The sequence below is a fragment of the Streptococcus parapneumoniae genome (assembly GCF_037076355.1).
GTDB lineage: Bacteria > Bacillota > Bacilli > Lactobacillales > Streptococcaceae > Streptococcus > Streptococcus parapneumoniae.
In genome coordinates, this window is sequence record NZ_AP026968.1 from 1,989,473 (window position 1) to 2,104,815 (window position 115,343).

Below are 115,343 nucleotides of genomic sequence, written 5' to 3' on the forward strand. Positions count from 1 at the left end.
CTGAAATTTCACAAATTTTCCCGTGTGCTATACTATTTCTAATATCGACTAATTCATGAATTATTCTACTATTAATTTCAAAAAATTTTGTTTTAATCTTCGGATTCAGAAATTCATAATTTTCAGCTATTTTTATTTTTAGTTGATTCCATGCTAGTAATATCCTTGTATAATTTCGACCTTTAAGAAACCTATCTAAAGAGTTTATAAGATCTCCAGATAAATTATCTATAGAATCTATATCTAATTCTGTTGATAGTGAATCAGTTAATAAATTATTTAAAAATGATTGTGTTTGAACTTTACGTTGTTGGTGTTTAGTTTTATAGAATAATCTTTCTCTTTCTATCACTAGTTTAGCAATTATCTCAATTGGTTTGAAACACATCAAAAATTCATCTTCAATATATTCTCTGTATTCATGTTGCAAACCAATACTATACATTCTCATTAAATCTAATATAAGTTGACGTTTTTTTCTATTTTTCTTTCTATTTAAACTATTTTCAATTATTTGCAATTTTGTTAGCCATTGAGACATCTTATCTTGTTGTTTTACCTCTGGTAAAACTTCATTGTATTTTGATATACTTCTTATAACAAGAGGTATATTAGTAAAAAATGACAAAATAGTTAAGCACTCTTCAATGTTTTGCTTTTGATCTGAAATGACTTGCAAATACTTATTTTCCTTAGTATATATGAACTTTAAAGTACATCTCCAAAATTTGAAGCATGCTCCGTTAGGTAAATCAAAGGCCGTTCCCCATGTATCCCATATATCATCGAACTCATTAAAATCTATTATTGCCGTATACATTAATATAGCTCCTTTATAAAATAAATATGTTATTTCAGTTTAAATATTCTATTAGACGATTACATTTACAGTTTTTTATTTTCTTCCAAAATCTTTTTTCGTTCTTCCATAAACTCAATCAACTTTTTCTTAAATACTTCCTTTTCTTTTCAGTCAATCCTTTTAAGTTCATACGGAAAAGTAATCCAATGTTGTCTAATTCATTTGATTTTTCTTCTGAGTTTCCAACTAAATAGTCAACTGTAACATCCAATACTTGTGCAATCTTAACAAAATTTTCCTGTGTTGTTTTTTTAATCCACGTTCCCATGAAACATATGCCTGTTGGGAAATTTCAGCTATTTGAGCTTGTGTTAGTTTTACTTGTTTCCTTAGTGTTTTCAAGCGTTCTGAGAATTCCATATGTTACCTCAAAAAATTATTTTAAATTCTTGTAGAAAAATGTTGACATCCACAACCATAGGTTATTAAATACAATTAACAACTTTTAGTTGTATAGCGATTAAAAATAATAACCTTATATTCAAGGCTAAATCACAATCTTTAAAAAATTAAATAAACAGTGTGTCTAACAACCAGAGGATTGATTGTCAAAACTACACTAAACTTCATACCTTTATTGTAAATGTTTTTGAAAAAAAGTCAAGTCCTTATATGGTTGAAGTGAAGATATAAAACATTTGGTAACTTTGTTTAAAATCTGTACTATATACCATATATTTATTATAATATGCTTTTTTAAAACTAAGCAACTATATTATGGATAATGCAGGATTCCATAGAATGGGTAAGCTAGAGCGCTTATGTGAATAATTTGGGCATAAACTTTTACCACTTCCTCCCTACTCACCTGAGTACAATCCTATTGAGAGAACATGGGCTCATATCAAAAAGCACCTCAAAAAGGTATTACCACGTTGCAATACTTTTTTTAAGGATCTTTTGTCTTGTTATTATTTCAATTGACTATAATTTCCCTAAAACAATAAGGTAAACTTTGAGGTAAACTTTTTAAAAAAACACCCCATGGTGTGAACCATGAAGTGTTCCGAAACGTTGATAGTATAGTATTGATTAACGTTTTGAGCCAACTGGCCTTGGTCCGGTCGCAGCCACATTTGCAAGCGACTAAAGTCGCAACAACTGTGTCAATTGCACCAATTTAGTAAGAAAGTACAAAAAAGAACACCCCGAAAGGTGCTCTTTGTAAGTATAATAATTCTTTCGAATTAACGTTTACTAAATTGTGATGCTTTACGAGCTTTCTTAAGACCTGGTTTCTTACGTTCAACTTTACGTGAGTCACGTGTAAGAAGTCCTGCGCGTTTCAATGAATCGCGGAAGTCTGGGTCTACTTGAAGAAGGGCACGAGCGATACCGTGACGGATAGCTCCTGATTGACCAGCGTATCCACCACCTACAACGTTAACGAAAACGTCGTATGAACCTACAGTTGAAGTAACTGCAAATGGTTGGTTGATGACAAGACGAAGGTCAGCGTGTGGGATGTACTCTTCAACATCTTTTTTGTTAACAGTGATTTTACCAGTTCCTGGAACAAGGCGAACGCGTGCAACAGCGTTTTTACGACGTCCAGTACCTGCATATTGTGCTTGTGACATACTTTATTGTTCCTTTCCTTAGATAAGTCCTGAAATGTCAAGAACTTCTGGTTGTTGTGCAGCGTGAGTGTGCTCAGCTCCAACAAATACTTTCAACTTCATACCTTGAGCGCGTCCAAGTGTATTGTGCGGAAGCATACCTTTAACTGATTTCTCGATCAAACGTACTGCATTTTTAGAACGAAGTTCACCTGCAGAGATTTGTTTCAATCCACCTGGGTGGTTTGAGTGAGTGTAGTAGATTTTATCAGTTGCTTTTTTACCAGTCAATTTAACTTTTTCAGCATTGATAACAATCACAAAGTCACCTGTATCAGTGTGTGGTGTAAATGTTGGTTTGTTTTTTCCGCGAAGTACGCTAGCAACTACTGCAGAAAGACGTCCAAGTGGTACATCAGTTGCGTCAACTACGTACCATTTACGTTCAACTTGGCCTGGTTTAGCCATAAATGTTGTTTTGTTCATGATTTCTCCTATATATAGTTCGATTTTTGTTTACGGTGATGGGTGTTCCTTCCCATCGAAAAGTATTTGGAAGGTTCCGGGGCCTTTCAAATGGGGTAAACAATACCGCCTACTATAATACCAAATTTCACCCCTAAAAGTCAATAGATATGAAAAATATTTTTCTAAATGTAACTTCTCAAAGTAACTTCCACTTGCCTGACCAAAGTGGAAATTAGTCTAAAACGGATTTTTATGGTGGAATTAAGTGTGAGACGTTTGAGTTAGAAACGAGGTCTACTATGACAAAACATAAACACCTTACCCTTTCAGACCGTAATGATATCCAATTAGGTTTAGAGCGCAGTGAAACCTTCAAAGCTATTGGACAATCCATTCTAAAAGACCCGACTACTGTTTCTAAAGAAGTCAAACGAAACAGACAAGTCCGAGAGTCTACATGCCATAACCTTCCTTGCCCTCTACTCGACAAAGCTCCCTTTGTCTGTAACGGCTGCCCTAAAAGAAGACAGAATTGTGGCTATAAGAAGATCTTCTACCTCGCTAAGCAAGCTCAAAAACAATACGAACAAACTCTTGGCGAAGCTCGTGAAGGAACTCCCCTCAATTCCAAGACCTTCTGGGACATGGACAAAGTCATTTCTGATGGGGTTAAAAAAGGACAACACATCTATCATATTCTCAAAACTCATAACCTTGATGTCAGCTCCTCAACTGTCTATCGACACATCCGAAAAGGGTACCTATCTATCGCTCCGATTGATCTTGCCAGAGCCGTTAAATTCAAAGAAAGACGAAAAAGTAAGCTACCTTCCATCCCTAAAGAAGCTAAAAAAGGCCGTTCCTATGAGGATTTCCAAAACTATTTAGCACTGAATCAACTAGACTCTTGGCTGGAAATGGACACAGTTATGGGGAGAATGGGAGGTAAAGTCCTACTCACCTTCAATCTATCTTTCTGTAACTTTATCTTCGCTAGACTTCTGGATAATAAAACTGCCCTTGAGGTTACCAAACATCTCTATGACATCAAGAACACTCTTCACCAAGCGGACAAAGATTTCTTCCAACTCTTCCCTGTCATTCTTACCGATAATGGTGGAGAGTTTGCCAGGGTTGATGACATCGAAATGGATGTGCGAGGAGAGAGTAAACTCTTCTTTTGTGACCCTAATCGCTCTGACCAGAAAGGGAGAATTGAGAAAAATCACACGCTGATTCGCGACATTCTACCTAAAGGAACTTCTTTTGACAATTTAACTCAAGAGGACATCAATCTCGTCTGCTCTCATGTCAACAGCGTCAAACGTGCTGCTTTGAATGGAAAGTCAGCTTATGAACTCTTTGCCTTTACTTATGGAGAAGAAATTCCTAAGCTTCTCGGCATTTCTAAAATACCTGCAGAAGACGTCTGTCAGTCTTCTAAATTACTCCAACATAAGTTCTAAAAACTAACCTAAAACCCTATTCAAACGTCTCACACTAACTTCCACCATAGCGGAACTTAATCTGAAACGCTTTCAGATAAGAGGATTTTGTGCGCTCTTTTTTTCGATTCATTTTGGCTACAAAAGCAATAAAATCAAGCATTAGTAAAACCAGTGGAACTTACCCTGACATGGATTTCCACTGGTTTTTACAATTTTTATCAGATTAACTTCCACTTCTACTAGCGGTGGAACTTAGTTTGGGAATTTACCCTCAAAGTAACTGAAAGTTATATAAGCAAGTTAATTTGGGAATTTACCTATTAACTTCGGGAGATTTTTGGGATTTTTTCCTTATTTCTCCCTGTAGCTAAAATCCTTTTCAAAAAATCACCTTTTCTTGATTTTTAATCCTATTTGCTGTATGATAAGGGAAAAGAAAGGGGGCAGAAATATGGCTTTTACCAATACCCAGATGCGGTCGGCTAGTTTTGGCATTGTTACCAGCTTGCCTGATGATGTCATTGACTCTTTTTGGTATATTATTGACCACTTCTTAAAAAATGTCTTTGAATTGGAAGAAGAACTTGAGTTTCAATTGCTCAATAACCAAGGAAAAATTACCTTCCACTTCTCAAGTCAACACCTCCCTACAGCCATTGATTTTGATTTTAACCACCCTTTCGACCCTCTTTATCCCCCGGAGAGTTCTGGTTTTAGATATGGATGGTAGAGAGACTATCCTCCTCCCAGAAGAAAATGACCTATTTTAAAAACTCTAGCCTTCAGTTGTAAGTGACTGAAAACTAGAGTTTTTTCTATTGTTTCAAAGCATTATACAAGTTGCGAATAGGTTGCTTTAATATCGGATGGATAAAATGAGGCGCAATTTCTTGTAGAGACTCAAGAACAAAAAAGCGTTCCGCTATGTAAGGATGAGGCAAGATGAGGTCGTCTGTATAAAGAATCTGGTCCTCCACAAAGAGCAAGTCCAAATCAATCAAACGAGGTCCCCAATGCACTTCTCTCACCCGTCCCATCTCTGCTTCAATGGTTAACAAGGTTTCTAATAGCACTAGGGCAGGCAACCAGGTTTCTACTTCAACCACTTGATTAGCAAAGATATCCTGCTCAACACCACCCCAAGGCTCCGTCGTCAATACACTGGACTCTTTGAGAATATGGATACCTCGATTTCGCATGTTCTCAATGGCTTGCTCCAAATTCGCTTGTTTGTCTCCCATATTGCTTCCTAGGGCGATAAAGGCCCGTTGCTTGCGGCGATGAATAGTCACTGAGCAAGTGTCTAATGGCAAATGAACCGGTGCCCAAGGTTTTTTGAGTTCTAGCTTTATTTCTTGGACAAGAGGATAGACCTCAAAAGTACGTTCTACCAGTTTGTAGGCTACCGTTTCAATCAAGTCCTCAGTTGTTTCCTGAAACCAAGCCGTCCACTGCTGACACAGTTCTCCATAATGGACAGAGGCTGTCAAATCCAAGTCTGTAGCCGCCTTGGTCATATCATAGGATAGGATGGCTGAAACGACAAACTTCTGCCCCAATTCCTTCTCACTAGGAAAAAGACCATGATAGGCAAAAATTTCCAAATCCTTAATCTGCAGTTGATCCATAATGATTCCTTTCTAGAAAAATCCGCCCAAAGCGGATTCTTTTTATACTCAATGAAAATCAAAGTGCAAACTAAGAAGCTAGCCGCAGGCTGCTCAAAACACTGTTTTGAGGTTGCAGATAGAAGCTGACGTGGTTTGAATTTGATTTTCGAAGAGTATTATAGTCCCATTAAACGATAAGCCTGATCTCTAAGGTCCTTATCTGTTTCAAATAGACCACGAGCTACTGTCGTCAAGGTTGCAGTGCCTGGTTTTCTGACACCACGCATGCTCATACACATATGTTCCGCCTCAATGACAACAAAGGCTCCTTTAGCACCTAGATAGTCCATCAAGGCATCGGCTACTTCGATATTCAATCGTTCTTGGATTTGTGGCTTTTTCGAATAAACTTCAACCGTACGGGCTAGCTTAGACAAACCTGCCACACGACCATCTGGAATGTAGGCAATATGTGCTCTCCCATAAAATGGTAGAAAGTGGTGTTCACACATAGTATGGAAAAAGATATCCTTTTCTACCACCATATTATCATCAATAATCTCAAAGGATTTTGACAAATGTTCCTCCGCTGTTTGACCAAGACCTGAAAAAATCTCTTGGTACATACGAGCCACACGAGCAGGTGTTTCCTGCAAGCCCTCGCGGTTAGCGTCCTCTCCGACAGCCTCGATAATCATTTTTACAGCTGCTTCAATCTTTTGTGTATCCATTCTCGTTTTTCCTCTCCATCAGATAGGCTCTCACTTGGCTCAAGAAATATAAGGAACCTGTGACAATCCTAACTGTTTTTTTCTCTTCTTTTTTATCTGTCAATTTCTGCTCTAGAAAATCCTGCCAACCTTGGTAGCTGAGATTTCTAGACTTAGCTGCCTCTTCCAGCACGCTTTCATCAGTCGCCCGACTATCGTCAAAATGTGTCAGAGTAAGCTCGGTATCTGGCATGGTCCCCAGCAAGTCCAACATATCCTCCAAGGCCTTGGTTTTGATACAGGTAAAGAGGATTTCCTTACGATAATCCGCAAAGCGTTCTTGCAAGGTTGCTAATAAAGCCTTGATAGCATGGGGATTGTGGGCCCCATCCAAAATCAGCAAGGGGTCTCTAGACACAACTTCCAAGCGCCCCGGCCAACTTGTTTCTTCCAAGGCCTGAGCAAGCAAGTCATTACTTGCTAGTTCTCGACCATCCTCTTGACAAAATGTATCAAGTAAAGCTATAGTCATCCCAGCATTCTCTATCTGGTGCAAGCCAAGCAGGCCAGTCTGGAAGCGACCTTGTCTGAGAGAACTAGTATAATTAAAGACTTCCCCTGTCACCACACTTTCTTGATGACGAACCTGATAATCTACCCCGTAGGCAAGTCTCGGCGCATCTTTCCCTTCCGCAATGCGGTCAATCACAGCCAAAGCTTCTGGAGAAATGCGACCTGTCACCAAGGGAACTCCTTGTTTGATAATACCAGCTTTCTGCTCTGCTATGGCCTCCAAGGTGTCACCAAGTAGGGCTACATGGTCCAGTCCAATAGTCGTGATGCCTGTTAGAATAGGCTGGCAGACATTGGTACTATCCAAAAGTCCACCCATGCCCACTTCCATGATAGCCACATCTACTTGCTCTGAGGCAAAGTAGTCATAGGCTATGGCTGTGATAATCTCAAACTCGGTTGTGCCCTGTAAATTAGCGGCCGCTTCTCCCTCCAGCAAAGACTGATAGTCTGCCATGAGGTCTTCTAGCCTAGCCTTGGGAATGGATTCCCCATTGATGCTAATCTGGTCTGTATAATGAATGAGATAGGGCGAGCTGAAAACACCAACTCTCAGGCCTAGCTTTTCTAGCATATTTTTCAAAAAAGCAATGGTCGAACCCTTGCCATTGGTCCCTCCGATATGGATGACCTTGAGTTTGAGATGGGGATTACCACGCAACGCTAACAGTTCCACCATTCGTTCCAAGCCAAAATGCGGTTGATCCGTCCGATAATTAGCAATCCACTGATTGTTTTGAATTTCTTTCATCTTATTTATATTGTTTTAAATCTAAATCTTCCGCTTCATCAGCCAGACGAATGGCGGAGGCAATTTCAACTGCCATCCTGTGACTAACTACATCATGCACGCGCACCACTTCCACACCCTGTCTCGCAGCGATACTGGTTACATGAGCCGAAGCCGTATCTCGATTGCGGAAACCAAGTTCTGTCTCAGGATTGACTTCAAAACCATTTTCTTCAAGAATATTGATGACAAACCGCTTGCGCGACACTCCGAGAAAGATTGGATAGCCTTTCTGATGTAGTTTATCCAGATCCCGTAAAAGAAGCAGATTTTCTTTCTTGGTCAGACCAAAGCCAATTCCTGAATCCAGCAGGATGTTTTCTTGAGCAATCCCAGCTTCCTCTGCTCTCGCTAGTGCTCGTTCAAAAAAAGTCTCCATCAACTCTTCGATTGGCAATTTTTCAAAGTCAGCTAACTCTTTTTCTGTAAAAGCTTGACCAAAGCCAAAATGAGGGAAGATGAGCGAGCTAGGGTGCTGAGGTCGTGCCATGACTGGATTAAACATAATGACTACTTTCGCACCAGCCTTAGCAACCTCATGGGCCATTTTCTCATCACCCATAAGACCAGTGATATCATTGACTAGATTGGCACCAGCAGCCAAAGCAGCTTCTGCTACTTGACTCTTCCAAGTATCAATAGAGATGAGGACATCACTTTCCTTGCGAATAGCTTTGATCACTGGAACAACACGCTGGATTTCCTCTTCTATCTCAACATAACTACTTCCCGGCCGCGGCCGAGTCGATTCTCCGCCGATATCTAGCATACTAGCCCCTTCTGCTATCAATTTACGAGCCTGCTGGAGTGCCTGCTCAAGAGCAAAAAATTGACCACCGTCCGAAAAGGAGTCTGGGGTTACATTGATAATTCCGCAAATAGCTGTCTTTGCATGATTGGCTTTACTTGACATATCGGTCACTCCCTCAAGGCTTTTCATCATATTATTTCTCTATTTTACCATAAAAAGAAAAAAATGGACACGATTGCATTCATCTTTTTCCCAGTAGAAACAAGTAAGCAATTGTCAAAAATCTTAAACAGAAATCCCTAATGTCCGACTCAAAATCACCACGAGAGCCAACAAACAGAAAGCAACCCCATTCACAATCATATGAAGTAAGATCGACATTTCCAAACGTTGGGTTTTATAAACTGTCCAAGACAGAACGATCGACATACCTCCATAAATCAATAAAGAAGGTAAATTACTTGGTTGATGCAATAAAGCAAACACAATCGTACCGACTACAAATCCCAAGTTCTCCTTGCCTCGGAAAATCTTTTTAGGAACAATTCCCCGACACAAGATTTCCTCACAAATCGGAGCAAGCAAGGCCAATAAGAAGAAACTGGAAATCAGAGAACTATTCTGAACCATATCGTTAATCTGAGACTGGTTACTTGTTGTCGTCTCATTTGACAGTTGTAACAAGATAGAACCAAGTATATTTGAACAGATAATGACTAAATAACTCAAGCCCAATCGTGCCAAATCCTTAGCTCTAAAAAATGAAAAATTGAAACTTGCTAATTGCGTTTTACGAGCTCCAATAATAAATAGCACCAGAACCACAATCGAAACACCAGCAACTATCAGTCCTGACTGTAATAGCGGTACTTCTCTTAAGGTTAAAATAGCAGTAACCCCTATAGGAATCTGATATAAAATTGTCGCCAGCAAAAAGATTAACAGCCAGCCTGCACGATTCAATAATTCTTTCCACATATTTTTCTCTTTCATCACCCATCTCCTTTGTATTAAAAAAGGGGGAAAATCCCCCTGGGTTATCCTATTATAAGGCCATACTAATATAGTTAAGGATAAACAAGGCATCCAAAATCCAAATCATGACATGAACATCTTTAGCTTGACCTTTGACAAGCTTAGTCAAGGTGTAAGTCAAGAAACCAACTGCAATCCCTTGAGTGATAGAGTAGCTGAATCCCATAAAGATAGATGTGAAGAAAGCAGGAACCGCTTCAGACATATCGTCCCAATGGATATTTTTCAAGCTAGCCAACATCATAATCCCAACGATAATCAAGATTGGAGCTGTAGCGGCTGTTGGTACAATCGCTAGAAGTGGGCTAAAGAAGCTTGAGATCGCAAAACAGATTGCCACGACCAAGGCTGTCAAACCAGTACGTCCACCTGCACCAATACCAGCAGCAGACTCAACATAAGTCGTTACGTTCGAAGTACCAGCGATGGCACCAATTGAAGTACCAATCAAGTCAGAGTAAAGAGCCTTGTCCAACTTAGCTGATTGGTGATTTTCACCATTTGTCGCTACGATACCAACTTTTTCACCTGTACCAATCAAGGTACCAATCGTGTCAAAAATATCTGTCAACGAAAAGGCAAGAATAGCCATAAGAGTTTCAGGCAAGCGAGCTGTATCTGAAATCAAAGCTCCCAAACCTTCTGAACCAAGAGCCGCACCAAAGACTCTCTTCAAGTCTTCAAAGGCTGCACCAACATGGTTGTTAGCAAAATCGATACTAGACAAATCTACCAAACCAACTGCGATAGCAAGAACAGTTGTTGTCAAGATAGAGAGAATAATTCCCCCTTTAATCCCTTTGATAACAAAGAAGATAGTAATGGCAAGTCCTGCAAGAGCCACCAAAACAGCTGGATTATTAAAGCTGACCAAGCCTGGAACTGCTGAAGAGTTTGCCGCAATCGTTGCTTGAGCCTTGTCAGCCCCTTCTCCTACAACAGTATAGTTGCCTGGATCAATCGTAAATTTCAAAAGTCCAGCATTCTTAATTCCCACGTAGGCAAGGAAGACACCGATACCAGCTGAAATAGCTGAGCGAAGGGCATTTGGAATCGATTCAATGATCATTTTACGAACATTTGTCAAAGTGATAATCAATGAGATAATTCCACAGATGAAGACCATAGCTAGGGCTTCTTGCCAAGAATAACCGAGTCCAAATACAACTGTAAAGGTAAAGAAGGCATTAAGTCCCATACCTGGCGCTTGGGCATAAGGTAAGTTAGCATAGAAGGCCATCATCAAGGTACCCGCTACTGCACCAATGATCGTCGCTAGGAATACACCCTGAGCAGGCATTCCTGTTTGCGAAAGAATTTGTGGGTTTACAAAGAGAATATAACTCATTGCAAAGAAAGTTGTTAAACCAGCGAGAACCTCTGTACGAACGTCTGTACCGTTCTCTTTTAGTTTAAATAATTTGTCCATTATCAATCTCCTTTTAATTTTTACGAACAATAATAGAATTATATCATTTATCATTCACTTTTTCAATATATTTGTTTGATTTATTTAAGAATTTGATGAAATTTCTTTTTTGGTTTCGAATCTGCTTTTCTGCCTGCTTTCTGTTATAATAGTAGACATCTTATCTGAAAAGACACTAGAAAGGTCCCTATGACTAAAAAAATTATTGCAGTTGACCTGGATGGAACCCTGCTCAACTCGGACAGTCAAATTTCTGACTTTACCAAAAAAACCATTAAAAAAGTTGTTGAAAAAGGCCATCAGGTTATTATTACGACAGGTCGCCCTTACCGTATGTCAAAAGATTTTTACCGTGAACTGGGCTTAGACACTCCTATGATTAACTTCAACGGCTCCCTCACTCATTTACCAGACCAAGTTTGGGATTTTGAAAAGTGTTTGACTGTAGACAAAAAATATCTTTTAGATATGGTTCAACGTTCAGAGGACATTCAAGCCGATTTTATCGCTGGAGAATATCGTAAAAAATTCTACATTACAAATCCTAATGAAGAAATTGCCAATCCCAAACTATTTGGTGTAGAAGCTTTCCAGCCTGAAGATCAATTCAAGCCTGAATTGGTGACCAAGGACCCTAACTGTATCCTCTTGCAGACCAGAGCCAGTGACAAATATGCCTTGGCAAAAGAAATGAACGCCTTCTACCAGCATCAACTGTCTATCAATACCTGGGGAGGTCCGCTCAATATCCTTGAGTGTACCCCAAAAGGTGTCAACAAAGCCTTTGCTTTGGACTACTTGCTCAAGGTAATGAACCGTGACAAAAAAGATTTGATTGCTTTTGGAGATGAGCACAATGATACCGAAATGCTTGCTTTTGCCGGGAAAGGTTATGCAATGAAAAATGCCAACTCAGAGCTACTCCCCTATGCAGATGAGCAAATTTCCTTGACCAATGACCAAGACGGAGTTGCCAAAACCCTGCAAGACTTATTCTTATAACCTATACTGATACTCAATGAAAATCAAAGAGCAAACTAGGAAGCTAGCCGTAGGTTGCTCAAAACACTGTTTTGAGGTTGTAGATGAAACTGACGAAGTCAGCTCAAAACACTGTTTTGAGGTTGCAGATAGAACTGACGAAGTCAGTAACATATACCTACGGCAAGGCGAAGCTGACGTGGTTTGAAGAGATTTTCGAAGAGTATGACCAGCTTGCGAGCTGGTCTTTGTGCTCTTTTCACAGTCTCATCAACCAGTTAATCGATTGTTCTATTTTTTACCCCCAAAACCTTGGAAAAGGCTTTCTTTTGTGATATACTTCACATATAAAAACAAGAGAGCTCGTCACACTCGACTCTGTTGACAAAAAATCAATCCAGTCCTGTTTCTCCTGCTCTCAGTTAATATCAAGGAGGATAACTATGAAACCTGTTGTTGTAAATCCAGAAAGCACTGGTGTTGCTGTTGAAGAAAAAGTACTCCGTCCACTTGAAACTGGGGAAGCACTTGTAGAAATTGAATACTGTGGTGTTTGCCACACTGACCTCCACGTTGCCCATGGCGACTTCGGTCAGGTACCAGGACGTGTCCTAGGTCACGAAGGTGTTGGTATCGTTAAAGAAATTGCCCCAGATGTGAAAAGCCTTAAAGTCGGTGACCGCGTCAGCGTTGCTTGGTTCTTTGAAGGATGTGGTACTTGCGAATACTGTACAACTGGCCGTGAAACTCTTTGCCGTACAGTAAAAAATGCTGGCTACTCAGTAGACGGTGGTATGGCTGAACAGTGTATCGTAACTGCTGACTATGCTGTCAAAGTTCCTGACGGACTTGATCCAGCCCAAGCTTCTTCTATCACATGTGCTGGTGTAACAACCTATAAAGCTATTAAAGAGGCCAAAGTTGAACCAGGCCAATGGGTTGTCCTTTACGGTGCTGGTGGCCTTGGTAACCTAGCTGTTCAATACGCTAAAAAAGTATTCAATGCTCATGTTATCGCAGTTGATATCAATAACGACAAACTTGCCCTTGCAAAAGAAGTAGGCGCTGACATTGTTATTAACGGCCTCGAAGTTGAAGATGTACCTGGACTCATCAAGGAAAAAACTGATGGAGGTGCTCACTCAGCTGTCGTAACTGCTGTATCTAAAGTTGCCTTCAACCAGGCTGTTGACTCCGTTCGTGCTGGTGGTCGCGTCGTCGCTGTCGGTCTTCCTTCTGAAATGATGGAACTCAGCATCGTTAAAACAGTCCTCGATGGAATCCAAGTCATCGGTTCTCTTGTAGGAACTCGTAAAGACTTGGAAGAAGCCTTCCAATTCGGTGCAGAAGGTTTAGTAGTTCCAGTTGTTCAAAAACGTCCAATAGAAGATGCCGTAGCCATTTTCGACGAAATGGAAAAAGGTCAAATCCAAGGACGTATGGTACTCGACTTCACCCACTAATCTAATAGAAACCTATTTTAAAAGTTGGAATGCGCTTCCAACTTTTTTATATTAAATTTTTAAATAAGAATTCAAGATTACTCCTCAAAAACTCAATATATCAACATCTGCAAAAAAAGCTTTTTAATTTTTTATTATAAATAGTTGATTTTTAGATGAAAACGGTTTATACTTAAAAAGTCTTAATGTTTTCTTAAACGAAAACTAAAACAAAAAAGGAGGAATGACAATAATGAGTATCGGAATCATTATTGCGAGCCACGGCGAATTTGCTGCGGGTATTCATCAGTCAGGATCTATGATCTTTGGTGAACAAGAAAAGGTTCAAGTTGTGACCTTTATGCCAAATGAAGGTCCTGATGATCTATACGCTAAGTTTAATAACGCTGTTGCTGCATTTGACGCAGAAGATGAGGTTCTAGTTTTGGCTGACCTTTGGAGTGGTTCTCCATTTAACCAAGCTAGTCGCGTGATGGGAGAAAATCCTGAGCGTAAGTTTGCCATCATCACAGGACTTAACTTACCGATGTTGATTCAAGCCTACACAGAGCGCCTCATGGACGCTGCTGCAGGTGTAGAAAAAGTCGCTGCTAATATCATTAAAGAAGCCAAAGATGGCATCAAAGCTCTTCCAGAAGAGCTAAATCCAGTTGAAGAAGTTGCAAGCGCTGCAGCTGCTCCAGTTGCCCAAACTGCTATCCCAGAAGGAACTGTTATCGGAGACGGTAAATTGAAAATCAATCTTGCCCGTCTTGACACACGTCTACTTCACGGTCAGGTTGCAACTGCTTGGACTCCAGATTCAAAAGCAAATCGTATCATCGTTGCTTCAGATAACGTGGCTAAAGACGACCTTCGTAAAGAATTGATTAAACAAGCAGCTCCAGGTAATGTCAAGGCTAACGTGGTTCCAATTCAAAAACTGATTGAGATTTCAAAAGACCCACGTTTTGGAGAAACACATGCCCTTATCTTGTTTGAAACACCTCAAGATGCCCTTCGTGCCATCGAAGGCGGCGTGCCAATCAAGACTCTTAACGTTGGTTCTATGGCTCACTCAACAGGTAAAACATTGGTCAATACCGTTTTGTCTATGGACAAAGAAGATGTTGCTACATTTGAAAAAATGCGTGACTTGGGTGTTGAATTTGATGTCCGTAAAGTACCAAATGATTCTAAAAAAGATTTGTTTGACTTGATTAACAAAGCCAATGTCAAATAAGCCATTATTTATGAAAGGATTTTAAATATGTCTATTATTTCTATGGTTTTAGTAGTCGGTGTAGCCTTCCTTGCAGGTCTTGAAGGCATCCTCGACCAGTTCCAATTTCACCAACCACTTGTAGCCTGTACCCTTATTGGGCTTGTAACAGGTCACTTGGAAGCAGGGATTATCCTCGGTGGATCGCTTCAAATGATTGCCCTTGGTTGGTCAAATATCGGTGCTGCTATCGCTCCTGATGCTGCACTTGCTTCTGTCGCTGCTGCCATTATCATGGTTCTTGGTGGTGACTTTACCAAGACAGGTATCGGTGTTGCCCAAGCGGTTGCTATCCCTCTTGCCGTTGCTGGTCTATTCTTAACTATGATTGTACGTACAATTTCAGTTGGATTGGTTCACACTGCTGATGCTGCCGCTAAAAAAGGTGACTTCGGCGCTGTGGAGCGTGCGCATTTTATTGCGCTACTTTTCCAAGGACTTCGTATCGCGCTTCCTGCAACTCTTCTCCTTATGGTACCAACTGAAACTGTACAAAGTATCCTTAGTGCCATGCCAGACTGGCTCAAAGATGGTATGGCTATCGGTGGTGGTATGGTCGTTGCCGTTGGTTACGCCATGGTTATCAACATGATGGCAACTCGTGAAGTATGGCCATTCTTCGCTCTTGGTTTCGTTCTCGCTGCTGTGTCAGATATTACTCTAATCGGATTCGGTGCTATCGGTGTTGCTATCGCTCTTATCTACCTTCACCTTTCTAAAACTGGTGGAAATGGTGGCGGAGGAGCCGCAACTTCTAACGACCCAATCGGCGATATCCTAGAAGACTACTAAGATAAGAAAGGACTGAAAACATCATGACTGAAAAACTTCAATTAACTAAATCAGATCGTAAAAAAGTTTGGTGGCGTTCAACCTTCTTACAAGGGTCTTGGAACTTTGAACGGATGCAAAACTTGGGCTGGGCTTATACACTCATTCCAGCTATCAAAAAACTCTATACTAAAAAAGAAGATCAAATCGCTGCTCTTGAGCGTCACCTTGAGTTCTTCAACACTCATCCATACGTAGCTGCTCCAGTCATGGGGGTTACTCTTGCGCTTGAAGAAGAACGTGCTAACGGTGTGGAAATCGATGACGCTGCTATCCAAGGGGTTAAAATCGGTATGATGGGACCTCTTGCTGGTATCGGTGACCCAGTATTCTGGTTTACAGTACGCCCAATCCTTGGATCTCTCGGTGCTTCACTTGCCCTTACTGGCAATATCTTGGGGCCACTCCTCTTCTTTGTTGCATGGAACTTGATTCGTATGTCATTCTTGTGGTATGTTCAAGAGATTGGATACAAGGCTGGATCAGAAATCACTAAAGATATGTCTGGTGGTATCCTTCAAGATATCACTAAAGGAGCTTCTATCCTTGGGATGTTCATTCTTGCTGTCCTTGTTCAACGCTGGGTAAATATTAAATTTGCTTTCGATGTTTCTAAAGTTCAACTAGATGAAAAGGCTTATATCCATTGGGATAAATTGCCAGAAGGGTCTAAAGGTATCCAAGAAGCATTCGCACAAGTAGGACAAGGATTGTCTCAAACTCCTGAAAAAGTTACTACTTTCCAACAAAACTTGGATATGTTGATTCCTGGATTATCAGGACTACTCCTTACTTTACTTTGCATGTACTTACTTAAGAAAAAAGTATCTCCAATCACTATTATCCTTGCCCTCTTCGCAGTGGGTATTGTGGCACATGTTCTTCACATCATGTAATCAAGCAACTAAAAAGGAACCAGGTTCTAAAATCTGATTCCTTTTTTCTATGCTTTTATTCAGCCAAGGCTCCCATTGGATCCCATGGTGCAAGTACGATTAGTTCTGCTCCATAGGCAGCTTGTTCTTCTGCTGTCAGCAATTCCTTACGAACAACGATTTGGTATGTGTATTCGTCCATCCAAGCGTCTGAGGCAACAAAGTAACCATCTGTACCGACCTTGTCTCCCCATGAGTTTTCAACCTTCCACTTGGTTGATTTACCATTTTCGTCCAAGTCAACACCTGTCAAGACCATGGCGTGGGTCATCAAGCTTTCACTATAGTCCAAACGTCCAGCCTTGTCTTGAGTAAGTTTAATGTCCATGCTTGATTCAAAGTCATAAACATCTGTCGCAAGGATGCCAGCCTTACGGTTGCTGAGCTGGCCGACATCAGAACCAAACCAAACAGTCTCACCTGCTTGCATTTGGGCAATCGCCAATTCTTTCAAGCGCTCCATTGGAACGTTGATGTAGCGAACTGCACGGCTACCAACCACATTCCCCAACATCTCAACTGTGTAAGATTTTCCGTAAGGTTTATCAGCAGTTGGAGCATTGATAACAGAAACGTAGTCTTCTAAAGGAAGATTGACATATTTCTTGTAAAACTCTTGTGGTGTGATTCCTTTTTCACTTTTGTAGTTGTTATCTTTATCGCGATAAGCAAAGTCAAACTTGCGTGGTGGAAGTCCTAATGACATAGCAAGAAAGTTAAAGATTTCTTGCAAGAGGTCTTCTTTCTTAGCTTGAACAGTCGCTTGATCTGCACCAGAAACAAGCAAATCACGCAAGATTTGAGCATCTTGACGAAGCAATTTATTAAGGATCGCATTTAGCTCACGACTGCTGCTAGATGAAACAGACTCAGGATAAACTGACTTAGGCACGACACCGTATTTTTCAAAGAGGGAAACGACCATATCCCATTGACCGCCATCTTGTTGAGGTGTTTGGAGTAGGAATTTAACCTTACGGCTCGTCAAGCCTTGGTCTGCAGTCGCAATGACTTGCTCCAAGAACCAGTTTGATTTCTCATACTTATCCCAGAAGAAAGTGTGGGCTTGTGACAACTCAAAGTTCTCCAATTTGTATTGCGAGATGAGTTTGTGGCGGAAGGTGTTGAGAGCCGCAAACATCCAGCAACGACCAGACGCTTTCTGGTTAGTGACCTTGTCCTTGGTTAAATCCAATGAGAAAACAGGTGTGTTGTCTACACGGCTTTGGCGACGTTCCAGAGCTGCAAAAATTCCGTTGTGGCTGGCAGCATTTTCAATCGCTTGGTATTTTACATTTGCTTCATAGTTGGCAAATAGTTTATCAGTAAATGATTCTTGAATCGCGTTCATAGATTCCTCCTTTTATTCTACAGTCTATTATAACTCTTTTCACAAAGGAAGCAACTAAAAAACATAAAAGGCGAGGACATTGTCCCTCACCTTTTTCGAATTTATACTCAATGAAAATCAAATTCAAACCACGTCAACGTCGCCTTGCCGTACTCAAGTACAGCTTGCGGCTAGTTTCCTAGTTTGCTCTTTGATTTTCATTGAGTATTAAACTAAATTAAATAATATTAGCGCGGAGAATTTCTAATTCTTCCTTGGTCAAGCGACGCCATTCCCCTCGTTCTAGGTTCTCATCTAATACTAAAGTTCCCATAGTCAATCGTTGCAAGTCCACCACTTCCTTGCCACAGTAGCCCACCATACGCTTGATCTGATGAAACTTCCCTTCTGCAATGGTCACACGGATTTGGCTTTGATTCTTTTCTGTATCTATGGATACAAGCTCCAGTATAGCGGGTTGACAGGTAAAGTCTTTGAGAGGAATACCCTCAGCAAATGTCTCCATATCTTCTTGGGTCATGATTCCCTTGACTTGTGCCAGATAAGTCTTGTCCACATGACGCTTGGGCGAAAGAAGAACATGAGCCAGCTGACCATCATTGGTCAAGAGCAAAAGACCATGCGTGTCAATATCCAAGCGTCCTACTGGGAAAACTTCCTTACTCCGCGCCAAGTCATCCAACAAGTCCAGAACGGTTCTGTGCTTGGGATCCTCAGTCGCTGAGATAACTCCTTTGGGCTTGTTCATCATGTAGTAGACAAACTCTTCATACTCCAACACTTGCCCATCAAAGCGAATCTCATCTATTTTTTCATCAATCTGCAATTTAGCTGATTTTTCTTTTTTACCATTTACAGTCACGCGCCCAGCCTTGAGCAAGTTTTTGACCTCAGTCCGACTTCCCACAGCGCAGGCAACTAAAAATTTATCTAATCTCATAGAACTATTATATCATATCAAAAGGAGGCTGGTACAATGACCAACCTCCTTTTCGTTTCATACTCTTCAAAAATCTCTTCAAACCGCGTCAACTTCATCTGCAACCTCAAAACAGTGTTTTGAGCTGACTTCGTCAGTTTCATCTACAACCTCAAAGCAGTGCTTTGAGCAGCCTGCGGCTAGTTTCCTAGTTTGCTCTTTGATTTTCATTGAGTATCAGATTTAGGAAATTAACTTCCTCGTCTCCAGAAAATCGCTAAGACAATCATGGAACCTAGTACTGCCGAAATGATGGCAGTTCCTGCTATTATCGGTCCCCAAGTCCCAAAAAGCAAATGCCCTATAAAGGCACCAATCCAACCGAGAAACATTTTCCCAAAGCAACCCATTCGCTCTCCACGATTGGTTAGAGTACCTGCTAAAAATCCCACTAGGAGACCAACGAACATACTTCCTAACATATTATCTCCTTAATTTGCCCAATCTCCGTTACGGAAGAGTGGTACACGTGTCCCGTCCTCACGGATACCATCGATATCCATTTGGTTAGAACCAATCATAAAGTCTACGTGAACATCTGAACGGTTAAGCCCCGCAGCTTCAAGCTCCTCTTCGCTCATCTCCGCTCCACCAACAACGCTAGTTGCATAGGCTGCACCGATAGCCAAGTGGTTTGAAGCATTCTCATCAAAAAGCGTGTTGAAAAAGGTAATGCCTGACTGAGAAATTGGGCTTGGATCTGGTACCAAGGCACACTCACCCAAGGCACGCGCACCCGCATTTTCAAAGACAAGGTCTTTCATGACTTGATCGCCCTTATCAGCAGTGATGTCAACGATTTGTCCATCCTTAAAGGTTACCTTAATACCTTCGATGGTATTTCCGTTATAGCTAAGCGGTTTTGTAGAAGTGACATAACCATCTGCGCGACGGAAGTCAGGCGCTGTGAAGACTTCCTCTGTCGGCATATTTGGCAAGAATCCTTCTCCTTGCGCATTGATAGCACCAGCTGATTCCCAAACATGGTTTTTCGGCAAGCCAAGTGTCAAATCTGTTCCTGGCGCTGTGTAGTGAAGGGATGAAAATTGTTCTTTATTGAGCATATCAGCTTTACTCTTAAGGATAGCTGCATGCTCTTCCCAAGCCTTAACAGGATCTTCTTCGTAAACACGGCAAGTTTTGAAGATTTGGTCCCAAAGGAGATCGACTGCTTCTTCGTCGCTCGCAGCATTTGGAAAGACTTTCTTAGCCCACTCAAGTCCAGCAGCGGCTGCTACAGTCCAGCTAACCTTGTTGGATTGCGTTGCGATGCGCATTGGCTTCATAGCAAATCCCATAGCTTTAGCAGAAGCCGAAAGCTTGTCAGCGTCCACTCCGTTCAAGGCACCTGGGTCAGAAGAACGAACCCCAAGACGGCTAGCCTTATTTTCCAAGAGATAGTTCATCTCAGCAATCTTGTATTCTGGCACATTATCCAGACGCTCCATCGGTGCGTGGAGGAATTTCTCACGGTTGATGACATCATCTATCCACTGAACGATCACCTCATGTGCACCCAAAGCATAAGCTTCTTTGACGATTAAGTGAGCCAACTCGCGTTGCTCCACATCGATAGAGAGAGCCAAAGTGTGACCAGGTTGCACATTGATTCCGTTCGCAACCAATAAGTTCGCATATTTTTCTAGATTTTCTTTAAAATTTGGTAAAACCATGTAATTTTCTCTTTTCTATTTTTATTTTTCTTTCAAAGCAGAGAATAATCCTGCTAAAGCAATAGCACCTGACAAGAGTGCTGTTGATAGGATAATTGTTTCATCTGCAAGTTCTAATTGATATTCAAATACTTTCTCAGCTGGCTTATCTTCCGCGAATATTCTTAGTTTCATGAAATATCCTTTCTTATTCTTCATGCTCTCCTAGGTAGAGGCGTCGTGCCTCTGGACTATTTGTGAGGATATCTATATAGGTTTCATAGTCATCAGGTAGAGGCTTTCCTAAAGAGATATCTTGTTCTGGATTTATATTTTTCCCATAAAGAAAGCAAAGATAGAGACGTTCGTTGAGTGTTGGAAATACTTCAATAGACATATGTTCAGCCTGACCTACCCGATCCCAATCCTGTTCTTTGATATCTGATATGATATAGGATTGGAAGAGTCCCATAAGTGGATTATCTTCTGGTAGTCCACTGTCTTTATCCGCCAGAACCAAAGAACAACGTCTACCAAAACCAGCAAGTTGGCGCTCTCTTCCCTTTACCGAAACAGTAATAGGATGCCCTCCAATATGGCTATAAATCCATTCTTTAGGCAGTTCATAATCTAACAGGGGGGTAACTTCTTTGACAATCGCTACAGGACTATAGCGTAGAAACTGGCGAGTAACAGCCTTACAAAAGAGGATATCTTCCTCTTTCAAGGTCACTCCCTTCCAGTTATTTTCCTCATTAAAATGGTTGAAAAATACCAGATAGGGATCACGCACCATTTGTGCTAAGATATAAACGCCATTTCGTAAACATATAGAAATAACTTTCCCTGATTTCCAGGGTGTTGCTCTTTTTTTCTTTTCCATCATGATACAACCTCAAACCTACACAAGACATTTCAAACTTTTAAAACAACTCATCAAACAAACTCAACTGGTTATCCTCTGGCATATTGCCGAGAATCCCCATCTCATCCATCTTTTCAACCAAGGTTGATGAGAGCCCTCCACGCTTGCGTAGTTCTGTTTTAGAGAGGAATTCTCCCTCTTCACGCGCTCGCACCAACTGCTTAGCAACGTTATCTCCCAGACCATCCATTGCTACAAAAGGCGGAATGAGGGTATCCCCATCGATAAGGAACTCTGTTGCCTGACTACGATAGAGATCGAGTTTTCCAAACTTGAAACCACGCTCCCACATCTCATTGACAATCTCAAGAGTTGTATAAAGATCAATTTCTACATTAGAGGCTTCATTGTTCTTCCGTTTTTCAGAGATTTCTTCCATTCTGCGTTTGATGGCATCCAAGCCCGCACCCATGGTCTTGATATCAAAAGCCTTAGCACGGATTGAGAAGTAAGCACAGTAGTAATAAATGGGATGATGAACCTTGAAGTAAGCTACACGCAAGGCCATCATAACGTAGGCTGCCGCATGGGCTTTAGGGAACATGTACTTAATTTTCCCACAGGATTCGATATACCACTCTGGCACCTTATTGGCCTTCATGGCTTCGATATAGTCATTTCTCTCCTCTTCTGAAATCTTTAGCCACAAACCCTTACGTACCCGTTCCATAATGGTAAAGGCCATCTTAGGTTCCAGACCCGCATGCATGAGGTAAACCATGATGTCGTCCCGACAACCGATAACAGTCGATAGGTCCGCTATTCCTTGCTTAATCAGATCCTGAGCATTCCCCAACCAGACATCCGTACCGTGGGACAGACCAGACAGCTGAAGCAACTCCGCAAAAGTCGTCGGATGCGTCTCATCTACCATCCCACGTACAAAGTTGGTTCCAAATTCTGGAATCCCCAGCATACCTGTCGGCGTTCCGATTTGTTCAGGGGTTACCCCTAGCACATCAGTTCCAGAAAAGAGGGCCATCACGCCTTCGTCATCCATAGGAATTTCATTAGGATCAATCCCAGACAAGTCCTGGAGTTTTCGAATCATGGTAGGATCATCATGTCCCAGTACATCAAGTTTAAGGACGTTCTCATCAATATCATGGAAGTTAAAGTGAGTGGTCTGCCATTCAGCCGTCACGTCATCTGCTGGATACTGGACAGGCGTAAAATCATAGACATCCATGTAGTTAGGAATAACAACGATTCCCCCCGGGTGTTGTCCTGTTGTCCGCTTGACACCAGCAGCACCTTGAGCAAGACGTTCCACCTCTGCATCACGATAAAACTTGCCATAATCTCGCTCGTAGCCCTTTACAAATCCATAGGCAGTCTTGGCAGCCACCGTACCAACCGTTCCTGCACGGAAGGCATATTCCTCACCAAAAATATCGCGTACATCCAAGTGGGCGCTAGGTTGATCTTCTCCCGAGAAGTTCAAGTCAATATCAGGAACCTTGTCTCCATCAAAACCAAGGAAGGTCTCAAATGGAATATCCTGCCCATTTTTACTGAGTTTGTGACCACAGTTTGGACAGTCCTTATTGGGCATATCAAAACCTGAACCGTAAGATCCATCGGTGATAAACTCACTGTACTGACACTGACCACAGACATAGTGAGGAGAGAGAGGATTGACCTCTGTAATCCCAATCATAGTCGCAACGAAACTAGATCCGACAGACCCACGAGAACCAACCAAGTAACCCCGTTCATTGGAGCGTTGCACCAACATCTGGGAAGCTAGATAGATTACAGCAAATCCATTCCCCAGTATGGATGTTAATTCTTTTTCAATCCGCAAATCGACAATATCTGGCAGTGGATTTCCATAAATCTCGAAAGCTTTCTTATAGGTCAACTCAGCAACCGTTTCTTCCGCCTTGTCGATGAAAGGCGTATACAAGTCCCCCTTAACAACCTCAACAGGTTCAAAGATATCTGCCAAGGCATTGGTGTTTTCAATAACCAGTTTACGAGCTAGTTCTTCTCCCAAAAAGGCAAATTCATCTAACATTTCATTGGTCGTTCTAAAATGAGCCTTGGGAAGAGGTGCTGGTTGAGCATGTTCCCCATGACCGATAGTTCGGTTAATCATCGCACCCTGTCCCAAACTACGGACGATAATTTCACGGTAAATCTCTTCTTCTGGTTCGATATAGTGGACATTCCCCGTAGCCAGAACGGGCTTGCCAAGGCGGTCTCCCACCTCTATTAAACTTTTGATAATGGTCTGGAGTTCTTCCATATCCTTGACCTGCTCCTTGGCAATCAAGGGAGCATAGATAGCTGGTGGCATGACCTCGATAAAGTCATAATACTTGGCCACCTCAATCGCCGCATCCACACCCTGGGAAACGACTGCATCAAAAACTTCACCTTCAGAGCAAGCTGAACCTAAAATCAAACCTTCCCGATGGGCATCTAGAACCGTTCTTGGAATCCGTGGTACCCCTTCAAAGTACTTGGTATTGGATAAAGAAACCAGCTTAAAGATATTTTTTAGACCTATCTGATTCTTGACATAAATGGTCGCATGCTTGATCCGAGCTTTTTTATAAGAGTCTGGACTAATCAAATCAATGTTTAGTCTATCCAAGTCGGACACACCATGTTTTTCTGCCACCTCTTTGATAAAGATGAAAAGCAGACGACCAGTAGCTTCCGCATCGTAGTTGGCCATGTGGTGGTGTTCAAGTGCTACACCAAAACGCTTAGTCAAAGGTCCCAAACCATGACGTTTGTACTCAGGATAGAGGTTTCGAGCAAACTCAAGCGTATCAATCACTGGCTGACTAATCTTTGGCAGACCATGACGCTCATAATTGGCATTCATAAAGCCAACGTCAAAGGTCGCATTGTGGGCAACTAGGACCGTATCCTTGCAAAATTCTTGGAATTCTTGCAAAACTTGTTCTAGTGGTTTGGCATTTTTGACATGGTCATCTGTAATTCCAGTCAACTCAGTAGTAAAAGCTGACAAGGGATGACCAGGATTGATAAATTCATCAAATTCAGCAATGACATTCCCCTTGTACATCTTAGAAGCCGCAACCTGAATCAAATCATTATAGATAGCTGAAAGTCCTGTCGTTTCCACGTCAAAGACCACATAGGTTGCTTCCGACAAGTCCATCTCCACTTCGTTGTAGACGATAGGGACACGGTCCTCCACGATATTGGCTTCCATACCATAGATCAGCTGGATTCCCGCTTTCTTAGCCGCCTTATAGCCATGTGGGAAGGACTGGACATTCCCGTGGTCCGTGATGGCAACCGCCTTATGTCCCCACTTAGCAGCTGTCGCAACGATTTCTTCAACCTCTGGTAGAGCATCCATGGTCGACATGTTAGTATGGGCATGAAACTCAACCCGGCGCTCACCTTCTGGCATCAAATCCTTCCGCTCATAGTGAACAACTTCCTGCACATCCTGCACATTCATAGTCAAATCGCGTGTGAAGTTATTCATCTCCACATTCCCACGAACTCGGAGCCAAGAATTTTTCTTGATGAGATCAAATTTCTGAGCCTCTTCCTCATTTTTAACCCACTTTTGCATAGAAAAACTTGAAGTGTAGTCCGTCATTTTAAAGTTGATCAAAACACGCCCTGTTCTGGTCACTTTTTGCTCCACATCAAAAACAACCCCTTCAAAGACCAGACGATTTTCCTCCGTCGTCACTTCTATCATAGGAGTAATCTCTGCCTTATCTAGCTTGGGTTTAGCTGCAGCTTTTTTCGCTTGAAAATCAAAGGCTGGTTTCTCTTCCGCTGGAGGAGGTGCCATCTGTTCTAGTTGTTCCATAGCACGGAGCGCTTCCTCATTGGCCACTTGAACAATCTGCTCATTTTTAGCATGAAAGGCCTCTTCCTGCTCTTGGGTCAGCACATCATTCTTCTCGACTTGACAATTAAAAGTTGGAAAACCAAACTTTTCAAGTTGTTTAGCTAAATTAGGAAGATGATTCTTCTTAAAATATTCCTTATCAATAGCCTCAGAGCCCTCAATAAATAGTTGATTGCCTTCAGCACGAACTTGCAGATTTTGATAAAGAGATTTAAATCCTTGACTAGCACATGGCTCCTCAGAAAAAGCCTCTCTATAGTAGGACTGCAAGAGCTGATTTGAAAATTCTTGAGACCGAGCCTTGATTTCGAAAACAGCTTTATTGCCTGTCTTAGAAAATTCTTCCCTCAAGCCTTTCTTTAATTCTAAAAAGATTTCAATCGGTAAAATATTAGAAAATACGAAATGAAACTCCCATACCTTACTAATTTTATGAACCACAACTCGCTCAATATCAGCCTGTGATAAAACAGGAGCCTGTCTCATTTCAGCAGGCATCCCCAGTTGATTCATCAAAATTTCAAAACTATTTGACATTCATTTTCCTCACATTATTCTCCTACTATTTTACCATATTTAGAGGTATTTTCTAAAGACAAAAGGAAGCCACTAAGTGACTTCCTTCTAAAGTGAGGACAGATTAGTCTTCACCTTTGTTTTTCTTAATGATTTCTTCTTGTACTGACTTAGGTACATCTTCGTAGTGGTCAAATACCATCATGAATGTACCACGTCCTTGAGATGCAGAACGAAGAACTGTTGCGTAACCGAACATTTCAGCAAGTGGAACGTAAGCACGAACGATTTGGCTGTTACCATGTGCTTCCATACCATCTACACGTCCACGACGAGCAGTTACGTGACCCATAACATCACCAAGGTTTTCTTCTGGAACAGTGATAGTTACAAGCATCATTGGTTCAAGGATAGCTGGTTGTGCTGATTTAGCAGCTTCTTTAAGGGCAAGTGAAGCCGCGATCTTGAAGGCAGTTTCAGATGAGTCGACATCGTGGTATGAACCATCGTAAAGCTTAGCTTTAACGTCAACCATTGGGTAACCTGCAAGAACACCGTTAGCCATAGATTCTACCAAACCTTTTTCAACCGCTGGGATAAATTCACGAGGAACCACACCACCGACGATTGCGTTTTCGAATTCGAATCCTTTACCTTCTTCGTTTGGAGTAAATTCAATCCATACATCACCAAATTGACCTTTACCACCAGACTGACGTTTGAAGAATCCACGTGCTTGAGTAGAAGCGCGGAATGTTTCACGGTAAGATACTTGAGGAGCACCTACGTTCGCTTCAACTTTGAACTCACGACGCATACGGTCAACAAGGACGTCAAGGTGAAGCTCACCCATACCAGAGATAACTGTTTCACCAGTTTCAACGTTTGTTTCAACGCGGAATGTTGGATCTTCTTCAGCCAATTTTTGAAGGGCGATACCCATCTTGTCTTGGTCAGCTTTAGATTTTGGCTCAACCATCAATTGGATAACTGGTTCTGGAACGTTGATTGACTCAAGGATGATTTTAGCTTTTTCATCTGTCAATGAGTCACCAGTTGTAGTATCTTTCAAACCAACGGCAGCAGCAATATCACCTGAGTAAACAGTGTCGATTTCTTGACGGCTGTTAGCGTGCATTTGAAGGATACGTCCGATACGTTCACGTTTACCTTTAGAAGTGTTCAATACGTAAGAACCTGATTGAAGCACACCTGAGTAAACACGGAAGAATGTCAAACGACCTACGAATGGGTCAGTCATGATCTTGAAGGCAAGAGCTGCAAATGGCTCTTCGTCAGAGGCTGGACGAGTTTCTTCAGCGTCTGTATCTGGGTTAATACCTTTGATCGCTGGGATGTCAAGTGGGCTTGGAAGGTAGTCAATAACCGCATCAAGCATCAATTGAACACCTTTGTTTTTGAAGGCAGAACCACACAATACTGGGAAGAATTCAACGTTGATAGTTGCTTTACGGATACCAGCTTTCAATTCTTCGTTAGTGATTTCTTCACCTTCGAGGTATTTCATCATCAATTCTTCGTCAGTTTCAGCAACTGCTTCAATCAATTTTTCACGGTATTCTTGAGCTTGGTCAAGGTATTCAGCTGGGATGTCTTCTTCAAGGATATCTGTACCAAGGTCGTTCGTATAGATTTCAGCTTTCATCTTAATCAAGTCGATGATACCACGGAAGTCATCTTCAGAACCGATTGGCAATTGGATTGGGTGTGCATTTGCTTGAAGACGATCGTGAAGTGTGCTTACAGAGTAAAGGAAGTCAGCACCGATTTTGTCCATTTTGTTGGCAAATACGATACGTGGAACTCCATACTCAGTTGCTTGACGCCAAACTGTTTCAGTTTGAGGCTCAACACCTGATTGTGAGTCAAGAACGGTAACCGCACCATCCAATACACGAAGAGAACGTTGTACTTCGATTGTGAAGTCCACGTGTCCTGGTGTGTCGATGATGTTTACGCGGTGGTTGTTCCATTGAGCTGTTGTCGCAGCAGATGTGATAGTGATACCACGCTCTTGCTCTTGCTCCATCCAGTCCATTTGTGACGCACCTTCGTGAGTTTCACCGATTTTGTGGATTTTACCAGTGTAGTAAAGGATACGCTCAGTTGTAGTTGTTTTACCAGCATCGACGTGAGCCATGATACCGATATTACGAGTTTTTTCAAGTGAAAATTCGCGTGCCATGAGGTTTGTTTCTCCTATTTATTTTTGATTTCTATTCTATTATAACACGATTTTAATAAAAACGGATAGGCAGGACCTACCCGTTCTCAATGTTTTCATGCTATTGTTGGTTTCAACTTACGAGCTGGTAAGTTGAGTTATAGCTAATACTAATCGATTTAGCTAATTTGAACCCGGGCTAAAAGCTCGGAAAATAGATAAGCTCTCCTAGAATCTTCGATTCTTCGTCAAGCTTCCTAATTTTCAGTCGCTTTTTTTAACGCCCTTAGTATCTTAATCTTACCAACGGAAGTGTGCGAATGCACGGTTAGCTTCAGCCATACGGTGAGTGTCTTCACGTTTCTTAACAGCTGCACCAGTGTTGTTAGCAGCATCCAAGATTTCTTTTGCAAGACGGTCTTGCATTGTGTGTTCACCACGAAGACGAGCGATTGTTACCAACCAACGAAGTCCAAGTGTTGTACGACGTTCTGGACGAACTTCAACTGGGACTTGGTAGTTAGAACCACCAACACGGCGTGCACGTACTTCAAGTACAGGCATGATGTTTTCCATAGCTGTTTCAAATACTTCAAGTGCATCGTTGCCAGTAGCTTCTTTGATTTGCTCAAAAGCACCGTAAACGATTGAAGCAGCTGTACCACGTTTACCGTCAAGCATAACGCGGTTGATAAGACGAGTAACTAGTTGTGAATTGTAAAGCGGATCTGGCAATACGTCACGTTTTGGAGCTCTATTTTTACGACTCATTTCTCTTTATCCCCTTTCCTTATGCTTTTGGACGTTTAGTACCGTATTTAGAACGGCCTTGTTTACGATCGTTAACACCTGCAGTATCAAGTGCACCACGGACGATATGGTAACGTACCCCTGGAAGGTCTTTTACACGTCCACCACGAAGAAGCACCACGCTGTGCTCTTGCAAGTTGTGTCCGATACCTGGGATGTAGGCAGTAACTTCGATAAGGTTGCTCAAACGTACACGAGCGAATTTACGAAGGGCTGAGTTAGGTTTTTTAGGTGTCATTGTTCCAACACGAGTTGCAACACCACGTTTTTGTGGTGAAGAAACGTTTGTTTGAACTTTTTTATGACTGTTGTAACCAACGTTCAAAGCTGGTGATTTAGATTTTTCTACTTTTGATTTACGCGGTTTGCGAACCAATTGGTTAATTGTAGGCATCTACATTCTCCTGTGTTTTTTTATTTTTGGTGATGATACACTTGGTGACAGCTATCATCTGTGTGTACTTTTGCAACATTTGTCAGCACGTCCCTGTACACTCTTGAGAGACCAAAAGTAAAAAGTACCGTCTATTATTGTAACAAAATTTTCCCTTGGTTGTCAAGATATTTTTCTTTTTTATTGTTATTTTTAGCTGGGCGGGTAAGTTCTCAAAGTAATTTCCACTTGCCTTACCAAAGTGGAAATTAGTCTAAAACGGATTTTTATGGTGGAATTAAGTGTGAGACTTTCCGTTCCATCGTTGAGAATATGGGAAAAGGCCCGTCAACGATTTCAAAGGAAATTAAGCGCAATCGCATCATGCATCCAACATCCGTCAAATCTGATTGCACGGATTGCCCACTTCTCAAAAAGCTCCTTATGTCTGTAACAACGCATTTTTTCTCATACTAAAAGCTAGGTTGTGGAAAACTGGAAGTTAGTTTTATATTGAATTGAAATAAGACATGAACAAATCTATTGGGAAAGTCAACTTAATTTCTAGAAATGTTTTAATAGCAACAACGTACTATTCTAGTTTCAATCTGCTATAGAAGTTACCCTTTTCATTCTCTCAAAAGTCAATCATAAAAGAGGAGAAATCGAAGTTTCTCCTCTTCACTGTTTACTATCGAATCAAGTAAATCAAATCGTTACTCATTCACAATTTTTTCATCAACTTTAGGGTTTAGAGTTGTTCCCCAATGTGTAATTGTACGCTGTTGTACTAGTGGTAAGTCTGTGCGGTTGTAAACTGTACGCCATGGTTCCCATACAAGACCCGTCTTTTCTTGAACCTTGATGCGAAGATTACGGACATTTCCTTTAAATTGAATCTCTGTTTGGAAGCCTGAAGTTCTGTTTTTTCCGTTATCTTCCCATTGACGTGAACGGATTTCTGGATTTCCTTGTTCATCATATGTAATTTCATCCCAATAGATGTAGTAACGCGCAACATAAGCACCCTTATGATGAAGTTTCAAGAAGCCATTTTTGTAAGAAGTAACCTTCGTTTCGATATAGTCTGTACTATTTTGTAAAGTTGCTTGGGCATTATCTTTTAGGAAGGCAGTCTTATATGAGATTGGCACAGCTGGACTTTGAGCGCTAAAGTTAGCTCCTTCTCTGATGAGTTCCTTCAAGTTTTCGACTGTTCCTGTGACAACTTTGGCGGCACCGCTAGCATTACCTCCTACAATTACCGCTGTTACAGAAGTATTCTTCAATAGACGGCTCCATTCAGAATTTGGAGCAATTGTTGCGCCTTTGATAACCGCATTGATAGCTGCTTTTAATTCAGTAGACTTACTTGTTGACTCAAACTTAACATAGATTTGACGTCCGTAAGAAACGTTTGATACATATACAGGTGGAGTTTGTGAATCAACGCCTCTCTGTTTTAAATCTTCAGGTGTCACACTCTTGTCAAATACAGCCGCTGGATTGGTCGGTGCATCAAATGTCGCTGTATAGTAGATTTGTTTAAAGTTTACAACTTCAATTTGCTTTTCACCCTTTTGCACAGCCTCAAAGTCAATCTTGAGCGGTGCACCTGCTTTTTCAAAGTCTGCACCAAATTTTGCTTTCAATTGATTCATGCTATAGGCTGTAGTTGATTCATACTGAACACGGGCAGGAACGGAATGGCTAGATGAGTAATTCTTTGTCCATCTTTCAACCAAGGTATTCATCGCAGACTGCATACCACTAGTTGTAGGATCTGCTTCAATTCGGCTGTCAGACTGAATCATACCAGGTAAATCGACGCTGACTGTCCCCTTTGCACGGGCAAGACTAATCAATTCTGGCTGATTTTCTAGCAGATTTTGGTTTGCCTTATACAAGCCACCTAGGAAGACATTTTGATTTCCATTGATGGAAACATCTGCTGTGCCTGTAGAGAGGGTTTTCTTGATTTTTTCTACAACGACAAACTCTCCATTTTGTTCCTTAGCACTTGTGTTGTAGCGATTTTCTAATGTTTCTCCCTTGCGAGTTAAAATATCCAAAGGATTATAAGTTAAGCCAAAAAGGTAGTCTTTCAATGCTGATGTTTGATCTACTACTGGTGCGGTTCTATCCTGTCCAACTTGAGTTGTTGCTGAACGGAATACTTCCACTTCTGCCAAGCTCAATGGAGTATTTTTAGTTTTCAACTCCACTTTTACATAACGAGCGTCTTTGGCGGTGAAGAAAACTTCAAGTTCTGCCTTCCCATTCAAACTATCAAAGTGTTGACGAGCAACTTCTTGTTTTGCTTCATTTAACAAAACAACATCAAAATTGGAAAGACGATTAGCTACATTCCCATCTCCACGATTGTAAAGTTTAACTTTTCCAACATTCTCTGTTTTTCCAAGATCAACTTGCCACCAAGCATTGTCTTCAAAGTTTGTATGCGTTACAGAATGGTGCCCATAGTCACTATCAACATTACCATCCACTGCTCGTGTAGCAGCTCCTCCATAAGCAGTAGAACTTTGACTAGCTTGTTTTCCACGAGCGATGTTTTCTGTCTCAACTGGACGATTCCCTTGCTCTGTAGCCAAAGCTACTCCCTGAGCGTTCAATAAAAAGGCCGCAACAACAGCACTACACACACCGAGTCCACACTTTTTGACAAAGCGATGCAAACGTTTTTCTTGATTCATTCCTTATTCCTCCGTTTTTAAATGAATACGTTTTCCTATTTGTCTATAGTTTATCAAATTTCAAGTAAAAGTCAAGCACAAATCAGCAAAAAAGTCAAGAAAATAAGAAGAAAACGTTTGCTGAATTTTTCTGATATTTTCTTTAGATTTCCAGTAAATACTATAGTTTGGAAACTAGATAAAACTTGAGAAGCGCTAGCTTTTTCTCTTCCTATTTATAGTTTCGCTAGATGAACTTTTTAAAGAAATATTAGAGAGCAATTTCTGAATAAAAATAGCTGGGAACACATCATCTTCCTAATAATACGGCTTGTCTTATGTGACATTTTTATCTCCATCATTTATACTGATATATAAAATAATACGGAAAACTTCTCAAAAGTAAGAATTTCTTTTACAAACCAAAGAAAACGCTTGCATATTGTTTTACTACATGCTATACTGATATAGAAATTTATTGATTGGAGAATCATTATGAGAAAAACACCAGCTCAAACTGAGAAAAAAATGGTCTACAGCATCCGTTCCCTCAAGAATGGAACTGGTTCTGTCCTTATCGGCGCAAGCCTTGTCCTACTTGCTATGGCTACGCCAACTATCTCAGCCGACGAAAGTACAACAACCACTAACGAACCCAGCAACGGAAATACAACCATCCTTGCCCAACCTCTTACTGATACAGCAGCTGGCTCTGGTAAGAAGGAAAGTGATATTTCTTCACTCGAAAATGCAAACGCTTCCCTAGAGAAAGCAGAAGAAAAACCTGCAACAGATCCAACAACTCCTGTTGCAAGCCCAGCCGATTCAGCACCACAAACTGGACAAGATCGTTCAAATGAGCCAACTACTTCTACTAGTCCAGTAACGACTGAAACTAAGGTAGAAGAGCCAATCGAAGACAACTACTTCCGTATCCATGTCAAAAAACTTCCTGAAGAAAACAAGGATGCTCAAGGACTCTGGACTTGGGATGATGTTGAAAAACCTTCTGAAAACTGGCCTAACGGAGCCTTGTCCTTCAAGGATGCTAAAAAAGACGACTACGGCTACTACCTAGATGTCAAATTAAAGGGAGAACAAGCTAAGAAAATTAGCTTCCTCATCAACAATACAGCTGGGAAAAATCTAACCGGCGATAAATCTGTAGAAAAACTGGCACCAAAGATGAATGAGGCTTGGTTGGACCAAGATTACAAGGTTTTCTCTTACGAACCACAACCTGCAGGAACTGTTCGCGTCAACTACTACCGCACAGATGGCAACTATGACAAGAAATCTCTCTGGTACTGGGGAGATGTGAAAAATCCAAGTAGCGCTCAATGGCCTGACGGAACAGACTTTACGGCTACAGGTAAATACGGTCGCTATATCGACATTCCTCTTAATGAAGCTGCGAGAGAATTTGGATTTTTGCTATTAGATGAGAGCAAACAAGGAGACGACGTGAAAATCCGTAAAGAAGATTATAAGTTTACAGATTTGAAAAATCATAGCCAAATTTTCCTAAAAGACGATGACGAATCGATTTACACAAATCCATACTATGTCCATGATATCCGTATGACAGGAGCCCAACACGTAGGCACTTCTAGCATTGAAAGTAGTTTTTCAACACTTGTTGGTGCTAAAAAAGAGGATATCCTCAAACACTCCAACATCACTAATCACCTGGGAGACAAAGTAGCTATTACTGATGTTACAATCGATGAAGCTGGTAAGAAAGTGACCTACAGCGGAGATTTCTCTGACACAAAACATCCTTATACCGTTAGCTACAACTCTGACCAATTCACTACCAAAACAAGCTGGCGTCTGAAAGATGAGACTTACAGCTATGATGGTAAACTTGGAGCTGATCTTAAAGAAGAAGGAAAACAAGTTGATTTGACCCTTTGGTCACCAAGTGCTGATAAGGTTTCTGTCGTTGTCTACGACAAGAATGACCCTGACAAAGTAGTTGGAACTGTCGCTCTTGAAAAAGGGGAAAGAGGAACTTGGAAACAAACTCTAGACAGCACAAACAAACTCGGAATCACAGATTTCACTGGATACTACTATCAATACCAAATCGAGCGTCAGGGGAAAACTGTTCTTGCACTCGATCCTTACGCTAAATCTCTTGCTGCTTGGAACAGCGATCTTGCAAAAACAGACGCTTCCCATAAAGTGGCTAAAGCCTCCTTTGTAGATCCAGCTAAACTAGGACCTCAAGACTTGACTTATGGTAAGATTCACAACTTCAAGACTCGTGAAGATGCCGTTATCTACGAAGCTCATGTGCGTGACTTCACTTCAGATCCTGCCATTGCAAAAGACTTGACCAAACCATTTGGTACCTTTGAAGCCTTCATCGAAAAACTAGACTATCTCAAGGACTTGGGTGTAACCCATATCCAGCTCCTTCCAGTCTTGTCTTACTACTTTGTCAATGAATTGAAAAACCATGAACGCTTGTCTGACTACGCTTCAAGCAACAGCAACTACAACTGGGGATATGACCCTCAAAACTACTTCTCCTTGACTGGTATGTATTCAAGCGATCCTAAAAATCCAGAAAAACGAATCGCAGAGTTTAAAAACCTCATCAATGAGATCCACAAACGTGGCATGGGAGCTATCCTGGACGTAGTTTACAACCATACAGCCAAAGTCGATATCTTTGAAGACCTAGAGCCAAACTACTATCACTTTATGGATGCTGATGGGACACCTCGAACTAGCTTTGGTGGTGGACGTTTGGGAACAACCCATCATATGACCAAACGACTCCTAGTTGACTCTATCAAATATCTAGTTGATACCTACAAAGTTGATGGATTCCGCTTTGATATGATGGGAGACCATGATGCAGCTTCTATCGAAGAAGCATACAAGGCTGCACGCGCCCTCAATCCAAACCTCATCATGCTAGGTGAAGGTTGGAGAACCTATGCTGGTGATGAAAACATGCCTACTAAAGCTGCTGACCAAGATTGGATGAAACATACCGATACTGTCGCTGTCTTTTCAGATGACATCCGTAACAACCTCAAATCTGGTTATCCAAACGAAGGTCAACCTGCCTTTATCACAGGTGGCAAGCGTGATATCAACACTGTCTTTAAAAATCTGATTGCTCAACCAACCAACTTTGAAGCAGACAGTCCTGGAGATGTCATCCAATACATCGCAGCCCACGATAACTTGACCCTCTTTGACATCATCGCTCAGTCTATTAAAAAAGACCCAAGCAAGGCCGAGAACTATGCTGAAATCCACCGTCGTTTGCGACTTGGAAATCTCATGGTCTTGACTGCTCAAGGAACTCCGTTTATCCACTCTGGTCAGGAATACGGACGTACCAAACAATTCCGTGATCCAGCCTACAAGACTCCAGTAGCAGAGGACAAACAACCAAACAAATCTCACTTGTTGCGTGATAAGGATGGCAATCCGTTTGACTACCCTTACTTCATCCATGACTCTTACGATTCGAGTGATGCTATTAACAAGTTTGACTGGACTAAGGCTACAGATGGAAAAGCATATCCTGAAAATGTCAAGAGCCGTGACTATATGAAAGGGTTGATTGCCCTTCGTCAATCTACAGATGCCTTCCGACTTAAGAGTCTCCAAGATATCAAAGACCGTGTCCACCTCATCACTGTCCCAGGTCAAAATGGTGTAGAAAAAGAGGATGTAGTGATTGGCTACCAAATCACTGCTCCAAATGGAGACATCTATGCAGTCTTTGTCAACGCTGACGAAAAAGCTCGCGAATTTAATTTGGGAACTGCCTTTGCACATCTAAGAAATGCTGAAGTTTTAGCAGATGAAAACCAAGCAGGGCCAGTCGGAATTGCCAACCCTCAAGGACTTAAATGGACTGAAAAAGGCTTGAAATTGAATGCCCTTACAGCTACTGTTCTTCGAGTCTCTCAAAATGGAACTAGCCATGGGTCAACCGCAGAAGAGAAACCAGACTCAACCCCTTCCAAGCCTGAACATCAAAATGAAGCTTCTCACCCTGCACATCAAGATCCAGCTCCACAAGCTAAACCTGATTCTACTAAACCATCTGCAACAGTAGCTGATGCAGAAAATAAACCTAGCCAAGCTACAACTGGTTCACAAGCTGAGAAGCCACATAAGGACAGTAATACTCAATCACTTCCAGCTACTTCTACACAAGCTATTGTAACTTCCTACACCCCAGCTTATACAAATAAGAAATCGGAAACTCCAAATCAGACAACTAAAGCTAGTTGGAAACAAGAAAATGGCATCTGGTATTTCCATAAAGCAGACGGTTCTCTAGCTACTGGTTGGATAAAAGATGGAGATACTTGGTATTATCTAAAAGATGATGGCTCTATGGTTACTGGCTGGGTGAAAGATGGTAATGTTTGGTACTTCCTAAATAGTAACGGTTCTATGTCAACCGGTTGGGTTAAGGATGGAGATACTTGGTACTATCTTGAGCCATCAGGAGCTATGAAAGAAAATCAATGGTTTGAAGTTTCTGGCAAATGGTACTATGTTGATTCATCAGGTAAACTTGCAGTTAATACAAGAGTTGAAGGCTATTTGGTCAATGAAAACGGTGAATGGATTAGCTAAAACTGCTACTGTATAACCTTTGCATAGCTAGATATAACTAAGCTCAACGATCACAAACTCCTGTTGGCAGGAATCAGCCTCCTTGCCCTTCTAGGTCTCGGGTTCTTGCTAAAAAATAAAAAAGAGAACTAAACTAGCCCTCCTATAGAAAAATCCCCCAAGCATTAAGTCTAGGGGGATTGATTTTTGTACAATATTTGTGGTTATAATACATTTGATTAGTATTTTTTATTAAGCCTCTTTCATGGCAAAATAAGCCCTGACTTTGGATACTACTTGTGTTCCGAAGAGTTCAATAGCTCTTAGAACTTGTTCATGAGGCATAGAACCAAGCGGTAGATGGAGCATGAAGCGGTCCAATCCTAAATCCTCAATCATACGAATCAATTTTTCTGCCACCTGATCTGGATTTCCCACAAACATGGCGCCATTTGGTCCAACTTGCTCTAAATATTGTTCATAACGCAATTCCTGCCAGTGCGGGCGATCTTTGGAAATAGCATCCACTACTTGCTTGGTCGGATGGAAATAATCTTTCACAGCCTGCTCGCCATCTTCAGCAATCCACCCCCAAGAATGAGCCCCAACCTTTAACTCATTACTGGCATGACCCGCTTCGCTACCAATCTCACGATAAGCCTGAATCAACTTTTTAAAATAACGCGGATTCCCACCAATAATGGCATAGACAATCGGTAGACCTGCCTGAGCAATCTTCACTGTTGATTCGACATGGCCACCTGTCGCTATCCACAAGGGTAATTTGTCCTGAACTGGACGAGGATAAACTTCCTTGCCAGAGATTGTTTGGGTCAATCGCCCTTGCCAGTCTATCCTGGTCTTCTCATTGACTAACTGGAGCAAGTCTAATTTCTCATCAAAAAGGGCTTCGTAGTCTTTCAAATCATATCCAAACAAGGGAAAAGATTCCGTGAAAGAACCCCTTCCAGCCATAATCTCTGCACGTCCATTTGACAAAGCATCGATAGTGGCATACTGTTGGAACAAACGAATCGGATCCATGCTCGAGAGAATGCTGACTGCACTGGTCAAACGGATTTTCTTGGTATTGACTGCCCCAGCTGCCAGGACAATCTCTGGCGCAGATACCGCAAAATCCGCTCGATGGTGCTCACCAATCCCATATACATCCAAACCAACCTTGTCAGCCAGTTCAATTTCTGCCACCAACTGGCGAATACGTTCGGCATGACTGTAAGTTTGTCTAGTCCCTTCAAGCTCCGTTGTTTCCCCAAATGTTGAAATTCCCAATTCTACCATTGTAATTCCCCTTGTCTATCTCTGTCCTTCAATTTGAAAAATTATTCTAACACGAATCTTGAGTACAAGCAACCCATTTGCTCACAAGAAAAAGCCTAGATAACTAGACTTTTTTAGCTTATTCTACCGTTACTGACTTGGCAAGGTTACGTGGTTTGTCCACATCGAGGCCACGGTGGAGTGTTGCAAAGTAAGCGACTAATTGCGTTGGCACAACCATTGAGATTGGTGAGAGGTATGGGTGTACAGTCGTAAGAACGATATCGTCTGTATCTTTGGCAACATTTTCTTCTGCGATAGTGAGAACCTTGGCACCACGAGCTGCCACCTCTTGGATATTTCCACGAGTATGGTTGGCAAGGACTGGATCTGACAAGAGTGCCAAGACAGGTGTTCCTTCTTCAATCAAGGCAATGGTTCCGTGCTTGAGTTCTCCTGCCGCAAAGCCTTCACACTGGATGTAAGAAATCTCTTTGAGTTTAAGGCTTGCTTCCATAGCTACGTAGTAATCTTGACCACGCCCAATATAAAAGGCATTGCGAGTTGTTTCAAGAAGATCACGAACCTTGGCTTCAATGTTTTCTTTCTCTGAAAGAGTTGATTCGATAGACTGAGCTACGATTGACAACTCATGAACCAAGTCAAAGTCTTGCGCTTTAGCATTGCCGTTCGCTTCTCCAACTGCTTTTGCAAGGAAGGCAAGGGCTGCAATTTGTGCTGTATAAGCCTTGGTTGATGCCACGGCAATTTCAGGACCTGCATGAAGGAGCATGGTATGGTTGGCTTCACGAGAAAGAGTTGAACCTGGTACGTTTGTCACTGTCAAGCTTGGGATTCCCATTTCATTAGCCTTAACCAAAACCTGACGGCTATCCGCTGTTTCACCAGACTGGCTGATAAAGATGAAAAGTGGTTTCTTGCTGAGAAGTGGCATACCGTAGCCCCACTCAGATGAGATTCCAAGTTCAACTGGTGTATCTGTCAATTCTTCCAACATTTTCTTAGAAGCAAATCCTGCATGGTAAGATGTTCCAGCTGCAAGGATGTAGATGCGATCTGCGTCTTGAACAGCCTTGATGATAGCTGGGTCTACGACAACTTGACCAGCCTCATCTGTGTAGGCTTGGATGAGTTTACGCATAACCGTTGGTTGCTCATCAATTTCCTTGAGCATGTAGTAAGGATAAGTTCCCTTACCGATATCAGACAAGTCAAGTTCAGCAGTGTAACTAGCACGCTCACGACTGTTGCCATCATAGTCTTGAACTTCCACGCTATCAGCCTTGACGATTACCAGCTCTTGGTCATGAATTTCCATATATTGGTTGGTTTCACGAATCATAGCCATGGCGTCTGAACAAACCATGTTGTAGCCTTCCCCAAGACCAATCAAAAGTGGTGATTTATTTTTAGCCACGTAGATGACTTCAGGATCTTGTGAGTCAACCAAGGCAAAAGCATAAGAACCACGGATAATGTGAAGAGCTTTTTTGAAGGCTTCAAGAACTGACAAGCCATCTTCTTCCGCAAATTTTCCAATCAAGTGAACGGCTATTTCCGTATCTGTTTGCCCTTTGAAGTGGTGACCTGCAAGGTATTCTTCCTTGATTTCAAGGTAGTTCTCAATCACTCCATTGTGAACCAAGACAAAACGTTCTGTCTCAGAGCGATGTGGGTGAGCATTGTCTTCAGTTGGTTTTCCATGAGTAGCCCAACGAGTATGTCCAATACCAGTTGTTCCCTCAACACCAGCTGTCTTGGCAGACAATTCTGCTATACGACCAACAGCCTTGACTAGATGGTTCTCAGCACCACCTAGGACAAAAATCCCCGCAGAATCATAGCCACGGTATTCGAGCTTTTCAAGCCCTTGAATCAAAATATCAGTTGCATTTGTGTTTCCAACAACACCAACAATTCCACACATAGTATATACGACACAGACCAGCTGTGCTTTCTCCTTAAAATTGGTATAGTCTAATTCCTCTTTTATAGAATCAGCAAAAACAGTATATACTTGTTTCTTTCACTTGTCAAGAGTAAAAATTGGTATAGTCGAAATCAACTTCCTGAAATCAAAAAAACTCTGACCAATTAGAACAATCAGTCAGAGTCTTTTTTAAAATCCATTATTGTCGCTTAGTTCCTTGAACCAGTGCCCTGATTTCTTCAGACGACGTTCTTGCGTTTCCAAGTCTAATTCGACCAAGCCATAGCGATTTTTATAGCTATTGAGCCATGACCAGCAATCGATAAAGGTCCAAATTAAGTAGCCCTTACAATTGGCTCCGTCTTCAATGGCACGGTGCAGTTCACGAAGATGACCTTTTACAAAGTCAATACGATAATCATCTTGAATCATCCCATCTTGACGGAATTTTTCCTCTCCTTCAACACCCATACCATTCTCTGTCAACATCCACTCGATATTACCATAATTTTCCTTGATATTTTGGGCAATGTCATAAATCCCTTGCTCATAAATCTCCCAGCCACGATGAGGATTGATTTTACGTCCAGGCATCACATAAGGCTCATAAAAATGTTCTGGCAAGAGTGGACTCTCTGGATGCTTAGCAAATCGAGGCGCCATAACACGCAAAGGTTGATAGTAGTTGACACCAAGGAAGTCCACCGTATTTTCACGAATGAGCTCCAACTCCTCCTCTGTAGCATCAGGCAAGAGACCGTATTCATGTAAGATTTCTACCAACTCCTGTGGATAAGTCCCCAAAACAGACGGATCTAAGAAAGATTGGGCCTGAAAAAGGTCCGCAATACGAGCAGCTTTGACATCAGCAGGATGCTGGCTACGTGGATAAGCCGGTGTCAAGTTGAGGACAATTCCAATCTTAGCATCAGGCAAGAGTTCATGACAGACCTTGACCGCCCGACTGCTGGCCAATTGTGTATGATAGGCTACTTTAACTGCCGCCTCTGCATCCACCTTATGTGGATAATGGGCATCGTAAAAATAGCCAAATTCTACAGGAACGATGGGCTCGTTAAAGGTAATCCATTGATCCACTAAATCTCCATAAGTCTCAAAACAAAAACGAGCATAGTCTTCATAGGCTGAGACAGTCGCCTTATTTTCCCAACCATCACCATCTTCTTGAAGGGCAAAAGGCAGATCAAAATGGTAAAGATTGACTAAAAGACGAATCCCTTTAGCCTTAATACCTTCAAAAACCTTACGATAAAAATCCACACCTTGAGGGTTGACTTTTCCGCGCCCTTGTGGAAAAATCCGTGACCACTGAATAGAAGTCCGAAAGGCCGTGTGACCAGTTTCTAACAGTAGCTCAATATCCTTTTCCCAGTTTTCATAAAAGGTCGATGTCTTATCTGGACCAATTCCATTATAGTAACGATTTGGCTCCACTTGGTACCAATAATCCCAGAGATTATCTCCCTTACCGTCACCAGCTACACGTCCTTCTGTTTGTGGTCCAGAAGTAGAGGAACCCCAGACAAAATCCTTTGGAAATCTTAGCATACATTTACCTCTTTATCTACTCATTTTTCCCATTATACAGAAAAAACAAGGTAAAAACTAGTTACATTTTTTCCTTGTTTTTCTTCTGATTATAGTTTTTATTTCTTGCTGAGAATTTCAAGCGTTTCAAGCACGTTATCTGCATGAACCTCGATGGTGTCACCAGTCGCTTTAATCTTCACTTCTACGATGCCATCGGCTGCTTTCTTCCCAACAGTGATACGGATTGGCAATCCAATCAAGTCGCTATCGCTGAATTTAACACCAACACGTTCGTTACGGTCATCTGTCAAGACTTCATAACCAGCTCCCATCAAGCTTGCTTCAAGCTTTTCTGTCAGGGCTTGTGCTTCTTCATCCTTGACATTAACAGTGATCAAGTGCACATCAAATGGCGCCAATTCTTTAGGGAAGTTGATTCCCCAAGCGTAACGGTATTCACCTTTTGGCGTTTTGTTAACAAAGAGGCGAGCGTGTTGCTCCATCACTGCTGAAAGGAGACGGCTGACACCGATACCGTAACATCCCATGATAATTGGCACAGCACGGCCATTTTCATCCAAAACATCTGCTCCCATACTTGCTGAATAGCGAGTGCCGAGTTTGAAGATGTGACCAATTTCGATACCACGCGCAAAGTTAAGGACACCTTGTCCATCTGGAGAAATTTCACCCTCACGAACTTCACGGATATCCACATATTCTGCAGTAAAATCACGGCCTGGGTTCACACCAGTCAAGTGGTAGCCATCTTCGTTAGCACCGACAACTGCATTGCGAACATCTTGCACCTTACGATCTGCAATGATTTTAACATTCTCTGGCAAACCAACTGGTCCAAGTGAACCAAATCCTGCTTGAACAACATTTGCCACTTCTTCTTCACTAGCAACGTCAAAGAAATCTGCTCCCAAGTGGTTTTTCAACTTGACTTCGTTGAGTTGGTCATTTCCAACTAGAAGGGCTGCAACAAGCTCACCATCTGCCATGTAGAAGAGGGTTTTAATTGTTTGTTCTTCTGGAACATTGAGGAAGGCTGCAACTTCATCAATTGATTTAACATCTGGCGTTGCAACACGAGTCACTTCTTCTTCAGTGACAACACGGTTGCTTGGTTTGTACTCGTTTGTTGCCATTTCCAAGTTAGCCGCATAGCTAGACTCACTTGAGTAAGCAATGGTATCTTCACCAGAAACCATCCATTTGAGCAATTCTGCCTTGATTTCTTCTTGCACTTCTGCAGGAATTTCGTCAAATGAGGCAACCGACTTGTCCAAGACAACCCAGCGGTCAAGGTCTGTACGAGCAGGTGTAATGGCCATAAATTCTTGGCTGTCCTTACCACCCATGGCTCCACCGTCACCAATGATAGCCTTGAAGTCTAAGCCACTACGAGTGAAAATACGCTCATAGGCAGCCTTATACTCATCATAAACACTGTCCAAGCTATCATAGTTAGCGTGGAAACTGTAAGCATCCTTCATGATAAACTCACGTGTACGGAGAAGTCCATTACGTGGGCGTTTTTCATCACGATACTTAGGCTGGATTTGATAAAGGTTAAGTGGCAATTGCTTGTAAGACTTAACAGAATCACGGACAATAGCTGTAAAGGTTTCTTCGTGAGTTGGACCTAGAATGAAGTCTGATTTTTCACGGTTTTTTAGTTTGTAAAGGTCTTCACCATAAGTTTCGTAACGACCTGATTCGCGCCACAATTCTGCACTAAGAAGGGCAGGAGCCAACATCTCAACGGCACCAATCTTGTCGAATTCTTGGCGCATGATATTTTTAGCTTTTTCAATCACACGATTAGCAAGTGGTAGGTAAGAATAAACACCTGCTGAGACTTGACGAACATAACCAGCTCGTAACATAAGAGCATGGCTGATAACTTGAGCATCGCTTGGCATTTCGCGAAGCGTTGGGATAGGCATTTTACTTTGTTTCATAATATTCCTCGATTATCTAAAAAAGAGTCGCATGATGTCATTCCAAGTCACAGCAATCATCAAGACAACCATGATGACCACTCCGGCCAAGGTGACATAGGTTTCAATTTCTTGTTTTAATGGTTTACGGCGAATGGCTTCCAGGATATTGAGCACAATCTTACCACCATCCAGGGCTGGAATCGGAATAAGATTAAAAATCCCAATATTGATGGAAATCATTGCCAAGAAGTACAAGACATTCTCAATTCCATTTTTAGCAGCATCACTACTTGCCTTAAAGATGGCAACAGGTCCACCTAGCTTGTTCAAATCCGGTTGGAAAATCAGGTTTTTCAGAGCTGAGAGAATTCGTAGAGCCGAGTCAGCAGCAGTTGTAAAACCACCTACAAACATGGATAGAAAATCTGACTTAATCCCCGGTTGAACACCTAGAAGGTAACAGCCTTGACTTTCTTCCGGTGCAACAGTGACTTGTTTGTCACTACCATTTTCAGAAATAGTCACATCCAAGGTCGGGGCCGTCTTATCTTTAGTTTCTGTTTCCACAGCCTGGATCAAGCTTTCCCAGTTGCTAATCTCATGTGAACCAATCTTGGTAATCTGAGCCGTTTCTGGCACTCCTACCTTAGCCAAGGCCCCTTGGGGCATGACATGGAACTGATTGGTATCAACATCTCTGACACCACCCTGCATGAAGATTAAAATCCAAAAAACAACGACACCTAAGATAAAGTTATTCATAGGTCCTGCAAAGTTGGTAATCAGTTTCCCCCAGATAGTTGCATTTTGATATTGCACATCTAAAGGTGCAATCCGAACCTCAGTACCATCTGCTTCCACAACCGTTGCATCGTGATCTACTGCAAATATTTTTTCTTCTTCCAGAACCAATCCTTTGATAAAGAGCTTGTCTTCAAAATCAAACTGGGTCACCTGCATAGGGAGGGCCGTTTGATCCAATTTTTTACCTGAAAGATTGATGCGTTTAACCTTACCATCATCAGTAAGCGTCAAACTGACAGGAGTTCCTGTCTTAATTTCAGTTGTATCATCACCCCAACCGGCCATGCGAACATAGCCACCCAGAGGTAAGATTCGAATGGTGTAGGCCGTTCCATCCTTGCCAATGTGAGCAAAGATTTTAGGTCCCATGCCAATGGCAAATTCACGCACTAGAATCCCTGATTTCTTGGCAAAGTAGAAGTGTCCGAACTCGTGCACTACCACAATAATCCCGAAAACCAGAATAAAGGTTAAAATTCCGAGCATAGTATTTCCTCCGTCTTTTGATTAAAAGAGTCCAAACAAGTGCATGATTGGAAATACAAGCAACATACTATCGAAACGATCCAAAACACCACCATGTCCAGGGATAAATTTCCCAGAATCCTTAACACCAAAGTGACGCTTAATCGAGCTTTCTAGTAAATCACCAAATTGTCCAGCAATGCTAAAGAAAATGGCAAAGACTGACATCTTGTAAATTCCATACGGAAGAGCAACTGTACTGTCAAACATCATAAAGATGATGGTTACTAAAATAGCGCCTAAAATACCACCCAAGGCACCCTCAAGGGTTTTATTAGGAGAAACTGTCGGAGCTAATTTTCGTTTACCATAGTTCATCCCAACAAGATAGGCACCACTGTCGGTCGCCCAGACAATACACAAGGCCAAAAGCGCCTTGTCTAAACCTGCAACACGAGCATCTAGTAAAGCATTAAATCCAAAGCCCACGTAGAAACTCATAGCAAGCGGGAAAACAGCATCCTCAATCGTATAGGACTTGCTAAAAACAGTCGTTCCTAACATGATTGAAATCAAAACACTATAAGCAGCAACATTCCCATCAACTGGTAAAAAAGTCAGGTAATTCTCCAAGGGAATGGTCAAGGCAAAGGTTGCAAAGAGGGTCAAGAGGCCCTCTATCGTCATGGTCTCTAGACCTCTCATCTTCAAAAGTTCATGCATGGCTAGCATGGCTATGATTCCAATTGCTATCTGCAGCAAGAGTCCCCCAATCATCAAAATTGGTAGGAAAATAGCCAGGGCAATCCCTGCAAACAAGGTTCTTTTTTGTAAATCCTGAGTCATATTTCCTCCTAAACTCCTCCAAATCGGCGATGACGACGATTATAGGCAAGAATGGCTTCCTGCAAGGCCGCCTCGTCAAAATCAGGCCATAAGGTGTCCGTAAAATAGAGCTCACTATAGGCTCCCTGCCATGGAAGGAAATTGCTCAAACGCAATTCTCCACTAGTACGGATAATCAAGTCTGGGTCTCGTAACTCCTTAGGCAAATGCTGGGTGAAGAGATAGTTGCCAATCAATTCCTCTGTGATGTCACCTGGGTTGATTTTGGCATCTAACACATCCTGAGAAATCAACTTAAGAGCCTGTGTAATCTCAGCACGTCCACCATAGTTGAGGGCAAAATTAAGAATCAAACCGGTGTTGTTCTTAGTCAATTCCTCAGCCTTGGTCAGAGCTTCAAAAGTTTGCTTAGGCAGGCGGTCTGTCTCCCCAATCATTTGAATCTTAACATTATTTGCATGCAATTCCGGGACATAATTATCATAAAACTCTACTGGCAAGTTCATGATAAACTTGACTTCCTGATCTGGACGGGTCCAATTTTCCGTAGAAAAAGCATAGACTGTAATAACCTTAACGCCTAGTTTGTTGGCTGCCTTGGTCACAGTTTGCAATGCTTCCATGCCCGCCTTGTGTCCAAAAACTCGCGGTTGCATACGTTTTTTAGCCCAACGGCCATTGCCATCCATGATGATGCCGATATGAGCAGGAACCTGTGTCGGAACCTCTACTTCCACAGCCTTATCTTTCTTAAAAAATCCAAACATGATCTTATTCCTATTCAAAAATCTATCGTTTCATTATACCATATTTCCCTATTTTCTTCTATCACTAAGCTATTTATACTCTTCGAAAATCAAATTCAAACCACGTCAGCTCTATCTGCAACCTCAAAACAGTGTTTTGAGCAACCTGCGGCTAGCTTCCTAGTTTGCACTTTGATTTTCATTGAGTATTATTCTCAGGCACCAAGCCCATTTTTCAAAAAAATAAGTCGCCTGATTGGGCGACTCTATTTTTTATTAGGGAGATTATTATGAAAAAGTTTTAGGAGTTTAAGTTAAGGTCTTCTTAACTTATGGACTTAGTATACACTTCCTAGCTTAAAGTTTCCTTAATTATTTTTAAAAATCAAATTTTTCCATTTCTCCTGCCAATTTTTCTTGGATAGACGTGTTCGATAAAGTTCCATTCGGTCTTCATTTTCTAAGAAATGAGGAGTTGGACGAACTTGAAAATTCAAAATATCCTCCAAACCATAAGGTGCATAGAGTTCAAAATCTAATTCTTCATTCAAGCGTAGTCCAACAGCCGTACATCGTTCTGGATACTTACTCATAGCATCACAAGAGCTGCTATAGGGAGCAGTATGAGGGCTGTGCTGGTGCATATAGACTTGATTTTTCAATTCCCACTGGTACTGAGGGAAGTCCTCTCTCAGCTTTTTCTCTAGGGACAAGGTTTCCTCATAAGAAATATCTGGATCAAAGAAAATAACATCTACATCTGTTTCACAGTCAAAAGGGGATTTGTCTGACAAGAGATTCCAGATAAAATTTCTGACAGAACCCGCTGCCAACCAGGAATCTGTCAACTCCAGGTTTCGGATGATAGTCAGAATAGCCATCATATCTGGATTTTTTCTAAAAGCCTCTAGAATTTCTTGCTTATTTTTCATTGTACTCATACCCCAAATGCTCATATGCCTTAGCAGTCGCCACCCGTCCAGACCGTGTCCGCATGATAAAACCTTTCTGGATTAGGTAAGGTTCGTACATATCCTCAACCGTCTCACGCTCTTCTGCTATGTTAACAGAAAGAGTTCCTAGACCAACAGGGCCACCACCGTACATCTCAATCATGGTCCGAAGGATTTTTTGGTCCACATAGTCCAAACCTTCATGGTCAACATCCAGCATGGTCAAAGCCTTATCGGTAATAAGATCATCGATCACCCCATTCCCCATAATCTGGGCAAAATCTCGCACGCGCTTGAGGAGACGATTGGCAATACGAGGGGTTCCACGGCTACGTAGGGCTAACTCAGATGCTGCCTCATGAGTGATTTCCATCTCAAAAATATCTGCCGTCCGCTCAACAATTTCCGTCAAGTCAGCATGAGCATAATACTCCATATGACCTGTAATCCCAAAACGTGCCCGTAGTGGATTTGAGAGCATACCTGCCCGAGTCGTCGCACCAATCAAGGTAAAAGGTGGTAACTCCAAATGAACACTGCGACTGCCTTCACCAGCACCAATCATGATATCAATGTAGAAGTCCTCCATAGCACTATAAAGCACCTCTTCCACCGACATGGGCAAGCGATGAATCTCATCAATAAAAAGGACATCCCCAGGCTCTAAGTCATTCAAAATCGCTACCAAATCACCGGCTTTTTCAATGACTGGACCCGAAGTCTGCTTGAGATTGACACCTAGTTCGTTGGCAATAACAAAAGCCATGGTCGTTTTTCCCAAGCCTGGAGGGCCAAATAAGAGCACATGATCCAGCGCTTCATCCCGCATTTTGGCAGCTTCGATAAAGATTTGGAGCTGATCCTTGACCTTGTCCTGCCCAATATATTCACGTAAGTACTGAGGACGGAGCGTGCGTTCTACTAACTCCTCATCCCCCATTATCTCATTATCTAAAATTCTACTCATAGCTCTATTATATCAAAAATCCAAGCCACAAACAAAAAAGCCACCCGGTTGGGTGACTCCTGAGTTTGGCACTTATGTGGTATAATATTCTACGGCACTGCTACACCGCCTGCGAAAGGAGGTGAATTAGCCCATGATGGATACAATACTTAAAACTATCATCGGACCAATTGTGGTCGGTGTCGTTCTTCGATTAGTCGATAAATGGCTAAACAAGGACAAATAGTGTCAAAAAGACCCCAAGCTTATTTGGACGTGAGCTTGGGGTCTTTTCTAGCCTATGATATAGACACAATACTTAATTCTCTTTTATTATCCCATAGTTCACAAAATTTGTCAAAACTTTACATCCTCTTTAACCGCTGTACGACAAGACGTTCAAGATTAAGCGAAAGTTATCGGAAAATGATGTTTAGAAAACTCCCGAAAAGCCTGAAATAGAGCCAAAAAACTCCACCTGATTGGGTGCCTCCCGAGTTTAACATTTATGTGGTATAATATTATACGGCACTGCTACACCGCCTACGAAAGGAGGTGAGATAGCCCATGATGGAATTAGTACTCAAAACTATCATCGGACCAATTGTGGTCGGTGTCGTTCTTCGCTTAGTCGATAAATGGCTAAATAAGGACAAATAGTGTCAAAAAAGACCCCAAGCTTATTTGGACGTTAGCTTGGGGTCTTTTCTAGCCTATGATATAGAACTAGTACTCAATTCCTTTTTATTATCCCACAGTTCACACATTTTGTCAAAGGTTTACACCCTAAGCTTCTCAAACTTTAACCGCTATACAACAATATGATGACTCACTCCTTGACAACCAAGAACATTATTAAAGTAGTTCTAACCCTTCAATTCACAGACACTTGCAATCAAATTGAGGTTGAAGTAACTGAAGCGACAACAGACCTATTTCTTAGTCATATTCGCTAAAAAAGTCCCCCTCCAATTCCCCGACCAAAATCAGAAAAATACCGAAAAATATCGAAAAATGATTTTTAGAATAGTCCCCAAAAGCCTGAAATAGAGCCAAAAACTCCACCTGATTGGGTGGAGTTAAGGGAGATTATTATGAAAAAGAAAAGTTTAGGATTTTATTAAATAAAGTTAGGAGGTCTTTATTTAGTAACTATATGATACAAGACAAAGCTTAAAACTAGCTTAACTTTTCTCAAATTTTACTATTTTGCAAAAAAAATCTATCACCATCACCTATCCACGAAAAAGCCACCTGATTGGGTGGCTTCATTAGGAGATTATGATGAAAAAAGTTTTAGGATTTCATTAAATAAAGTTAGGAGGTCTTTATTTAATGACTATATAATACTAGACCATCCTTAAACTTTGCTTAATAAAAAAACAAGTTTTATGATTTTTCTCGATTCATCCAAGTCATTCCTATACAATTATAGGTGGATAAGATTTCAAAGCCCATAGAACGATAGAATCCCAAGGTTCTTTCTGTCTGGTCTGTCACCAGCTGGACTTGATAGGCATCTTTATAATCCTCTAAAGCCTCTTTTATCAAGGCACCACCAATCCCTTGACGCTGATAGATTGGTAAAACAATTAAATCCTGAACCAATACTGATGAGAATCCATCTCCAACCAAACGAATCAAGCCCACCACAGCATCGCCATCAAGTACCACATAAATCGCTAATGAATGAGATAAGGCCTGCTCCAGCATCTGAGGTTGATGGGTATAATTTGTCCAACCGACAGCCTGATAGAGATGCAAAACATCCTCTAGCTTGACAATTTCTTGCTTTTTAATAGTAATCATCTCAACACCTCTTAAAGCTCTCTCAAGCTCTTGTACTGCTGTCCATTTTTGTCAAAATTTTCAGGACGCAACCATATTTCTAAACGAGATTTGACTTTAGGCCAGTCCTTATCAATCATAGACAACCAATCCGTATCCCTCGTACGCCCCTTATAAACCACTGCCTGACGGAAGGTTCCTTCGTAGACAAATCCCAAACGCTCCGCAGCTCGTCTTGATGACATGTTAAGAGCATCGCATTTCCACTCATAGCGACGATAGTTCAGCTCCTCAAAGACATAGCAAGCTAAGAGATACTGGGCTTCGGTTCCTATCCGTGTCCCCCTGAGCTCTGGAGAAAAAGTGACAGCTCCCACTTCTATTACTCGGTTATTCTGGTCAATGCGCATGAGAGAAAAAGTTCCCAAAGCCTTACCAGTTGCCTTGTCTATGATTGCATAGTAAAAACGGTCCTTACGAGCTAACATCTGATTTAAAAGGGTAACCAGCTCCTCCATATCTGCTACTGGCTCCTGAAAAAGATAGGTCCACATCTCCCGAGGCGTATCAGAGCCATAAACAGCTAATAAATCCTCCGCATGCTTTTCCACTGAAAGAGCTTCTATTCGAGCATAACGCCCTTCTAAGAAATCAATAGAAGGCAGTGCACCGGGTGTATAACCTTCCATTGACTCACCAATCATCTGACCATATTCATTTACTGGCATAGCATTCTCCTTGTTTCGCTTTTCAAACTTTATAGTTGCCCATAGTATACCATACTTTCATAAGAAGATTCAAAAAATCCTCCAGATTCTACTCTGAAGGATTCCTATCTTATTTCACAACAATATTCACAAGCTTGTTAGGTACCGCAATCACTTTCACGATTTCCTTACCGTCAATTTCTGCTTTGACTTTTTCATCAGCGAGAGCAATTTCTTGCAATTCTTCGTGTGATAGGTCTTTAGCGACCATGAGTTTAGCACGGACTTTTCCTTTGATTTGGACAACGATTTCGATTTCGTCTTCAACTAATTTGCTTTCATCCCAAGTTGGCCAAGCCACGTAAGAGATTGACTCACCTGTTGCTGCAACAGTTTGCCAAAGTTCTTCTGCCAAGTGAGGTGCAAATGGGGCAATCAATTGGATAAATCCTTTGGCGTAGTCAACATAGAGCTTGTCTTCCTTGTTAGCCGCGTTTACAAAGACCATAAGTTGGGCAATAGCTGTGTTAAATTTGAGGGACTCAATTTGTTCAGTGACAGCTTTGACCGTTTCGTTGTAGACCTTGTCAAGAGCGCCATTGTTTTCCGCAAGGATTTCTTTACTTGTAATCAAACGATAAACACGGTCAAGGAATTTACGGCTTCCTTCCAGACCTTCTTCAGACCAAGCAATCGAAGCATCAAGTGGTCCCATAAACATTTCATAGACACGAAGGGTGTCAGCACCATATTGTTCCACAACATCGTCTGGGTTAACAACGTTCTTGAGGGATTTAGACATCTTGGCTGGCGCTTGCTCCAACTCTTCTCCTGTTTCTACATGGAAGAAAGATCCATCACGTTTTTCAACCTTGTCAGTCGCTACAAGAGCACCACGGTGGTCACGGTAACTTGTGCCCAAAATCATTCCTTGGTTAAAGAGTTTTTGGAATGGTTCCTTAGTCGGAACAACACCGAGGTCATAGAGGAATTTATGCCAGAAACGAGCATAAAGCAAGTGAAGAACGGCATGCTCTGCTCCACCCACGTAGATATCCACTGGCAACCATTGTTTGAGAAGGTCCTCATCAGCCAATTTCTCAGTATTGTGTGGATCAATATAACGGAGGTAATACCAGCTTGAACCTGCCCATTGTGGCATGGTGTTGGTTTCACGACGACCTTTGACACCATCTTCACGAGTCACTTCAAGCCAGTCTGTCAGGTTAGCTAGTGGACTTTCCCCTGTACCTGAAGGGCGGATGTCCTTGGTTACAGGCAAGACAAGTGGCAATTCACTTTCAGGAACAGCTGTTGAAGTTCCATCTTCCCAATGGATGATTGGGATTGGTTCACCCCAGTAACGTTGACGGCTAAAGAGCCAGTCGCGGAGACGATAGGTAACTTTCTCTTGTCCACAACCTTTTTCTTCTAACCAAGCCACAATCTTGGCAATAGCATCTTCTTTGTTCAATCCATCTAGGAAGTCTGAATTGACATGAAGGCCATCTTCTGTGTAGGCAGCTTCTGCTACATTTCCACCTTCAAGTACTTCTACGATTGGAAGGGCAAATTGTTTGGCAAATTCCCAGTCACGTTGGTCATGGGCAGGAACAGCCATAACGGCACCTGTTCCGTAACTAACAAGAACATAGTCGGCAATCCAGATTGGAATTTCCTTACCATTGACAGGGTTGATGGCATAAGCACCAGTCCAAACACCAGTTTTTTCTTTGGCAAGGTCTGTACGAGCCAAGTCAGACTTAAGGCTAGCTTGGCGTTTATAGTCTGCTACTGCCTCTGCTTGCTCTGTGCTTGTGATGGCATCTACTAGTTCATGCTCAGGAGCCAAAACGGTGAAAGTTGCACCGAAAAGAGTATCAGGACGAGTTGTAAAGACTGTGAATTCCTTATCTGTTCCCTTAACTTTAAAAGTTACATTAGCACCAGTTGATTTCCCAATCCAGTTGCGTTGCATGTCCTTGATAGACTCTGGCCAATCTAGTTCATCTAAGTCATTGAGCAAGCGCTCTGCATAGGCCGTGATTTTGAGCATCCATTGGCGCATTGGTTTGCGGACAACTGGATAGCCTCCACGCTCAGAAGTTCCATCAGGAAGGACCTCTTCGTTGGCGATGGCTGTTCCCAATTCCTCCACCCAGTTTACTGGCACTTCCGCTTCATAGGCCAAGCCTTTTTCGTAAAGCTTAGTGAAAATCCACTGCGTCCATTTATAGTAGTTTGGATCTGTTGTATTGACCTCACGATCCCAGTCATAAGAAAATCCAAGCGCATTGATTTGGCGTTTGAAGTTAGCAATGTTCTCAGCTGTAAATTCTGCTGGGTCATTACCAGTATCCATAGCATATTGCTCTGCAGGCAAACCAAAAGCATCCCAACCCATTGGGTGAAGGACATTGTAGCCTTTCGCACGTTTGTATCGGCTGAGGATATCCGTTGCGGTATAACCTTCTGGGTGTCCTACGTGCAGACCAGCTCCAGACGGATAAGGGAACATATCAAGAGTATAAAACTTAGGTTTTGATGCATCTGTTCCTGTCTTAAAGGTATGATGTTCTGCCCAGTAGCCCTGCCACTTAGGCTCAATTTCTTTATGATTATAAAAACTCATGGTCTCTCTCCAATTTTGTGATGTTACTATTATACCATTTTTGAGGGAATTTGGTCTCGTTCTATTCTATACTTTTCTATTTTACCTTGCTCTAAAATTTTTAAACTGCTATACTTATAACAGAAAACCCTTCCAAGGAGGTAGCGGATGTCTCATTCCTTTAAAAAATCTCTCCAAAAAGAAATTCTCCATAGAAGCTCTATCGCAGCCTTTGTGACCTCACTTTTACTACTCATTTTACTTTTTGGTTTTTCCTATTTTTTACAAAAGCAGCAACTCTCCAAAGATACAAGACAGATTGTAAAACAGGTTCAAGAAATGAAAGAAGCAAATAATGAGCTCCTGACTACTATGAACTATAAAATGATTCCTGAATTTTTGGACGGCAAACACACAGAGAGAGAAGTCTTTAGCTTATTTTACGAGACAAAAGCTAAATTAAAGCTTAGTTCTGACCTCATTATTCTAAACGATACAGGTGAATTACTATTTAGTACCAATCGAAATCATCAAGAAAGTATTTTATCTCCCTACTATCTAAAACTACTCATTCAAAATCCTTCTCAAGATAAAGTTACAGAAAAAATTGCACTCTCTTCAGATAAGCAACATTACACACTCTTTATCAAACCACTACTTCAAAACCAACGAGTTAAGGCCTATACTATTGCTTTCGTAAATGAGAATGATTTCATCTCAAGTTTCCCAATGATCAATTCCAAATACATCATTACCGATAACTTTGGAAATATGTTTTCCAACAATACAAATCAGTTTACTCGTTCCACTCTTGAAAAATTGGATGAAAAACTTCTACACTCTCGCACCCACTGGTATGCGAATGAACCGCTTATTGTTCAAAAAGAAAAAGTCGGTGCTATTTTTTCAATCTATACTTTTCAATCCTTTTTTCCCATTCCTAGCTTACTTGGTCTAGCCTCCGTCCTCACCTTATGTATATTCTTCCTCTACTTCTGGCAAGCAAGACGAATTGCTCATAAGATTGCTACACACAACGCTGTTCCTATTGAAAGCTTAGTTTACCAACTTCAAGAAATTCCCAAACAAGCAGAAAAAAGGCTTTCTCTACAAACAGGTGATGAGTTTGAGTTTATGGCAGAAAAAATCAACAATATGTTGTACGAATTAGATCAACTTCATCAAAAAATGCTAACCATAGAAAAAGAAAAGTGGATTTTTGAAAGAAAAATGCTGGAAGCTCAGTTCAATCCTCATTTTCTCTACAATACACTTGAGACGATTAAAATCACTTCTTTAATGGATGCCGCCCTCACACAAGACCTAATTCAAAATCTCACGCGCATTCTTCGCTACAGTATCACCGATTTAGAAAAAGAAACAACCATTTGCCAGGATTTAAAGATTATAGAGGATTACCTTATGATTCATAAGATTCGTTTCGAGCACTTTTCCTATGATATTGTCTGCCCAGAAACTGTTGATAATCAGCCTATTCCTAAACTTTTCTTGCTTCCTCTCGTAGAAAATGCTATAAAATATGGGATGCAATACCGTATTGATCTTCATATAAATATCCAAATTACCTTGGAAGCAGATTCTCTGACTTTTTTAGTCAAGGATAATGCCGGAGGGCTCACAAAACAAGAGCGACTCGCTATTTTAGACTCTTTAGAAAGCCCTCATACCCAGCATGGCATCGTTAACAGCTACAAACGATTGACCAATTTCTTTTCTGATGTCCAGCTAGATTTAGGAGTCAATCCCCAAGGAGAAACTTGGGTCAAATTTGTAACGAAAGGAGTAACTCATGTTTAAGCTCATTATCGTAGAGGATGAACACCTCATCCGAAAATGGCTAGAAATTGCCGTAGACTACTCTGCCTTAGGTATCCAAGTCGTAGGAACTGCCAGTCACGGTCAAGAGGGAATGAAACTCATCCAAGAAAAAGAACCTCATATTGTCTTAACAGACATCACAATGCCAATTATGGATGCTTTTATGATGTTCGAAGCTACTCGTACTCTTTCTTATGAAAAAGTTATCTTATCAGGTTATAACGATTTTCAAAATGCCAAAAAAGCCATGCAATATGGAGCAGTTGATTTCTTATCCAAGCCAATTGATACCAAGGAATTGACAGAATGTCTTCAAAACATTGTTTTGCGATTACAAGGTAGCACCTATCAAGAAACTCCTTTTTTAGAAGAATATCAAACTTTACTCACCTCTATCCAACAGATTGATACACAAAACCAAATCATTCAACAAATTATTTCCTTTGTCCACAAGCATTATGCAGAGCATTTTACGATTGCGACTATTGCTGAAGCTTTAAACTATAGCGAAAGCTATCTATATAAAGTTATCAAAGAAGACTTCCCCATGACTCTAAATGAATATATCTTACAATATCGTCTGAAACAAGCTATAGATAAGATGGCTGAATCTCCCAACTCCCCTCTAAGCGACATCTCTGATCAAGTTGGATTTTCAGACTATAAATATTTTGCCAAAGTATTTAAAAAGTATCTCCATATTTCCCCAAAGGAATTGAAATCACTCGGAAGAATAGTAAAATAAGCTATTCTTCTTTTTGTAGAGAATTTTACTCTAATAGAATAGAATTATCGGTTTTAAAAACGCTTACATTGTTTTAAAATAAACTTAAATAACACAACGGAGGTATCCATCATGAAAAAGAAATGGATGTATTATGCTGCTTGCGGACTAGCTCTTTTTGGTCTTGTTGCTTGTTCTTCTAATGAATCTGCCGATGGCGGTTCATCTGATAAAGGAGACGGCGGTTCGCTAGTCGTTTATTCACCAAACTCAGAGGGCTTAATCGGAGCAACTATTCCTGCCTTTGAAGAAAAATATGGTATCAAAGTAGAACTGATTCAAGCTGGTACTGGAGAACTTTTCAAAAAACTAGAGTCAGAAAAAGAAGCTCCTGTAGCTGATGTCATCTTTGGTGGTTCTTATACACAATATGCTACCCACGGAGAACTCTTTGAAAACTATACTTCAAAAGAAAATGATAATGTTATCAAAGAATATCAAAACACAACTGGCTACTCTACTCCTTATACACTAGATGGTAGTGTTTTAATCGTCAATCCTGATTTAACAAAAGGCATGAACATCGAAGGATATAGCGACCTTCTCAAACCTGAACTAAAAGGAAAAATTGCAACTGCTGACCCAGCAAACTCTTCTAGCGCCTTTGCTCAATTAACAAATATGCTACAAGCTCAAGGTGGTTACAAAGACGATAAAGCCTGGTCTTATGTAAAAGATCTCTTCACACTTATTGATGGGAAAATCGGTTCAAGTTCATCTGGTGTCTATAAAGCAGTCGCTGACGGAGAAATGGCTGTTGGTCTCTCTTATGAAGATCCAGCAGTTAAACTCTTAAATGACGGAGCTAACATTAAGGTAGTCTATCCAAAAGAAGGAACCGTCTTCCTACCTGCTAGTGCTGCTATCGTTAAAAAAGCGAAAAATATGGAAAATGCCAAGAAATTTATCGATTTTATTATCTCTCAAGAAGTACAAGATACACTTGGTACAACCACTACTAACCGTCCTGTTCGTAAAAATGCCAAAACAAGCGAAAATATGAAACCAATTGACAAAATCAAAACACTCACTGAAGATTATGATTATGTCATCAAGAATAAATCAGATATCGTTAAGAAATACAACGAAGTCTTTACAGATATCCAATCTAAACAGTAAAAGAGGTTCACTATGAGTGAGATCAAAATTATCAACGCCAAAAAAATCTACCACGATGTCCCTGTTATTGAGAATTTGAACATTACAATTCCAAAAGGAAGTCTCTTTACCCTTCTTGGACCTTCAGGTTGTGGGAAAACGACTCTTCTTCGTATGATTGCAGGTTTCAACAGTATCGAAGGCGGAGAATTTTACTTCGATGATACAAAAATCAATAATATGGAACCCAGCAAACGCAATATCGGGATGGTTTTTCAAAACTACGCTATTTTCCCACATTTGACTGTTCGAGATAATGTTGCTTTTGGTCTTAAGCAAAAGAAGGTTCCAAAAGAAGAATTGATTCAACAGACCAATAAATATCTTGAACTCATGCAAATTGCTCAATATGCGGATCGAAAGCCCGATAAACTCAGTGGTGGACAACAACAACGTGTCGCCTTGGCACGTGCCTTAGCGGTTAATCCAAGTGTTCTCCTCATGGACGAGCCACTTAGTAATCTGGATGCCAAACTTCGCTTGGATATGCGTCAAGCCATTCGAGAAATCCAACACGAAGTAGGAATTACAACTGTTTATGTGACCCACGACCAAGAAGAAGCTATGGCTATTTCAGACCAAATTGCTGTTATGAAAGACGGAGTCATCCAACAAATCGGTCGGCCAAAAGAACTCTATCATAAACCAGCTAATGAGTTTGTAGCAACCTTTATCGGACGCACAAATATTATCCCCGCCACTCTTGAAAAACGGAGCGACGGCGCTTATATCGTATTTTCAGATGGCTATGCCCTTCGAATGCCAGCCCTTGATCATGCTGAGGAGCAAGCCATTCATGTAAGCATTCGTCCTGAAGAGTTTATCAAAGATGAATCTGGAGATATTGAAGGAACTATTAGCGATAGCGTCTATCTTGGACTGAATACTGAATACTTCATCGAAACAGGGTTTGCCTCAAAAATTCAAGTTAGCGAAGAATCAACTTTTGAAGAAGATCTACAAAAAGGCGATCGTATTCGCCTACGAATCAATACTCAAAAATTAAACGTCTTTTCTGCAGATGGTTCACAAAACCTGATAAAAGGAGTCAACCATGGAACGTAAAAAACTAAATATTTGGACAGCCTCCTCTTTCTTCATCTTTCTTACCTATCTTGTCTTTCTCGTTTATCCTATCGTTACCGTGCTCAAGCAAGCACTCATACATGAAGGTCAATTCTCACTAGCTAATTTTGTCACTTTCTTTAGTAAAGCCTACTACTCTGAGACACTTGTTAACAGTTTCAAGGTTTCCATTACCGCTACTGTCACTTCCTTAGTCGTAGGAACCCTATTAGCTTATCTCTTCTCTATGTATGACTTCAAGGGGAAGAAATTTCTACAAATATTGATTATCATTGCTTCCATGTCAGCTCCTTTTGTGGGAGCCTACTCCTGGATTCTCTTACTGGGACGAAACGGGGTCATTACTAAATTCCTGACAAATTCCCTTCATCTTCCAGCTATCGATATTTATGGATTCAAAGGAATTGTACTTGTCTTTACACTGCAACTATTCCCACTGGTATTTCTATACGTTGCTGGGACAATGAAGAGTATTGACAATTCTCTACTTGAAGCAGCTGAAAGTATGGGGTCCTTCGGATTTAAGCGTATCGTAACGGTCATTTTACCTCTCCTAGTTCCAACCTTACTAGCTGCTGCCCTACTTGTATTTATGAGAGCATTCTCAGACTTTGGAACGCCTATGTTGATTGGTGAAGGGTATCGGACTTTCCCCGTCTTGATTTATACCCAATTCATTAGCGAGGTTGGAGGAAATTCTGCTTTTGCATCTGCTTTAGCAATTATGGCGATTATCATTGCCTTGGCAATTTTCCTTATCCAAAAACACATTGCAAATCGCTACAGTTTCAGCATGAATTCGCTCCATCCAATTGAGCCTAAAAAAACTACAAAAGGAAAAATGGCTGCCATTTATGCAACAGTCTACGGAATTATCTTTATCTCTGTTTTACCTCAAATTTACTTGATTTATACTTCTTTTCTAAAAACATCAGGTATGGTATTTGTCAAAGGTTATTCTCTAAACAGTTACAAGGTAGCTTTCAATCGTATGGGCTCTGCTATTTTCAATACCATTCGTATCCCTTTGATTGCCTTAGTTCTAGTTGTTCTATTTGCAACATTTATCTCCTACCTAGCCGTTAGAAAACGGAATTTGTTTACAAACTTAATTGACAGCCTCAGTATGGTTCCTTATATTGTACCAGGAACCGTTCTAGGGATTGCCTTCATTTCTTCCTTCAATACCGGTCTATTTGGAAGTGGATTTCTTATGATTACTGGGACAGCTTTCATCCTGATTATGTCCCTATCTGTCAGAAGATTGCCTTATACTATTCGCTCATCTGTTGCTAGCTTGCAACAAATAGCACCAAGTATTGAAGAAGCCGCTGAAAGCTTAGGAAGTAGCCGTCTCAATACCTTTGCCAAGATTACAACTCCAATGATGCTATCTGGTATTATTTCTGGAGCCATCTTATCTTGGGTCACAATGATTTCAGAACTCTCTACTTCTATCCTCCTCTACAATGTCAAAACAAGAACAATGACTGTAGCCATTTATACAGAAGTTCTCAGAGGAAATTACGGTGTAGCCGCAGCCTTGTCAACTATCCTCACTGTTCTAACAGTAGGTTCCTTGCTCTTGTTCATGAAAATCTCTAAAAGCAACAGCATTACACTTTAGTTTTCCCCCTCAAAAACAGCCGAAAGGATTACCCTCGGCTGTTTTTTCTTATCTTGATATTCTTATCAAATCCCTAGTTCCTAGCAAGCAAGTCTAAACTGATTATACTCAATGAAAATCAAAGAGCAAACTAGGATACTAGCCGCAGGTTGCTCAAAGCACTGCTTTGGGGTTGTAGATAAGACTGACGAAGTCAGCTCAAAACACTGTTTTGAGGTTGTGGATAGAACTGACGAAGTCAGTAACCATATCTACGGCAAGACGACGTTGACACAGTTTGAAGAGATTTTCGAAGAGTATTAAATAGAGGCTTCCTCCATCTTCTCACGTCCTAGTTCTCGGTAACTACGGTCACCAACAACCTCAACGCTAAACTGACCGTCCTCATATTCAAGAATCGTCACGCTACCATTATCGAGACCATGTGGATGCATACCATTGATCAGATAAACAATGGTTCCAATGGTCATTCCATGGCTGACAACGAGAGCATTGCCTCCACCTTGTTCTTCCATTTCTTTGGCAATCGCTTCAAAACCTTCCTTGATTCGGCCACTGAGTTTTTCCCAGCCTTCAGCCCAACCAGCTGTATCGACCTCTACCAAGCCCTCAGCCAGTTCAGCATAAGATAATTGGTGAACATGGTCCACATTAAAGATACGAGGAATAATGCCCATGAAAAGATCACCATCATAAGCTCCATCAAAGCTACCAAAACACCATTCTCTGATCCGCTTGTCCATGCGATAAGGAATTTTTCCCTGCAAGCCAAGCTCGTCAAGGATAATTCCCATTGTCTGAATGGTGCGCCCAGAATCACTGGAATAAGCACGCTCAAACTGCAGACCAGATTCTCGCAAACCGATTCCTAACTCTTGAATCCCTCGTTCACCTTCAGTTGTTAAGGGAGTATCGCTCCAACCTTGCGCGCGACCAATCGTGTTAAACATGGTCTTGCCATGACGTACCAAATACAATCGTACTTTTACCATTTTCCGTCCTCCATTTGCTTCTATTATATCATGGATGATAAAACAAAAGCCACCCAGACAGGCGACTTTTGCAGGAGATTATTATGAAAAAGTTTAGGAGTTCTATTAAATAAAGATATTAGATGAAAATCAAATTCAAACTAAATCAGTGTTATCTGTTTCAAATAATATTAGGAGGTCTTTATTTAATGATTATAGTATACACATCCAACCTTAAATAGAACTTAAAATTTCTCCTATTTTCTTAATTTTTAAAACTATGAATTGGTGCTGGGATTTGTCCTCCACGAGAGATAAAATCAACAGACGAAGCTCCATTGACTTTCATTACTGGAGCTGTACCAAGAAGACCACCAAACTCAATCATATCGCCTTCTTTTCCTTTGGGAATGATACGTACAGCTGTTGTTTTCATGTTAATGACACCAATTGCAGCCTCATCCGCAATCATAGCCGCAATGGTCTCAGCAGGTGTATCTTCTGGGATGGCAATCATATCCAAACCAACAGAACAGATAGCCGTCATGGCCTCCAGTTTTTCTAAATTAAGAGAGCCATTTTGCACTGCCGCAATCATACCCTCATCCTCAGAAACAGGGATAAAGGCACCAGACAAACCACCAACTTGGTTGCAGGCCATCACTCCACCCTTCTTAACTTGGTCATTCAAGAGAGCCAAGGCAGCCGTCGTTCCGTGCGTACCAACTGTTTCTAGCCCCATTTCTTCAAGGACACGTGCCACAGAATCTCCAACCGCAGGAGTTGGTGCCAAACTCAAGTCCACAATACCAAACTCCACACCCAGTCTCTCACTGGCCAACTGACCAACCAATTGACCGATACGAGTGATTTTAAAGGCAGTCTTCTTAACTGTTTCTGCTACTACATCAAAGCTCTGTCCACGAACTTTTTCCAAGGCACGCTTGACCACGCCAGGACCAGAAACTCCGACATTGATGATAACATCTGCTTCCCCAACACCATGGAAGGCACCAGCCATAAATGGATTGTCCTCAACAGCATTAGCGAACACAACCAACTTGGCCGCTCCCATATCTGATAGATTAGCCGTTTCCTTGATAACTCGTCCCATATCCGCCACAGCCGTCATATTGATACCAGACTTGGTTGAGCCGATATTGACTGACGAGCAGACCTTGTCCGTTTCAGCCAGAGCACGAGGAATAGAATTGATGAGAATCTTATCTCCCTTTTGATAACCTTTTTGTACCAAGGCAGAGAAACCACCAATAAAGTCCACACCAATCTCTTTCGCAGCCTTATCAAGCGCTTTTGCCAGAACCACGTAGTCCGTCGCATCTGTCGCTGCCCCAATCAGAGAAATAGGAGTCACCGATACACGCTTATTAACGATTGGAATTCCCAACTCAGCTGCAATTTCATCCCCAACAGCCACTAAATTAGCCGCCTTGGTCGTAATCTTTTGATAAATTTTCTCCGCAGCACGATTGATATCTGGATCGATACAGTCCAAAAGGGAAATTCCCATGGTAATGGTTCTAATATCGAAGTTTTGCTCCTCAATCATGGCGATAGTTTCCGTAACTTGTCTAATATCCATGTGCACCTCCTAGATATTATACATAGCTTCGAAAATCGCTGCACTCTGAATATTGATTTTTACATTCAAAGTTTGTCCAAAAGCTTCAAACTCATTTCGCAGATAAGTAAAATCTTGCTTTTCATCACTAGAGACAACAGCCATCATCGTGAAATATTCATCTAAGACAGTTTGAGAAATATCGTCTATGTTCAAACCCAATTCTGCAATTTTGCCAGAAACACCTGCAACAATTCCAGATTTATCTTTACCAACAACAGTTATAATCGCTTTCATAAGCAAACTCCAATTCTTCTTTTAATAGGAAACCTGAACATTAAACAGGATTCTTTTCAAATAGTATAGCATAATTCTAACGAAAATACTCAAAAACGCCTGCTTACGAAGTTGTTCTTAAGCAAAAAACAATTTCGTAAACAAGCGTCTACTATCCCAACTTATGATGAGTGTTCCCGCTAGGACCGAAATCCTAGCGGTAGACCAGAGCTAGACTAAGAGCACAAGACTCCATCATCATAACACTCAACAAAATTGATGATTTTATACTAATTCGATAATCGCCATTGGCGCTGCATCACCACGACGTGGTTCAGTTTTAAGGATACGAGTGTATCCACCGTTACGTTCAGCATAACGAGGTGCGATTTCTGAGAACAATTTTTGAAGTGCTGTAGTAGAAGTGTACTTATCAGTTGCTTCATCATAGTTTTCAGATGCGATTTCATTACGTACGAAAGCAGCTGCTTGACGACGTGCATGCAAATCACCACGTTTACCTAGAGTAATCATTTTTTCAACAGTTTTACGGATTTCTTTAGCACGAGCTTCAGTTGTCACGATTGATTCGTTGATCAAAAGGTCAGTTGTCAAATCACGAAGCATTGCTTTACGCTGTGAGCTAGTGCGTCCTAGTTTACGGTAAGCCATTTATTCCTCCTTTATTTATCTTTTAATCCAAGACCCAAATCAATGAGTTTGAGTTTCACTTCTTCCAAACTCTTGCGTCCAAGATTTCGTACTTTCATCATCTCTGCTTCAGATTTTTCTGTCAAATCATGCACAGTATTGATACCGGCACGTTTTAAACAGTTGTATGAACGCACAGACAAGTCCAGTTCCTCAATCGTACGATCCAAAATACGGTCGTCAGATTCAGTATCAGCTTCTTTCATCACTTCAGTTGACTTAGCAATCTCAGTAAGATTTGTAAACAAATCAAGATGTTCTGTCAAAATACGTGCTGAAAGCCCTAAAGCATCTTCTGGAATAATTGTTCCATTTGTCAAGATTTCAAGGGTTAATTTGTCAAATCCATCATTGCTACCTACACGAGCAGGTTCCACTTGATAGTTGACTTTTGTAACTGGTGTATAAATAGAATCTACAGCAAGTGTTCCAACTGGTGCATTATCTTTTTTATTTTCATCAGCAGGTACATATCCACGACCACTGTTAACAGTCATAGTCGCTTTTAGGGAAGAACCTTCACCGATTGTAAAGAGATAATGATCTGGATTTACAATTTCAATATCGCTATCTGTCAAAATGTCACCAGCTGTTACTTCAGCAGGACCTTCAACATCTAGTTCGATGATTTTTTCGTCTTCAACGTACGATTTCACTGCAATTCCTTTAATGTTCAGAATGATTTGCATCACGTCTTCACGAACACCTGGAACTGTGTCAAACTCATGTAACACACCATCAATATTGATAGATGTCACAGCTGCTCCTGGTAGAGAAGCTAGAAGTACACGACGAAGAGAGTTACCAAGAGTTGTACCGTAGCCACGTTCAAGTGGTTCAATTACAAACTTGCCATAATCTTTATTTTCATCAATTTTTGTTATATTTGGTTTTTCAAACTCGATCATTTAGTTACTCCCTCTTAAACGAAAAGCAGTGTAATGCGATGATTATACACGGCGACGTTTTGGAGGACGAGCACCATTGTGTGGCACTGGAGTCACATCACGAATTGCTGTTACTTCAAGACCAGCGGCAGCAAGCGCACGAATAGCTGACTCACGACCAGAACCTGGACCTTTTACAGTAACTTCAACTGATTTAAGACCGTGTTCTTGTGCAGATTTAGCAGCAGCTTCAGAAGCCATTTGAGCAGCGAATGGTGTAGATTTACGAGAACCTTTGAAACCAAGAGCACCAGCTGATGACCAAGCAATTGCATTACCATGCACATCAGTAATCATAACAATAGTGTTATTAAATGTAGCGTGAATATGAGCAATACCAGATTCGATATTCTTTTTCACACGACGTTTACGTGTTGGTTTAGCCAAGACTTTTACCTCCTATATTATTTTTTCTTACCAGCAATCGCAACAGCTTTACCTTTACGAGTGCGAGCGTTGTTTTTAGTGTTTTGTCCACGGACAGGAAGTCCACGACGGTGACGGATACCACGGTATGAACCGATTTCCATCAAACGTTTAATATTCAAGTTTACTTCACGACGAAGGTCACCTTCAACTTTGATTGCATCCACTTCACGACGGATAGCATCTTCTTGATCTGATGTAAGATCACGTACACGAACATCTTCTGAGATTCCAGCAGCAGCCAAAATTTTCTTAGATGTTGCAAGTCCGATACCATAAACATAAGTCAATGAGATTACTACGCGTTTGTCATTTGGAATGTCAACTCCAGCAATACGAGCCATGTTTTCTCCTTTCTATCTTATCCTTGACGTTGTTTGTGTTTTGGATTTGCTGGGCAAATTACCATAACACGACCATTACGACGAATAACTTTACAGTATTCGCAAATTGGTTTGACCGATGGTCTTACTTTCATTTCTTATCCCTCCAAGTTTTTCGATTATTTAAAGCGGTAAGTGATACGTCCACGTGTCAAGTCATATGGACTCATTTCGACAGTAACACGATCTCCCGCTAAAATACGAATATAGTTTTTACGAATTTTACCAGAAACTGTTGCTAAAATCTGATGTCCATTTTCAAGTTCAACCGTAAACATTGCATTCGGCATTGTATCAACTACTTTGCCTTCAACTTCAATCACATCGTCTTTTGCCACGCAAAAGCACCTCCATAAATTTCGATTCGATGCCTCTAGACACAGAGACAACAATTATAAGTCAGACTATCTCAGTATAACATTTATAGCGAATTTTTGCAAGTGTGAAAAACGCTTTATTTCAAATTTGTCAATACTTTTTCGATATCTGAGAAGACATCATTGATATCTTGATTACCTTCGATGTCATGAACCAAACCTTTGGCACGGTAGTGAGCAATGATTGGTTCCCCTTGAGCAATATTCACATCCAAACGACGTTTTACTGTCTCAGGCTTATCATCTTCACGTTGGTAGTAATCTTCTTCTTTATAGTCAACTGGTGGGTTAAAGACCTTATGGAAAGTTTCTCCAGTTACGCGGTGGATGATACGGCCACTCAAACGTTCCAAGAGGCTGTCAGGATTCACTTCAATGTTGATGACACCTTCTAGTTCAATGCCAAGTTCAGCCAATGTTTTGTCCAAGGCATGAGCTTGTTCGATTGTACGTGGGTAACCATCCAACAAGAATCCTGTTTCTTTAATATCATCTTGTGAAAGACGTTCTTTTACGATCCCATTTGTAACTTCATCAGGAACCAATTCACCCTTGTCAATATATAACTTAGCAAGAACACCCATTTCAGTTTGATTTGCCATTGCAGCGCGGAACATATCACCTGTTGAGATATGTGCAACATGGAATTGTTCTACGATTTTCGCTGCTTGAGTTCCCTTACCTGCACCCGGTAAGCCCATAATCAAAAGATTCATGATCTGATCTCCTTATTTTATTTTTAAATAGAAGCAAAAAATCTTTTCACCCCTATTTAAAAACAAAATAGAAGAGGGGAGACCAAACTCTCACAAATGTCAGAGTTTAAACCTCCACTCCCTCAGCATTTACTGACTCAGTAAATACTTTTATTCTGTTCTGTCCATGAAACCAACATACTTACGTTTCAATAGGTAACCTTCCAATTGTTTGATTCCTTCGATACCTGTAGAGATAATGATCAAGAGACTTGTTCCCCCAAAGGCAACAACATCAGAAAGACCAAATACATCTTTAGCTGCAATCGGCAAAATGGAAATCACACCAAGGAAGAGGGAACCAACAGTTGCAAGACGACGAAGAAGTTTAGACATATATTCTTCTGTACCTTTACCAGGACGAACTCCATGGATATAGGCACCGCTCTTTTGTAGGTTCTCTGCCGCTTTTTCAGGATTAATCTGTACAAACGTATAGAAGAATGTAAAGAGAATAATCAATAAAGCATACATGGCAATACCAGTTGGAGAAGTGGTTGCCAACATCTCTTGTGCTACCCTTACCCAAGCCCAATCATGACCTGTAGCACTCAAAAACTGAAGAATCGCCGCAGGCGCTGCAGTAATCGAACTGGCAAAGATAACAGGAATAACTCCAGCAGGGTTTACCTTCAATGGAAGGTAAGAGCTAGATGGAGCACCTTGTGCAACCTTAGTATATTGGATTGGAATTTTGTATTCTGCTTGTTGAACATAAGTTGTAAAGTAAATAATCAACAATACAGTAATAATCAAAATGATTACGAAAATGATAGATGAAGTGATACGGCTACTTGGGACGTTCACAAAGTAGTCCACATAGATGCCCTGAATCATCTCTGGAATTGAGGCAACAATCCCGGCAAAGATAATCATGGAAACACCGTTTCCGTATCCCTTATCTGTAATTTGCTCACCCAACCAAGTGACAATCATACTACCAGCTGTTAAGATGATACCAATCGTCAGAAAAACTTGTGGAGTTAAAGCAGTTTTAATCAATTGAGCTCCAGCCAAGGTATTAAAACCAGCTGTAATCCCGATAGATTGCACAAAAGCGAGAACTAGAGCAATATAACGAGTGGCTTGATTCAATTTTCTTCGGCCTACTTCCCCTTGTTTTCCCCACTCTACAAACTTGGGTAAAATATCCATTTGCAAGAGCTGGACAACAATAGAAGCGGTGATATAAGGACTAACTCCTAGGGCAAAAATCGAAAAGTTTTTTAGGGCATTCCCTGAGACCAAGCTCAACATGTTTAAGAAGGATAATCCACTTAAAGCATTCAAGCTATTGGCATTCACACCAGGAACTGTAATGCTAGTCCCGATACGAAAGACCAAAACGATAAAAATTGTAAATAAAATTTTTGATCGAACCTGCTTGACTTTAAGAGCTTCTCTTAATAATTTAAAAAACATAGGTCACCTCTCTTAGATGACTTCTACTGAACCACCTTTAGCAGTGATAGCTTCTTCAGCTGATTTAGAGAATTTAGCTGCTTTCACAGTCAATTTCTTAGTCAACTCACCGTTACCAAGAATTTTAATACCTGATTTTTCAGCTTTAACAATTCCTGCTTCGATAAGAACAACTGGAGTTACTTCAGCACCATCTTCAAAGACGTTCAATTGGTCAAGGTTCACAATTGCGTATTCTTTAGCGTTGATGTTAGTGAATCCACGTTTTGGAAGACGACGGAACAATGGAGTTTGTCCACCTTCAAAACCAAGGCGAACTCCGCCACCGCTACGAGCTTTTTGACCTTTTTGACCACGACCAGATGTTTTACCGTTACCTGATGAAGTACCACGACCAACGCGGTTACGTACTTTACGAGAACCTTCTGCAGGTTTCAATTCATGAAGTTTCATTTTTATTTTCTCCTCTTTTGTAAAATGCTAGCGCCGATAAGGGAGAAAAGGTTGTCTCCCCCATCAACTCGCCTATACGACGTCATCATAGATGACTATATCTAGTTTTAGGGGATGGTATAGTGCACATCCCCTAAAAATTCATTAGTTTACTTCTTCAACTGTTACCAAGTGAGATACTGCTGTGATCATACCACGGATAGCAGCGTTATCTTCTTTAATAACAGAGCTGTTCAATTTGCCAAGTCCAAGTGCTACAACAGTTTTACGTTGTGATGGAATGCGTCCGATTGGAGACTTAGTCAAAGTAATTTTAATTTGAGCCATTTTATCCCCTTTCTTATGCCAAATCAGAAACTGAAATACCACGAAGGGCAGCAACTTCTTCAGCGCGTTTCAATTGTTTCAAACCTTCAACAGTTGCACGAACAATGTTGATTGGAGTGTTAGAACCAAGTGATTTAGATGTAATATCTGCCACACCTGCCAATTCCACAACGGCACGAACTGCACCACCAGCGGCAACTCCAGAACCTTCTACAGCAGGTTTCAACAATACTTTAGCTCCACCGAATTCTGAAAGAACTTCGTGTGGGATTGTTGTTCCAACCATAGGAACTTCGATCAAGTTTTTCTTAGCATCATCTACTGCTTTACGGATTGCTTCTGGAACTTCTTGAGCTTTACCAGTACCAAATCCTACGCGACCGTTGTGGTCACCAACAACAACAAGAGCTGCGAAACGAAGACGACGTCCACCTTTAACAACTTTTGTAACACGGTTGACAGCAACTACGCGTTCTTCTAATTCAACTGCATTGTCTTTAAATGCCATTTTCTAGTGTCCTCCTATTAGAATTTCAATCCGTTTTCACGAGCTGCATCAGCCAAAGCTTTCACACGTCCGTGATATAGATATCCACCGCGGTCGAACACCACTTCTGAAATACCTTTAGCGTTTGCACGTTCTGCAACGAGTTTACCGACAGCAACGGCTTGTTCAGTTTTAGTTCCTTTTGAAACTTCTTTGTCAAGAGTTGAAGCACTTGCGAGCGTTACACCCGCTACGTCATCAATCACTTGAGCGTAGATGCCTGTATTAGAACGGAATACGTTCAAACGTGGGCGATCAGCAGTTCCAGAGAGTTTTCCGCGAACGCGACGGTGGCGTTTTTGGCGGAGTTTGTTTTTATCTGGTTTTGAAATCACAGTTTTCACCTCTTTAGTTTTAAATCGTGTGCTATGCACAAAGTTGGAAAATAGGTTGGTGGTTGAAAATCAACCACTCAACATTATTTACCTGTTTTACCTTCTTTACGGCGAACGAATTCACCAACGTAACGGATACCTTTACCTTTATATGGTTCTGGTGAACGAAGGCTACGTACGTAAGCAGCTGTTTGCCCAACTACTTCTTTTGAAATTCCGCTAACAACGATTGTTGTTGGGTTTGGAAGTTCAAAAGTAATTCCTTCTGGAGCTTCAACTTCGTCTGGATGAGATTTACCAACAGCCAAAACAAGTTTAGATCCTTGAAGTTGTGCACGGTAACCAACCCCGCGCATTTCAAGTTCTTTCTTGAATCCTTCTGATACACCAACAACCATGTTGTTCAAAAGGGCACGAGTAGTTCCGTGGATAGTTTTCATTTCTTTTGAATCGTTTGGACGGTGAAGAGTTACTTCAGTGCCTTCCACACGGATTTCAATATCTTTTGAGAACTCACGAGTAAGTTCTCCTTTAGGTCCTTTTACAGTTACAAGGTTGTCATTGTTAGTGAGTTCAACACCAGCAGGCAACACGATAACTTTATTACCAATACGTGACATGTTTATTTTCTCCTGTTAAATTGTCAGGCCAGAACGGCCAGTTTTCACGGGGGCTAAATCGATTTCTCGATTTAAAGGAACATTTAGGTTTCAATTTCAAAGTGAATCTAGGCATCGTCTCGCAGGCATAACTTTGGGTTAGGCAAGAGACGATAACGAAGAGTCACAAAGAAATTGGGAGCTAAATATTACCAAACGTAAGCGATAACTTCTCCACCAACATTCTTTTGGCGTGCTTCTTTATCAGTAAGCAAACCTTCAGAAGTTGAAAGGATAGCAATTCCAAGTCCGTTAAGAACTTTTGGAAGGTCTTCACGTTTTTTGTAGACACGAAGTCCTGGTTTAGAAACACGTTTCAAGTTAGTGATAACTTTTTCACCGTTTGGTCCGTATTTAAGGAATACACGGATGATGCCTTGTTTGTCATCTTCGATGATTTCAACGTTTTTTACAAAACCTTCGCGTTTAAGGATTTCAGCAATCCCTTTTTTGATGTTTGATGCAGGTACTTCAAGTACTTCGTGTTTAGCTTGGTTAGCGTTACGAATACGAGTTAGGAAGTCTGCGATTGGGTCAGTCATAACCATTTTGTTTTTCTCCTCTTACTAGTAGTTTGCAAGTTGCACTTGCTAGTTAATGATTGAGCTAGGCTCAGATAGTATTGATACATTCAAATGAGAAAACTCTTATTTGAACACGAGCTACAACCTGGGCAAAAAAGATAAATTTGTTTTGGAGCATCGCTCCTACACCAAATTTCCTATTTTTGCTGTGGTTGTTACGCTCTTTGTATCATGATATTACCAAGATGCTTTTGTTACACCAGGGATTTGTCCTTTGTAAGCTAATTCACGGAAGCAAACACGGCAAAGTTTAAATTTGCGGTAAACTGAATGTGGACGACCACATTTTTCACAACGAGTATAAGCTTGAGTAGAGAACTTCGCTGGACGTTTGTTCTTAGCAATCATTGATTTTTTAGCCATTAGATTTACCTCCTATATTATTTTGCAAAAGGCATTCCAAGGCCTGTAAGCAATGCACGTGACTCTTCGTCAGTGTTAGCAGTTGTTACGATAACGATGTCAAGACCACGAGTTTTGTCAACGTCATCGAAGTTGATTTCTGGGAAGATCAATTGTTCTTTCACACCAAGTGTGTAGTTTCCGCGTCCATCAAATGATTTTGTTGGAACACCGTGGAAGTCACGTACACGTGGAAGTGAAACTGAAACCAATTTATCCAAGAATTCGTACATACGTTCACCACGAAGGGTAACTTTTGCACCGATCGCAACACCTTCACGAAGACGGAAGCCGGCGATTGATTTTTTAGCTTTAGTGATAAGTGGTTTTTGACCTGAGATAAGTGCCAATTCTTCAGCAGCTTTTTCAAGGCTTTTAGCGTTTGATACAGCTTCACCAACACCCATGTTCAAAACGATCTTATCTACTTTAGGCACAGCCATCACTGATGAGTAGTTGAATTGTTCTGTCAAAGCAGGAACTACTTCATTAAGATATTTTTCTTTTAAACGATTTGCCATTATACTTCTCCTTTCCTTCGTGATTAATCAAGCACTTCGCCTGATTTTTTGTTGTAGCGAACTTTTTTACCGTCTACAAATTTGTAACCAACACGACCAGCTACACCATTTTTGTCCAAAACTTGAACGTTTGATACGTGGATAGCTGCTTCTTTCTCGATGATCCCACCTTGAGGAAGCTCGTTAGTTGGACGTTGGTGTTTCTTAACGATGTTAACACCTTCAACGATAACTTTGTTTACTTTTGGAAGGGCAGTAAGGACAACAGCTTCTGTTCCCTTATCTTTACCAGCGATTACGCGAACTTTGTCGCCTTTTTTTACAAACATTAGGTTTCTCCTTGATTTTTCTTACGCCCATAAGGGCACCCTAGCTTGAAGCTAGGGGACTAGTTTGTTTCTAAAAATTAAAGTACTTCTGGAGCAAGTGACACAATCTTCATGAAGCCACCTTCACGCAATTCACGTGCAACTGGGCCAAAGATACGTGTTCCGCGAGGAGTTTTGTCTTCACGGATGATAACTGCTGCGTTTTCGTCAAATTTGATGTATGAACCATCAGCACGACGAGCACCTGATTTAGTACGAACGATAACTGCTTTAACAACGTCACCTTTTTTAACCGCACCACCAGGAGTAGCTTGTTTTACAGATGCCACGATAACATCACCGATGTTTGCAAATTTACGTCCTGAACCACCAAGAACTTTGATAGTCAAGATTTCGCGAGCACCGCTGTTGTCTGCGACTTTCAAACGAGTTTCTGTTTGAATCATTTCAGTTTTCTCCTTTCAGGTTTGATTAGATGATGACCGCTTCTTCAACAACTTCTACAAGACGGAAACGTTTTGTAGCTGAAAGCGGACGAGTTTCCATGATACGTACGATATCGCCTTCTTTGGCAACATTGTTTTCATCATGAGCTTTGTATTTTTTAGAGTAGTTAATACGTTTACCATAGACTGGGTGGTTACGTTTTGTTTCAACTACAACTGTGATTGTCTTGTCCATTTTGTCAGATACAACACGTCCAACAAGAACTTTACGATTATTGCGTTCCATTGAAATTTCTCCTTCCCTAGTCTATTATTTCGCTTCAGATTGAACTGTTTTGATACGAGCGATTTGTTTTTTAACTTCTTTCAAGCGAGCTGTTTGTTCCAATTGTCCAGTAGCAGCTTGGAAACGAAGTTCAAACAATTCTTTTTTCAATTCGTTTTCGCGCTTCGCGAGTTCTTCTTGAGAAAGACCACGAAGTTCTTTAACAAATTCTTTTACTTCATTAAGTTTCATGCCTTCTCCTTATTCTGCTTCACGTTTTACGAATTTACATTTAACTGGCAATTTGTGGCTAGCAAGACGAAGCGCTTCGCGAGCGATCTCTTCAGATACACCAGCGATTTCGAACATCACTTTACCACGTTTAACTGGTGCTACCCAACCTTCAGGTGCCCCTTTACCAGATCCCATACGCACACCGATAGCTTTAGCAGTGTATGATTTGTGTGGGAAGATTTTAATCCAAACTTTACCACCACGTTTCATGTAACGAGTCATGGCGATACGAGCAGCTTCGATTTGGCGGTTAGTGATCCAGTGGCTAGTTGTAGCTTGAAGACCGTATTCACCGAATGCTACTTCTTTTCCACCTTTTGCTTCACCGCGCATTTTTCCACGGAATTCACGACGGTGTTTAACACGTTTAGGTACTAACATTGGTTATTTACCTCCTTTAGTGTTTTTGCGAGCTGGAAGAACTTCACCACGGTAGATCCATACTTTAACACCAAGTTTACCGTATGTAGTATCTGCTTCTTCCCAAGCGTAATCGATATCTGCACGAAGTGTGTGAAGCGGAACAGTTCCTTCAGAGTATCCTTCAGCACGGGCGATATCTGCACCGTTCAAACGACCTGATACTTGAGTTTTGATTCCTTTAGCTCCAGCACGCATTGCACGTTGGATTGCTTGTTTTTGTGCACGACGGAAAGCAACACGTTGCTCCAATTGACGAGCAATTCCTTCACCTACAAGGTGAGCATCCAAATCAGGTTGTTTGATTTCGATGATGTTGATGTGTACTTGTTTTCCAGTCAATTTGTTAAGTTTTGCACGGAGTGCATCAACGTTAGCACCACCTTTACCGATAACCATACCTGGTTTAGCAGTGTGAAGTGAAACGTTAACTTTGTTTACTGCGCGTTCGATTTCAATAGTTGAAACTGCTGCGTCAGCAAGTTCTTTTTGAACGAATTTACGGATTGCAAGATCTTCATGAAGGTAATCCGCGTATTCTTTTTCAGCATACCATTTGGCATCCCAATCACGGATGATGCCGACACGCATACCAATTGGATGTACTTTTTGACCCACGATTTTACCTCCTTATTTTTCTGCAACAGCTACAGTGATGTGAGCTGTACGTTTGTTGATTGGTGAAGCTGAACCTTTCGCACGTGGACGGAAACGTTTCATAGTTGGTCCTTCGTTTGCGAATGCTTCAGATACTACCAAGTTAGCTTTATCCAAACCAAAGTTGTTTTCAGCGTTAGCTACAGCTGAGTTCAAAACTTTCAAGATGATTTCAGCAGCTTTGTTTGGAGTGAATGTCAAGATTGCGATTGCATCGGCTACGCTTTTACCACGGATGTTATCAAGAACAAGACGTGATTTACGAGGTGAAACACGTACTGTACGAGCCATTGCTTTAGCTGAAGTAATTTCTGCCATTTATGTTCTCCTTATTTTCTACGTGTTTTCTTGTCGTCTGCAGCGTGACCTTTGTAAGTACGAGTTGGTGCAAATTCACCAAGTTTGTGACCTACCATGTCTTCTTGGATGTAAACAGGTACGTGTTTACGTCCGTCATAAACTGCGATAGTGTAACCAATGAAACTTGGGAAGATCGTTGAACGACGTGACCAAGTTTTAATAACTTTTTTCTTTTCGTCGTTAGCTTGAGCTTCAACTTTTTTCATCAAATGCTCATCGACGAAAGGTCCTTTTTTAAGACTGCGTCCCATTTTTATATTTTCTCCTTTAAATGTTGTACCACAGCGGCTTGCGCTCCTATGGAGCGCTACCGAGCTGGCGGATTTACTAGTTGCTTAAGCGACTAGTTTAATATTATTTCTCGTTGCGACGACGAACGATAAGTTTGTCAGATTTCGCTTTCTTGTTACGAGTTTTAAGACCAAGAGCAGGTTTGCCCCATGGAGTAGATGGTGCTTTACGACCAACTGGTGCTTTACCTTCACCACCACCGTGTGGGTGATCGTTAGGGTTCATTACAGAACCACGAACTGTTGGGCGGATACCTTTCCAACGGCTACGTCCTGCTTTACCAAGGTTTACAAGTCCATGTTGTTCGTTTCCGACAACACCAACTGTAGCACGGCAAGTTCCAAGAATCATACGAACTTCACCTGATTGAAGACGAACAAGTACGTATTTACCTTCAGAACCCAATACTTGAGCAGATGCTCCAGCAGCACGTACCAATTCACCACCACGACCTGGTTTCAACTCGATGTTGTGGATCAAAGTACCAACTGGGATGTTAGCAAGTGGAAGAGCGTTTCCGACTTTGATATCTGCTTCTGGACCTGAAACGATACGTTGACCAACTTCAAGACCTTTTGGAGCGATGATGTACGCTTTCACACCGTCAGTGTAGTGTACAAGAGCGATATTTGCAGAACGGTTTGGATCGTACTCGATTGTTTTAACAACTGCTTCAACGTTGTCTTTGTTACGTTTGAAGTCAACCAAACGGTAGAAACGTTTGTGTCCACCACCTTGGTGACGAACTGTGATACGACCGTTGTTGTTACGACCAGCCTTGCTCTTCAATGCAACAAGCAATGATTTTTCAGGAGTGCTTGTTGTGATTTCAGCGAAATCCAAAGAAGTCATATTACGGCGACCGTTTGTTGTTGGTTTATAAACACGAATTCCCACGATATTTCCTCCTTAGATTATTCAGCTTCAGCAGCAAACAACTCGATTGCTTTTGAATCAGCTGTAAGTGTGATGATAGCTTTTTTAGTTTTGTTAGTAAAACCAGTGTAACGTCCAACACGTTTAGCTTTTGGTTTTACGTTGATTGTGTTAACGTTGGCAACTTTAACACCTTCGAAAGCAGCTTCAACAGCTTGCTTGATCAAAAGTTTGTGTGCACGAGTGTCAACTTCAAATACATATTTTCCTGCTTCAAGTTGAGCCATTGAGCTTTCAGTGATGACAGGTTTTTTGATAACATCATACAAATTCATTATGCAAGAACCTCCTCGATTTTAGAGATAGCTGCTTGAGTAACAAGAAGTTTGTCACTATTTGCGATGTCAAGAACACTTGCAGTTGTAGCAGTCGCAACTTTCACGTTTGGAAGGTTACGAGCTGAGAGAGCTGCGAATTCGTTTCCTTCTTCAAGAATAACAAGGACTTTAGAATCGATGCTCAAAGCTGCAAGAACTTTTGCAAATTCAGCAGTTTTTGGAGCTGTAAATTCAAGAGAATCAACGGCTACAAATTTATTTTCAGCAACTTTTTCTGAGTAAACAGATTTAAGCGCAAGGCGACGAACTTTTTGAGGAAGTTTGTACGCATAGCTACGTGGAGTTGGTCCGAAGACGATTCCACCACCACGCCATTGTGGAGAGCGGATAGAACCTTGACGAGCACGTCCAGTTCCTTTTTGACGCCATGGTTTGCGTCCACCACCTGAAACAGCTGAGCGGTTTTTAACTGCGTGAGTTCCTTGACGAAGGCTAGCACGTTGGCTGATGATCACATCAAACACAACAGATTGGTTTGGTTCGATACCAAAGATTGCATCGTTAAGAACAACTTCGCCAGCTTGTTTACCAGTTTGGTCGAATAATGTTACATTTGCCATTTTGACTGTATTCCCCTTTCCTTATTATTTACCAGCTTTAACTGCTGACTTGATAGTGATAAGAGATTTCTTAGCACCTGGTACGTTACCTTTGATAAGGATAACGTTCTTTTCTGGAACAACTTGTACAACCTCAAGGTTTTGAATTGTTACGCGGTCACCACCCATACGTCCTGCAAGGTTTTTACCTTTGAATACGCGGTTAGGTGCAACAGGTCCCATAGAACCTGGACGACGGTGATAACGAGAACCGTGAGCCATTGGTCCACGTGATTGTCCGTGGCGTTTGATAACACCTTGGAAACCTTTACCTTTAGAAGTACCAGTTACGTCAACAACGTCTCCAGCTGCGAATGTTTCAACTGTGATTTCAGCACCAACTTCCAAGCCTTCAACGTTTTTGAATTCACGAATGAAGCGCTTAGGAGCCGTGTTAGCTTTCGCTACATGTCCTTTAGCAGGTTTGTTGCTCAATACTTCGCGTTTGTCATCGAAACCAACTTGGATAGCGTTGTATCCGTCTGTTTCAACAGTTTTAACTTGAAGAACAACGTTTGGAGTTGCTTCAATAACTGTTACAGGGATCAATTCGCCAGCTTCAGTGAAGATTTGAGTCATTCCCACTTTTTTCCCTAAGATTCCTTTTGTCATGAGAAAATAGTTCCTTTTCTATATTTTTATTCAAAAAGTTTTTAACGAGCGTTTTTTATGCTCAAGTCTAAGATACAAAGGGCGTCAAACTCAAAGTGAAAATAGGAAACTGACGCAGTGTCTAGTAGACACTAGGAAGTTTATCTTTTTCACACCGAGTTTAGCCCGTGTTCAATTATATTGAAACACCAGCCTCTGCTCTTTTATATTTTAGATTAAAGTTTGATTTCTACGTTTACACCACTTGGAAGATCCAATTTCATCAAAGCATCAACTGTTTTTTGAGTTGGGTTAACGATATCGATCAAACGTTTGTGTGTACGCATTTCAAATTGTTCGCGAGAGTCTTTGTATTTGTGAGTCGCACGAATGATTGTGTAGAGGCTACGTTCAGTTGGAAGTGGGATTGGACCCGCAACTTGTGCACCTGTACGAGTAGCTGATTCTACGATTTTTGCAGCCGCTGTGTCAAGCGTACGGTGTTCGTAAGCTTTCAAACGGATACGGATTTTTTTGTTTGCCATCTTTTTTCTCCTTTTCGTCTATTTAAGATAATAGGCTAGCTCCACAAGAAAACCGACGCGGAGTTGCGTGGCAATGCAACCGAGCGTGTCGCAACCTCTTGCATCAAAGCTAAAGCTGTAATTTACAGCACCATAATAGAATAACACAAAGCCCCTGCGATTGCAAGGGATTTGTTGCTATTTTTTCGTTTTTTTACAATGAAACTGTTTTCCTATTTTTTCTTTTTAAAATTAGGGATTTTCTTCTATATAAACTGACTCCTCTTGGCATCAAATTTATCTTCTGATTGGTTCACTAGAATGTCCGCCCTTGACTCAGTTTCTTTATAGTATCGCAGATACTGCTCCCGTCTCATCTGATGGCTAGCCAATATAAAGGATGCATCGCGATTTCTCACTGTCGTATCTCGATCTAGACGCCTTTTTAATTCGGTCTCCTCATCCGTGTAGAAACAGATGGTTTTGTCAAAGAGTTCTTTGGGTAAAAAGCCAACAGACATCCCTTCGACAATCAGAATTGGCTTTGCTCCAGACAAGACCTCACTAGCTTTCCAAGGTTCTTCAATTGTTAAGATATCCATGCCAGCCTTTAAAGCGAGAATGTCTCTTTCTAAACTTACCAGTTCATGAGCCACAGGTAAACAAGCGGTCACTTTTTGGTCTGGAGTCTCGTTTGGCACCACTAAATGACGATTTGAAGCAATGTAAGGATCGGTTTCCAATAAGTTTACCTTTGCAGAATCTAGGGTTTGGTACAATTCCTGTGCAAAGGTTGACTTGCCTGAAGCTCCATGACCGTATATTCCCAGTGTCCTGACTTTCCCCGTCTCGATCTCTGAGACTAGTTGGTCTACTAAGTCTTTTTTCTTCATTCTCTCTTCACCTGTTCATAGCTTTCTTTTCCGTCATTAAGCTTGTCCCAAATCACTACTTGCCCACTTTGGAGCGATTTTTGCACATCTATGATGCGTTGATTGGACGAACCTCGAAACTGGAGCATGAGATTTCTCTTAGTTCGATCGTATCGTCCATCAACCAGAATGTCAATCAATGATAAGAGTTCCAGTTTATCTTGTGTCTCCAACATCATTTCTTCCCAAGTGTAGCCCGTCCAGGACCAGATGTCTTTTTCTGGCAATTCCTTTCGGATGCGTTTAACCAGAGGTAAGAGAATCCCAGTATTGAGAAAGGGCTCCCCTCCCAGCAAGGTCAATCCTTGAACATAGGGCTGGGCAAGGTCTGCCATGATCTGTTCTTCTAGCTCTGCTGTATAGGGAATGCCAGCATTGAAGGACCAGGTAGCTACATTATAGCATCCCTCGCAGTGAAACATGCAACCTGATACATAGAGAGAGTTGCGCACTCCTTCTCCATCTACAAAGTTAAAGGCCTTGTAGTCAATGATACGCCCTTGACTTAGCTCCTCACTTTTCCATTCTTGTGGTTTTGGATTATTCATTCGCTACCTCTATCCAATAACGCTCCACACCATTGCGAACATCCTCAATGAGACCTCCATTTGCTAGAATAACTACTCTGCTAGCAGGATTCTTCACGCTACAGGTCACTAGAGCTTTCTTGATGTTCTTTTCCTTAGCAACTTGCAAGCCCTGACGGAGAGTCTCTTTTGCATAACCCTTGCCTCTTTCAGATGGACGAATGGAGTAGCCAATGTGGCCAGCATAATTCAGTAACCCCTCATTCAGTCTCAATCGCAGATTCAAAAACCCTAGAGCATGACCTGCATCATCAAATGATACAAATTGAATAGAAGGAACACGATTTTCAGGCAAGTTTATTCCCATTTCTTTTTGCATATTTGTTTCCAACCACTCTTCATACACAAAGTTCTCTGTATCCCAAAATCCGCCATCATGGGCTGATTGGCTCTTTTCAAACTCTGCCATCATCTCTAAAACTGTTTCTTTATCTGCTAATCTTGGTCTGCGTAATTCCATCCTTACCTCCCACTAAGAGAAAAGCGAGAGCCGACTCTCATACTCTTCGAAAATCTCTTCAAACCACGTCAGCATCGCCTTACCGTACTCAAGTACAGCCTGCGGCTAGCTTCCTAGTTTGCTCTTTGATTTTCATTGAGTATCACTTTTATTTTTTCTTGTTCTTGTTTAAAAATTGTTCTCTGAGGTTGAGCAAGCGTTCTTTCTTACCAGCTCCACCTTTAGAGTGTTTCTCGTGATAACGGGTCACTTGTGCGCGACCCTTATCGTCTAATTGATATTTCCCCATCTCATTTCTTTCTAATTTGTTACTTGATGCCCAGCTATTTTAATCGTTGAGCCATTCATATGTTTGACACGCGCAGCGATTTCCTTGTGACGTCCATTAACCATCGGACGCGCTTGAGGATTGCCTAGATAGCCACAAGTCCGTTTAACAACGTCTACTGTTTTAGGGTCGCTATTGCCACAGTTTGGACAAGCAAATCCTCTCTCAGTTGGTTCAAAATCCCCTTCAAAGTCACACTTGTAGCAACGGTCTATTGGAGTATTGGTTCCAAGATAACCCACACGGTCATAAGCATAATCCCAGACAGCTTCCAAGGCTTTAGGATTTTGCTGGAGGACTGGATACTCACAATAATGGATGAAACCACCTGACGCACCCGCTTCTGGATAGACTTTCTCAAAGTCCAATTTTTCAAACGGTGTTGGATTTTTACGAACATCGTAGTGGAAAGAGTTGGTGTAGTATTCCTTGTCTGTGATATCAGGAATAGAGCCAAACTTGTCTGTATCTAATCGACAGAAACGGTCTGTCAAGCTTTCGGACGGTGTTGAGTAGATAGAGAAATGATAACCATATTGGTCTGACCACTCTTCTACACGGCGTTTCATATCTCGAATGATGTCTAGCGTGAATTCCTTGGCTTCTGGATTGTGTTCCCAGCTATTTCCAAAGAAAACTGTCGCTACTTCATACAAGCCGATATAGCCCAGCGAAACTGTCGCACGACGATTCTTAAAGAGCTGGTCAACACTCTCTTCTTTACCTAGACGATGGCCAAAAGCACCGTACTGATAAAGAATAGGAGCATTTGCCGGTGTCGCTTCCTTGGTTCGTTCGACACGGTAAACCAGAGCATCCTCAGCGATATTCATCCGCTCGTTGAAGATTTCCCAGAACTTATTCATGTCGCCCTCAGACTCAAGAGCAATACGAGGCAGGTTAACTGTCACAACGCCTAGATTCATCCGACCCGAATTGACTTCTACACCATTCTCATCTTTCCATCCTTGAAGGAAAGAACGGCAGCCCATAGGAACTTTGAAAGAACCTGTCAAGTCAACAATCTTATCATAGGATAAGACATCCGGATACATCCGTTTAGTTGCACACTCGAGGGCCAACTGTTTGATGTCGTAGTTAGGCGAACCTTCCTCTAAATTGAGGCCTCTTTTAAGCGTAAAGATGAGTTTAGGGAAGATAGCTGTGCGGTGTTCCGAACCAAGTCCCTTGATACGAATGTTTAAAATTGCCGTTTGAATTTCACGCTCAAAACGATTGGTTCCTAGACCAAAACCTAGCGAGGTAAAAGGTGTTTGTCCATTTGAAGTGAAGAGGGTGTTGATTTCATACTCGAGAGATTGCATGGCATCATAGATGTCCTTTTGCGTTTTCTTCCAGGCATAATCTTCTCGTTTTTCAGGCAAAACCCATTCTTCTGCATCTTTGAGGTGTTTTTGGTAGTTCTTCTCTGCGTAAGGAGCCAAAACTTCATCGATACGGTCAGCTGAACAGCCCCCATACTGGCTAGAAGCAACGTTGGCGATGATTTGCGAAATCTGAGCTGTTGCAGTCTGGATAGACTTGGGACTTTCTACCTCTGCATTCCCAATCTTAAAACCATTTTCCAACATACCTTTAAAATCAATCAAACAGCAGTTGGTCATAGGTGTATAGGGGCTGTAGTCCAAATCGTGATAGTGGATATCCCCCTTTTGGTGGGCATTGGCTACGTGCTTAGGAAGCATTTGCAGTCCAATTGACTTTCCAACAATCCCTGCTGTCAAATCACGTTGGGTGTTGAAGACATCGCTGTCTTTATTGGCATTTTCGTTAACAACCGCCTGGTCTTTGTTGAGAAGTTTATGGATACTAAAGTTGATATCTGTCGCTTTCGAGCGTTCAAAATCCCTCTGTGTCCGATAAGTAATATACTCCTCAGCAAGCGCATATTCTTTGGCTTCAAGCAATTCATGTTCTACGATATTTTGAATTTCGTAAATCTTAACCCCCTGTGGAAAGCGACTATGAATTTCTGTGACAATTCGCTCAGTCAGAGCATTGAGGCGTTTTTCAACCAAGGGTGTCACATCCATAACCTTGTCTGCCGCCTTGTGGAGAGCTTTGTCAATCTTATCCACATCAAATACAACACGTCTCCCATCTCGTTTCTCGACGAAGAGAGTTGGCAAAATTGTAATTTTTTCTTCTAGTGCAATCATATGCATGCTCTTTTCTAAAATATTCTTTCTAAAAAGTATTATACCACTCTAAAAAGAAAAATCAATATCTTGTGTTAAAAATCCTAAAATTTTTAAAAATACACAAGATATTGATTTTGTTATTTGATTTTATAGACTTTAAACTCTGAGTAATCAGTCTTTACTTGTTGGTAATTTTCTTTTAAGAGTGTTTCCACTTCAGACCAGACTGGCACCTTATCATTCACCACAATCACCTTAGGTTGTTTTTCTTTCAAGTCATTAAGTAACTTATTCCGATTTTCCTCAGTTGCTGTATAGTGCATCGGAGACAAAATCGCCGATGGCGACAAGCGCTCACTCTTACGATAAAGAGTCGCAGTATCATCCCATGCATAGATAGCATCTTCCGTACTTGTCTCCTCTTTCACCAAATCAGCAAGATGATTACGTTCTTGATAAGGTACCGGATAAAGGACAAACTTCATCAAAAAAGGAACAGACAAAAGATAGACAAGCCCTAAAACTGGCAGATATAGATTTCCTTTGAAAAAACGACTCCATAGACTAACTGGCGTTTCTCTTCGTCTTCGTCTAACACTACGCCCCCTCTGTTGACTCTTAATATTGGTTACCAATAAAAGTAGGAAAACAGGGAAGACGACCATCAAATAAGAAGCGTGCAGAGGCTCTTGTGAAAAGAAAAGCAAAATCAAACCTAAAATTGTCACAAGACTTGCAGGAACCGAAATGACGTATAGTTTAGAGAGTTTGGATTGAAAGAAACCTAAAAAGATACAAACCACAAATCCCAAACCAAGGGACAACAAGCCATAAAAAGCCATATTCTCTAAAATTTTAGAAGTGAAATCAAAGCGAATACTGTCAATAGGATAACGAATACCACTAATGGCATCCCCAAAACTTCCTGTTGCAACACTATAGTAGGCAGTTGGATAAAAGACAAGTGAAAAACCTAAAGTCACTGCAAGAAACTGATAAAATCCATGTGCAAAGCGTCTATGCCCAAGGTTAAAGACCAACAAGCCTAAACTCACTACAGCAATAAACAGGAGCGATGACAAGGGGGCAAAGAAAAATCCTCCCGCCAAAGCCAGCCCAATCCGTATAAATCCCTTATCATGGCTTGGATTGCTTAGATAAGCCGCAACTAAACTAAAGGCCGCGAATAAGAAAGGAAGCGCTAAAAGAGTCGCATAGCCTCCACCAAAAGCAAGACCTGTAACTAGCATGTAAAAAATAGTCACCACTTGTCCAGCTTGCTCTCCTTGCTCTGTCAAGGTATCCGCTGATCTAAAGAGGAAAAATCCTCCTGCTACCAAGGCTAACCACTCAAAGATGGCAAAGAAAAATCCGCCCTGAGTCACGTAAGTCAGCAAATAATAAAGCAAACCTTGACTTCCATAATAATCGCTGTAAATCTTCCCTGCCTGATGAAGCGCCCAACCTGCATAAAAATCCTGCACTTCTTGTGCACTCATTAAATCGAGTAATAGCGGTACTCCTAGAGTTATCCCCGTTACAAGCGTACTCCATAGTAAAATTTTCACCAAAGGAAGACGACTTGATTCACGATGATGCGATTCTTGTTCGATTTGGTATTCTAGAGGTTCACGATTCTCCTGATGAACTTCTTCTACTCTACCATACACACTCATATCGTTTCTCCTATTCAATTTATCTGTCTTAGTATATCAAAAAGTCCTAGGATTGTCAGCTTGCGATGGCTGTTTGAGTGATTTTTTGCATAGTTTCACAAAGATTTCAATTTCCCGAAAGCGGTGTAAATGCGTCTGTTTAAATGTCATGATATAGTTCAATTCTTTCTGGGTCAGCATCGTTCCTCCTATATCTTTCTATTCGTAAAAGGCAAGAAAAATAGGACTGGTTTGTGTCCTCAGTCCTAGATTTCTTATAAGATTGGAGCGAATAACTGGGCGATTTCTTTTACAAGTTTTTGATACCAGCTTGTTTTGATAGAATGAGGATAGACTTCCTGAGAATCTGCAAATATATTTTGAAAATCTCGGGCTATTTCCATTATAGAAGGAGTTTTATAGAGTAAGACTGCATTTTCATAATGGTGTACCAAGCTTCGGTAGTCGAGATTGATTGTCCCCACCACCGCAAAATCTTCGTCTACCAACATCTGCTTACTATGAATAAAACCTGGACTATACTCATAAATCCGAACTCCAGCAGAAAGAAGGTCTGGATAAGCCCCTCTTGTGACTAACTGAATGAACTTCTTATCTGGTATGTAAGGGGTGATAATCCGAACATCGACCCCTCTCATAGCAGCATTTTTGATTGTCTCTGTTAAATCATAGTCTATGATCAAATAAGGTGTCGTAATATAGACCGATTCCGTTGCTTGATTGATCAAACTCTGATAAACTTTTTTTCCTACCTGCGTTCGAAAAATTGGCTTGGGTCCACTCCCGTATGGAATGGTTAAACCGTCACTTGGGATAGAATGATTTTCTAAATGATATTGATCAAAATCACTAATCTCTCCTCGATTGATGTACCAAGTGGTTAAAAACAAGCGTGTCAGGGCTTTTACTGCTAGTCCGTCCAAGCGAATTCCACTATCCTTCCAATAACCAAATCTCTCGACGTGGTTAATGTACTCATCTGCCAGATTGACCCCACCAGTATAGGCTATCTGACCATCAACAATCAATATTTTTCTATGATCTCTGTTATTATAGGCCACTGTCAAACGAGGAATAACTTTATTGAATTTATGGGCCTCGATGCCCAGCTGACGAAGTCGATGTGCATAATCTCCTGTTAAAGTAGCCATACAGCCAATATCATCATAGAGCAGTTTAACTTCAATGCCTTGAGCGACCTTTTGCTCCAAGATTTCTAGAATACGATTCCACATCAAACCTTCTTCTATAATGTAATATTCCAAGAAGATAAATTTCTCAGCCTTTTTGAGATCTTCTACCATCTTTTTCCACATAGCTTCTCCGTTAGGAAAAAATGTAGAGGCAGTTTGATCATAGATATCGGCATTGGTATCCATACTCAATAAGGACTTGATGACGCCATATGCCGCCTTATCACTTTCTTTTAATTCCTCTTTTAGTAACTGGCTATTTGCTTCTTGGAAATGCATGGAGCCTAGCTTCTTCAGTTGTTTGATTTCTTTTTTGGACAATCGCCTTTCACCAAACATCAGATAGAGCAAGGGGCCAAATACTGGCACAAAGGCTACTAATAACCAGGTCACCTTATTCTCAGGAGTCGTATTACGGTTGACTATCGAAATGATTGTGATGATACTCAGTAGAATGAGGACAGTAATCCATAAAATGGGGGCCATGCGCCCTAAATAAAGAAAGAGACCAAAAACCAGACAAAGTTCAAGTAGCATAATCGAAAGACTAAAGCCATACTTGGACATCAATAATTGAAATTTTCTATATTTCATATCCCCTCCTTGATATTTTGAACACTAAAAACAGGTAATTGATACTAGTATAACTCAGGTATTCGGTAGAAGGCAAGTATTTATGATTATTTTCTAAGCAAAAGTAAAAAGGCTGAAAAATCCAGCCCTTCCTACTTGCATAGTCTTATTTAGTTAAAACGATTTGGTCCGATGGGTCTCTATCCATATCGTCTACGACGATTTGATTACCGTTTACAGTGTAAATTTTGACATCATCGCCAATAATCATGCGTTGATTTGCTGCATCAAATGTGACCTGTTTGACCTTCTGATCCCCGTCAGATTCGAGCTCAGTCCATGTACCAGTCGTTCCAGTGACCACTAAAGTGATACGGTCTCCGTCATCTTGGCCTGTATAAGTCCCATCAATATCAGTCGGTTGAGCAACAGGTTGGTTCTGTACTGGAGCCGCTTGATTTTGATTACTTCCTGCATTTGCAGTATTGGTATTCTGTTGAGCAGGTTGTTGAGCAGGTTGTTGGACCTGCTGCTGAGCCACAGGCTGTTGAACTGGTTGTGTTCTTTGGGAACAAGCAACTAGCAAAGATACACTCGCTAAAGAAACAATAGAAAGTGCTGCTGTTTTGAATGTCATAATAAATGTCCTTTCTCTTGCCATGCTAGAGAAAAAGATTTTTCCTTAGTCAGCAATTCCCCTAGTATAACAAGTTCAAAAAAGGTGGTCAATTTATCTGCTCATACCCCAGTATGTTGCTCCGTACTTCTGAGATAAAATAGAGAGACCCTGTAACAAACAACAAGTCCTTGGTATCGGCTCTTTCTTCAAAATCGCTAATAAATTCTCGGTAAGACGGAATCACATCGTAACCTATTACATCTGTCTCGTCCAAAGCCCCCTGATAGTCAAAGCCGGTCACCTTGAGTTCCACCTGAGGCAATTTTTCAGTCAGATAAGCCAACATCCCTTGATAATCCTTCCGTTTCAAGGCTCCAAAGAGGATTTGAGGACGATAACCTTCCTGCTCTTTTTCTTTGATAAACTCAACCAAGCGAGTCAAGGCAGGGAGGTTATGGGCACCGTCCAAGTATATCTGCGGACGAATATGCTCCAAGCGACCAGCCCAATGAGTCTTCTCCAAAGCCTGTCTTACAACCTGCTCATTAACAACTTCCTTTCCTTCCCTCATAAAAAGAAGAAACGTTTGCAACGCCAAGGCCGCATTCTCCTGCTGATAAGCTCCTTCTAAGCCTATTTTCAACTGCGAAATATTTAGTAAAGAACTTGAAAAATCCCCATTCAGCATTGAAAAATCTTGACCTGCCTGATAAAGGTCAACAGTTAAAAATCCTGCTTTTTTCTGACAGACAAGCCTAGCTTCTGGAGCCAATTTCGCAATCACTGCCTTCTTACCAGCCTTGAAAATACCAGCCTTCTGCTCTGCGATTGCTTCCAGACTATCACCCAAGGTCTCCTGATGGTCGAGCCCGATGGAGGTGATGACAGCAAGCTCTCCGGTTACCACATTGGTCGTGTCAAGTAAGCCACCAATTCCCACTTCTAGTAAAACCAAATCCACCTCTTGCTCCCTAAAATAGAGAAAAGCAATCAAGGTCAGCAATTCAAAAAAGGACAACTGATCATGGGTTTGCAGAAGCGTTTTCTCCATCTCCTTGACCTGCTCAGCCAAACGGATAAAGTCTGCGTCTGCTATCGGTTGCCCATTAATGCAGATTCGGTCATTGATAGAGACGATATGAGGGGAGGTAAAGGTCGCGACTTTTTTACCATGCCCCATAAATAACTCCCTCATAAAAGCAATGGTAGATCCTTTCCCATTAGTCCCTGTTACGTGGATAATAGGGTAAGACTGCTCGGGATTTCCTAACAAATCCACCGCTTGTTGCATTCGGTCCAAACCTGATCGAAAATTCAAACCAATCCGACTGTGAAGCCATTCTTCTACTTCAAACATACACATCTCCTTGACAAAAGTCCAATCAATTACCTAGCAAAATTCCGTAGATAACAAAAAACGAGGCCAGGATTTTCGTCCCGACCTCTTACCTGATTAGCTAATAACTAGCTACTATGAATGCTAACGTGGAGTAAAACACCACCCAGATTCACCAGCTCTCTTATTTAAAGGAACTGGGATAAAAATGTTCACTGAACTGCCTGCGTTTCTAATTTCTAGCACAGGGCTAAAAACGTCCCCCGGACGTTTTTACTCCTCCATAAAGCTGTTGAAGACTTCTTCAATCATGTTCCACTCGTCTTCTGAGTCTTCTGGGATTGGTTGCAATTCGCCTTCTGTTCCATCTTCGTTTTCGATGAATGAGTAAGCTTGGATTTCAACTTGTCCGTCTTCGTCTTCTTCTGCGTTAACTGGTACTAGAAGAACATAGTTTTTACCAAATTCTTCTTTTCCATCAATCGTCAAAAGGATTTCAAACAAGGTTTCATTTCCTTGCTCATCTACTAGTGTGATTAGTTCACGTTCTTCGTGGTCGTGGTTATGATCGTGTGACATAGCCTCTCCTTTATATTAAAATTTTCTATCTAAATAATTTTGTAAAATCAGCTGAGCTGCTAACTTATCAATGACTTTCTTACGCTTGTTACGGCTAATATCTGCTTGTTCAATCAGCATGCGCTCTGCGGCAACTGTTGTCAAGCGTTCATCCTGATAATCTACTGGTAAACCAAAAAGCTCTTCTAGCTTTGCTCCGTAGGCTTGACTAGCTTCCACGCGCGGTCCACTTGTATTGTTCATGTTTTTAGGCAAACCCACTACAAATCGTTCCACCTTGTAAGCATCAACCAATTCCTTAACGCGGTCGAAACCAAATTGACCTTGCTCCTCATTGATTTGGATGATTTCAAGCCCTTGAGCTGTAAAACCGAGCGGATCGCTAATCGCCACCCCTACCGTTTTTGAACCGACGTCCAATCCCATAATTCTCATAGGTTATAGATCGACTCCTTGTCCTTTAAGGTAGTAGCGGACCAATTCCTCAACGATTTCATCACGCTCATACTTACGGATTTGATTTCGTGCATTATTATAACGAGGAACGTAGGCAGGGTCTCCACTCAATACGTAACCTACGATTTGGTTAATCGGGTTGTAGCCCTTATCGTTCAACGAAGCATAGACATCAGTCAAAGTTTCGCTAATTTCTTTTTTATTGGAATCGTCCAATTTAAAACGTACTGTTTCTTCAGTAAATCCCATTCTAACACCCTCTTTCCTTAGAATAGTACCATTATAGCATAATTCCTTACGTTCTACAATTCAGGCAGTCTATTTATTTGGATTTTCTACTGTTCTGTCGCACCATTTGCCAATCTGTCTGAAATATATTTGCTTGGTTCATTCTTCAAGAGATTTTCCAAGCCAATGTTCTTCAAATATTCTAACTGAGAAGCCTTCTTGACATCCAGAACTTGAAAATCAAAACTAGTCGTTGTTTGAAGTTCTGTTGCGCTCAATAGTTTTGTTTCAAGCTTAAATCCTGCTAATTTACGAGCTTCTACGATGGCCTCATCCTTCTCCTCTGCCTCGAGAAGAGCTTTTTGAGTTTCTTCAACTCCATGTTGGTCGATATAGTTCTTCAACTCATCAGAAACTGGACGTTTTTGTTGAATCGTTAAGCTCAAAAAAGTCTTGTCCTTATATGTAATGATTTGAGTTTGCTGGCTACCATCATCTGACTTGGGCAAGACCAAAGTCTTGGTTACAACTGTATTCTTCTCGGCATTTTCAATAACTGGCAATGCCGACTGAAGCGTATCCTTTTCTGTTTTTGTAGCTGGTCCAGTTTCTTTTTTCTGTCCGCAGCCAACCAGGACAAAAAGGAAAGCTAGACTAACAAGAACTATTTTTTTCATTTCTTTCTTCTTTCTTTTTGAAATTAAAATAGAATAAGACTGGGAATTGCTCCCAGCCTTGATGTTTATAGAGCTGCACGCAAACGTGCTTCTGCATTTTCTACATTACGGACAGAGCGTGGTAGGAAGGCACGAATATCGTCTTCCTTATAGCCAACTTGCAGGCGTTTTTCATCCACAAGGATTGGGCTCTTTAAAATTCTCGGTGTTTCCATAATCAGATTGAGGACTTCATTGACACTCAAATCTTCAATATCCACTCCAAGGGCTTTGGCATAGCGATTTTTAGATGAGACGATGCTGGCTATTCCGTTATCTGTTTTGGTCAGAATATCCAGTAATTCTTCTCGCGTAATTCCTTCTTTACCAAGGTTTTGTTCTTTATAACTTAACTGGTGGGCATTGAGCCAGGTTTTTGCTTTTTTACAACTAGTACAACTTGAGACTGTATAAATTTTAATCATGTACCTACCCCTTTCGCTACATGTTACTATCAGTTTAGTCTATTATACCATAAAAAACATCCGACTTGCGACCTATTTTTAAATTTTTTTGACTTTTTTCGTCATTTTCGTACTTTTTTCTTGACAAATAACTAAATGACTATCAACTCTTTTGGAGCTAGGGTCAATAATTCACAACCTGTCTCCGTAATCAGGATATCATCCTCGATACGAACGCCATATTTACCTTCGATATAGATACCTGGTTCATCGGTTAAGGCCATACCTGCCTTAATAGTTTCTGTAGAAGTTTGGCTAAAGTAAGGCTCTTCATGGATATCCAGTCCAATACCGTGTCCAATACCGTGGGTAAAGTAGTCGCCATAGCCTGCCTCGATGATAATATCACGAGGAATTTTGTCAAAGTCACGGAAACCTAAGCCAGCCTTAGCCTGATCAATCAAGGCTTGGTTGGCTTTCAAAACCGTATTGTAAATCTCTGCTTGCTCGTCGCTAACATGCCCTAGATAGATAGTCCGTGTCATATCACTGACATAGTGGTCATAAAGGCAACCGAAGTCCATTGTAATGGCTTCTCCTAGCTCCACTGGTTTGTGCATAGGATGGGCATGGGGTTTGGAAGAGTTGATACCGCTAGCTAGAATGGTGTCAAAAGACAAGCCAGATGCTCCCAACTCACGCATGCGGAAGTCAAGGAAGTTGGCAATCTCAATTTCAGTCTTTCCTGGTTTGATAAAGTCAAGTGCATCGCGGAAAGCTTGGTCTGAGATAGAACAAGCTTTGCGAATAGCTGCAATCTCCACTTCATCCTTAATCATTCGAAGACCTTCAACAAATTGAGTTTGTGGAAGCAAGTCAATTCCTTCAAAGGCTGCCTGCATACGGTGATAATAAGAGACTGAAATCTCGTCCTCAAAACCGATTCGAGACAAGCCCATGTCCTTAACAATACCCGCAATGACAGCCAATTCATCACGGTCTGCTACGATTTCAAAACCACTGGTTTCTTGCTTGGCTGCAATGATATAGCGAGAGTCTGTCACCAAGACCTGACGATCACGGCTGATAAAGACTGTTCCGTTTGAGCCCCAAAAACCAGTCAAATAATAGACGTTTTTAAGGTTATTGATGATGATGCCATCTAGTTCTTTTTCTTGCATTTTAGCTAGAAATGCTTGTACACGTTTATTCATGATGTAACTTTCCTTTCAAATACTGTCCTGTGTAGCTGGCTTGGTTAGCAGCTACTTCTTCTGGAGTTCCTGTTGCGATGATGGTTCCACCACCGACACCGCCCTCAGGTCCCAAGTCGATGATATGGTCTGCCGTCTTAATAACATCTAGATTGTGCTCAATGACAAGAACTGTATTGCCATCGTCGACAAAGCGAGCCAAGACTTTAAGCAAGCGAGCAATGTCCTCAGTATGCAGCCCTGTCGTCGGCTCATCCAGAATGTAGAAAGATTTTCCTGTCGATCGTTTGTGAAGTTCGCTAGCCAGCTTCATACGCTGGGCTTCTCCCCCAGAAAGGGTGGTAGCTGGTTGCCCTAGCGTCACATAGCCCAACCCTACATCCTTGATGGTCTGAAGTTTACGTTGAATCTTTGGAATGTGTTGGAAGAATTCCACCGCATCGTTGACGGTCATATCCAAGACCTGCGAGATATTCTTTTCCTTGTAGTGAACTTCTAGGGTTTCACTGTTGTAGCGAGTCCCGTGGCAGACTTCACAAGCCACATAAACATCTGGCAAGAAGTGCATCTCAATCTTAATGATCCCGTCACCTGAGCAGGCTTCACAACGACCTCCCTTAACGTTGAAACTGAAACGTCCCTTTTTGTAACCACGAATCTTGGCCTCATTTGTCTGGGCAAAAAGGTCACGTATATCGTCAAAAACTCCAGTATAGGTGGCTGGGTTAGACCTCGGCGTTCGTCCGATAGGGCTCTGGTCAATGTCAATCAAGCGGTCTACATGCTCAATTCCTGTAATGGTCTTGAATTTACCAGGTTTGTCTGAATTGCGGTTGAGCTTCTGAGCAATGGCTTTTTTGAGGATACTGTTGATCAAGGTCGATTTCCCTGAACCTGATACACCTGTCACCGCGATGAATTTTCCTAGTGGGAAGCGAGCAGTGACATTTTGCAAGTTGTTCTCACGCGCTCCCGTCACTTCGATAAAACGACCATTTCCGGGACGGCGCTCTTCTGGTACTGGAATGGCACGTTTGCCTGACAAGTACTGGCCTGTGATAGATTTGCTGTTGCGAGCCACCTGTTTGGGCGTACCTGCGGCAACAATCTCCCCACCAAAAACACCGGCACCGGGACCAACGTCAATCAGATAATCCGCCTCACGCATGGTATCTTCGTCATGTTCTACCACGATGAGAGTATTGCCCAAGTCACGCATCTTTTTGAGACTGGCAATCAGGCGATCATTATCCCTCTGGTGGAGACCGATTGACGGCTCATCCAAAATATAGAGGACACCTGATAGGTTAGAACCAATCTGGGTTGCCAAACGAATACGCTGACTTTCCCCACCTGAAAGGGTTCCTGCCGAACGTGACAGAGTCAGATAATTAAGACCCACGTTATTAAGGAAGGTCAAACGATCCTTGATTTCCTTGAGAATGGGACGAGCAATAATAGCTTCATTTTCAGACAAGGTTAGCTGACTCACCAAGTCTAAGTGGTCCGCGATAGACAGGTCTGAAATTTCTCCGATATGTGGCCCTTGCTGGCCACCTACACGGACAGACAAGGCCTGATCATTGAGACGATAGCCGTGACAAGTTCCGCAGGTCAGCTCATTCATGTAGAGGCGCATCTGGGTGCGCGTGTAATCGCTGTTTGTCTCGTGATAGCGACGTTTGATATTATTGACAACTCCCTCAAAAGGAATGTCAATATCGCGCACTCCACCAAATTCATTCTCATAGTGGAAATGGAATTCCTTGCCATCTGACCCATAGAGAATCAAGTTCTTATCCTCTTCTGACAAGTTCTCAAAAGGCTTATCCATATCCACTCCAAAAGCTGTCATAGCCTGCTCTAGCATATTTGGATAGTAGTTGGATGAGATAGGATTCCAAGGTGCTAGCGCCCCCTCACGTAGCGTTTTGCTGGCATCTGGCACTACTAGGTCGATATCCACCTCCAGCTTAATACCCAAACCATCACACTCACTACAAGAACCAAAAGGAGCATTGAAGGAGAAGAGACGTGGCTCTAACTCTGGAACAGTAAAGCCACAAACTGGACAGGCATAATGCTCAGAGAAGAGCAACTCAGAGTCGTCCATAGTGTCGATAATGACATATCCTTCTGCGATACGAAGGGCAGCCTCAACGGAATCAAAGAGACGACTACGAATGCCCTCCTTGATAACGATACGGTCAACCACGACATCAATATTGTGTTGCTTGCTCTTAGACAAGTCTGGCACTTCGGTCACATCATAGACTTCCCCATCCACACGGACACGGACATAACCATCTTTCTGAATCTTTTCAACAACGCTCTTGTGCTGTCCTTTTTTCTTACGGATGACTGGGGCTAAGATTTGCAGGCGCTGGCGTTCTGGCAATTCTAAAACCTTATCCACGATTTGCTCCACAGAAGAAGCCTTGATAGCTCCATGCCCGTTGATACAGTAAGGCGTCCCCACACGCGCGTAGAGGAGACGCAGATAGTCATTGATTTCAGTCGTGGTTCCCACCGTCGAGCGAGGGTTTTTGCTAGTCGTTTTCTGGTCGATGGAAATAGCTGGGCTGAGACCATCAATGGCATCTACATCTGGTTTTTCCATATTTCCTAAGAACTGACGAGCGTAGGCTGACAAACTCTCCACATAGCGACGTTGTCCCTCCGCATAGAGGGTATCAAAGGCCAGACTGGATTTCCCTGAACCTGACAAGCCAGTCACTACAACCAGCTTATCTCGTGGAATCTCCACATCAATATTTTTTAAATTATGGGCACGCGCCCCATGAATGACAATTTTATCTTGCATCTTTGTTCTTTCTAGTCCATTATTGCTTACCATTATACCAAAAAAAGTGAGATTCTATTACCCAAAAGGCTGAATTTGTAGTATAATAGTACGGTGTGAAAAAATCTGAAAAATGAGAAAGGATAAGGGATATGAAACAAGTTTTTCTCTCTACAACAACTGAATTTAAAGAGATCGATACGCTTGAACCGGGTACTTGGATCAATCTCGTCAATCCGACTCAAAATGAATCACTCGAAATCGCTAACGCCTTCGATATTGATATTGCCGACCTTCGAGCACCGCTCGATGCGGAAGAAATGTCTCGTATTACGATTGAAGACGAGTACACCCTGATTATCGTAGACGTTCCAGTCACAGAGGAAAGAAATAACCGCACCTACTACGTAACCATCCCGCTTGGTATTATCATCACCGAGGAAACCATTATCACTACGTGTTTGGAACCACTACCGGTCCTCGATGTCTTTATCAACCGTCGATTGCGTAATTTCTACACCTTCATGCGTTCGCGTTTCATCTTCCAGATTCTCTATCGCAATGCAGAGCTTTACCTAACAGCCCTTCGTTCAATCGACCGTAAGAGTGAGCAAATCGAAAGTCAACTGCATCAATCAACTCGTAATGAAGAATTGATTGAGCTCATGGAATTGGAAAAAACTATCGTCTATTTCAAGGCTTCCCTCAAAACAAATGAGCGTGTGATTAAGAAATTGACCAGCTCAACCAGCAATATCAAGAAATACCTTGAGGACGAAGACCTGCTTGAAGACACCCTGATTGAAACCCAACAGGCCATCGAGATGGCAGACATTTATGGAAACGTCTTGCACTCTATGACAGAGACCTTTGCCTCTATCATTTCTAACAACCAGAACAACATCATGAAAACCTTGGCACTTGTGACCATCGTCATGTCCATCCCTACCATGGTCTTTTCTGCCTACGGGATGAACTTTAAGGATAATGAAATCCCCCTAAACGGAGAGCCAAATGCCTTCTGGTTAATCGTCTTTATCGCCTTTGCTATGAGTGTCTCGCTCACTCTCTATCTCATCCATAAAAAATGGTTCTAAGAGGAGTTCCTATGTCTCAGATTGATCTACAAAAATTAACTAAGAAAAACCAAGAGTTTGTCCACATCGCTACCCAACAATTCATCAAAGATGGGAAAACAGACGCTGAAATCAAGGCTATTTTTGAGGAAGTTATTCCCAAAATCCTTGAAGAGCAAGCCAAGGGTACGACTGCTCGTTCCCTCTATGGCGCACCGACCCACTGGGCTCATAGTTTCACTGTCAAGGAACAATATGAAAAAGAGCATCCAAAGGAAAATGATGATCCAAAACTCATGATTATGGACTCAGCTCTTTTCATCACTAGCCTCTTTGCCCTCGTCAGCGCCCTCACAACCTTCTTCTCAGCAGATCAGACTCTCGGCTATGGTTTAATTACTCTCCTATTAGTTGGACTTGTTGGTGGATTTGCCTTCTACTTGATGTACTACTTTGTTTACCAATACTATGGACCAGATATGGACCGCAGTCAACGCCCACCTTTCTGGAAATCTGTACTGGTTATCCTAGCTTCTATGTTCCTTTGGTTGCTCGTCTTCTTTGCAACAAGCTTCCTACCAGCTAGCCTTAACCCAGTACTTGCTCCATTGCCGCTGGCTATTATCGGAGCAGCCCTCCTAGCCCTTCGCTTCTATCTCAAGAAACGCTTGAATATCCGCAGCGCAAGTGCAGGACCAACACGCTATTAAGAAGAATGATAAAAGCAACTGCAGGCGCGGTTGCTTTTTTACTACTTTCTTGATTTAAAAGTATTCTTCTGACATCCCACATAGCTCTATCTAATCTTTTGTGATAAAATAGGCTCAACCTATTTCTAGGAGGATAAAATATGATTTCTACTATTGGTATTGTTAGTTTATCTAGTGGCATTATCGGAGAAGACTTTGTCAAACACGAAGTGGACTTGGGTGTCCAACGTCTCAAGGACTTGGGACTCAATCCTATCTTTTTGCCCCATTCGCAAAAAGGATTAGACTTTATCAAGGATCATCCTGAAGCTCGTGCAGAGGATTTGATTCATGCCTTTTCTGATGATAGCATCGACATAATCCTATGCGCCATCGGTGGAGACGATACCTATCGCTTACTACCTTATCTTTTTGAAAATGACAAACTCCAAAAGGTTATCAAACAAAAAATTTTTCTTGGTTTCTCGGATACAACCATGAACCATCTCATGTTGCATAAACTAGGAATCAAGACTTTTTACGGTCAATCCTTCTTAGCAGACATTTGTGAATTAGACAAAGAAATGCTAGACTATAGCCTTCACTACTTTAAAGAATTGATTGAGACGGGAAGAATCTCAGAAATCCGCCCTAGTGACGTTTGGTATGATGAAAGGACTGACTTCAGTCCCAAGGCTCTGGGGATACCTCGTGTCAGTCATGCAAATACCGGTTTTGAATTATTGCAAGGAACTGCCCAGTTCGAGGGAAAAATCCTCGGTGGTTGCCTCGAATCCCTCTACGATATCTTTGACAACTCTCGATACACAGATAGCGCGGAGCTCTGCCAAAAATACAAACTTTTCCCTGACTTGTCAGACTGGGAAGGAAAGATCCTCTTGCTCGAAACAAGTGAAGAAAAGCCTGAGCCGGAAGACTTCAAAAAGATGTTGCGAACTTTAAAGGACACTGGCATATTCGCGGTCATCAATGGACTCTTGGTCGGAAAACCTATGGATGAAACTTTCTATGACGACTATAAAGAGGCACTATTGGATATCATTGATAGCAATATCCCGATTGTCTATAATTTGAATGTCGGCCACGCAACTCCAAGAGCAATTGTCCCCTTCGGAGTTCACGCCTATGTAGATGCAAAGGAGCAAATCATTCGCTTTGACTATAACAAAAAATAAATAGTTTCTCTATTTTTGTGCTTTTGTATTCGTTTTCGTTACAATTTGTATCTGAATTTATTGCATTTCGCTAATTTCTATGATATCCTTTTGAAGGAGGTGTATATGACAAAACAAAAAATTAATCGAATCGTAGGTTCTATTGGTGCCTTTATTGGAATTATAGTATTTATTGCCTACATACCTCAAATTATCGCTAATTTACAGGGAAATAAAGCTCAACCATTTCAACCTTTATCAGCTGCTATATCTTGCTTAATCTGGGTTATTTATGGATGGACAAAGGAACCTAAGAAGGATTGGATACTAATCATTCCAAATTCAGCTGGTGTTATTTTAGGTGGAATCACTTTTTTGACTTCACTCTAACAAATCTAATAGTATATATAAAAAGCTGGGAAAAATTTCTCAGCTTTTTTCTATATTCTCAGATATGCTAGTTACCTGTACACACTAATTCCTGCTTTTCCATTCACAATCATTCTCGTGGTCATCAACTAGCCCTGCAGCCTGTAGAAAAGACAAGACAGCGACTGGTCCTGTGAACTTGAAGCCTCGTTTTTTGAGATCTTTGGCTAATTTCTCAGACAAAGGTGTTTTAGCTGGGGCTTGGCGGTAATCGGGAACATCGTTAACAATCGTTTTCCCCTCAACAAAAGACCAAAGATAGGCATCAAAAGAGCCATGGTCTTCCTGTAGTCGTAGAAAGGCTTGGGCGTTAGCGCGTGTAGCAAAAATCTTGGCTCTATTTCGGATGATGGCTGGATTATCCAGCAAGTCTTCCAATTCAGTATCGGTCATTTCTGCGACCGCTTGAATTTGATAGCCATAAAATGCTTCTCGGAAAGCTTGACGTTTGTTGAGCACCGTTTCCCAAGACAGACCATGTTGAGGCGGTAAGTTTGCTAGTCAAGGAGTAAAACGACGAAGATTAGCATTTACTTCCGCCCATGCGATAGCTGTCCGTGATTGACAAGTGCTAGCACGCAGACAGAACGGAGATAGCGAACCGCTGAGTGTGTCGCTCTGCTCGTAAAAGCTTAGAAACCTTTGAACGAAAGGGATAATGAAAGCCTTGATTGCAAGGCTTTTTGCTTTATGGTGGGTAAGTATCAGAGTGAGAAAATTTTTGGAATGAGTAGAAGTGATAGCTAGAAATTATCAGTTTCTATTTCCATTTACCCTGTGGGTACGTGTTTGTTTCCATTGACAAGGAGTTTGTGGGAATAGAAATGTACCCACCTTGTTTGAATCAAGTGAAGTGTAGTTGAAGGAAATCTGTTGAAAGCAATACTTCATTTTACCGAATAAGTAATAATTTAGGCAACTTCAAATCGATTAAAAAAAACTATTTTAAAGGTTAAGAGTAGACAAAAATTGTCCACTCTTTTTTGCAAACTCAATTTATCAATAAATGAAATGAGGGAATGTAAAATGAAATATTTTGAGGTTGAGTTAGAAAATCCTGATGAATTTTTAAAACTACAAACAGAAGATTTTGTGAAAGCTAATCGCTTGCTACTAAGGAAGATAATCCAGAGCGTTACAGTCTATGAAGAAAACTTCGTCATATCCTTTAAATCTGGCATCGAATTGGAAGTATGAGTCTCATTCCATAACTTTTATATTGAACATATCATCTTTTTGTGTTATACTATAAATTGATATAAACAAAGATGTAGGAGGAACCGAAACTATGACAGCCTCAATGCGTTTAAGATAAGCTGGCAATAAAAAAAGCAGAATCTATACCCGATGATAGGCTTTTTTGTTGTGCTTATTTATACGATATTGAGCATTCATTAGTTACGGTGAGGATATTGGTTATTTAACTATACCTTTATTTAACTATGTCTTTAATATGAATGTTTCCAAATTGTATGTATGCAGACCAAAAGCCACATTGTGGGGTTTGGCCTGCATTTTTTATTGCCTAGAATGCTATTCAAAATAGAAATTCAAGCAAAATAATATGCAGGAGATAATATAAATGGAAAAATACAACAATTGGAAACGAAAATTTTATGCAATATGGGCAGGGCAAGCAGTATCATTAATCACTAGTGCCATCCTGCAAATGGCGATTATTTTTTACCTTACAGAAAAAACAGGATCTGCGATGGTCTTGTCTATGGCTTCATTAGTAGGTTTTTTACCCTATGCGATTTTGGGACCTGCCATTGGTGTGCTAGTGGATCGTCATGATAGGAAGAAGATAATGATTGGTGCCGATTTAATTATCGCAGCAGCTGGTGCAGTGCTTGCTATTGTTGCATTCTGTATGGAGCTACCTGTCTGGATGATTATGATAGTATTGTTTATCCGTAGCATTGGAACAGCTTTTCATACCCCAGCACTCAATGCGGTTACACCACTTTTAGTACCAGAAGAACAGCTAACGAAATGCGCAGGCTATAGTCAGTCTTTGCAGTCTATAAGCTATATTGTTAGTCCGGCAGTTGCAGCACTCTTATACTCCGTTTGGGATTTAAATGCTATTATTGCCATCGACGTATTGGGTGCTGTGATTGCATCTATTACGGTAGCAATTGTACGTATACCTAAGCTGGGTAATCAAGTGCAAAGTTTAGAACCAAATTTCATAAGGGAGATGAAAGAAGGAGTTGTGGTTCTGAGACAAAACAAAGGATTGTTTGCCTTATTACTCTTAGGAACACTATATACTTTTGTTTATATGCCAATCAATGCACTATTTCCTTTAATAAGCATGGAACACTTTAATGGAACGCCTGTGCATATTTCTATTACGGAAATTTCCTTTGCATTTGGGATGCTAGCAGGAGGCTTATTATTAGGAAGATTAGGGGGCTTCGAAAAGCATGTATTACTAATAACAAGTTCATTTTTTATAATGGGGACCAGTTTAGCCGTTTCGGGAATACTTCCTCCAAATGGATTTGTAATATTCGTAGTTTGCTGTGCAATAATGGGGCTTTCGGTGCCATTTTATAGCGGTGTGCAAACAGCTCTTTTTCAGGAGAAAATTAAGCCTGAATATTTAGGACGTGTATTTTCTTTGATCGGAAGTATCATGTCACTTGCTATGCCAATTGGGTTAATTCTTTCTGGATTCTTTGCTGATAAAATCGGTGTAAATCATTGGTTTTTACTATCAGGTATTTTAATTATTGGCATTGCTATAGTTTGCCAAATGATAACTGAGGTTAGAAAATTAGATTTAAAATAAACAATATTGGAGGAATATTTATGTATCTTATTTTCATGTAACTCTTCCTGCTAAAATCGCAGGGTTTTCCCTGCATACAAGCAAATGAAAGCATGCGATTATAGACAGGAGGAAATGTTATGGAATTAATATTAAAAGCAAAAGACATTCGTGTGGAATTCAAAGGACGCGATGTTTTAGATATAAATGAATTAGAAGTATATGATTATAGACAGGAGGAAATGTTATGGAATTAATATTAAAAGCAAAAGACATTCGTGTGGAATTCAAAGGACGCGATGTTTTAGATATAAATGAATTAGAAGTATATGATTATGACCGTATTGGTTTAGTAGGAGCAAATGGTGCTGGAAAAAGCACTTTACTCAGGGTACTTTTAGGAGAATTAACTCCCCCAGGATGTAAAATGAATCGTCTGGGTGAACTTGCCTATATTCCCCAGTTGGACGAAGTAACTCTGCAGGAGGAAAAAGATTTTGCACTTGTAGGCAAGCTAGGTGTTGAGCAATTAAATATACAGACTATGAGCGGTGGTGAAGAAACAAGGCTTAAAATAGCACAGGCCTTATCGGCACAGGTTCATGGTATTTTAGCGGATGAACCTACGAGCCATTTAGACCGTGAAGGAATTGATTTTCTAATAGGACAGCTAAAATATTTTACAGGTGCACTGTTAGTTATTAGCCATGACCGCTATTTTCTTGATGAAATAGTAGATAAAATATGGGAACTGAAAGATGGCAAAATCACTGAGTATTGGGGAAACTATTCTGATTATCTTCGTCAGAAAGAGGAAGAACGTAAGAGCCAAGCTGCAGAATACGAACAATTTATTGCGGAACGTGCCCGATTGGAAAGGGCTGCGGAGGAAAAGCGAAAACAGGCTCGTAAAATAGAACAGAAGGCAAAAGGTTCTTCAAAGAAAAAAAGTACTGAAGACGGAGGGCGTTTAGCTCATCAAAAATCAATAGGAAGTAAGGAAAAAAAGATGTATAATGCTGCTAAAACCCTAGAGCACAGGATTGCGGCCTTAGGAAAAGTAGAAGCTCCGGAAGGCATTCGCAGAATTCGTTTCAGGCAAAGTAAAGCATTGGAGCTCCATAATCCATACCCTATAGTCGGTGCAGAAATTAATAAAGTATTTGGGGATAAGGCTCTGTTTGAAAATGCATCTTTTCAAATTCCGTTAGGAGCAAAAGTGGCGTTAACTGGTGGTAATGGAATCGGAAAAACAACTTTAATCCAAATGATCTTAAACCATGAAGAAGGAATTTCTATTTCGCCTAAGGCAAAAATAGGTTACTTTGCACAGAATGGTTACAAGTACAACAGTAATCAGAATGTTATGGAGTTTATGCAGAAGGATTGTGACTACAATATATCAGAAATTCGTTCAGTGCTAGCATCTATGGGGTTCAAACAGAACGATATTGGAAAAAGTTTATCTGTTTTAAGCGGTGGAGAAATTATAAAATTGTTGCTTGCTAAAATGCTCATGGGTAGATATAACATCCTAATAATGGATGAACCCAGTAACTTCCTTGACATACCAAGTTTAGAGGCTTTGGAAATACTAATGAAGGAGTACACCGGAACTATCGTGTTTATCACCCACGATAAACGATTACTCGAAAATGTAGCAGATGTAGTTTATGAAATTAGAGATAAGAAAATAAATCTGAAACATTAAATTTAAGGTAGTCGCTGGTCAGTATAGTCTGTTCTGGTTGGCGACTCCATTGTTAAAGAGTATAAAGACTTTAGATTTTATGAATATTAAAAATAGGAACAGTCAATTGAACTGCTCCTATTTTTCTGCTAAATATATTGTAGTTTTCTTATATGTATAATGATAGATTAGCGGATTCTCATCTACGGTACTTACTTCAAATATGAAGAAGTGATCGCGGTTATCTCTGGACTTTTCCTTATTGAGGACAAAGTAATTCTTACGTGAAGTCGCCATTGTTTTTAGGATATCATCAGTTAGGAAGGTCAATGGAATATTCATGTTAGAGTAGCGGTAGAAGTCACGTTCAAAATCTTGGTAGCTCTCGCTATAATAGTCCATTTGTAGATGATTACGCTGAAACTCAAGCTGATTCATAGAGCACCTCCTCGACAAGTTCAATACTAATAATGTCTTTTAATTTCAAATTGATGTGACCTGTTGTAGTTTTTATCAAAATGAAATCTTTGGTCAGACTTGGTATTGTTCCAGTGTAGGAAACACGCTTGTTTTTTTCAATCACTTGAATGCGTGTGCGTAGCTGCCCGGCGTATACTTGACTGAGGAGTAATAATTTCTTCTCTAGTGATAAGTCAGACATGTACGTTACTTTGTTTGTATCATCAGAGAGTGCTGATGCATGTTCAGATAGGAAAAAGCCCATCCATTTTTGCATCTTTGTATCCTGGTACTCTCTTGCTGATTGAAATGGTAAATATGAACGGTCAATCATATCAAATCCTTTCTATGCAGAGGCAAGGGTATTTTTATCAAATTGAATCGTAAAACCTTGAATTCCCCCACCTGTGTAACATTCTTTAAAGCGATTGATTACCTCAGTATAGATTATCACAGATGAGCTTGTTGGCTTAATGCTAAATGTAAATTCCAATGGTAATCGGTTTTCAGATTTAGCATGTACTAGTCGTATCGATATTTCAGTTGTTTTGAGTTTTCTCTGACGAAGTTTTGAAGTTGCTGTTTCAACGATTCCATGTAAAAATCTTTCAAGCATTTCAATATCATTACATCCTTTGCTACGGATTTCTGAAAATTGTACTGTATTTTTTTCTTGTTTCATTTTAATCCCTCCAATCCACCCGCGGAATGACCACCGATAAGTTTACTGCGTTCAATATTTCTGGAACCTTCAGTTAGGACGGTTCCTTTTTGTATGGCTAAAAAACCAAACTGTTCTCTGACAACATCAATAGCTGTCTGAAGTCTATTATCTTTTTCAATTTGTTCTACATCATCAAAGAGTGATAGTAGAGTATAGCTTTCATCTACGAAGCCACTATAAGATACACCAATTTGTCTCACTGCACCAGAGGTGTATTTTTTCGGAATAATACAAGTACATGACTCACCATTGTTTTGGGGAGATTTGCGGGTTCAATTTTATTCTGAGCATTTATAGATTTTTTCATCTCAGTCCTAGAATAGCCAATATGAATAGAAACGACAGTAGTCAATACTAGGGCTACTGTTCCGTTCCACAGTATCATTTAAAAATCATTTTCACACCCTTTCGTCTATTAGTATAGAAGAAAGCTCTCAGCACAGCCTGATAGGTTTCCATACACAACAACTCAAACAATGCTTGGTCATCATGGAGGGGTTGACCCCACTCCTCATCATGATAGGCAATGTAGAGCGGATTGGTCACCTTGACCCACGAACAACGTTTTGTCATGCTCTGCTCCTATTTGACCAACATTTTAAGGGCCGACTTGATATAGTTCTCAGCTGTATCTGTCGTTCCTTCAAAGAATTTCTTGATTTTCTTGAGTTCGGTCGCCTTGTATCCCAGTGCCAACATGGCTTCCATGGCTTCTTCCAATTCTTGGTTTTCAGCGCTTGCTTGCACTGCGACCTTAGCAGGAAGGTCATCTCCAGCAACTACTACCTTGCCTTCCAAGTCCAGCACCATCTGCTGGGCTGTTTTCTTGCCAATTTTAGGGAACTTGGTCAAGTAGGTAATATTCTTGGTTTCGATGGCTTGAACCAAGCCAGCATTGTCATCAGCAGCGATAATAGCAAGAGCTGATACAGGACCAATCCCAGAGACCGAAATCAGACTGAGAAAGAGCTTTTTCTCGTCTTCTGAGCGAAATCCATAAAGCAGATGAGCGTCCTCACGCACGACTTGATGCACATAAATTTGAGTTTCTTGGTTGACCTGTCCTGAGTAAGCATAGGGATTAGCCACATGCAGGATATAACCGATACCATTGATTTCAATAACAATGTATTTGGCAGTGATTTTGGTAATGATTCCTTTTAAATATTCGTACATAGTTTTCCTTTTAGTTTAATATTTCCCCAACTCACGGAGACTGGTGTGATTTTCCTGAATGCGTCGGAACATCTTTTCCATATCCGACTTGGTGAAGTGCACCAAAACAGGACGTCCGTGGGGACAGTTGTAGGGATTGTCACATTGAGAGAGCTGATAGAGGAGTTGTCTAGCTGAATGATCATCAATACGATGGTTGGCCTTAATCGACCGCTTGCAGGACATCATAATAGCCAGCTCTGCTCGGTATTTCTTGATAGAAACTTCCTTGGTCAAGAGTAGCATATCACACATTTCATAGATGCCTGACTCAATCTCTTCTTCTGCCATCCAAATAGGATGTTCACGTAGGATAAATTGATTTTCCCCGTACTCTGCTAGAAAGACTCCAACTTCCTCCAAAAGTGCCATTCTTTCCTTAAGACGAAGGGCATCATCCGCTGGAAATTCAAAGATATAGGGCACTAGGAGTTGCTGCTGGCTCTGGTCAACATTGCCAATGCTTTCACGATACTCCTCGTACTTAACCCGTTCCTGAGCCGCATGTTGATCTATGATGTAGAGCCCATCTCGCCCTTGGGCAAAGAGATAGGTTCCATGCATTTGCCCGAAAAATTCCAACTCTGGGAAGCTTGATGATTCTTCTCGCTCCAGCTTGTCATAGGCCTTATCCAGACTGGCTAAATCTAGCTCTGGATGGTCTAGTTGGTCATAGTTAGCTGGTTTTCTCTCTGCAAAATGCAGTTTTGCCGGCTTAGTCAATTGATCCAAGGTTTCTTTGGCAAACAGAGTCAAATCCTGCCTTTCCTCAGTCAATTCCACCTGATAATCAGCCACCTCAGCTTGACTAGGTCTTGTAGGCTCAGTTTTCTCATAGTAGAGCGTATTTTCTTTGAGTGGGAGAATAGTTTGCTCCACCTTCTCACGATTGCGCACGGTCGATTTGGCAAGATTTTCCAAGGCATCAGGTATCAAAGTTTGCTCCTTGAGACTATTAGAAATAGCTTCTGAGACAAGGGTCATCAGTTCTTTTTCCTTGGAAATCCGCACCTCTTGCTTGGTTGGGTGCACATTGACATCCGCTAGATAAGGGTCAATATGGATATGAATGACAGCCAGTGGAAAACGCCCCACCATGAGCTTACTGCCATAACCGTCAAGAATAGCACGATTGAGTAAAAAGTTCTTGATATAACGACCATTGATGAAAAGGCTGATATAGTTGCGGTTGGCTCTAGTTAACTCAGGCAAGGACACAAAGCCAGAAATTTCGAAATCAAGGTCAGAATTCTCAATTTCAATCATCTTCTTTGCACTCGCCAAACCGTAAATCCCTGCGATAGCTTGGCGCAGTTGACCAGTCCCTGCTGTCCGCGTCATTTCCTTACCATCACTAATCAAACTAAAAGAAATTTCAGGATGGGCTAAGCCCAGACGGTTGACAATATCAATAATATGAGACAGCTCCGCTTGCTGGCTCTTCATATACTTGAGGCGGGCAGGCGTGTTGAAGAAGAGATCCTCCACACAAACCTTGGTTCCCACAGGACTAGTCGCTGGAATGATTTCTTCTACTTCTCCTCCACGAGCGACGAGCTTGGTTCCATGACTTGCACCATCCATCGCCGTCAAAAGGGTCAGAACACTAACAGAAGCGATAGAAGGCAGAGCTTCACCACGAAAACCAAGCGTCCGAATCCGAAAGAGATCTGCCTGATTTTTTATCTTACTGGTCGCATGACGACGCAGAGCCAGCTCTACCTCATCGTGGGCAATTCCATGACCATTATCTGTGATTTGAATCTTCTTGAGACCAGCTTCCTCAATCTCAATGATAATCTGACTAGAACCAGCGTCAATGGCATTTTCTACCAGCTCCTTAACAACGCTAGCTGGACGCTCGATAACCTCTCCAGCTGCAATCTGGTTTGCCAGCACCTCTGGCAATTCAATAATATGAGACATCTTTCAGCCCCTTTCTGTATCTATTTTCCTAGAAATTGATTAGTGCTATTATACCATATTTCAGAAAGGACAGAAAAACAAGCGCCACATAGGAGCCAAATCCCTCCATATAGACAAAGTCCCTTGCCAGGTGTCGTAAAATAGTGTTTAATAAGGATATACAGGAAGTGATCACAACCTTGTATAACTGAAAAGGAGAGAAATTTATGAAAGTAGAACTACAGATTAGTGAAACTTACGAGGAGGAAAAATTGATTGTCCAAGCACCTCAAGAGACCGAAAAAGTCCAAAAAGTTATCAAATTTGCAGAAAATCTGGACCAAAGAGAAAAAATCAAAGGAAAGATTGATAATCAGGTCTATCTCGTTGAGATTGGTAAGATACAACGCTTCTATATCGAGAATCGGAAGGTTCTAGCAGAAACGGCGAGTCAGACCTACAACATTGATTTACGGCTCTATCAGGTCCTTGAAATTCTGCCAACCAATTTTATCCAAATTTCCCAATCAGAAATCATCAATATCAACTCCATCTCTCATCTCAAGCTCACGCCCAACGGTCTGGTAGAAATCTTTCTAAAAAACGAAAGCTTCACCTACTCTTCACGCCGTTACCTAAAAACCATCAAGGAGAAATTAGAACTATGAAAAAACAAATCTTCCACGACGCAGCCACCGGTGTTCTTATCGGCCTCATCCTCTCTATCATCTTTTCACTCATTTATTCACCAAGTACCTACGCCCCGTTAAGTCCCGACTCTCTTATCGGACAAATGATGACTCAACATCAGGTTCACGGTGCCTTGGTCTTGCTCTACTGCACACTGATCTGGGCAGCCATTGGTATTCTCTTCAACTTTGGCAAGCGATTATTCAGCCGTGACTGGAGCATGCTTCGTGCCACTCTGACTCATTTCTTCCTTATGCTGGCTGGCTTTGTCCCACTAGCAACTCTAGCAGGTTGGTTCCCTTTCCACTGGTTCTTCTATCTCCAGCTCATTATCGAGTTTGCGATTGTTTACCTCATCATTTGGGCTATTTCCTATAAAAGAGCATCAAAAAAAGTGGACCATATCAATCAACTCTTGGAGCATAGAAAGTAAGAAACTCATAATAAGCAAATCCGAGAAAGAAACTTCTCGGTTTTTCTTTATCCTGCTGCACCGTTCTATCATAGTAGTTATTTTCAGATCTTCTTTGTGAATTTTCTGTAATTTTCTATCTTTTTTCAAAATATTCTTGCATTTTCCCAAATTTTTTTGTAGAATATAGATTACATATCCAGATTATTCTGAAAATTCAAAAAGGAGTATCTATCATGTCGCAAGCTATTTCGTTAAATCAATCAACCTGGACAAGTAAACTAAAAGCAATGGGACCTGGAATCCTAATGGCTTCTGCTGCTGTTGGAGGTTCTCACATTGTATCTTCCACTCAAGCTGGTGGTTCTTATGGGTGGTCACTACTCCTCTTGGTCATCTTAGCCAATGTCTTTAAATATCCATTTTTCCGTTTTGGTGCTGAATACACAGCTGATACTGGAAAGACTTTGGTTGAAGGTTATGCCGAAAAAGGAAAACTCTATCTCTGGATTTTCTTTATCCTCAATGTCTTTTCGGCTATGGTCAACACAGCTGGTGTCGCCATTCTGTGCTCAGCTATCATCGCCAGCGCCTTCCCAATGATCGGTCTTAGCATCACTCAGTGGTCCCTCATTCTCGTTGCAGTCATTTGGGCTATGCTACTCTTTGGAGGCTACAAACTCTTAGATGGTATGGTCAAATGGATTATGTCTGCCTTAACCATTGCGACTGTTCTTGCAGTTATCATCGCAGCGGTCAAGCATCCAGAATACAGTTCTGATTTTGTCGAGAAGACACCTTGGCAAATGGCAGCTCTGCCCTTCATCGTCTCCCTCCTAGGATGGATGCCGGCTCCTATTGAAATTTCAGCTATCAATTCACTTTGGTCAGCTGAAAAGAGAAAGACCGTCAACTTTAACACAGAAGACGCTCTGTTTGACTTTAACACTGGTTATATTGGAACAGCTATCCTAGCCGTCTTCTTTGTAGCACTGGGAGCACTGATTCAGTATCCTACAGGGCAGGCGGTTGAAGCTGCTTCGGCCAAATACATCTCTCAATTCGTGGGCATGTATGCCTCTGTTCTTGGCGAATGGTCCCGTTACTTGATTACCTTTATTGCCTTCCTCTGTATCTTTGGAACAGTTATAACTGTTATCGATGGCTATTCTCGCGTCAATCAGGAATCTCTCCGACTGCTAATCAGTCAAAAAGAAGACAATCGTAAATCTTTGAACATCTGGATGACCATCACTGCTATCATCGGTATCGTCATTATCAAGTTCTTCGCTGGTCAGGTGTCAACCATGCTCCGCTTTGCCATGATTGGTTCTTTCCTGACAACACCATTCTTCGCTCTTTTAAACTACGCCTTGGTAACGCGTGAAAACAAAAATCTTCCTTCTTGGCTCAAACACCTTGCCATTGCAGGATTGATTTTCCTCTTTGGCTTCGCCATCTTCTTTATCTACGCACTCGCAATCGGAAAAGCAGGTTAACTGACAAGCGCGAGATGAAGATAATACTCTTCGCAAATCAAATTCAAACCACGTCAACGTCGCCTTGCCGTACTCAAGTACAGCCTGCGGCTAGTTTCCTAGTTTGCTCTTTGATTTTCATTGAGTATAAGGTTTCATTTCAAGAGAAAATGCAGCAAATATTTCTATGATAAAAAGCATAAGAACAAGGTTTTGAAGACCTGAACTTATGCTTTTTTACGTTCTCAAAGACTGTTTATACTCAAAAACAGTTGAAAAATCCCAAGCGCCTCTTATATTGACTTTAATTCTCCTTTTCCAACTCATACAAATCTGCGATAATCGCTGCGACACGTTTGATATCTTCCAGCATGCCTCGCATTTCAAAGTCAGCCAATACAGGGAAACCAAAGCGTTGACTGTATTGCTTAGCTGTCAGGCAGTATTGGTTATTAAAGTTACGATTTCCTGAGCCAACTACACCAAAACACTTACTAGCATTGTCACCATAGGCGATAAAATCCCCAACGGGTGTCGTCAAGATCTCGACATCTCCGTTATCAACGCCATTCCCACCTTCGAGATAGGTCGGCAAAAAAGCGACATAGGGATGGTCCATCTCATAGAAATTTTTACCTTCCTTGACCAAATCCTTGATATGAATCTTTTGAACCTCAATTCCCTCGTACTGGGACAAGAGATAATCTTTCAAGCGCGTCACAAAACTTTCAGTGTTGCCACTCAAACTAATATAAACTAAAGAAATTGTCTTCATATGTACCTCCATGATTTTATTTTTAATCGAAAAAGAACTACCAAGATTGTATCTTGATAGTTCTTTTTTGTCAATACTTAGGCAAGATTTTCTGCTTCCTCTTCTTCTGCCAAGGCTTTCTGTTGTCGCCACATCTTATAGAAGACAAGAGCTAGGAAGAGAATATTGATGACGATATAGAAAATGCTGACAGCTTTTGAACCAATACTCATTGTCAAACGCATGGTCTCATCTTGAACCAACTGCACAGCGTCCTGTAAACCAACATAGCCATAAATCGAACCGATAATAGCTAACAAAACATAGCCAACGTAAGTATAGTTTGCATATTGCAAATTCTTACGAATAAGGAAGACAATCGCTACGACCACTAAAATAGCAGATAGCACAATCAAGGCCATATTAAAAATAGAATGATACGCTTCTGCTACTCCATAGTTGTAATTAAGCTGGTCTTCTAATTGCTGAGCACTGACCCCTGCAACTTGTTTCTGAGCGGCACGAAGAGCTTCTTTGCTAGGTAAGGGACTCAACATTCCAAACAGAGACATTGCTGAAATAAGGGCAGACAAGATTAACAAGACCCATAGATAAATCGGTTTCTTTTTCATGATAGAACCTCCTAATAATATTATTCATATTATAGCACTTTTTGTAAAGGAATACAAATCTTATAGTATCGTTTCTACCTGTTTTCGGTAGGCTTTTGGCGATTTTCCGCACAATTTTCGGAACACTTTATAGAAATATCCAAGGTTACTGTAACCAACAGCATAACAAATATCTTCGATACTGTCACTGGTTGAAAGCAAGAGCTGCTGGGCAGCCTTAATACGTTGTTTGTTTAGTAACTCTGCAAAGGTCGAATCGGTTTCTCGCTTAATCAACTGCCCTAGATAGACAGGATTGATAAAAAGATCCTTACTGATATCCTTGAGAGAAAGTTCTTTCTGATAATCACGCCCAATGACTTCCAGCACACTGACCACATTTTCATTCATACGATATTGCCCAAAGAATCGAGTCAGAGTTTCCTTGATATAAGAAACCAATTCATCGAAGGATTGAATAGCATGAATGGTTTTGACAATGTCCGTCATATCATCAGCTTTGAGGTGTTCAAACAAGTGGAAGACATCCATGACAAACTGGATAAAAAGCTGTTTGGTAATCGGAACACGCGGCGTATTTTCAAGAACCACCTTCTCCAAAAGGTTCAACTCTTCCACGATTTGATTGAGATTCCCCTGAATGATAACCCTATAAATCGGTTCGTAATAGGCAAAGAGACTCTCAGACTGTTTTAGATTTACAGAACCGTAAAAGAGGGCTTTCTCAGCATTCAGCTTCCAGCGTTCAAAGTGTTCTTGATAAGGAGCTTCAAAGGGAGTAACGACTAAACCATCTAGGGATTGATCAGAAATAAAAATCTGCCAGTCTTGACCCAATACATAGTAGGGAATGGTGAAAGAGCCTTGTTTTTCCTTGGATAGGCCTATCCACCAATTCTCCTTACCTCCTAGATAACTAACAAATCCAGCCTCGTCTAAATCTTGACTGAGGGTCTGACTTTTCTTTCCTCTCTCGCCGAGCTGACCTGCAATCTTCTCCAGCAGATTTCCCAACTCTACCTTATCAACAGGCTTAACCAGATAGTCCACCACACTAAGGTTCATTGCTCTTTTGACATAATCAAACTCCTGATAACCTGAAAGCAGGATATAGGCTGCATCTGGTAAAATTTCTTTCATCTCTCGAATCATATCAAGCCCTGTTTTGTCGGGCATATTGACATCGGAAATGACCACATCGACAGGATTTTCCTGAACATATTCTAGGGCTTCATCGGCATGACTGGCTGTTGCGATGACCTCCATATCCCACTTATCAAAGGGAATCAAACGTTTCAGACCTTCTGTCACCATGTACTCATCATCTACTAATAATACTTTATACATTTTCTCCCTTTCTACTCATCTTGAATTGTAATACGATACTGAACACCTGCTTGCTCCGCAGACTCTATAGTAATGGCATAGCGATCCCCAAAATAGAGCACAAAACGCTCATGGACATTGACAATCCCGATAGACTGCCTTTGATCACTGTAGCTGTCTTGGTGTTCAAAATGTCTCTGACTTAATTTTTCTCGAATATTTGCCAGCTTTTCAGCAGACATCCCACGACCATTATCTACCACTAAAATTTCCACAAAACCATCCTGTTTAAGAGCCTTGATGCTAATCACATTATCTGTCCGTCTATGGTCAACACCATGCGCGAAATAATTTTCTACCAGCGGTTGCAAGGTAAACTTAGGAATTTTCATATTCTCTAACTCTGGATCTATCTTGAAACCATAGGCAATGGACTTGGGATAGCGAACCATGCAGAGGTAGCTATATTTACGGCAAAATTCTAATTCCTGTTTGAGAAGAGTTTCTCTTTCGTCAGAAATATTGTTACGCAAGAGACTACTGAATTCATAAATGATATCCGCCAACTCATCTTGACTCTGCATAACTGCATACATGCGCAAGAATTCCAGCGTATTATACATAAAATGAGGATTGATTTGCGCCTGCAAGGCCCGCATATTGGCATCTTTTTGACTAAGTTCTAACTGATAAATATCATGGATATTCTTTTCCAAGCGATCCAACATATCATTGGTCGTCTCCGCGATTAGGAGCAATTCCTGGTCCTTTTCAAGCGTATCGATGCGAAGACCTTCTTCCCCTTGGGCAATAGCCTGAATAGAATCCACCAAATCCACTACCTGCTTTTGGTAATTAGCAAAGGTCTGCCTCAAAGTCAGATAGAGAATAACAATAAAGAGAAGGCTCAAGCTCACAATCAAAGCAGAACTGGTCACCGTTCCTTGTAAAACAAAGTTTTTGGGAACTGCCACCTGAACCTGATAACCATGAGAAGTTAAGCCAACAAGCCAATTTTCACTCTCCTTATCAACTGTTTCACCAATATGAAAAATCTCCGTATCAAAAGGTGAGGTCACTGTTACTGCCATCGGAGTATGACCTCTAGTATTATCAATGGCATGGTATAAAACAGCAGGATCCAAGGAGATGTAAATCACTCCTAAGTCTTGATCTGACACTGGATCTGACACCGGAATGGCAAAACTATTTCCTGCTGGTTTGAAATCCTCAGCCCTGATTTTTTCTCCACTACGTTTGTCTTTAGTAGAAACATAGACTTCCTTGTAATCTTGAAAAGCAATGGCCACTCCAGTTACAAAATCATTTCGAACATAGAGGTCATCAACATTTTCATGCAGAGAGACTGATACATAAGGCGAAGCTTTCCGCTCTAATTGCCAGTAAAAATAGTCTGGCATGCTAAGGCTAAAGTATTTATAGATTCCCTCAATACGAGCTTGATTTTCAACTAAAGCCTGAGCTATCTGGGTTGACTCTCTATGGTAATATTCAATTTCACTCACTGTTCTAGCAGTTACACGCTGGGCTACTCTCTGGGCTTCCTTTTCCCGTGAATCCCAGTCAGCATAGGAGAGTAAGATTGCAAAACTCGCAATAATAATGATCATCACTGAACTGTAGGTTCGCAGAAGCGTATGTAGCCAAAACTGCTTCATCCTACTTTGTCGCCAATTTTTCATGGATACTTTCATAGACCGGTTCCAACATATCACTGATAAAGAAATGCCACATCCCAATTCCTACAAAAAATAGCAGGGCAGGCATATAGTAACCAATTGCCACAAGTAGCACGGTCCCAAGGAGAACCTTGGCCACAGCTGCTAGGCTCATAAAGATGCCAATCAAGGATAGTTTGAGACTATTTCGATAAGACAAGTCAAAATAAACTTGTAGTTTCAAAGATACTGTATAAGCCAAAAACAGCAGGGCAACTACTAGAACATTCAAAAAGGTCGCAATCAAATGAATAATAGTCTGATGAGGCAATTGTACCAAGAGATACAAGCCATAGACCAAAACTAAATCCACTCCTAGAAAGCTATAGAAAATCAGATTGCTTGAGACAAAATTTTGCTTATAAAGAGACCACGCCTCCTTCAAACTGTATTCCCGAAAGCTATAACCATGTTCTGCATACAAGCTCATTAAGGTGGCACTAGCCGGCGCTAGACCAAGGATAATCCCTCCTGCTAAAGTTAATAGCCAAAAGAAGGCTGTCGCAATCATCCCTAAAAAGAAACGATTAAAGACAAAGTCTAAAAATCTCCCCATGATACCCTCCTAAAAATAACTATGAAACCATTATATCATATTTCAAGCGTTTTCAAAAACTTCTACTATCCATTTACAATCCCATCAAACCATGGTAAAATGAGAATTGTGAAAAAATTATCAGGAGACAATTCATGAAAAAATCTATCTTAACTACACTTCTTTTTGCAGTTCTTTACTTCCTCTGCATGGGGATTGGTGTCCTTTTGGGCAATCTCTTTGACCAAACTGGAAACATGTTTTATGCGCCTGCTTTTACTGCCCTTGTCGGCGGTAGCGTCTATATGATTCTGGTCGCAAAAGTTCCGCACTTTGGAGCCATTACCACTATCGGGCTTGTCATGGCCCTCTTTTTCTTGGGATCTAAGCACGGTGCTGGTGCCTTCCTTCCTGGAATTATCTGCGGCCTCCTAGCAGATGGAATAGCTCATTTAGGAAAATACAAGGACCAAACAAAGAATTTCCTTTCTTTCATTATTTTCGCTTTTAGCACATCTGGACCAATTCTACTCATGTGGATTGCTCCCAAAGCCTATATGGCTACCCTTCTGGCAAGAGGAAAATCGCAAGAATATATCGACCGTATCATGGTTGCGCCAAACCCTGGAACCATCCTTTTATTTATCGCAAGTGTTGTCATCGGAGCCCTAGTGGGTGCCTTGATTGGACAAGCCTTGAGTAAAAAATTTGCGCAGAAAATCTGATTACTAAAAAAGAGCCAGGTGGCTCTTTTTTATTTATGGCTCAATTTCTTGGTCAAGAAGTCTCCCAAGAATTGGATTGCAAAGATAATCAAAATGATAATGATAGTTGCCAAGATGGTCACATCGTGATTGTAGCGATTAAATCCATAAGCGATGGCTACGTTACCGATACCACCAGCTCCAACCGCACCAGCCATAGCCGTTTCACCAACAAGGGAAATCAAGGTCACAGTCGTCACACGGATCAAATCTGGAAGACCTTCTGATAGGTAAACACCCACGATGTCCCAGAAAGTCGCTCCGCTCGCTTGAGCCGCCTCAATGACACCACCATCTAGCTCAGCCAATACCACCTGTACTTGACGGGCAAAGAAGGCAAAGACTGCAAAAGATAGGGGTACAATAGCCGCATTTGGCCCGATACTTGTCCCTACGATTAGGTGTGAGAAGGGTGACAAGACTGCCAAGAGAATGATAAATGGAACTGCACGGAAAATAGAGGTGATTTTATCCAAAATCCAGAAAACGACTTTATTTTCCAAGACACCACCTGGCGCTGTCAAGACAAGGAAGAGACCTGCTACCAGTCCTAAGAAACCTCCGATGATAAAGGAAAGAACCGTCATATAAAGAGTCAAGTAGATAGCTGTCCCCCAGCCAGCTTGACCAGACCAACCCATCTTATAGACGTTTGGTAAGTATGCTTTAATCAATTCTGCCATCTTACTGTCCTCCCTTCAATACTTTTAGTTGCACACCAGCCTGACGGATGGCCTCTTGAGCGCTTGCCAAGGCTTCTTTTTCCCCTGACAAGACAACCACAAGCTCACCAACAGGGGTACCATCAAGAATTTCAATATTTCCGTAAAGGATATTGGCCGTTACTTGGTAGTGCTTGTACAATTCATTCAAAAGTGGCTCGTCTGTTGAAGCACCTGCATACTTGAGTTGCACTAAAAGACTGTTTTCAGACAAATGTTGTATGATTTCTTGCTTCTCAATTTTGACCATAGCTTCATCAATGCCTGTGGCTGTTGAGATAAAGTCTTGAGTCAAAGGCTGTTTAGGATCTGAGAAGATTTCAAGGACGCTGCCCTCTTCAATCAAATGCCCATCCTGCATGACTGCCACACGATTGGCAATATCTTTGACAATCTGCATTTCATGCGTAATTAAGACA

Annotated in this window: 121 protein-coding genes and 6 pseudogenes (2 of these 127 running past the window's edge); 30 read left to right on the forward strand and 97 right to left on the reverse strand. The window is 41.2% G+C overall.

The window, feature by feature from the left end; all coding sequences use genetic code 11:
* Window positions 1-820 carry the 5' portion of a hypothetical protein gene (locus tag SP4011_RS09870; protein WP_050242558.1) on the reverse strand. The gene continues 116 nt to the left of window position 1, outside the view, so 820 of the gene's 936 nt are visible here — the first part of the coding sequence; it begins with the start codon at window positions 818-820; its stop codon lies beyond the left edge, outside the window.
* A 65-nt stretch (window positions 821-885) separates the two neighbouring features.
* Window positions 886-1,222: pseudogene (locus tag SP4011_RS09875) on the reverse strand (helix-turn-helix domain-containing protein).
* Between the two features lie 339 nt (window positions 1,223-1,561).
* On the opposite strand from SP4011_RS09875, the pseudogene SP4011_RS09880 reads away from it, so the two are divergent.
* Window positions 1,562-1,786: pseudogene (locus SP4011_RS09880) on the forward strand (transposase); the annotation flags it as partial.
* Window positions 1,787-2,049: 263 nt separating this feature from the next.
* Here the strand turns inward: SP4011_RS09880 and rpsI are convergent.
* Together rpsI and rplM are read right to left on the reverse strand one after the other, a co-directional pair.
* Window positions 2,050-2,442 (reverse strand): 30S ribosomal protein S9, encoded by a 393-nt coding sequence (gene rpsI, locus SP4011_RS09885; protein WP_000075973.1) that lies wholly within the window; start codon window positions 2,440-2,442, stop codon window positions 2,050-2,052.
* Window positions 2,443-2,460: 18 nt separating this feature from the next.
* Window positions 2,461-2,907: a 50S ribosomal protein L13 gene (gene rplM, locus SP4011_RS09890; RefSeq protein ID WP_001044624.1), complete on the reverse strand. Its 447-nt coding sequence runs from the start codon at window positions 2,905-2,907 to the stop codon at window positions 2,461-2,463.
* Window positions 2,908-3,188: 281 nt separating this feature from the next.
* Between rplM and SP4011_RS09895 the strand changes: the two genes are divergently transcribed.
* A complete protein-coding gene (locus SP4011_RS09895) occupies window positions 3,189-4,355 on the forward strand; it encodes an IS30 family transposase (RefSeq protein WP_000160552.1) in 1,167 nt (388 codons plus the stop codon).
* A gap of 433 nt (window positions 4,356-4,788) precedes the next feature.
* Window positions 4,789-5,107 (forward strand): annotated as a pseudogene (locus SP4011_RS09900) (DUF960 domain-containing protein).
* Window positions 5,108-5,152: 45 nt separating this feature from the next.
* On the opposite strand, the gene folB reads toward SP4011_RS09900, so the two are convergent.
* The 6 genes from folB to SP4011_RS09930 all read right to left on the reverse strand — a co-directional run bounded on the left by folB (window position 5,153) and on the right by SP4011_RS09930 (window position 11,235).
* Window positions 5,153-5,965: a dihydroneopterin aldolase gene (gene folB, locus SP4011_RS09905; protein WP_338619154.1), complete on the reverse strand. Its 813-nt coding sequence runs from the start codon at window positions 5,963-5,965 to the stop codon at window positions 5,153-5,155.
* Window positions 5,966-6,123: 158 nt separating this feature from the next.
* Window positions 6,124-6,678 (reverse strand): GTP cyclohydrolase I FolE, encoded by a 555-nt coding sequence (folE, locus tag SP4011_RS09910; protein ID WP_000380916.1) that lies wholly within the window; start codon window positions 6,676-6,678, stop codon window positions 6,124-6,126.
* On the reverse strand, window positions 6,659-7,981 hold the full coding sequence (locus tag SP4011_RS09915) for a folylpolyglutamate synthase/dihydrofolate synthase family protein (protein WP_338619157.1): 1,323 nt from the start codon (window positions 7,979-7,981) through the stop codon (window positions 6,659-6,661). The genes folE and SP4011_RS09915 overlap by 20 nt, the downstream gene beginning before the upstream one ends.
* Window position 7,982: 1 nt before the next feature.
* The gene (folP, locus tag SP4011_RS09920) at window positions 7,983-8,963 is read right to left on the reverse strand and encodes a dihydropteroate synthase (protein ID WP_050138370.1); all 981 of its coding nucleotides are present in this window, start codon (window positions 8,961-8,963) and stop codon (window positions 7,983-7,985) included.
* Window positions 8,964-9,056: 93 nt separating this feature from the next.
* Window positions 9,057-9,764, reverse strand: coding sequence for a lysostaphin resistance A-like protein (locus SP4011_RS09925; RefSeq protein ID WP_338619159.1), 708 nt, complete (start codon window positions 9,762-9,764; stop codon window positions 9,057-9,059).
* A 52-nt stretch (window positions 9,765-9,816) separates the two neighbouring features.
* The gene (locus tag SP4011_RS09930; RefSeq protein ID WP_000359267.1) at window positions 9,817-11,235 is read right to left on the reverse strand and encodes an NCS2 family permease; all 1,419 of its coding nucleotides are present in this window, start codon (window positions 11,233-11,235) and stop codon (window positions 9,817-9,819) included.
* 189 nt (window positions 11,236-11,424) lie between these two features.
* Between SP4011_RS09930 and SP4011_RS09935 the strand changes: the two genes are divergently transcribed.
* The 5 genes from SP4011_RS09935 to SP4011_RS09955 all read left to right on the forward strand — a co-directional run bounded on the left by SP4011_RS09935 (window position 11,425) and on the right by SP4011_RS09955 (window position 16,667).
* The gene (locus SP4011_RS09935) at window positions 11,425-12,237 is read left to right on the forward strand and encodes a Cof-type HAD-IIB family hydrolase (protein ID WP_338619162.1); all 813 of its coding nucleotides are present in this window, start codon (window positions 11,425-11,427) and stop codon (window positions 12,235-12,237) included.
* Window positions 12,238-12,659: 422 nt separating this feature from the next.
* Window positions 12,660-13,679, forward strand: a complete 1,020-nt coding sequence (adhP, locus tag SP4011_RS09940) for an alcohol dehydrogenase AdhP (RefSeq protein WP_338619164.1) — start codon at window positions 12,660-12,662, stop codon at window positions 13,677-13,679.
* Window positions 13,680-13,911: 232 nt separating this feature from the next.
* Window positions 13,912-14,901: a PTS sugar transporter subunit IIB gene (locus SP4011_RS09945; RefSeq protein ID WP_000021975.1), complete on the forward strand. Its 990-nt coding sequence runs from the start codon at window positions 13,912-13,914 to the stop codon at window positions 14,899-14,901.
* Between the two features lie 27 nt (window positions 14,902-14,928).
* Complete coding sequence (locus tag SP4011_RS09950) at window positions 14,929-15,732, forward strand: PTS mannose/fructose/sorbose transporter subunit IIC (protein WP_000022712.1); 804 nt, start codon at window positions 14,929-14,931, stop codon at window positions 15,730-15,732.
* Between the two features lie 23 nt (window positions 15,733-15,755).
* Entirely contained in the window at window positions 15,756-16,667 is a 912-nt protein-coding gene (locus SP4011_RS09955) for a PTS system mannose/fructose/sorbose family transporter subunit IID (RefSeq protein ID WP_000136861.1), read from the forward strand.
* Window positions 16,668-16,722: 55 nt separating this feature from the next.
* Here SP4011_RS09955 and pepC read toward each other — a convergent pair whose 3' ends face one another.
* The 11 genes from pepC to rpsL all read right to left on the reverse strand — a co-directional run bounded on the left by pepC (window position 16,723) and on the right by rpsL (window position 29,371).
* Window positions 16,723-18,057: an aminopeptidase C gene (pepC, locus tag SP4011_RS09960; RefSeq protein WP_338619173.1), complete on the reverse strand. Its 1,335-nt coding sequence runs from the start codon at window positions 18,055-18,057 to the stop codon at window positions 16,723-16,725.
* A 217-nt stretch (window positions 18,058-18,274) separates the two neighbouring features.
* Window positions 18,275-18,997, reverse strand: a complete 723-nt coding sequence (locus SP4011_RS09965; RefSeq protein WP_338619175.1) for a pseudouridine synthase — start codon at window positions 18,995-18,997, stop codon at window positions 18,275-18,277.
* Between the two features lie 78 nt (window positions 18,998-19,075).
* Window positions 19,076-19,207, reverse strand: coding sequence for a hypothetical protein (locus tag SP4011_RS09970; RefSeq protein WP_338619177.1), 132 nt, complete (start codon window positions 19,205-19,207; stop codon window positions 19,076-19,078).
* Between the two features lie 20 nt (window positions 19,208-19,227).
* A complete protein-coding gene (locus SP4011_RS09975; protein ID WP_338619178.1) occupies window positions 19,228-19,458 on the reverse strand; it encodes a GlsB/YeaQ/YmgE family stress response membrane protein in 231 nt (76 codons plus the stop codon).
* A 9-nt stretch (window positions 19,459-19,467) separates the two neighbouring features.
* Complete coding sequence (locus SP4011_RS09980; protein ID WP_338619180.1) at window positions 19,468-20,709, reverse strand: aminopeptidase; 1,242 nt, start codon at window positions 20,707-20,709, stop codon at window positions 19,468-19,470.
* 21 nt (window positions 20,710-20,730) lie between these two features.
* Window positions 20,731-20,907, reverse strand: coding sequence for a hypothetical protein (locus tag SP4011_RS09985; RefSeq protein WP_338620434.1), 177 nt, complete (start codon window positions 20,905-20,907; stop codon window positions 20,731-20,733).
* Window positions 20,897-21,574, reverse strand: coding sequence for a hypothetical protein (locus tag SP4011_RS09990; RefSeq protein WP_338619182.1), 678 nt, complete (start codon window positions 21,572-21,574; stop codon window positions 20,897-20,899). Before SP4011_RS09990 ends, SP4011_RS09985 begins: the two co-directional genes overlap by 11 nt.
* Before the next feature lie 37 nt (window positions 21,575-21,611).
* Window positions 21,612-26,003 carry a PolC-type DNA polymerase III gene (locus SP4011_RS09995; RefSeq protein WP_338619183.1) on the reverse strand — a complete coding sequence of 1,464 codons (4,392 nt, stop codon included), beginning with the start codon at window positions 26,001-26,003 and terminating at the stop codon, window positions 21,612-21,614.
* Window positions 26,004-26,106: 103 nt separating this feature from the next.
* Window positions 26,107-28,188 carry an elongation factor G gene (fusA, locus tag SP4011_RS10000; RefSeq protein WP_000090345.1) on the reverse strand — a complete coding sequence of 694 codons (2,082 nt, stop codon included), beginning with the start codon at window positions 28,186-28,188 and terminating at the stop codon, window positions 26,107-26,109.
* 279 nt (window positions 28,189-28,467) lie between these two features.
* The gene (rpsG, locus tag SP4011_RS10005) at window positions 28,468-28,938 is read right to left on the reverse strand and encodes a 30S ribosomal protein S7 (RefSeq protein WP_000087873.1); all 471 of its coding nucleotides are present in this window, start codon (window positions 28,936-28,938) and stop codon (window positions 28,468-28,470) included.
* Between the two features lie 19 nt (window positions 28,939-28,957).
* A complete protein-coding gene (gene rpsL, locus SP4011_RS10010; protein ID WP_001142332.1) occupies window positions 28,958-29,371 on the reverse strand; it encodes a 30S ribosomal protein S12 in 414 nt (137 codons plus the stop codon).
* A 285-nt stretch (window positions 29,372-29,656) separates the two neighbouring features.
* On the opposite strand from rpsL, the pseudogene SP4011_RS10015 reads away from it, so the two are divergent.
* Window positions 29,657-29,808: pseudogene (locus SP4011_RS10015) on the forward strand (IS30 family transposase); the annotation flags it as partial.
* 258 nt (window positions 29,809-30,066) lie between these two features.
* Here SP4011_RS10015 and SP4011_RS10020 read toward each other — a convergent pair.
* Window positions 30,067-32,064 carry a thiol-activated cytolysin family protein gene (locus tag SP4011_RS10020; protein WP_338619193.1) on the reverse strand — a complete coding sequence of 666 codons (1,998 nt, stop codon included), beginning with the start codon at window positions 32,062-32,064 and terminating at the stop codon, window positions 30,067-30,069.
* Window positions 32,065-32,538: 474 nt separating this feature from the next.
* Between SP4011_RS10020 and SP4011_RS10025 the strand changes: the two genes are divergently transcribed.
* Window positions 32,539-36,663, forward strand: a complete 4,125-nt coding sequence (locus tag SP4011_RS10025) for a pullulanase (RefSeq protein ID WP_338619195.1) — start codon at window positions 32,539-32,541, stop codon at window positions 36,661-36,663.
* Between the two features lie 60 nt (window positions 36,664-36,723).
* Entirely contained in the window at window positions 36,724-36,795 is a 72-nt protein-coding gene (locus tag SP4011_RS11465) for an LPXTG cell wall anchor domain-containing protein (RefSeq protein WP_173277222.1), read from the forward strand.
* A gap of 99 nt (window positions 36,796-36,894) precedes the next feature.
* Here the strand turns inward: SP4011_RS11465 and SP4011_RS10030 are convergent, their stop codons facing one another.
* The 9 genes from SP4011_RS10030 to ruvB all read right to left on the reverse strand — a co-directional run bounded on the left by SP4011_RS10030 (window position 36,895) and on the right by ruvB (window position 48,158).
* Entirely contained in the window at window positions 36,895-37,944 is a 1,050-nt protein-coding gene (locus SP4011_RS10030) for an LLM class flavin-dependent oxidoreductase (RefSeq protein WP_262081903.1), read from the reverse strand.
* Window positions 37,945-38,062: 118 nt separating this feature from the next.
* Window positions 38,063-39,871: a glutamine--fructose-6-phosphate transaminase (isomerizing) gene (gene glmS / locus SP4011_RS10035; protein WP_173253785.1), complete on the reverse strand. Its 1,809-nt coding sequence runs from the start codon at window positions 39,869-39,871 to the stop codon at window positions 38,063-38,065.
* A 192-nt stretch (window positions 39,872-40,063) separates the two neighbouring features.
* Window positions 40,064-41,443: a 6-phospho-beta-glucosidase gene (gene bglA, locus SP4011_RS10040; protein WP_338619198.1), complete on the reverse strand. Its 1,380-nt coding sequence runs from the start codon at window positions 41,441-41,443 to the stop codon at window positions 40,064-40,066.
* A gap of 98 nt (window positions 41,444-41,541) precedes the next feature.
* Entirely contained in the window at window positions 41,542-43,395 is a 1,854-nt protein-coding gene (locus SP4011_RS10045; RefSeq protein WP_338619199.1) for a proline--tRNA ligase, read from the reverse strand.
* A gap of 12 nt (window positions 43,396-43,407) precedes the next feature.
* Window positions 43,408-44,667 (reverse strand): RIP metalloprotease RseP, encoded by a 1,260-nt coding sequence (rseP, locus tag SP4011_RS10050; protein ID WP_338619200.1) that lies wholly within the window; start codon window positions 44,665-44,667, stop codon window positions 43,408-43,410.
* A gap of 21 nt (window positions 44,668-44,688) precedes the next feature.
* Complete coding sequence (locus SP4011_RS10055; RefSeq protein ID WP_338619201.1) at window positions 44,689-45,492, reverse strand: phosphatidate cytidylyltransferase; 804 nt, start codon at window positions 45,490-45,492, stop codon at window positions 44,689-44,691.
* An 8-nt stretch (window positions 45,493-45,500) separates the two neighbouring features.
* Window positions 45,501-46,259 carry an isoprenyl transferase gene (locus tag SP4011_RS10060; protein ID WP_000466722.1) on the reverse strand — a complete coding sequence of 253 codons (759 nt, stop codon included), beginning with the start codon at window positions 46,257-46,259 and terminating at the stop codon, window positions 45,501-45,503.
* 347 nt (window positions 46,260-46,606) lie between these two features.
* Window positions 46,607-47,179, reverse strand: a complete 573-nt coding sequence (locus SP4011_RS10065) for a nucleotidyltransferase family protein (protein WP_338619204.1) — start codon at window positions 47,177-47,179, stop codon at window positions 46,607-46,609.
* Window positions 47,160-48,158 carry a Holliday junction branch migration DNA helicase RuvB gene (gene ruvB / locus SP4011_RS10070; RefSeq protein ID WP_004242086.1) on the reverse strand — a complete coding sequence of 333 codons (999 nt, stop codon included), beginning with the start codon at window positions 48,156-48,158 and terminating at the stop codon, window positions 47,160-47,162. Before ruvB ends, SP4011_RS10065 begins: the two co-directional genes overlap by 20 nt.
* Before the next feature lie 133 nt (window positions 48,159-48,291).
* Between ruvB and SP4011_RS10075 the strand changes: the two genes are divergently transcribed.
* Together SP4011_RS10075 and SP4011_RS10080 are read left to right on the forward strand one after the other, a co-directional pair.
* Window positions 48,292-48,384, forward strand: a complete 93-nt coding sequence (locus SP4011_RS10075) for a type I toxin-antitoxin system Fst family toxin (protein WP_000969509.1) — start codon at window positions 48,292-48,294, stop codon at window positions 48,382-48,384.
* 320 nt (window positions 48,385-48,704) lie between these two features.
* Entirely contained in the window at window positions 48,705-48,797 is a 93-nt protein-coding gene (locus SP4011_RS10080) for a type I toxin-antitoxin system Fst family toxin (protein ID WP_000970382.1), read from the forward strand.
* A 729-nt stretch (window positions 48,798-49,526) separates the two neighbouring features.
* Here the strand turns inward: SP4011_RS10080 and SP4011_RS10085 are convergent.
* From SP4011_RS10085 to leuS, 3 genes are all read right to left on the reverse strand, one after another.
* The gene (locus SP4011_RS10085; protein ID WP_338619207.1) at window positions 49,527-49,946 is read right to left on the reverse strand and encodes a GNAT family N-acetyltransferase; all 420 of its coding nucleotides are present in this window, start codon (window positions 49,944-49,946) and stop codon (window positions 49,527-49,529) included.
* An 11-nt stretch (window positions 49,947-49,957) separates the two neighbouring features.
* Window positions 49,958-50,653, reverse strand: coding sequence for a GNAT family protein (locus SP4011_RS10090; protein ID WP_338619208.1), 696 nt, complete (start codon window positions 50,651-50,653; stop codon window positions 49,958-49,960).
* 109 nt (window positions 50,654-50,762) lie between these two features.
* Window positions 50,763-53,264 carry a leucine--tRNA ligase gene (gene leuS / locus SP4011_RS10095; RefSeq protein ID WP_338619210.1) on the reverse strand — a complete coding sequence of 834 codons (2,502 nt, stop codon included), beginning with the start codon at window positions 53,262-53,264 and terminating at the stop codon, window positions 50,763-50,765.
* Between the two features lie 147 nt (window positions 53,265-53,411).
* Here leuS and SP4011_RS10100 point away from each other — a divergent pair, with 147 nt between their 5' ends.
* From SP4011_RS10100 to SP4011_RS10125, 6 genes are all read left to right on the forward strand, one after another.
* Window positions 53,412-55,061 (forward strand): sensor histidine kinase, encoded by a 1,650-nt coding sequence (locus tag SP4011_RS10100; RefSeq protein WP_338619211.1) that lies wholly within the window; start codon window positions 53,412-53,414, stop codon window positions 55,059-55,061.
* A complete protein-coding gene (locus SP4011_RS10105) occupies window positions 55,054-55,827 on the forward strand; it encodes a response regulator transcription factor (protein ID WP_023939665.1) in 774 nt (257 codons plus the stop codon). The genes SP4011_RS10100 and SP4011_RS10105 overlap by 8 nt, the downstream gene beginning before the upstream one ends.
* A 111-nt stretch (window positions 55,828-55,938) precedes the next feature.
* Complete coding sequence (locus SP4011_RS10110) at window positions 55,939-56,985, forward strand: ABC transporter substrate-binding protein (RefSeq protein WP_061438663.1); 1,047 nt, start codon at window positions 55,939-55,941, stop codon at window positions 56,983-56,985.
* A gap of 12 nt (window positions 56,986-56,997) precedes the next feature.
* Window positions 56,998-58,089 carry an ABC transporter ATP-binding protein gene (locus tag SP4011_RS10115; protein WP_061438662.1) on the forward strand — a complete coding sequence of 364 codons (1,092 nt, stop codon included), beginning with the start codon at window positions 56,998-57,000 and terminating at the stop codon, window positions 58,087-58,089.
* Window positions 58,079-59,737 carry an ABC transporter permease gene (locus SP4011_RS10120; protein WP_061438661.1) on the forward strand — a complete coding sequence of 553 codons (1,659 nt, stop codon included), beginning with the start codon at window positions 58,079-58,081 and terminating at the stop codon, window positions 59,735-59,737. Before SP4011_RS10115 ends, SP4011_RS10120 begins: the two co-directional genes overlap by 11 nt.
* Window positions 59,738-59,848: 111 nt before the next feature.
* Window positions 59,849-60,040, forward strand: coding sequence for a hypothetical protein (locus SP4011_RS10125; RefSeq protein ID WP_061438660.1), 192 nt, complete (start codon window positions 59,849-59,851; stop codon window positions 60,038-60,040).
* Here the strand turns inward: SP4011_RS10125 and SP4011_RS10130 are convergent.
* The 48 genes from SP4011_RS10130 to uvrA form a co-directional block, all read right to left on the reverse strand.
* Window positions 60,037-60,729: a histidine phosphatase family protein gene (locus SP4011_RS10130; RefSeq protein ID WP_050261297.1), complete on the reverse strand. Its 693-nt coding sequence runs from the start codon at window positions 60,727-60,729 to the stop codon at window positions 60,037-60,039. The two genes, SP4011_RS10125 and SP4011_RS10130, sit on opposite strands and share 4 nt — an antisense overlap.
* Window positions 60,730-60,973: 244 nt before the next feature.
* Window positions 60,974-62,311: a PFL family protein gene (locus tag SP4011_RS10135; protein ID WP_061438659.1), complete on the reverse strand. Its 1,338-nt coding sequence runs from the start codon at window positions 62,309-62,311 to the stop codon at window positions 60,974-60,976.
* Between the two features lie 9 nt (window positions 62,312-62,320).
* Complete coding sequence (locus SP4011_RS10140) at window positions 62,321-62,587, reverse strand: ACT domain-containing protein (RefSeq protein WP_000644124.1); 267 nt, start codon at window positions 62,585-62,587, stop codon at window positions 62,321-62,323.
* A 264-nt stretch (window positions 62,588-62,851) separates the two neighbouring features.
* Window positions 62,852-63,238 carry a 50S ribosomal protein L17 gene (gene rplQ, locus SP4011_RS10145; RefSeq protein ID WP_000331493.1) on the reverse strand — a complete coding sequence of 129 codons (387 nt, stop codon included), beginning with the start codon at window positions 63,236-63,238 and terminating at the stop codon, window positions 62,852-62,854.
* 11 nt (window positions 63,239-63,249) lie between these two features.
* The gene (locus SP4011_RS10150) at window positions 63,250-64,185 is read right to left on the reverse strand and encodes a DNA-directed RNA polymerase subunit alpha (protein ID WP_000568988.1); all 936 of its coding nucleotides are present in this window, start codon (window positions 64,183-64,185) and stop codon (window positions 63,250-63,252) included.
* A gap of 42 nt (window positions 64,186-64,227) precedes the next feature.
* Entirely contained in the window at window positions 64,228-64,611 is a 384-nt protein-coding gene (gene rpsK, locus SP4011_RS10155) for a 30S ribosomal protein S11 (protein ID WP_001118385.1), read from the reverse strand.
* A 17-nt stretch (window positions 64,612-64,628) separates the two neighbouring features.
* A complete protein-coding gene (gene rpsM / locus SP4011_RS10160; protein WP_000090781.1) occupies window positions 64,629-64,994 on the reverse strand; it encodes a 30S ribosomal protein S13 in 366 nt (121 codons plus the stop codon).
* A gap of 17 nt (window positions 64,995-65,011) precedes the next feature.
* Window positions 65,012-65,128, reverse strand: coding sequence for a 50S ribosomal protein L36 (gene rpmJ / locus SP4011_RS10165; protein WP_001808836.1), 117 nt, complete (start codon window positions 65,126-65,128; stop codon window positions 65,012-65,014).
* A 24-nt stretch (window positions 65,129-65,152) separates the two neighbouring features.
* Window positions 65,153-65,371 (reverse strand): translation initiation factor IF-1, encoded by a 219-nt coding sequence (gene infA, locus SP4011_RS10170; RefSeq protein ID WP_001029883.1) that lies wholly within the window; start codon window positions 65,369-65,371, stop codon window positions 65,153-65,155.
* A 116-nt stretch (window positions 65,372-65,487) separates the two neighbouring features.
* Window positions 65,488-66,126, reverse strand: a complete 639-nt coding sequence (locus tag SP4011_RS10175) for an adenylate kinase (protein ID WP_261080966.1) — start codon at window positions 66,124-66,126, stop codon at window positions 65,488-65,490.
* Between the two features lie 150 nt (window positions 66,127-66,276).
* Window positions 66,277-67,587 carry a preprotein translocase subunit SecY gene (gene secY / locus SP4011_RS10180; protein ID WP_049511466.1) on the reverse strand — a complete coding sequence of 437 codons (1,311 nt, stop codon included), beginning with the start codon at window positions 67,585-67,587 and terminating at the stop codon, window positions 66,277-66,279.
* Between the two features lie 12 nt (window positions 67,588-67,599).
* Complete coding sequence (gene rplO, locus SP4011_RS10185; RefSeq protein ID WP_000766087.1) at window positions 67,600-68,040, reverse strand: 50S ribosomal protein L15; 441 nt, start codon at window positions 68,038-68,040, stop codon at window positions 67,600-67,602.
* A gap of 144 nt (window positions 68,041-68,184) precedes the next feature.
* Window positions 68,185-68,367, reverse strand: a complete 183-nt coding sequence (gene rpmD, locus SP4011_RS10190) for a 50S ribosomal protein L30 (RefSeq protein ID WP_000057241.1) — start codon at window positions 68,365-68,367, stop codon at window positions 68,185-68,187.
* Between the two features lie 13 nt (window positions 68,368-68,380).
* Window positions 68,381-68,875: a 30S ribosomal protein S5 gene (gene rpsE, locus SP4011_RS10195; RefSeq protein ID WP_000874202.1), complete on the reverse strand. Its 495-nt coding sequence runs from the start codon at window positions 68,873-68,875 to the stop codon at window positions 68,381-68,383.
* Between the two features lie 17 nt (window positions 68,876-68,892).
* Window positions 68,893-69,249 (reverse strand): 50S ribosomal protein L18, encoded by a 357-nt coding sequence (rplR, locus tag SP4011_RS10200; protein WP_000624044.1) that lies wholly within the window; start codon window positions 69,247-69,249, stop codon window positions 68,893-68,895.
* Window positions 69,250-69,332: 83 nt separating this feature from the next.
* Window positions 69,333-69,869 carry a 50S ribosomal protein L6 gene (gene rplF, locus SP4011_RS10205; RefSeq protein WP_000086635.1) on the reverse strand — a complete coding sequence of 179 codons (537 nt, stop codon included), beginning with the start codon at window positions 69,867-69,869 and terminating at the stop codon, window positions 69,333-69,335.
* Between the two features lie 188 nt (window positions 69,870-70,057).
* Entirely contained in the window at window positions 70,058-70,456 is a 399-nt protein-coding gene (gene rpsH, locus SP4011_RS10210) for a 30S ribosomal protein S8 (protein ID WP_000245504.1), read from the reverse strand.
* Window positions 70,457-70,669: 213 nt separating this feature from the next.
* On the reverse strand, window positions 70,670-70,855 hold the full coding sequence (locus tag SP4011_RS10215; RefSeq protein WP_001085697.1) for a type Z 30S ribosomal protein S14: 186 nt from the start codon (window positions 70,853-70,855) through the stop codon (window positions 70,670-70,672).
* Window positions 70,856-70,872: 17 nt separating this feature from the next.
* Window positions 70,873-71,415 carry a 50S ribosomal protein L5 gene (rplE, locus tag SP4011_RS10220; RefSeq protein WP_000013542.1) on the reverse strand — a complete coding sequence of 181 codons (543 nt, stop codon included), beginning with the start codon at window positions 71,413-71,415 and terminating at the stop codon, window positions 70,873-70,875.
* A gap of 23 nt (window positions 71,416-71,438) precedes the next feature.
* Window positions 71,439-71,744, reverse strand: a complete 306-nt coding sequence (rplX, locus tag SP4011_RS10225; protein WP_000497691.1) for a 50S ribosomal protein L24 — start codon at window positions 71,742-71,744, stop codon at window positions 71,439-71,441.
* 77 nt (window positions 71,745-71,821) lie between these two features.
* Window positions 71,822-72,190, reverse strand: coding sequence for a 50S ribosomal protein L14 (gene rplN / locus SP4011_RS10230; RefSeq protein ID WP_000616545.1), 369 nt, complete (start codon window positions 72,188-72,190; stop codon window positions 71,822-71,824).
* 25 nt (window positions 72,191-72,215) lie between these two features.
* Window positions 72,216-72,476, reverse strand: coding sequence for a 30S ribosomal protein S17 (gene rpsQ / locus SP4011_RS10235; RefSeq protein WP_000440801.1), 261 nt, complete (start codon window positions 72,474-72,476; stop codon window positions 72,216-72,218).
* 24 nt (window positions 72,477-72,500) lie between these two features.
* Window positions 72,501-72,707 (reverse strand): 50S ribosomal protein L29, encoded by a 207-nt coding sequence (gene rpmC, locus SP4011_RS10240; protein ID WP_000772918.1) that lies wholly within the window; start codon window positions 72,705-72,707, stop codon window positions 72,501-72,503.
* Between the two features lie 9 nt (window positions 72,708-72,716).
* On the reverse strand, window positions 72,717-73,130 hold the full coding sequence (rplP, locus tag SP4011_RS10245) for a 50S ribosomal protein L16 (protein ID WP_000960946.1): 414 nt from the start codon (window positions 73,128-73,130) through the stop codon (window positions 72,717-72,719).
* 3 nt (window positions 73,131-73,133) lie between these two features.
* On the reverse strand, window positions 73,134-73,787 hold the full coding sequence (gene rpsC / locus SP4011_RS10250) for a 30S ribosomal protein S3 (protein ID WP_000529936.1): 654 nt from the start codon (window positions 73,785-73,787) through the stop codon (window positions 73,134-73,136).
* A gap of 12 nt (window positions 73,788-73,799) precedes the next feature.
* Complete coding sequence (gene rplV, locus SP4011_RS10255; RefSeq protein ID WP_000818137.1) at window positions 73,800-74,144, reverse strand: 50S ribosomal protein L22; 345 nt, start codon at window positions 74,142-74,144, stop codon at window positions 73,800-73,802.
* An 11-nt stretch (window positions 74,145-74,155) separates the two neighbouring features.
* Entirely contained in the window at window positions 74,156-74,437 is a 282-nt protein-coding gene (gene rpsS, locus SP4011_RS10260) for a 30S ribosomal protein S19 (protein ID WP_000533766.1), read from the reverse strand.
* A 103-nt stretch (window positions 74,438-74,540) separates the two neighbouring features.
* Window positions 74,541-75,374 carry a 50S ribosomal protein L2 gene (rplB, locus tag SP4011_RS10265; RefSeq protein ID WP_000512911.1) on the reverse strand — a complete coding sequence of 278 codons (834 nt, stop codon included), beginning with the start codon at window positions 75,372-75,374 and terminating at the stop codon, window positions 74,541-74,543.
* Between the two features lie 17 nt (window positions 75,375-75,391).
* Entirely contained in the window at window positions 75,392-75,688 is a 297-nt protein-coding gene (locus SP4011_RS10270; protein ID WP_001055347.1) for a 50S ribosomal protein L23, read from the reverse strand.
* Window positions 75,688-76,311: a 50S ribosomal protein L4 gene (gene rplD, locus SP4011_RS10275; RefSeq protein WP_000024549.1), complete on the reverse strand. Its 624-nt coding sequence runs from the start codon at window positions 76,309-76,311 to the stop codon at window positions 75,688-75,690. Before rplD ends, SP4011_RS10270 begins: the two co-directional genes overlap by 1 nt.
* A gap of 24 nt (window positions 76,312-76,335) precedes the next feature.
* On the reverse strand, window positions 76,336-76,962 hold the full coding sequence (gene rplC, locus SP4011_RS10280) for a 50S ribosomal protein L3 (RefSeq protein ID WP_000160197.1): 627 nt from the start codon (window positions 76,960-76,962) through the stop codon (window positions 76,336-76,338).
* 215 nt (window positions 76,963-77,177) lie between these two features.
* A complete protein-coding gene (gene rpsJ / locus SP4011_RS10285; RefSeq protein ID WP_001284513.1) occupies window positions 77,178-77,486 on the reverse strand; it encodes a 30S ribosomal protein S10 in 309 nt (102 codons plus the stop codon).
* 245 nt (window positions 77,487-77,731) lie between these two features.
* Window positions 77,732-78,358 carry a phosphoribulokinase gene (locus SP4011_RS10290; RefSeq protein ID WP_338619279.1) on the reverse strand — a complete coding sequence of 209 codons (627 nt, stop codon included), beginning with the start codon at window positions 78,356-78,358 and terminating at the stop codon, window positions 77,732-77,734.
* A complete protein-coding gene (nrdG, locus tag SP4011_RS10295) occupies window positions 78,355-78,945 on the reverse strand; it encodes an anaerobic ribonucleoside-triphosphate reductase activating protein (protein WP_050313374.1) in 591 nt (196 codons plus the stop codon). Before nrdG ends, SP4011_RS10290 begins: the two co-directional genes overlap by 4 nt.
* Entirely contained in the window at window positions 78,938-79,444 is a 507-nt protein-coding gene (locus SP4011_RS10300; RefSeq protein ID WP_101514505.1) for a GNAT family N-acetyltransferase, read from the reverse strand. The genes nrdG and SP4011_RS10300 overlap by 8 nt, the downstream gene beginning before the upstream one ends.
* A gap of 148 nt (window positions 79,445-79,592) precedes the next feature.
* A complete protein-coding gene (locus SP4011_RS10305) occupies window positions 79,593-79,733 on the reverse strand; it encodes a hypothetical protein (RefSeq protein WP_000521618.1) in 141 nt (46 codons plus the stop codon).
* 11 nt (window positions 79,734-79,744) lie between these two features.
* Complete coding sequence (gene nrdD, locus SP4011_RS10310; RefSeq protein ID WP_001827161.1) at window positions 79,745-81,952, reverse strand: anaerobic ribonucleoside-triphosphate reductase; 2,208 nt, start codon at window positions 81,950-81,952, stop codon at window positions 79,745-79,747.
* Window positions 81,953-82,071: 119 nt separating this feature from the next.
* Window positions 82,072-83,610: a damage-inducible protein CinA gene (locus tag SP4011_RS10315; protein WP_338619282.1), complete on the reverse strand. Its 1,539-nt coding sequence runs from the start codon at window positions 83,608-83,610 to the stop codon at window positions 82,072-82,074.
* Between the two features lie 254 nt (window positions 83,611-83,864).
* A complete protein-coding gene (gene cls / locus SP4011_RS10320; protein WP_000877326.1) occupies window positions 83,865-85,397 on the reverse strand; it encodes a cardiolipin synthase in 1,533 nt (510 codons plus the stop codon).
* A 145-nt stretch (window positions 85,398-85,542) separates the two neighbouring features.
* Entirely contained in the window at window positions 85,543-86,013 is a 471-nt protein-coding gene (locus SP4011_RS10325) for an SP_0198 family lipoprotein (protein ID WP_001827160.1), read from the reverse strand.
* A gap of 88 nt (window positions 86,014-86,101) precedes the next feature.
* Window positions 86,102-87,352, reverse strand: a complete 1,251-nt coding sequence (locus SP4011_RS10330) for a bifunctional folylpolyglutamate synthase/dihydrofolate synthase (protein ID WP_000464298.1) — start codon at window positions 87,350-87,352, stop codon at window positions 86,102-86,104.
* A 252-nt stretch (window positions 87,353-87,604) separates the two neighbouring features.
* Window positions 87,605-87,910, reverse strand: a complete 306-nt coding sequence (locus tag SP4011_RS10335) for a DUF1292 domain-containing protein (RefSeq protein WP_000017620.1) — start codon at window positions 87,908-87,910, stop codon at window positions 87,605-87,607.
* A 15-nt stretch (window positions 87,911-87,925) separates the two neighbouring features.
* Window positions 87,926-88,345 carry a Holliday junction resolvase RuvX gene (gene ruvX, locus SP4011_RS10340; RefSeq protein WP_033609357.1) on the reverse strand — a complete coding sequence of 140 codons (420 nt, stop codon included), beginning with the start codon at window positions 88,343-88,345 and terminating at the stop codon, window positions 87,926-87,928.
* A gap of 3 nt (window positions 88,346-88,348) precedes the next feature.
* Window positions 88,349-88,615: an IreB family regulatory phosphoprotein gene (locus SP4011_RS10345; RefSeq protein WP_000507059.1), complete on the reverse strand. Its 267-nt coding sequence runs from the start codon at window positions 88,613-88,615 to the stop codon at window positions 88,349-88,351.
* An 86-nt stretch (window positions 88,616-88,701) separates the two neighbouring features.
* Window positions 88,702-89,271 (reverse strand): SP0191 family lipoprotein, encoded by a 570-nt coding sequence (locus tag SP4011_RS10350; protein ID WP_000725130.1) that lies wholly within the window; start codon window positions 89,269-89,271, stop codon window positions 88,702-88,704.
* 65 nt (window positions 89,272-89,336) lie between these two features.
* A complete protein-coding gene (gene spx / locus SP4011_RS10355) occupies window positions 89,337-89,735 on the reverse strand; it encodes a transcriptional regulator Spx (protein WP_000591165.1) in 399 nt (132 codons plus the stop codon).
* A 131-nt stretch (window positions 89,736-89,866) separates the two neighbouring features.
* On the reverse strand, window positions 89,867-90,928 hold the full coding sequence (locus tag SP4011_RS10360; protein ID WP_001042844.1) for a M24 family metallopeptidase: 1,062 nt from the start codon (window positions 90,926-90,928) through the stop codon (window positions 89,867-89,869).
* Complete coding sequence (gene uvrA, locus SP4011_RS10365) at window positions 90,921-93,752, reverse strand: excinuclease ABC subunit UvrA (RefSeq protein WP_001152881.1); 2,832 nt, start codon at window positions 93,750-93,752, stop codon at window positions 90,921-90,923. The genes SP4011_RS10360 and uvrA overlap by 8 nt, the downstream gene beginning before the upstream one ends.
* Before the next feature lie 131 nt (window positions 93,753-93,883).
* Between uvrA and SP4011_RS10370 the strand changes: the two genes are divergently transcribed.
* From SP4011_RS10370 to SP4011_RS10385, 4 genes are all read left to right on the forward strand, one after another.
* Window positions 93,884-94,828 carry a magnesium transporter CorA family protein gene (locus tag SP4011_RS10370; protein ID WP_000815623.1) on the forward strand — a complete coding sequence of 315 codons (945 nt, stop codon included), beginning with the start codon at window positions 93,884-93,886 and terminating at the stop codon, window positions 94,826-94,828.
* Window positions 94,829-94,839: 11 nt separating this feature from the next.
* Entirely contained in the window at window positions 94,840-95,517 is a 678-nt protein-coding gene (locus tag SP4011_RS10375; protein WP_275543586.1) for a DUF1129 domain-containing protein, read from the forward strand.
* Window positions 95,518-95,657: 140 nt separating this feature from the next.
* The gene (locus SP4011_RS10380; protein ID WP_275543587.1) at window positions 95,658-96,692 is read left to right on the forward strand and encodes a S66 family peptidase; all 1,035 of its coding nucleotides are present in this window, start codon (window positions 95,658-95,660) and stop codon (window positions 96,690-96,692) included.
* Window positions 96,693-96,797: 105 nt separating this feature from the next.
* A complete protein-coding gene (locus tag SP4011_RS10385) occupies window positions 96,798-97,061 on the forward strand; it encodes a SemiSWEET family transporter (protein WP_000166114.1) in 264 nt (87 codons plus the stop codon).
* A gap of 84 nt (window positions 97,062-97,145) precedes the next feature.
* On the opposite strand, the pseudogene SP4011_RS10390 reads toward SP4011_RS10385, so the two are convergent.
* Window positions 97,146-97,583, reverse strand: a pseudogene (locus tag SP4011_RS10390) (DNA-3-methyladenine glycosylase I); the annotation flags it as partial.
* A 543-nt stretch (window positions 97,584-98,126) separates the two neighbouring features.
* Between SP4011_RS10390 and SP4011_RS10395 the strand changes: the two are divergent.
* The 3 genes from SP4011_RS10395 to msr(D) all read left to right on the forward strand — a co-directional run bounded on the left by SP4011_RS10395 (window position 98,127) and on the right by msr(D) (window position 101,590).
* Window positions 98,127-98,297, forward strand: coding sequence for a hypothetical protein (locus SP4011_RS10395; RefSeq protein ID WP_000873143.1), 171 nt, complete (start codon window positions 98,127-98,129; stop codon window positions 98,295-98,297).
* Between the two features lie 385 nt (window positions 98,298-98,682).
* Window positions 98,683-99,900 (forward strand): macrolide efflux MFS transporter Mef(A), encoded by a 1,218-nt coding sequence (gene mef(A), locus SP4011_RS10400; RefSeq protein WP_000417519.1) that lies wholly within the window; start codon window positions 98,683-98,685, stop codon window positions 99,898-99,900.
* A gap of 226 nt (window positions 99,901-100,126) precedes the next feature.
* Window positions 100,127-101,590: an ABC-F type ribosomal protection protein Msr(D) gene (msr(D), locus tag SP4011_RS10405; protein ID WP_000420313.1), complete on the forward strand. Its 1,464-nt coding sequence runs from the start codon at window positions 100,127-100,129 to the stop codon at window positions 101,588-101,590.
* Between the two features lie 117 nt (window positions 101,591-101,707).
* On the opposite strand, the gene SP4011_RS10410 is transcribed toward msr(D), so the two are convergent.
* The 7 genes and pseudogenes from SP4011_RS10410 to mutL all read right to left on the reverse strand — a co-directional run bounded on the left by SP4011_RS10410 (window position 101,708) and on the right by mutL (window position 105,893).
* On the reverse strand, window positions 101,708-102,007 hold the full coding sequence (locus SP4011_RS10410; protein WP_001072467.1) for a DUF5960 family protein: 300 nt from the start codon (window positions 102,005-102,007) through the stop codon (window positions 101,708-101,710).
* Entirely contained in the window at window positions 101,994-102,362 is a 369-nt protein-coding gene (locus SP4011_RS10415; RefSeq protein ID WP_000567222.1) for a hypothetical protein, read from the reverse strand. Before SP4011_RS10415 ends, SP4011_RS10410 begins: the two co-directional genes overlap by 14 nt.
* Before the next feature lie 12 nt (window positions 102,363-102,374).
* On the reverse strand, window positions 102,375-102,710 hold the full coding sequence (locus tag SP4011_RS10420; protein WP_000806926.1) for a hypothetical protein: 336 nt from the start codon (window positions 102,708-102,710) through the stop codon (window positions 102,375-102,377).
* A complete protein-coding gene (locus SP4011_RS10425; protein WP_001813542.1) occupies window positions 102,707-102,952 on the reverse strand; it encodes a hypothetical protein in 246 nt (81 codons plus the stop codon). Before SP4011_RS10425 ends, SP4011_RS10420 begins: the two co-directional genes overlap by 4 nt.
* Window positions 102,953-103,139: 187 nt before the next feature.
* Window positions 103,140-103,325: pseudogene (locus SP4011_RS10430) on the reverse strand (DNA-3-methyladenine glycosylase I); the annotation flags it as partial.
* A gap of 9 nt (window positions 103,326-103,334) precedes the next feature.
* A complete protein-coding gene (gene ruvA, locus SP4011_RS10435) occupies window positions 103,335-103,928 on the reverse strand; it encodes a Holliday junction branch migration protein RuvA (RefSeq protein WP_000273402.1) in 594 nt (197 codons plus the stop codon).
* A gap of 15 nt (window positions 103,929-103,943) precedes the next feature.
* Window positions 103,944-105,893, reverse strand: a complete 1,950-nt coding sequence (gene mutL, locus SP4011_RS10440; RefSeq protein ID WP_000018185.1) for a DNA mismatch repair endonuclease MutL — start codon at window positions 105,891-105,893, stop codon at window positions 103,944-103,946.
* 206 nt (window positions 105,894-106,099) lie between these two features.
* Here mutL and SP4011_RS10445 point away from each other — a divergent pair, with 206 nt between their 5' ends.
* From SP4011_RS10445 to SP4011_RS10455, 3 genes are all read left to right on the forward strand, one after another.
* Window positions 106,100-106,540, forward strand: coding sequence for a LytTR family DNA-binding domain-containing protein (locus tag SP4011_RS10445; protein ID WP_000861960.1), 441 nt, complete (start codon window positions 106,100-106,102; stop codon window positions 106,538-106,540).
* Window positions 106,537-106,995 (forward strand): DUF3021 domain-containing protein, encoded by a 459-nt coding sequence (locus SP4011_RS10450; protein ID WP_000743986.1) that lies wholly within the window; start codon window positions 106,537-106,539, stop codon window positions 106,993-106,995. Before SP4011_RS10445 ends, SP4011_RS10450 begins: the two co-directional genes overlap by 4 nt.
* 215 nt (window positions 106,996-107,210) lie before the next feature.
* Window positions 107,211-108,473 carry an NRAMP family divalent metal transporter gene (locus tag SP4011_RS10455; RefSeq protein ID WP_000075805.1) on the forward strand — a complete coding sequence of 421 codons (1,263 nt, stop codon included), beginning with the start codon at window positions 107,211-107,213 and terminating at the stop codon, window positions 108,471-108,473.
* Window positions 108,474-108,756: 283 nt separating this feature from the next.
* Here the strand turns inward: SP4011_RS10455 and nrdI are convergent, their stop codons facing one another.
* From nrdI to SP4011_RS10480, 5 genes are all read right to left on the reverse strand, one after another.
* Entirely contained in the window at window positions 108,757-109,227 is a 471-nt protein-coding gene (gene nrdI / locus SP4011_RS10460; RefSeq protein WP_000849609.1) for a class Ib ribonucleoside-diphosphate reductase assembly flavoprotein NrdI, read from the reverse strand.
* Between the two features lie 77 nt (window positions 109,228-109,304).
* The gene (locus SP4011_RS10465) at window positions 109,305-109,838 is read right to left on the reverse strand and encodes a hypothetical protein (RefSeq protein WP_000729017.1); all 534 of its coding nucleotides are present in this window, start codon (window positions 109,836-109,838) and stop codon (window positions 109,305-109,307) included.
* Between the two features lie 60 nt (window positions 109,839-109,898).
* The gene (locus SP4011_RS10470) at window positions 109,899-111,185 is read right to left on the reverse strand and encodes a response regulator transcription factor (protein ID WP_338619287.1); all 1,287 of its coding nucleotides are present in this window, start codon (window positions 111,183-111,185) and stop codon (window positions 109,899-109,901) included.
* Between the two features lie 11 nt (window positions 111,186-111,196).
* Complete coding sequence (locus SP4011_RS10475; RefSeq protein WP_338620426.1) at window positions 111,197-112,867, reverse strand: sensor histidine kinase; 1,671 nt, start codon at window positions 112,865-112,867, stop codon at window positions 111,197-111,199.
* Window positions 112,845-113,459, reverse strand: coding sequence for a YesL family protein (locus tag SP4011_RS10480; protein ID WP_000532349.1), 615 nt, complete (start codon window positions 113,457-113,459; stop codon window positions 112,845-112,847). Before SP4011_RS10480 ends, SP4011_RS10475 begins: the two co-directional genes overlap by 23 nt.
* A 134-nt stretch (window positions 113,460-113,593) precedes the next feature.
* On the opposite strand from SP4011_RS10480, the gene SP4011_RS10485 reads away from it, so the two are divergent.
* The gene (locus tag SP4011_RS10485; protein ID WP_000748379.1) at window positions 113,594-114,163 is read left to right on the forward strand and encodes an MptD family putative ECF transporter S component; all 570 of its coding nucleotides are present in this window, start codon (window positions 113,594-113,596) and stop codon (window positions 114,161-114,163) included.
* A gap of 29 nt (window positions 114,164-114,192) precedes the next feature.
* Here SP4011_RS10485 and SP4011_RS10490 read toward each other — a convergent pair whose 3' ends face one another.
* On the reverse strand, window positions 114,193-114,885 hold the full coding sequence (locus tag SP4011_RS10490; RefSeq protein WP_000818850.1) for a methionine ABC transporter permease: 693 nt from the start codon (window positions 114,883-114,885) through the stop codon (window positions 114,193-114,195).
* Between the two features lies 1 nt (window position 114,886).
* Window positions 114,887-115,343, reverse strand: partial view of a methionine ABC transporter ATP-binding protein gene (locus SP4011_RS10495; RefSeq protein WP_000085661.1) — the end only. The gene runs 605 nt beyond the window's last position; 457 of the gene's 1,062 nt are visible here — the last part of the coding sequence; the start codon falls outside the window, past its right edge — the gene reads right to left on this strand; the stop codon is at window positions 114,887-114,889.

Coding starts and splice junctions, on each gene's coding strand:
- rpsE (WP_000874202.1), bottom strand. CDS start 68,875: ATGGCATTTAAAGACAATGCAGTTGAATTAGAAGAACGCGTAGTTGCT.
- rpsQ (WP_000440801.1), bottom strand. CDS start 72,476: ATGGAACGCAATAATCGTAAAGTTCTTGTTGGACGTGTTGTATCTGAC.
- rpmC (WP_000772918.1), bottom strand. CDS start 72,707: ATGAAACTTAATGAAGTAAAAGAATTTGTTAAAGAACTTCGTGGTCTT.
- SP4011_RS10345 (WP_000507059.1), bottom strand. CDS start 88,615: ATGGGATTTACTGAAGAAACAGTACGTTTTAAATTGGACGATTCCAAT.
- SP4011_RS09945 (WP_000021975.1), top strand. CDS start 13,912: ATGAGTATCGGAATCATTATTGCGAGCCACGGCGAATTTGCTGCGGGT.
- SP4011_RS10075 (WP_000969509.1), top strand. CDS start 48,292: ATGATGGATACAATACTTAAAACTATCATCGGACCAATTGTGGTCGGT.
- folB (WP_338619154.1), bottom strand. CDS start 5,965: ATGGATCAACTGCAGATTAAGGATTTGGAAATTTTTGCCTATCATGGT.
- folP (WP_050138370.1), bottom strand. CDS start 8,963: ATGATGAAAAGCCTTGAGGGAGTGACCGATATGTCAAGTAAAGCCAAT.
- fusA (WP_000090345.1), bottom strand. CDS start 28,188: ATGGCACGCGAATTTTCACTTGAAAAAACTCGTAATATCGGTATCATG.
- rplC (WP_000160197.1), bottom strand. CDS start 76,962: ATGACAAAAGGAATCTTAGGGAAAAAAGTGGGAATGACTCAAATCTTC.
- SP4011_RS10140 (WP_000644124.1), bottom strand. CDS start 62,587: ATGAAAGCGATTATAACTGTTGTTGGTAAAGATAAATCTGGAATTGTT.
- SP4011_RS10065 (WP_338619204.1), bottom strand. CDS start 47,179: ATGAGTACAATGAAAAATAAGCAAGAAATTCTAGAGGCTTTTAGAAAA.
- SP4011_RS10490 (WP_000818850.1), bottom strand. CDS start 114,885: ATGGCAGAATTGATTAAAGCATACTTACCAAACGTCTATAAGATGGGT.
- SP4011_RS10315 (WP_338619282.1), bottom strand. CDS start 83,610: ATGAGTGTGTATGGTAGAGTAGAAGAAGTTCATCAGGAGAATCGTGAA.
- rpsS (WP_000533766.1), bottom strand. CDS start 74,437: ATGGGACGCAGTCTTAAAAAAGGACCTTTCGTCGATGAGCATTTGATG.
- nrdG (WP_050313374.1), bottom strand. CDS start 78,945: ATGAATAATCCAAAACCACAAGAATGGAAAAGTGAGGAGCTAAGTCAA.
- rplM (WP_001044624.1), bottom strand. CDS start 2,907: ATGAACAAAACAACATTTATGGCTAAACCAGGCCAAGTTGAACGTAAA.
- SP4011_RS10300 (WP_101514505.1), bottom strand. CDS start 79,444: ATGGAATTACGCAGACCAAGATTAGCAGATAAAGAAACAGTTTTAGAG.
- SP4011_RS10270 (WP_001055347.1), bottom strand. CDS start 75,688: ATGAATTTGTATGATGTTATCAAAAAACCTGTCATCACTGAAAGCTCA.
- SP4011_RS10080 (WP_000970382.1), top strand. CDS start 48,705: ATGATGGAATTAGTACTCAAAACTATCATCGGACCAATTGTGGTCGGT.
- SP4011_RS10115 (WP_061438662.1), top strand. CDS start 56,998: ATGAGTGAGATCAAAATTATCAACGCCAAAAAAATCTACCACGATGTC.
- SP4011_RS09950 (WP_000022712.1), top strand. CDS start 14,929: ATGTCTATTATTTCTATGGTTTTAGTAGTCGGTGTAGCCTTCCTTGCA.
- SP4011_RS10350 (WP_000725130.1), bottom strand. CDS start 89,271: ATGAAAAAAATAGTTCTTGTTAGTCTAGCTTTCCTTTTTGTCCTGGTT.
- ruvA (WP_000273402.1), bottom strand. CDS start 103,928: ATGTACGAATATTTAAAAGGAATCATTACCAAAATCACTGCCAAATAC.
- rplF (WP_000086635.1), bottom strand. CDS start 69,869: ATGTCACGTATTGGTAATAAAGTTATCGTGTTGCCTGCTGGTGTTGAA.
- SP4011_RS09990 (WP_338619182.1), bottom strand. CDS start 21,574: ATGATGGAAAAGAAAAAAAGAGCAACACCCTGGAAATCAGGGAAAGTT.
- leuS (WP_338619210.1), bottom strand. CDS start 53,264: ATGAGTTTTTATAATCATAAAGAAATTGAGCCTAAGTGGCAGGGCTAC.
- folE (WP_000380916.1), bottom strand. CDS start 6,678: ATGGATACACAAAAGATTGAAGCAGCTGTAAAAATGATTATCGAGGCT.
- SP4011_RS10370 (WP_000815623.1), top strand. CDS start 93,884: ATGAAACAAGTTTTTCTCTCTACAACAACTGAATTTAAAGAGATCGAT.
- SP4011_RS10025 (WP_338619195.1), top strand. CDS start 32,539: ATGAGAAAAACACCAGCTCAAACTGAGAAAAAAATGGTCTACAGCATC.
- bglA (WP_338619198.1), bottom strand. CDS start 41,443: ATGCTAAGATTTCCAAAGGATTTTGTCTGGGGTTCCTCTACTTCTGGA.
- SP4011_RS10325 (WP_001827160.1), bottom strand. CDS start 86,013: ATGACATTCAAAACAGCAGCACTTTCTATTGTTTCTTTAGCGAGTGTA.
- rpmD (WP_000057241.1), bottom strand. CDS start 68,367: ATGGCTCAAATTAAAATTACTTTGACTAAGTCTCCAATCGGACGCATT.
- cls (WP_000877326.1), bottom strand. CDS start 85,397: ATGAAATATAGAAAATTTCAATTATTGATGTCCAAGTATGGCTTTAGT.
- SP4011_RS10415 (WP_000567222.1), bottom strand. CDS start 102,362: ATGATTGACCGTTCATATTTACCATTTCAATCAGCAAGAGAGTACCAG.
- rplQ (WP_000331493.1), bottom strand. CDS start 63,238: ATGGCTTACCGTAAACTAGGACGCACTAGCTCACAGCGTAAAGCAATG.
- SP4011_RS10375 (WP_275543586.1), top strand. CDS start 94,840: ATGTCTCAGATTGATCTACAAAAATTAACTAAGAAAAACCAAGAGTTT.
- SP4011_RS09955 (WP_000136861.1), top strand. CDS start 15,756: ATGACTGAAAAACTTCAATTAACTAAATCAGATCGTAAAAAAGTTTGG.
- glmS (WP_173253785.1), bottom strand. CDS start 39,871: ATGTGTGGAATTGTTGGTGTTGTTGGAAACACAAATGCAACTGATATT.
- SP4011_RS10330 (WP_000464298.1), bottom strand. CDS start 87,352: ATGTTTGAAGTAGAAGAATGGCTTCACAGTCGGATTGGTTTGAATTTT.
- rplO (WP_000766087.1), bottom strand. CDS start 68,040: ATGAAACTTCATGAATTGAAACCTGCAGAAGGTTCTCGTAAAGTACGT.
- rplN (WP_000616545.1), bottom strand. CDS start 72,190: ATGATTCAAACAGAAACTCGTTTGAAAGTCGCAGACAACAGCGGTGCT.
- SP4011_RS10020 (WP_338619193.1), bottom strand. CDS start 32,064: ATGAATCAAGAAAAACGTTTGCATCGCTTTGTCAAAAAGTGTGGACTC.
- SP4011_RS10465 (WP_000729017.1), bottom strand. CDS start 109,838: ATGAAAAAGAAACCGATTTATCTATGGGTCTTGTTAATCTTGTCTGCC.
- SP4011_RS10450 (WP_000743986.1), top strand. CDS start 106,537: ATGAAAAAACAAATCTTCCACGACGCAGCCACCGGTGTTCTTATCGGC.
- nrdD (WP_001827161.1), bottom strand. CDS start 81,952: ATGATTGCACTAGAAGAAAAAATTACAATTTTGCCAACTCTCTTCGTC.
- SP4011_RS09915 (WP_338619157.1), bottom strand. CDS start 7,981: ATGAAAGAAATTCAAAACAATCAGTGGATTGCTAATTATCGGACGGAT.
- SP4011_RS10100 (WP_338619211.1), top strand. CDS start 53,412: ATGTCTCATTCCTTTAAAAAATCTCTCCAAAAAGAAATTCTCCATAGA.
- rplX (WP_000497691.1), bottom strand. CDS start 71,744: ATGTTTGTAAAAAAAGGCGACAAAGTTCGCGTAATCGCTGGTAAAGAT.
- rpmJ (WP_001808836.1), bottom strand. CDS start 65,128: ATGAAAGTAAGACCATCGGTCAAACCAATTTGCGAATACTGTAAAGTT.
- rpsI (WP_000075973.1), bottom strand. CDS start 2,442: ATGTCACAAGCACAATATGCAGGTACTGGACGTCGTAAAAACGCTGTT.
- ruvB (WP_004242086.1), bottom strand. CDS start 48,158: ATGAGTAGAATTTTAGATAATGAGATAATGGGGGATGAGGAGTTAGTA.
- SP4011_RS09935 (WP_338619162.1), top strand. CDS start 11,425: ATGACTAAAAAAATTATTGCAGTTGACCTGGATGGAACCCTGCTCAAC.
- SP4011_RS09975 (WP_338619178.1), bottom strand. CDS start 19,458: ATGTTAGGAAGTATGTTCGTTGGTCTCCTAGTGGGATTTTTAGCAGGT.
- rpsG (WP_000087873.1), bottom strand. CDS start 28,938: ATGAGTCGTAAAAATAGAGCTCCAAAACGTGACGTATTGCCAGATCCG.
- rpsL (WP_001142332.1), bottom strand. CDS start 29,371: ATGCCTACAATTAACCAATTGGTTCGCAAACCGCGTAAATCAAAAGTA.
- rseP (WP_338619200.1), bottom strand. CDS start 44,667: ATGCTCGGAATTTTAACCTTTATTCTGGTTTTCGGGATTATTGTGGTA.
- SP4011_RS09965 (WP_338619175.1), bottom strand. CDS start 18,997: ATGAGATTAGATAAATTTTTAGTTGCCTGCGCTGTGGGAAGTCGGACT.
- rpsH (WP_000245504.1), bottom strand. CDS start 70,456: ATGGTTATGACTGACCCAATCGCAGACTTCCTAACTCGTATTCGTAAC.
- SP4011_RS10290 (WP_338619279.1), bottom strand. CDS start 78,358: ATGAAGAAAAAAGACTTAGTAGACCAACTAGTCTCAGAGATCGAGACG.
- SP4011_RS10175 (WP_261080966.1), bottom strand. CDS start 66,126: ATGAATCTTTTGATTATGGGCTTACCGGGTGCAGGTAAGGGAACTCAA.
- SP4011_RS09925 (WP_338619159.1), bottom strand. CDS start 9,764: ATGAAAGAGAAAAATATGTGGAAAGAATTATTGAATCGTGCAGGCTGG.
- SP4011_RS10055 (WP_338619201.1), bottom strand. CDS start 45,492: ATGACTCAGGATTTACAAAAAAGAACCTTGTTTGCAGGGATTGCCCTG.
- rplE (WP_000013542.1), bottom strand. CDS start 71,415: ATGGCAAATCGTTTAAAAGAAAAATATCTTAATGAAGTAGTTCCTGCT.
- SP4011_RS10125 (WP_061438660.1), top strand. CDS start 59,849: ATGAAAATCAAAGAGCAAACTAGGATACTAGCCGCAGGTTGCTCAAAG.
- SP4011_RS10090 (WP_338619208.1), bottom strand. CDS start 50,653: ATGCCAGTAAATGAATATGGTCAGATGATTGGTGAGTCAATGGAAGGT.
- nrdI (WP_000849609.1), bottom strand. CDS start 109,227: ATGAAGACAATTTCTTTAGTTTATATTAGTTTGAGTGGCAACACTGAA.
- SP4011_RS10455 (WP_000075805.1), top strand. CDS start 107,211: ATGTCGCAAGCTATTTCGTTAAATCAATCAACCTGGACAAGTAAACTA.
- rpsJ (WP_001284513.1), bottom strand. CDS start 77,486: ATGGCAAACAAAAAAATCCGTATCCGTTTGAAAGCTTACGAACACCGT.
- SP4011_RS10380 (WP_275543587.1), top strand. CDS start 95,658: ATGATTTCTACTATTGGTATTGTTAGTTTATCTAGTGGCATTATCGGA.
- rplV (WP_000818137.1), bottom strand. CDS start 74,144: ATGGCAGAAATTACTTCAGCTAAAGCAATGGCTCGTACAGTACGTGTT.
- SP4011_RS09980 (WP_338619180.1), bottom strand. CDS start 20,709: ATGGTTTTACCAAATTTTAAAGAAAATCTAGAAAAATATGCGAACTTA.
- mutL (WP_000018185.1), bottom strand. CDS start 105,893: ATGTCTCATATTATTGAATTGCCAGAGGTGCTGGCAAACCAGATTGCA.
- rpsM (WP_000090781.1), bottom strand. CDS start 64,994: ATGGCTCGTATTGCTGGAGTTGACATTCCAAATGACAAACGCGTAGTA.
- SP4011_RS09970 (WP_338619177.1), bottom strand. CDS start 19,207: ATGAAAATCAAAGAGCAAACTAGGAAACTAGCCGCAGGCTGCTCAAAG.
- SP4011_RS10120 (WP_061438661.1), top strand. CDS start 58,079: ATGGAACGTAAAAAACTAAATATTTGGACAGCCTCCTCTTTCTTCATC.
- SP4011_RS09995 (WP_338619183.1), bottom strand. CDS start 26,003: ATGTCAAATAGTTTTGAAATTTTGATGAATCAACTGGGGATGCCTGCT.
- SP4011_RS10130 (WP_050261297.1), bottom strand. CDS start 60,729: ATGGTAAAAGTACGATTGTATTTGGTACGTCATGGCAAGACCATGTTT.
- SP4011_RS10420 (WP_000806926.1), bottom strand. CDS start 102,710: ATGAAACAAGAAAAAAATACAGTACAATTTTCAGAAATCCGTAGCAAA.
- SP4011_RS10395 (WP_000873143.1), top strand. CDS start 98,127: ATGAAATATTTTGAGGTTGAGTTAGAAAATCCTGATGAATTTTTAAAA.
- rplP (WP_000960946.1), bottom strand. CDS start 73,130: ATGTTAGTACCTAAACGTGTTAAACACCGTCGTGAATTCCGTGGAAAA.
- rplD (WP_000024549.1), bottom strand. CDS start 76,311: ATGGCAAATGTAACATTATTCGACCAAACTGGTAAACAAGCTGGCGAA.
- uvrA (WP_001152881.1), bottom strand. CDS start 93,752: ATGCAAGATAAAATTGTCATTCATGGGGCGCGTGCCCATAATTTAAAA.
- spx (WP_000591165.1), bottom strand. CDS start 89,735: ATGATTAAAATTTATACAGTCTCAAGTTGTACTAGTTGTAAAAAAGCA.
- pepC (WP_338619173.1), bottom strand. CDS start 18,057: ATGAACGCGATTCAAGAATCATTTACTGATAAACTATTTGCCAACTAT.
- SP4011_RS10385 (WP_000166114.1), top strand. CDS start 96,798: ATGACAAAACAAAAAATTAATCGAATCGTAGGTTCTATTGGTGCCTTT.
- SP4011_RS10105 (WP_023939665.1), top strand. CDS start 55,054: ATGTTTAAGCTCATTATCGTAGAGGATGAACACCTCATCCGAAAATGG.
- SP4011_RS10135 (WP_061438659.1), bottom strand. CDS start 62,311: ATGGATATTAGACAAGTTACGGAAACTATCGCCATGATTGAGGAGCAA.
- ruvX (WP_033609357.1), bottom strand. CDS start 88,345: ATGAGAATTATGGGATTGGACGTCGGTTCAAAAACGGTAGGGGTGGCG.
- SP4011_RS10410 (WP_001072467.1), bottom strand. CDS start 102,007: ATGAATCAGCTTGAGTTTCAGCGTAATCATCTACAAATGGACTATTAT.
- SP4011_RS10030 (WP_262081903.1), bottom strand. CDS start 37,944: ATGGTAGAATTGGGAATTTCAACATTTGGGGAAACAACGGAGCTTGAA.
- SP4011_RS09895 (WP_000160552.1), top strand. CDS start 3,189: ATGACAAAACATAAACACCTTACCCTTTCAGACCGTAATGATATCCAA.
- SP4011_RS10335 (WP_000017620.1), bottom strand. CDS start 87,910: ATGTCACACGATCATAACCACGACCACGAAGAACGTGAACTAATCACA.
- SP4011_RS10485 (WP_000748379.1), top strand. CDS start 113,594: ATGAAAAAATCTATCTTAACTACACTTCTTTTTGCAGTTCTTTACTTC.
- SP4011_RS10085 (WP_338619207.1), bottom strand. CDS start 49,946: ATGATTACTATTAAAAAGCAAGAAATTGTCAAGCTAGAGGATGTTTTG.
- SP4011_RS09930 (WP_000359267.1), bottom strand. CDS start 11,235: ATGGACAAATTATTTAAACTAAAAGAGAACGGTACAGACGTTCGTACA.
- SP4011_RS10480 (WP_000532349.1), bottom strand. CDS start 113,459: ATGGGGAGATTTTTAGACTTTGTCTTTAATCGTTTCTTTTTAGGGATG.
- adhP (WP_338619164.1), top strand. CDS start 12,660: ATGAAACCTGTTGTTGTAAATCCAGAAAGCACTGGTGTTGCTGTTGAA.
- SP4011_RS10045 (WP_338619199.1), bottom strand. CDS start 43,395: ATGAAACAAAGTAAAATGCCTATCCCAACGCTTCGCGAAATGCCAAGC.
- SP4011_RS10475 (WP_338620426.1), bottom strand. CDS start 112,867: ATGAAAAATTGGCGACAAAGTAGGATGAAGCAGTTTTGGCTACATACG.
- SP4011_RS10215 (WP_001085697.1), bottom strand. CDS start 70,855: ATGGCTAAAAAATCAATGATTGCTAAGAACAAACGTCCAGCGAAGTTC.
- SP4011_RS09985 (WP_338620434.1), bottom strand. CDS start 20,907: ATGAAGAATAAGAAAGGATATTTCATGAAACTAAGAATATTCGCGGAA.
- secY (WP_049511466.1), bottom strand. CDS start 67,587: ATGTTTTTTAAATTATTAAGAGAAGCTCTTAAAGTCAAGCAGGTTCGA.
- SP4011_RS10150 (WP_000568988.1), bottom strand. CDS start 64,185: ATGATCGAGTTTGAAAAACCAAATATAACAAAAATTGATGAAAATAAA.
- SP4011_RS10470 (WP_338619287.1), bottom strand. CDS start 111,185: ATGTATAAAGTATTATTAGTAGATGATGAGTACATGGTGACAGAAGGT.
- SP4011_RS10360 (WP_001042844.1), bottom strand. CDS start 90,928: ATGAATAAACGTGTACAAGCATTTCTAGCTAAAATGCAAGAAAAAGAA.
- SP4011_RS10445 (WP_000861960.1), top strand. CDS start 106,100: ATGAAAGTAGAACTACAGATTAGTGAAACTTACGAGGAGGAAAAATTG.
- SP4011_RS10060 (WP_000466722.1), bottom strand. CDS start 46,259: ATGTTTGGATTTTTTAAGAAAGATAAGGCTGTGGAAGTAGAGGTTCCG.
- SP4011_RS10305 (WP_000521618.1), bottom strand. CDS start 79,733: ATGGGGAAATATCAATTAGACGATAAGGGTCGCGCACAAGTGACCCGT.
- SP4011_RS10110 (WP_061438663.1), top strand. CDS start 55,939: ATGAAAAAGAAATGGATGTATTATGCTGCTTGCGGACTAGCTCTTTTT.